Origin of the sequence: Caldimonas tepidiphila (assembly GCF_003569765.1) — a bacterium.
Taxonomy (GTDB): domain Bacteria; phylum Pseudomonadota; class Gammaproteobacteria; order Burkholderiales; family Burkholderiaceae_C; genus Caldimonas; species Caldimonas tepidiphila.
Window position 1 is genome coordinate 111852 of sequence record NZ_QXMG01000001.1, and the last position, 112026, is coordinate 223877.

The 112026-nt window shown below is 72.0% G+C and carries 101 protein-coding genes (2 of these 101 running past the window's edge); 36 read left to right on the top strand and 65 right to left on the bottom strand.

Going from position 1 to position 112026, the window contains the following annotated elements:
* From fabG to D3A59_RS04725, 6 genes are all read right to left on the bottom strand, one after another.
* Positions 1–89: the 5' end (the start) of a 3-oxoacyl-ACP reductase FabG gene (fabG, locus tag D3A59_RS04700; RefSeq protein WP_119153740.1), read on the bottom strand. 664 nt of this gene lie to the left of the window's left edge; 89 of the gene's 753 nt are visible here — the first part of the coding sequence; its start codon is at positions 87–89; its stop codon lies off the left edge, out of view.
* Entirely contained in the window at positions 86–1024 is a 939-nt protein-coding gene (gene fabD / locus D3A59_RS04705) for an ACP S-malonyltransferase (protein WP_119153741.1), read from the bottom strand. Before fabD ends, fabG begins: the two co-directional genes overlap by 4 nt.
* Before the next feature lie 49 nt (positions 1025–1073).
* A complete protein-coding gene (locus tag D3A59_RS04710) occupies positions 1074–2063 on the bottom strand; it encodes a beta-ketoacyl-ACP synthase III (protein ID WP_119153742.1) in 990 nt (329 codons plus the stop codon).
* Positions 2060–3166: a phosphate acyltransferase PlsX gene (gene plsX, locus D3A59_RS04715; RefSeq protein WP_119153743.1), complete on the bottom strand. Its 1107-nt coding sequence runs from the start codon at positions 3164–3166 to the stop codon at positions 2060–2062. Before plsX ends, D3A59_RS04710 begins: the two co-directional genes overlap by 4 nt.
* A gap of 109 nt (positions 3167–3275) precedes the next feature.
* Positions 3276–3458, bottom strand: coding sequence for a 50S ribosomal protein L32 (gene rpmF / locus D3A59_RS04720; protein ID WP_119153744.1), 183 nt, complete (start codon positions 3456–3458; stop codon positions 3276–3278).
* 88 nt (positions 3459–3546) lie between these two features.
* Positions 3547–4095 carry a YceD family protein gene (locus D3A59_RS04725; protein ID WP_119153745.1) on the bottom strand — a complete coding sequence of 183 codons (549 nt, stop codon included), beginning with the start codon at positions 4093–4095 and terminating at the stop codon, positions 3547–3549.
* A gap of 79 nt (positions 4096–4174) precedes the next feature.
* On the opposite strand from D3A59_RS04725, the gene D3A59_RS04730 reads away from it, so the two are divergent.
* Both D3A59_RS04730 and D3A59_RS04735 read left to right on the top strand, forming a co-directional pair.
* A complete protein-coding gene (locus D3A59_RS04730) occupies positions 4175–4786 on the top strand; it encodes a Maf family nucleotide pyrophosphatase (RefSeq protein ID WP_272868048.1) in 612 nt (203 codons plus the stop codon).
* Positions 4783–5571, top strand: coding sequence for an SAM-dependent methyltransferase (locus tag D3A59_RS04735; protein WP_119153747.1), 789 nt, complete (start codon positions 4783–4785; stop codon positions 5569–5571). Before D3A59_RS04730 ends, D3A59_RS04735 begins: the two co-directional genes overlap by 4 nt.
* Positions 5572–5637: 66 nt before the next feature.
* Here D3A59_RS04735 and D3A59_RS26235 read toward each other — a convergent pair whose 3' ends face one another.
* The 10 genes from D3A59_RS26235 to D3A59_RS04785 form a co-directional block, all read right to left on the bottom strand.
* A complete protein-coding gene (locus D3A59_RS26235) occupies positions 5638–7083 on the bottom strand; it encodes a DEAD/DEAH box helicase (RefSeq protein ID WP_240635939.1) in 1446 nt (481 codons plus the stop codon).
* A 101-nt stretch (positions 7084–7184) separates the two neighbouring features.
* Entirely contained in the window at positions 7185–11447 is a 4263-nt protein-coding gene (locus D3A59_RS26240; RefSeq protein WP_240635940.1) for a DEAD/DEAH box helicase, read from the bottom strand.
* Positions 11448–11520: 73 nt separating this feature from the next.
* Positions 11521–13479: a polysaccharide biosynthesis protein gene (locus D3A59_RS04750; RefSeq protein ID WP_119153749.1), complete on the bottom strand. Its 1959-nt coding sequence runs from the start codon at positions 13477–13479 to the stop codon at positions 11521–11523.
* 22 nt (positions 13480–13501) lie between these two features.
* A complete protein-coding gene (locus D3A59_RS04755) occupies positions 13502–14098 on the bottom strand; it encodes a sugar transferase (protein ID WP_119153750.1) in 597 nt (198 codons plus the stop codon).
* A gap of 10 nt (positions 14099–14108) precedes the next feature.
* Positions 14109–15290, bottom strand: a complete 1182-nt coding sequence (locus D3A59_RS04760) for a DegT/DnrJ/EryC1/StrS family aminotransferase (RefSeq protein ID WP_119153751.1) — start codon at positions 15288–15290, stop codon at positions 14109–14111.
* A 5-nt stretch (positions 15291–15295) separates the two neighbouring features.
* Positions 15296–16027: a class I SAM-dependent methyltransferase gene (locus tag D3A59_RS04765; RefSeq protein ID WP_119153752.1), complete on the bottom strand. Its 732-nt coding sequence runs from the start codon at positions 16025–16027 to the stop codon at positions 15296–15298.
* The gene (locus tag D3A59_RS04770) at positions 16024–17043 is read right to left on the bottom strand and encodes a glycosyltransferase family 2 protein (protein ID WP_119153753.1); all 1020 of its coding nucleotides are present in this window, start codon (positions 17041–17043) and stop codon (positions 16024–16026) included. The genes D3A59_RS04765 and D3A59_RS04770 overlap by 4 nt, the downstream gene beginning before the upstream one ends.
* Positions 17040–18161 (bottom strand): glycosyltransferase, encoded by a 1122-nt coding sequence (locus D3A59_RS04775; RefSeq protein ID WP_119153754.1) that lies wholly within the window; start codon positions 18159–18161, stop codon positions 17040–17042. Before D3A59_RS04775 ends, D3A59_RS04770 begins: the two co-directional genes overlap by 4 nt.
* The gene (locus D3A59_RS04780; protein ID WP_119153755.1) at positions 18158–18742 is read right to left on the bottom strand and encodes an acyltransferase; all 585 of its coding nucleotides are present in this window, start codon (positions 18740–18742) and stop codon (positions 18158–18160) included. The genes D3A59_RS04775 and D3A59_RS04780 overlap by 4 nt, the downstream gene beginning before the upstream one ends.
* A gap of 45 nt (positions 18743–18787) precedes the next feature.
* Positions 18788–20101: an MATE family efflux transporter gene (locus D3A59_RS04785; RefSeq protein ID WP_119153756.1), complete on the bottom strand. Its 1314-nt coding sequence runs from the start codon at positions 20099–20101 to the stop codon at positions 18788–18790.
* 142 nt (positions 20102–20243) lie between these two features.
* Here D3A59_RS04785 and lysS point away from each other — a divergent pair, with 142 nt between their 5' ends.
* From lysS to D3A59_RS04800, 3 genes are all read left to right on the top strand, one after another.
* Positions 20244–21782, top strand: coding sequence for a lysine--tRNA ligase (lysS, locus tag D3A59_RS04790; RefSeq protein ID WP_119153757.1), 1539 nt, complete (start codon positions 20244–20246; stop codon positions 21780–21782).
* Positions 21783–21801: 19 nt separating this feature from the next.
* The gene (locus tag D3A59_RS04795) at positions 21802–22401 is read left to right on the top strand and encodes a pyridoxamine 5'-phosphate oxidase (protein ID WP_119153758.1); all 600 of its coding nucleotides are present in this window, start codon (positions 21802–21804) and stop codon (positions 22399–22401) included.
* Between the two features lie 385 nt (positions 22402–22786).
* Positions 22787–23956: a nucleotide sugar dehydrogenase gene (locus tag D3A59_RS04800; RefSeq protein ID WP_119153759.1), complete on the top strand. Its 1170-nt coding sequence runs from the start codon at positions 22787–22789 to the stop codon at positions 23954–23956.
* Between the two features lie 50 nt (positions 23957–24006).
* On the opposite strand, the gene D3A59_RS04805 is transcribed toward D3A59_RS04800, so the two are convergent.
* From D3A59_RS04805 to D3A59_RS04825, 5 genes are all read right to left on the bottom strand, one after another.
* Positions 24007–24795, bottom strand: coding sequence for an enoyl-CoA hydratase (locus D3A59_RS04805; protein WP_119153760.1), 789 nt, complete (start codon positions 24793–24795; stop codon positions 24007–24009).
* 85 nt (positions 24796–24880) lie between these two features.
* Positions 24881–26611, bottom strand: a complete 1731-nt coding sequence (locus D3A59_RS04810; RefSeq protein ID WP_119153761.1) for a M61 family metallopeptidase — start codon at positions 26609–26611, stop codon at positions 24881–24883.
* A gap of 5 nt (positions 26612–26616) precedes the next feature.
* Positions 26617–27096 carry a DUF3429 domain-containing protein gene (locus D3A59_RS04815; protein WP_119153762.1) on the bottom strand — a complete coding sequence of 160 codons (480 nt, stop codon included), beginning with the start codon at positions 27094–27096 and terminating at the stop codon, positions 26617–26619.
* 110 nt (positions 27097–27206) lie between these two features.
* On the bottom strand, positions 27207–27926 hold the full coding sequence (locus D3A59_RS04820; RefSeq protein WP_119153763.1) for a DsbC family protein: 720 nt from the start codon (positions 27924–27926) through the stop codon (positions 27207–27209).
* A 12-nt stretch (positions 27927–27938) separates the two neighbouring features.
* Positions 27939–29048, bottom strand: coding sequence for an FAD-dependent monooxygenase (locus D3A59_RS04825; protein WP_119153764.1), 1110 nt, complete (start codon positions 29046–29048; stop codon positions 27939–27941).
* Positions 29049–29139: 91 nt separating this feature from the next.
* Between D3A59_RS04825 and D3A59_RS04830 the strand changes: the two genes are divergently transcribed.
* Positions 29140–30009: an MOSC domain-containing protein gene (locus D3A59_RS04830; protein ID WP_119153765.1), complete on the top strand. Its 870-nt coding sequence runs from the start codon at positions 29140–29142 to the stop codon at positions 30007–30009.
* 65 nt (positions 30010–30074) lie between these two features.
* Entirely contained in the window at positions 30075–31169 is a 1095-nt protein-coding gene (gene ychF / locus D3A59_RS04835; RefSeq protein WP_119153766.1) for a redox-regulated ATPase YchF, read from the top strand.
* Between the two features lie 140 nt (positions 31170–31309).
* Here ychF and D3A59_RS04840 read toward each other — a convergent pair whose 3' ends face one another.
* Positions 31310–31762 (bottom strand): hypothetical protein, encoded by a 453-nt coding sequence (locus tag D3A59_RS04840; protein ID WP_119153767.1) that lies wholly within the window; start codon positions 31760–31762, stop codon positions 31310–31312.
* A 320-nt stretch (positions 31763–32082) separates the two neighbouring features.
* Between D3A59_RS04840 and D3A59_RS04845 the strand changes: the two genes are divergently transcribed.
* Positions 32083–32949, top strand: coding sequence for a PhzF family phenazine biosynthesis protein (locus D3A59_RS04845; protein WP_119153935.1), 867 nt, complete (start codon positions 32083–32085; stop codon positions 32947–32949).
* Between the two features lie 85 nt (positions 32950–33034).
* Here the strand turns inward: D3A59_RS04845 and D3A59_RS04850 are convergent, their stop codons facing one another.
* The 3 genes from D3A59_RS04850 to D3A59_RS04860 all read right to left on the bottom strand — a co-directional run bounded on the left by D3A59_RS04850 (position 33035) and on the right by D3A59_RS04860 (position 36025).
* Positions 33035–34360: a TRAP transporter large permease gene (locus D3A59_RS04850; RefSeq protein ID WP_119153768.1), complete on the bottom strand. Its 1326-nt coding sequence runs from the start codon at positions 34358–34360 to the stop codon at positions 33035–33037.
* A complete protein-coding gene (locus D3A59_RS04855; RefSeq protein WP_119153769.1) occupies positions 34357–34854 on the bottom strand; it encodes a TRAP transporter small permease in 498 nt (165 codons plus the stop codon). Before D3A59_RS04855 ends, D3A59_RS04850 begins: the two co-directional genes overlap by 4 nt.
* Before the next feature lie 133 nt (positions 34855–34987).
* The gene (locus tag D3A59_RS04860; RefSeq protein WP_240635941.1) at positions 34988–36025 is read right to left on the bottom strand and encodes a TRAP transporter substrate-binding protein; all 1038 of its coding nucleotides are present in this window, start codon (positions 36023–36025) and stop codon (positions 34988–34990) included.
* A 271-nt stretch (positions 36026–36296) separates the two neighbouring features.
* Here D3A59_RS04860 and D3A59_RS04865 point away from each other — a divergent pair, with 271 nt between their 5' ends.
* The 5 genes from D3A59_RS04865 to rpoH all read left to right on the top strand — a co-directional run bounded on the left by D3A59_RS04865 (position 36297) and on the right by rpoH (position 41829).
* Entirely contained in the window at positions 36297–37094 is a 798-nt protein-coding gene (locus D3A59_RS04865; protein ID WP_240635942.1) for an IclR family transcriptional regulator, read from the top strand.
* 270 nt (positions 37095–37364) lie between these two features.
* Entirely contained in the window at positions 37365–38555 is a 1191-nt protein-coding gene (locus D3A59_RS04870; RefSeq protein WP_119153772.1) for an ABC transporter substrate-binding protein, read from the top strand.
* 305 nt (positions 38556–38860) lie between these two features.
* Complete coding sequence (locus D3A59_RS04875) at positions 38861–40048, top strand: ABC transporter substrate-binding protein (RefSeq protein WP_119153773.1); 1188 nt, start codon at positions 38861–38863, stop codon at positions 40046–40048.
* Positions 40049–40222: 174 nt separating this feature from the next.
* On the top strand, positions 40223–40729 hold the full coding sequence (locus tag D3A59_RS04880) for a DUF2231 domain-containing protein (RefSeq protein WP_119153774.1): 507 nt from the start codon (positions 40223–40225) through the stop codon (positions 40727–40729).
* A 167-nt stretch (positions 40730–40896) separates the two neighbouring features.
* Positions 40897–41829 (top strand): RNA polymerase sigma factor RpoH, encoded by a 933-nt coding sequence (gene rpoH, locus D3A59_RS04885; RefSeq protein ID WP_119153775.1) that lies wholly within the window; start codon positions 40897–40899, stop codon positions 41827–41829.
* A gap of 84 nt (positions 41830–41913) precedes the next feature.
* On the opposite strand, the gene D3A59_RS04890 is transcribed toward rpoH, so the two are convergent.
* The 5 genes from D3A59_RS04890 to D3A59_RS04910 are packed head-to-tail and all read right to left on the bottom strand — an operon-like array spanning position 41914 to position 46050.
* Entirely contained in the window at positions 41914–42504 is a 591-nt protein-coding gene (locus D3A59_RS04890; RefSeq protein ID WP_240635943.1) for an SCO family protein, read from the bottom strand.
* A gap of 17 nt (positions 42505–42521) precedes the next feature.
* Complete coding sequence (gene cyoE / locus D3A59_RS04895; protein WP_119153777.1) at positions 42522–43439, bottom strand: heme o synthase; 918 nt, start codon at positions 43437–43439, stop codon at positions 42522–42524.
* A gap of 2 nt (positions 43440–43441) precedes the next feature.
* Positions 43442–44620, bottom strand: a complete 1179-nt coding sequence (locus tag D3A59_RS04900) for a COX15/CtaA family protein (protein ID WP_119153778.1) — start codon at positions 44618–44620, stop codon at positions 43442–43444.
* A 16-nt stretch (positions 44621–44636) separates the two neighbouring features.
* A complete protein-coding gene (locus D3A59_RS04905) occupies positions 44637–45257 on the bottom strand; it encodes an SCO family protein (protein ID WP_336470403.1) in 621 nt (206 codons plus the stop codon).
* 43 nt (positions 45258–45300) lie between these two features.
* Positions 45301–46050: an SURF1 family protein gene (locus D3A59_RS04910; protein ID WP_240635944.1), complete on the bottom strand. Its 750-nt coding sequence runs from the start codon at positions 46048–46050 to the stop codon at positions 45301–45303.
* Between the two features lie 38 nt (positions 46051–46088).
* On the opposite strand from D3A59_RS04910, the gene D3A59_RS04915 reads away from it, so the two are divergent.
* Positions 46089–46310 (top strand): twin transmembrane helix small protein, encoded by a 222-nt coding sequence (locus D3A59_RS04915; RefSeq protein WP_205665118.1) that lies wholly within the window; start codon positions 46089–46091, stop codon positions 46308–46310.
* A gap of 31 nt (positions 46311–46341) precedes the next feature.
* Here D3A59_RS04915 and D3A59_RS04920 read toward each other — a convergent pair whose 3' ends face one another.
* The 8 genes from D3A59_RS04920 to D3A59_RS04950 all read right to left on the bottom strand — a co-directional run bounded on the left by D3A59_RS04920 (position 46342) and on the right by D3A59_RS04950 (position 52806).
* Positions 46342–47226, bottom strand: coding sequence for a cytochrome c oxidase subunit 3 (locus tag D3A59_RS04920; protein ID WP_119153781.1), 885 nt, complete (start codon positions 47224–47226; stop codon positions 46342–46344).
* Positions 47227–47246: 20 nt separating this feature from the next.
* Positions 47247–47510: a DUF2970 domain-containing protein gene (locus D3A59_RS04925; protein ID WP_119153782.1), complete on the bottom strand. Its 264-nt coding sequence runs from the start codon at positions 47508–47510 to the stop codon at positions 47247–47249.
* A complete protein-coding gene (locus tag D3A59_RS04930; protein ID WP_119153783.1) occupies positions 47507–48106 on the bottom strand; it encodes a cytochrome c oxidase assembly protein in 600 nt (199 codons plus the stop codon). The genes D3A59_RS04925 and D3A59_RS04930 overlap by 4 nt, the downstream gene beginning before the upstream one ends.
* A 34-nt stretch (positions 48107–48140) precedes the next feature.
* A complete protein-coding gene (locus D3A59_RS26245; RefSeq protein ID WP_240635945.1) occupies positions 48141–48257 on the bottom strand; it encodes a cytochrome oxidase small assembly protein in 117 nt (38 codons plus the stop codon).
* A gap of 24 nt (positions 48258–48281) precedes the next feature.
* Positions 48282–49910 carry a cytochrome c oxidase subunit I gene (gene ctaD, locus D3A59_RS04935; protein WP_119153784.1) on the bottom strand — a complete coding sequence of 543 codons (1629 nt, stop codon included), beginning with the start codon at positions 49908–49910 and terminating at the stop codon, positions 48282–48284.
* Positions 49911–49982: 72 nt separating this feature from the next.
* Positions 49983–51146 carry a cytochrome c oxidase subunit II gene (gene coxB, locus D3A59_RS04940; RefSeq protein ID WP_119153937.1) on the bottom strand — a complete coding sequence of 388 codons (1164 nt, stop codon included), beginning with the start codon at positions 51144–51146 and terminating at the stop codon, positions 49983–49985.
* 19 nt (positions 51147–51165) lie between these two features.
* Positions 51166–51729 (bottom strand): DUF2244 domain-containing protein, encoded by a 564-nt coding sequence (locus D3A59_RS04945; RefSeq protein ID WP_119153785.1) that lies wholly within the window; start codon positions 51727–51729, stop codon positions 51166–51168.
* 168 nt (positions 51730–51897) lie between these two features.
* Positions 51898–52806 carry a methyltransferase domain-containing protein gene (locus D3A59_RS04950; protein ID WP_119153786.1) on the bottom strand — a complete coding sequence of 303 codons (909 nt, stop codon included), beginning with the start codon at positions 52804–52806 and terminating at the stop codon, positions 51898–51900.
* A 24-nt stretch (positions 52807–52830) separates the two neighbouring features.
* On the opposite strand from D3A59_RS04950, the gene D3A59_RS04955 reads away from it, so the two are divergent.
* From D3A59_RS04955 to D3A59_RS04995, 9 genes are all read left to right on the top strand, one after another.
* Positions 52831–53571, top strand: coding sequence for a ComF family protein (locus D3A59_RS04955; RefSeq protein WP_119153787.1), 741 nt, complete (start codon positions 52831–52833; stop codon positions 53569–53571).
* A gap of 47 nt (positions 53572–53618) precedes the next feature.
* Positions 53619–54089, top strand: coding sequence for a tRNA (uridine(34)/cytosine(34)/5-carboxymethylaminomethyluridine(34)-2'-O)-methyltransferase TrmL (trmL, locus tag D3A59_RS04960; RefSeq protein ID WP_119153788.1), 471 nt, complete (start codon positions 53619–53621; stop codon positions 54087–54089).
* Positions 54090–54246: 157 nt separating this feature from the next.
* Entirely contained in the window at positions 54247–55023 is a 777-nt protein-coding gene (locus D3A59_RS04965; RefSeq protein ID WP_119153938.1) for an aspartate/glutamate racemase family protein, read from the top strand.
* A 461-nt stretch (positions 55024–55484) separates the two neighbouring features.
* A complete protein-coding gene (locus D3A59_RS04970; protein WP_119153789.1) occupies positions 55485–57143 on the top strand; it encodes an ABC transporter substrate-binding protein in 1659 nt (552 codons plus the stop codon).
* Positions 57144–57240: 97 nt separating this feature from the next.
* The gene (locus D3A59_RS04975) at positions 57241–58194 is read left to right on the top strand and encodes an ABC transporter permease (protein WP_119153790.1); all 954 of its coding nucleotides are present in this window, start codon (positions 57241–57243) and stop codon (positions 58192–58194) included.
* Positions 58195–58207: 13 nt separating this feature from the next.
* The gene (locus D3A59_RS04980) at positions 58208–59101 is read left to right on the top strand and encodes an ABC transporter permease (RefSeq protein ID WP_119153791.1); all 894 of its coding nucleotides are present in this window, start codon (positions 58208–58210) and stop codon (positions 59099–59101) included.
* A 1-nt stretch (position 59102) separates the two neighbouring features.
* A complete protein-coding gene (locus D3A59_RS04985) occupies positions 59103–60185 on the top strand; it encodes an ABC transporter ATP-binding protein (RefSeq protein ID WP_119153792.1) in 1083 nt (360 codons plus the stop codon).
* The gene (locus tag D3A59_RS04990; RefSeq protein ID WP_119153793.1) at positions 60182–61201 is read left to right on the top strand and encodes an ABC transporter ATP-binding protein; all 1020 of its coding nucleotides are present in this window, start codon (positions 60182–60184) and stop codon (positions 61199–61201) included. Before D3A59_RS04985 ends, D3A59_RS04990 begins: the two co-directional genes overlap by 4 nt.
* 25 nt (positions 61202–61226) lie before the next feature.
* Positions 61227–62417: an amidase gene (locus D3A59_RS04995; RefSeq protein WP_119153794.1), complete on the top strand. Its 1191-nt coding sequence runs from the start codon at positions 61227–61229 to the stop codon at positions 62415–62417.
* Between the two features lie 85 nt (positions 62418–62502).
* On the opposite strand, the gene D3A59_RS05000 is transcribed toward D3A59_RS04995, so the two are convergent.
* A complete protein-coding gene (locus D3A59_RS05000) occupies positions 62503–63786 on the bottom strand; it encodes a Zn-dependent hydrolase (RefSeq protein WP_119153795.1) in 1284 nt (427 codons plus the stop codon).
* Between the two features lie 110 nt (positions 63787–63896).
* Between D3A59_RS05000 and D3A59_RS05005 the strand changes: the two genes are divergently transcribed.
* Both D3A59_RS05005 and D3A59_RS05010 read left to right on the top strand, forming a co-directional pair.
* Positions 63897–64610, top strand: a complete 714-nt coding sequence (locus D3A59_RS05005; RefSeq protein WP_119153796.1) for a GntR family transcriptional regulator — start codon at positions 63897–63899, stop codon at positions 64608–64610.
* 125 nt (positions 64611–64735) lie between these two features.
* Positions 64736–66562, top strand: a complete 1827-nt coding sequence (locus D3A59_RS05010; RefSeq protein ID WP_119153797.1) for a putative nucleotidyltransferase substrate binding domain-containing protein — start codon at positions 64736–64738, stop codon at positions 66560–66562.
* Positions 66563–66681: 119 nt separating this feature from the next.
* Here the strand turns inward: D3A59_RS05010 and D3A59_RS05015 are convergent, their stop codons facing one another.
* The 3 genes from D3A59_RS05015 to D3A59_RS05025 all read right to left on the bottom strand — a co-directional run bounded on the left by D3A59_RS05015 (position 66682) and on the right by D3A59_RS05025 (position 69477).
* A complete protein-coding gene (locus tag D3A59_RS05015; RefSeq protein ID WP_119153798.1) occupies positions 66682–68409 on the bottom strand; it encodes a cation acetate symporter in 1728 nt (575 codons plus the stop codon).
* Positions 68406–68714, bottom strand: coding sequence for a DUF485 domain-containing protein (locus tag D3A59_RS05020; RefSeq protein WP_119153799.1), 309 nt, complete (start codon positions 68712–68714; stop codon positions 68406–68408). The genes D3A59_RS05015 and D3A59_RS05020 overlap by 4 nt, the downstream gene beginning before the upstream one ends.
* A 208-nt stretch (positions 68715–68922) precedes the next feature.
* Positions 68923–69477: a YaeQ family protein gene (locus D3A59_RS05025; RefSeq protein ID WP_119153800.1), complete on the bottom strand. Its 555-nt coding sequence runs from the start codon at positions 69475–69477 to the stop codon at positions 68923–68925.
* A 118-nt stretch (positions 69478–69595) separates the two neighbouring features.
* Here D3A59_RS05025 and D3A59_RS05030 point away from each other — a divergent pair, with 118 nt between their 5' ends.
* The gene (locus D3A59_RS05030; protein WP_119153801.1) at positions 69596–69796 is read left to right on the top strand and encodes a hypothetical protein; all 201 of its coding nucleotides are present in this window, start codon (positions 69596–69598) and stop codon (positions 69794–69796) included.
* Between the two features lie 79 nt (positions 69797–69875).
* Here the strand turns inward: D3A59_RS05030 and D3A59_RS05035 are convergent, their stop codons facing one another.
* Positions 69876–71741: an ABCB family ABC transporter ATP-binding protein/permease gene (locus D3A59_RS05035; RefSeq protein WP_119153802.1), complete on the bottom strand. Its 1866-nt coding sequence runs from the start codon at positions 71739–71741 to the stop codon at positions 69876–69878.
* 54 nt (positions 71742–71795) lie between these two features.
* On the opposite strand from D3A59_RS05035, the gene D3A59_RS05040 reads away from it, so the two are divergent.
* On the top strand, positions 71796–72209 hold the full coding sequence (locus D3A59_RS05040; RefSeq protein ID WP_119153803.1) for an acyl-CoA thioesterase: 414 nt from the start codon (positions 71796–71798) through the stop codon (positions 72207–72209).
* A gap of 35 nt (positions 72210–72244) precedes the next feature.
* On the opposite strand, the gene D3A59_RS05045 is transcribed toward D3A59_RS05040, so the two are convergent.
* From D3A59_RS05045 to D3A59_RS05065, 5 genes are all read right to left on the bottom strand, one after another.
* The gene (locus tag D3A59_RS05045; protein ID WP_119153804.1) at positions 72245–73009 is read right to left on the bottom strand and encodes an enoyl-CoA hydratase; all 765 of its coding nucleotides are present in this window, start codon (positions 73007–73009) and stop codon (positions 72245–72247) included.
* Between the two features lie 85 nt (positions 73010–73094).
* Positions 73095–74294 (bottom strand): acetyl-CoA C-acyltransferase, encoded by a 1200-nt coding sequence (locus D3A59_RS05050; protein ID WP_119153805.1) that lies wholly within the window; start codon positions 74292–74294, stop codon positions 73095–73097.
* 20 nt (positions 74295–74314) lie between these two features.
* Entirely contained in the window at positions 74315–76729 is a 2415-nt protein-coding gene (locus tag D3A59_RS05055) for a 3-hydroxyacyl-CoA dehydrogenase/enoyl-CoA hydratase family protein (protein WP_119153806.1), read from the bottom strand.
* A 100-nt stretch (positions 76730–76829) separates the two neighbouring features.
* Positions 76830–78617: an acyl-CoA dehydrogenase C-terminal domain-containing protein gene (locus tag D3A59_RS05060; protein ID WP_119153807.1), complete on the bottom strand. Its 1788-nt coding sequence runs from the start codon at positions 78615–78617 to the stop codon at positions 76830–76832.
* Positions 78618–78647: 30 nt separating this feature from the next.
* A complete protein-coding gene (locus D3A59_RS05065) occupies positions 78648–79382 on the bottom strand; it encodes a TetR/AcrR family transcriptional regulator (RefSeq protein ID WP_119153808.1) in 735 nt (244 codons plus the stop codon).
* Positions 79383–79697: 315 nt separating this feature from the next.
* Between D3A59_RS05065 and D3A59_RS05070 the strand changes: the two genes are divergently transcribed.
* Both D3A59_RS05070 and D3A59_RS05075 read left to right on the top strand, forming a co-directional pair.
* Positions 79698–80708, top strand: coding sequence for a 2-dehydropantoate 2-reductase (locus D3A59_RS05070; protein WP_119153809.1), 1011 nt, complete (start codon positions 79698–79700; stop codon positions 80706–80708).
* A gap of 125 nt (positions 80709–80833) precedes the next feature.
* Positions 80834–81391 carry an HNH endonuclease gene (locus D3A59_RS05075; RefSeq protein ID WP_119153810.1) on the top strand — a complete coding sequence of 186 codons (558 nt, stop codon included), beginning with the start codon at positions 80834–80836 and terminating at the stop codon, positions 81389–81391.
* Between the two features lie 30 nt (positions 81392–81421).
* Here the strand turns inward: D3A59_RS05075 and D3A59_RS05080 are convergent, their stop codons facing one another.
* The 3 genes from D3A59_RS05080 to D3A59_RS05090 all read right to left on the bottom strand — a co-directional run bounded on the left by D3A59_RS05080 (position 81422) and on the right by D3A59_RS05090 (position 89360).
* Positions 81422–81640, bottom strand: a complete 219-nt coding sequence (locus D3A59_RS05080) for a hypothetical protein (RefSeq protein WP_119153811.1) — start codon at positions 81638–81640, stop codon at positions 81422–81424.
* A 250-nt stretch (positions 81641–81890) separates the two neighbouring features.
* Positions 81891–87971, bottom strand: coding sequence for a DUF4011 domain-containing protein (locus D3A59_RS05085; RefSeq protein WP_205665119.1), 6081 nt, complete (start codon positions 87969–87971; stop codon positions 81891–81893).
* A 240-nt stretch (positions 87972–88211) separates the two neighbouring features.
* On the bottom strand, positions 88212–89360 hold the full coding sequence (locus tag D3A59_RS05090) for a PAS domain-containing sensor histidine kinase (protein WP_170162299.1): 1149 nt from the start codon (positions 89358–89360) through the stop codon (positions 88212–88214).
* 462 nt (positions 89361–89822) lie between these two features.
* On the opposite strand from D3A59_RS05090, the gene D3A59_RS05095 reads away from it, so the two are divergent.
* Positions 89823–92294 (top strand): sensor domain-containing protein, encoded by a 2472-nt coding sequence (locus D3A59_RS05095; RefSeq protein ID WP_119153814.1) that lies wholly within the window; start codon positions 89823–89825, stop codon positions 92292–92294.
* Here the strand turns inward: D3A59_RS05095 and D3A59_RS05100 are convergent.
* The 3 genes from D3A59_RS05100 to D3A59_RS05110 form a co-directional block, all read right to left on the bottom strand.
* Positions 92269–93117 (bottom strand): 23S rRNA (adenine(2030)-N(6))-methyltransferase RlmJ, encoded by an 849-nt coding sequence (locus tag D3A59_RS05100; protein WP_119153815.1) that lies wholly within the window; start codon positions 93115–93117, stop codon positions 92269–92271. The genes D3A59_RS05095 and D3A59_RS05100 overlap by 26 nt on opposite strands.
* A 157-nt stretch (positions 93118–93274) precedes the next feature.
* Positions 93275–94570 (bottom strand): cytochrome c, encoded by a 1296-nt coding sequence (locus D3A59_RS05105; RefSeq protein WP_119153816.1) that lies wholly within the window; start codon positions 94568–94570, stop codon positions 93275–93277.
* Positions 94567–95313, bottom strand: coding sequence for a c-type cytochrome (locus tag D3A59_RS05110; RefSeq protein WP_119153817.1), 747 nt, complete (start codon positions 95311–95313; stop codon positions 94567–94569). Before D3A59_RS05110 ends, D3A59_RS05105 begins: the two co-directional genes overlap by 4 nt.
* A gap of 272 nt (positions 95314–95585) precedes the next feature.
* Here D3A59_RS05110 and D3A59_RS05115 point away from each other — a divergent pair, with 272 nt between their 5' ends.
* The gene (locus D3A59_RS05115) at positions 95586–96035 is read left to right on the top strand and encodes a hypothetical protein (RefSeq protein ID WP_170162300.1); all 450 of its coding nucleotides are present in this window, start codon (positions 95586–95588) and stop codon (positions 96033–96035) included.
* Positions 96036–96074: 39 nt separating this feature from the next.
* Here the strand turns inward: D3A59_RS05115 and D3A59_RS05120 are convergent, their stop codons facing one another.
* Both D3A59_RS05120 and D3A59_RS05125 read right to left on the bottom strand, forming a co-directional pair.
* Positions 96075–96686, bottom strand: coding sequence for an SAM-dependent methyltransferase (locus tag D3A59_RS05120; protein WP_119153819.1), 612 nt, complete (start codon positions 96684–96686; stop codon positions 96075–96077).
* 74 nt (positions 96687–96760) lie between these two features.
* A complete protein-coding gene (locus D3A59_RS05125) occupies positions 96761–97594 on the bottom strand; it encodes an HDOD domain-containing protein (protein ID WP_119153820.1) in 834 nt (277 codons plus the stop codon).
* Positions 97595–97738: 144 nt separating this feature from the next.
* On the opposite strand from D3A59_RS05125, the gene purT reads away from it, so the two are divergent.
* Complete coding sequence (gene purT, locus D3A59_RS05130; protein ID WP_119153939.1) at positions 97739–98953, top strand: formate-dependent phosphoribosylglycinamide formyltransferase; 1215 nt, start codon at positions 97739–97741, stop codon at positions 98951–98953.
* A gap of 170 nt (positions 98954–99123) precedes the next feature.
* Positions 99124–100650 carry an NAD(P)H-dependent oxidoreductase gene (locus D3A59_RS05135; protein WP_119153821.1) on the top strand — a complete coding sequence of 509 codons (1527 nt, stop codon included), beginning with the start codon at positions 99124–99126 and terminating at the stop codon, positions 100648–100650.
* 20 nt (positions 100651–100670) lie between these two features.
* Here the strand turns inward: D3A59_RS05135 and D3A59_RS05140 are convergent, their stop codons facing one another.
* From D3A59_RS05140 to D3A59_RS05155, 4 genes are all read right to left on the bottom strand, one after another.
* Positions 100671–101216: a GNAT family N-acetyltransferase gene (locus D3A59_RS05140; RefSeq protein ID WP_119153822.1), complete on the bottom strand. Its 546-nt coding sequence runs from the start codon at positions 101214–101216 to the stop codon at positions 100671–100673.
* Between the two features lie 42 nt (positions 101217–101258).
* Positions 101259–102758 (bottom strand): AMP nucleosidase, encoded by a 1500-nt coding sequence (locus D3A59_RS05145; protein ID WP_119153823.1) that lies wholly within the window; start codon positions 102756–102758, stop codon positions 101259–101261.
* A gap of 183 nt (positions 102759–102941) precedes the next feature.
* Entirely contained in the window at positions 102942–103790 is an 849-nt protein-coding gene (locus tag D3A59_RS05150) for a 3-hydroxybutyryl-CoA dehydrogenase (protein WP_119153824.1), read from the bottom strand.
* 45 nt (positions 103791–103835) lie between these two features.
* On the bottom strand, positions 103836–104429 hold the full coding sequence (locus D3A59_RS05155) for a chorismate--pyruvate lyase family protein (protein WP_119153825.1): 594 nt from the start codon (positions 104427–104429) through the stop codon (positions 103836–103838).
* Positions 104430–104588: 159 nt separating this feature from the next.
* Between D3A59_RS05155 and D3A59_RS05160 the strand changes: the two genes are divergently transcribed.
* The 3 genes from D3A59_RS05160 to D3A59_RS05170 are packed head-to-tail and all read left to right on the top strand — an operon-like array spanning position 104589 to position 107088.
* Positions 104589–105893 (top strand): NYN domain-containing protein, encoded by a 1305-nt coding sequence (locus tag D3A59_RS05160; protein WP_119153826.1) that lies wholly within the window; start codon positions 104589–104591, stop codon positions 105891–105893.
* A 42-nt stretch (positions 105894–105935) separates the two neighbouring features.
* Positions 105936–106730 carry a type III pantothenate kinase gene (locus D3A59_RS05165; RefSeq protein WP_119153827.1) on the top strand — a complete coding sequence of 265 codons (795 nt, stop codon included), beginning with the start codon at positions 105936–105938 and terminating at the stop codon, positions 106728–106730.
* 49 nt (positions 106731–106779) lie between these two features.
* Complete coding sequence (locus D3A59_RS05170; protein ID WP_119153828.1) at positions 106780–107088, top strand: antibiotic biosynthesis monooxygenase family protein; 309 nt, start codon at positions 106780–106782, stop codon at positions 107086–107088.
* A 55-nt stretch (positions 107089–107143) separates the two neighbouring features.
* On the opposite strand, the gene hslU is transcribed toward D3A59_RS05170, so the two are convergent.
* From hslU to D3A59_RS05195, 5 genes are all read right to left on the bottom strand, one after another.
* Positions 107144–108475: an ATP-dependent protease ATPase subunit HslU gene (hslU, locus tag D3A59_RS05175; protein ID WP_119153829.1), complete on the bottom strand. Its 1332-nt coding sequence runs from the start codon at positions 108473–108475 to the stop codon at positions 107144–107146.
* A 112-nt stretch (positions 108476–108587) separates the two neighbouring features.
* Positions 108588–109124, bottom strand: coding sequence for an ATP-dependent protease subunit HslV (gene hslV / locus D3A59_RS05180; protein ID WP_119153830.1), 537 nt, complete (start codon positions 109122–109124; stop codon positions 108588–108590).
* 102 nt (positions 109125–109226) lie between these two features.
* Positions 109227–111038, bottom strand: a complete 1812-nt coding sequence (locus D3A59_RS05185; RefSeq protein ID WP_119153831.1) for an STAS domain-containing protein — start codon at positions 111036–111038, stop codon at positions 109227–109229.
* Positions 111039–111154: 116 nt separating this feature from the next.
* Positions 111155–111664 (bottom strand): RNA polymerase-binding protein DksA, encoded by a 510-nt coding sequence (gene dksA, locus D3A59_RS05190; RefSeq protein WP_119153832.1) that lies wholly within the window; start codon positions 111662–111664, stop codon positions 111155–111157.
* Between the two features lie 327 nt (positions 111665–111991).
* A protein-coding gene (locus D3A59_RS05195; protein ID WP_119153833.1) for a CobW family GTP-binding protein crosses the window boundary here: on the bottom strand, positions 111992–112026 show its 3' end. 1006 nt of this gene lie beyond the right edge of the window; only the last 35 of its 1041 coding nucleotides appear in the window; its start codon lies beyond the right edge, outside the window; the stop codon is at positions 111992–111994.

Below are 112026 nucleotides of genomic sequence, written 5' to 3' on the forward strand. Positions count from 1 at the left end.
GCGAGCTCGAGCGCGATGGCGCGGCCGATGCCGCGCGACGCGCCGGTGACGAGGGCCACCTGGCCTTCGAACGCGAGGGGGTTGCTCATGCCAGCATTCCTTTCACATCGGCGAGCGTCGCCGGGTCGTACACGGTGGCGGTGCTCAGCTCGCCGTCGATGCGCTTGATCATGCCGGCCAGCACCTTGCCGGGGCCGCATTCGAACACACGCGAGAAGCCGCTCGCCTTGATCTGCTGCACGGATTCGACCCAGCGCACCGGGCCGAAGGCCTGGCGGTAGAGCGCGTCGCGGATCGCGTCCGCGTCGGTCTGCACCTGCACGTCGATGTTGTTGAGCATTGGGATCCGCGGCGCCGCGATCGTCGCGGCGGCGAGCTTCTCCTTCAGGCGCTCGGCCGCGGGCTTCATCAGGCTCGAGTGGAACGGCGCCGACACCGGCAGCGGCAGCGCGCGCTTGGCGCCGCGCGCCTTCAGCAGCTCGCAGCCCTTCTCCACCCCGGCCTTGCTGCCGGCGATCACGATCTGCTTCGGGTCGTTGAAGTTGACCGCCTCGACCACCTCGCCGCTGGCGGCCGCCGCCTCGGCGCAGCCCTCGCGCACGGCCTGCGCGTCCAGCCCCAGGATCGCGGCCATCGCGCCGGTGCCCACCGGCACCGCCTCCTGCATCGCCTGCGCGCGGAAGCGCACCAGCGGCAGCGCGTCGGCGAGCGTCAGCGCCTCGGCCGCCACCAGCGCGGTGTACTCGCCGAGCGAGTGGCCCGCCACCAGCCCCGGCTTCAGGCCGGTCTCGGCGAGCCAGGCGCGGTAGCAGGCGATGCCCGCGGTCAGCATCACCGGCTGCGTGTTGGTGGTCAGGTCGAGCTGCTCCTTGGGGCCGGCGGCAATCAGCCGCGCCACGTCCTCTCCGAGCGCCTGGCTGGCCTCGTCGAGCGTGCCGCGCACGGCCGGGTGATCGCCCCAGGCGTCGAGCATGCCGACGGCCTGCGAGCCCTGTCCGGGGAAGACGAAAGCGAAGGAGGTCATTCTTGGTGTACTTGTGCGGTTGGAGGAACGCCGGGGGCGGAGCGCCGCGTCAGAAGTCGAGCAGCACCGCGCCCCAGGTGAAGCCGCCGCCGACGCCCTCGAGCATCAGCGTGTCGCCGCGGGCGATGCGGCCCGAGCGCACGCCGTGGTCGAGCGCGAGCGGGATCGACGCCGCGGACGTGTTGCCGTGCTGGTCCACCGTCACGATCACCTTGCCCATCGGCAGCTTCAGCTTGCGCGCGGTGCCCTGCATGATGCGGATGTTGGCCTGGTGCGGGATCAGCCAGTCGATCTCTTCCGCGCCGCGGCCGGCCTTCCCGAGCACCGAGCGGGCCACCTCCTCGAGCACGCCGACGGCGAGCTTGAACACGGCCTGGCCGTCCATCTTCAGCAGCGGGTCGCCCAGCACCTGGCCGCCCGAGACGTGGCCGGGCACGCACAGGATGCCCACATGGCGGCCATCGGCGTGCAGCTCGGTCGCGACGACGCCAGGCGTCTCGCTCGCCTCCAGCACCACGGCGCCCGCGCCGTCGCCGAACAGCACGCAGGTGGTGCGGTCGTTGAAGTCGAGGATGCGCGAGAAGACCTCGGCGCCGATCACGAGCGCGCGGCGCGCGCTGCCGGCGCGGATCATCGAGTCCGCGACGGTGAGCGCGTAGACGAAGCCCGAGCACACCGCCTGCACGTCGAAGGCCGGGCAGCCGTGCACGCCGAGCTTCTGCTGCACCAGCGCCGCGGTCGACGGGAACACCATGTCCGGCGTCGAGGTCGCGACGATGATCAGGTCGATGTCGGACGCCGAGCAGCCGGCCGCCTCCAGTGCCTGGCGCGCCGCGGCGACGCCGAGGTCGCTCGAGCCGACGTCCGGCGCGGCGAAGTGGCGCGCGCGGATGCCGGTGCGCTCGACGATCCACTCGTCGGAGGTCTCGATGCCGCGTGCGGCCAGTTCGGCCGCGAGCTCGGCGTTGCTGAGGCGCCGCGGCGGCAGGTAGCTGCCGGTGCCGGCGATGCGCGAATAACGGGGAAAGGTCGAGGTCATGCAGCCTGGGATACTGCCGCAGGCACCGCGGCAGCGTCCGCCGGGGGCAGCGCCTGCAAGGTGTCCACGATGCGATGATGCACCCGGTCGAGCAACCGGTTCCGGGCGGCATCATACGCGCGATTCAGGGCGTTCTCGAAAGCCACCGCGTCGGCCGAGCCGTGGCTCTTGAACACCAGCCCGCGCAGGCCGAGCAGCGCCGCGCCGTTGTAGCGGCGGTGGTCGATGCGCGCCTTGAAATGCCGGAGCACCGGCAGCGCCACGAGCGCCGCGGCCTTCGTGAAGGCGTTGCGGCCGAACTCCTGCTTGATGATGCTCGACAGCATCCCCGCGAGGCCCTCGGCGGTCTTCAGCGCCACGTTGCCGACGAAGCCGTCGCAGACGACGATGTCGGTGGTGCCCTTGAAGATGTCGTTGCCCTCGACGTTGCCGTAGAAGTTCAGGTGCCCCGCGTCGCCCACCGCGCGCAGCAGCTCGCCGGCGCGCTTGATGACCTCGTTGCCCTTGATCGCCTCTTCGCCGATGTTGAGCAGGCCGACCGTCGGGTTCTCCTTGCCCTCCACCGCCGAGACGAGCGCACTGCCCATCAGCGCGAACTGCAGCAGGTGCTCGGGTTCGCAGTCGACGTTGGCGCCGAGGTCGAGCACGGTGGTGAAGCCGTCGTTCTGGTTCGGCATCACGCTCGCGATCGCCGGACGGTCGATGCCCTCGAGCGTCTTGAGCACGTAGCGCGACACCGCCATCAGCGCGCCGGTGTTGCCGGCCGAGACGCAGGCGTCGGCCGTGCCGCCGGCCGCCACCTTCACCTGGCTGACCGCCACGCGCATCGACGAGTCCTTCTTGCGCCGCAGCGCGATCTCGATCGAGTCGTCCATCTCGACGACCTCGGCGGCCGCCACGATGCGGCAGCGCGACCACGAGGACGCCGGGGCGAGCGCATCGGCGCGCCCGACGAGCAGCAACTCCGCCTGCGGATGCGCGGCGAGGAAGGCCCTGCAGGCCGGCAGCGTGATCGACGGACCGTGATCACCGCCCATGCAGTCCACGGCGATGCGCACCGGGCGCGACAAAGCCGCCACAGCAGGAGGGGCAGAAGAAGTCATCGCAGGCTGGGTGTGCCGGAGGCACCGGAGCAGGCAAAACACAGGCCGGCTGGCCGCCCGAAGGCAACCACCGGCCCGGATGTGCTCGAACTGACCTGAACCGGAAGGATCAGGCGTCGGCCTTGGTCTTCAGGACCTTGCGCCCGCGGTAGAAACCGGTCGGGCTGATGTGATGACGCAGATGGGTTTCACCCGTGGTGGACTCAATCGCGGTCGAGGGGTTGTTCAGGTGCTGGTGGGCACGGTGCATACCACGCTTCGAGGGCGACTTCTTGTTCTGTTGAACGGCCATGGCTCGCTCCTTGGAAAACCAAAGATTCTAGCATGCATCGTTCGGGCGAGAACAGCAAGCCCGGCCGGAACGTGCGGAATCTGGCAGCTCAGGACTTCGGCTTGCGCAGCGCCTCGAGCGCGGCGAAGGGATTGGGCCGCGGCTCCTCCTCTTCCTCCTCCTCGTCCTCGGCGACCATCGGCAGCGGCTGCGGGCACTCCTCGTGGCGCGGCACGAGCGGCAGCGCGAGCAGCAGCTCGTCCTCGATCAGCTCGGGCACGTCCAGCGCGCGCGTCAGCGCCAGCACCTCCTCCTCCGCCTCGACGTCCTCCTCGGCCGCCCGCGCCTCGTCGCTGACGAAGCGGAAGCTGCGCCGCACCTCCAGCGGCACCTGCACCGGCCCGAGGCAGCGCTGGCACTCCAGGTGGATCTCGCCGCGCGCGCTGAGGTCCAGCCAGACCTGGGGCGCGTGAGCGCGCTGCTCCACCTGCCGGCCTTCCGCGCGCCAGGCCACCTCGCCGACCGGCGGTGCCTCCGGGTGCGCCTCCGCGGCCAGCCGTTCGAGCGACGCCGTGGGGGTCCGGCCCTCGAGCACGCCGCCGGCCCGGGCGAACTCCTGCACGTCGAGACGCTGGGGATTGAACTCTCTTGCTTTCATGCCGGCAGTTTAAGGTCGCGTGTGGCGGCGGGCGAATGCCGCGGCGCCTCCCGCGCCCCGCTGAGGGACAATCCGGCCCATGCCTCCCCTGCCCCGCCCGCTGATCCTCGGCTCGACCTCGCCCTACCGGCGCGAGCTGCTGCAACGCCTGCGCCTGCCCTTCGACGTGCTCGCGCCCCAGGTCGACGAAACCCCGCTTCCCGGCGAGGCGCCCGCCGCGCTCGCGACGCGCCTGGCGCTCGCGAAGGCGCGCGCCGTCGCGGCGCAACGCCCCGACGCGGTGGTGATCGGCTCCGACCAGGTGGCCGACCTCGACGGGCAGCCGATCGGCAAGCCCGGCACGCACGAGCGTGCCGTGGCGCAGCTGCGGCAGATGAGCGGGCACAGCGTGGTGTTCCAGACCGGCGTCGCCGTGGTGTGCGCGACGAGCGGCTTCGAGCAAGCCGCGCTCGTCCCGGTGACGGTGCGCTTTCGCGCGCTCGGCGACGACGAGATCGAGCACTACCTGCGGGCCGAGCGCCCCTACGACTGCGCCGGCAGCGCCAAGGCCGAGGGGCTCGGCATCGCGCTGCTGGAGGCGATCGAGTCGGACGATCCGACCGCGCTGATCGGCCTGCCGCTGATCCGCACCTGCGCGCTGCTGCGCGCGGCCGGCGTGCCGCTGCTGTCCGGGCCGGAGGGCGCCGCATGACGACGCCCGGCCGCCTCTACCTCGTACCGAACACGCTGGACTTCGGCGCACCGCAGCGCCCCGGCGAGCCGCTGCCGGACCTGCAGCAGGTGCTGCCGCTGTCCGTGCTGCAGACCGCCGCGCGGCTGACGCACTGGCTCGCGGAGAACGCGAAGACGACGCGGGCCTTCCTGAAGCGGGTCGATGCGGTCACGCCGCTGGCGCAGCCGCTGCAGTCGCTGCGCATCGAGGAGCTGCCGCGCCCGCCCAAGGGGCAGCCTGGCCGCGCGCAGGCCTTGCGCCCCGCCGACCTCGCGCGGCTGCTGCAGCCCGCGCTGGAGGGCCAGGACATCGGCCTGATCTCCGAGGCCGGCATGCCGGCGGTGGCCGACCCGGGCGCCGAGGTGGTGCAGCAGGCGCACGCGCTCGGCATCCCGGTCGTGCCGCTGGCGGGCCCCTCCGCGCTGCTGCTCGCGATGGCGGCGAGCGGTCTCAACGGCCAGAGCTTCGCCTTCGTCGGCTACCTGCCGGTGGACGAGGCCGCGCGCGGCCAGCGCCTGCGCGAGCTGGAAGGACTGTCGCGCCGCATCGGCCAGACGCAGATGTTCATCGAGACGCCCTACCGCAATGCCGCGATGCTCAACGCGCTGCTCGGCGCGCTGCAGCCCGCGACGCGGCTGAGCATCGCCTGCGGCCTGACGCTGGCGCAGGGCTGGAACCGGACGATGACGGTGCAGCAGTGGCGGCAGGCAGGCGTGCAGATGCCGGGGGACGTGCCGGCGGTGTTCGCGCTGCTGGCAGGCTGAGCGGCAGCCGGATCCTTGTGCGGCGGCCGAGGCAAACAACGCCGGCGGAGAACCGACGCCGGAGCTTCAGCGCTTGATGCCGCCACCAAGCAGTGCCGCGATCTTGCGTCGCGGCTTGGCGTGGGGCGCGGCGGACCTGTCCGCTGGCGCAGGCGCGGAGGCGGGCTGCGGCTCCCACACCGGGTCGGCCCCGGCTTGGGCCTCGTAGGGACGGCTGAAGAAGGGGTCGCTTGAGGCGGACGGCGCGTGGCGACGCGGCGCGGCCGGCGCACGCCGCACGGCTGGCGTGGCCTCCTCCTCGTCGCGGCGGGTGGGGCGGCGCGGCAGGCGGGCATTGCCCTCGACCTGCAGCGGCTCGACCTCGATCGTCTTCTTGATCAGCTTCTCGATCTCCGCCACCTGGCGCTGGTCGCTGCGCGACACGAAGGACACTGCCAGGCCCGACGCGCCGGCGCGACCGGTGCGGCCGATGCGGTGCACGTAGTCCTCGGCGTTGAACGGGAGGTCGAAGTTGAAGACGGCCGGCAGGTCCGCGATGTCGAGGCCGCGCGCGGCCACGTCGGTGGCCACCAGCAGCTCGACTTCGCCGCGCTTGAAGGCGTCGAGCGCCTTGAGCCGCTCGTCCTGCGACTTGTCGCCGTGCAGCGCGGTGGTCTTCAGGCCGTCGCGCTCCAGCGAGCGGGCGAGCCGCGCGGCGCCGAGCTTGGAGTTGACGAAGACGATGGCCTGCGACAGCGAGCGCTCGCGCAGGATATGGCGCACCGCGCCGCGCTTGTCGTCGTCGTCGACGGCGAAGAAGCGCTGCTCGACGGTGGAGGCGGTGGCATTCGGGCGCGCCACCTCGACCAGCACCGGGTCCTGCAGGTAGCTCTGCGCCAGCTTCTTGATCTCGGGCGAGAAGGTGGCCGAGAACAGCAGCGTCTGGCGCTGCTTGGGCAGGTAGCTCAGGATGCGCTGCAGGTCCGGCAGGAAGCCGATGTCGAGCATGCGGTCGGCCTCGTCGAGCACGACGTACTCGACCTGGCCGAGGTTGCAGTTCTTGGCCTGGATGTGGTCGAGCAGCCGGCCGGGCGTCGCGATCAGCACCTCGACGCCGCCCTTGAGCTCGGCCGTCTGCGGCTTCATGTCGATGCCACCGAAGACGCAGGCGACGCGCAGCTGCGTGTGGCGCGCGTAGGCCTTGACGTTGACGGCGACCTGGTCGGCGAGCTCGCGCGTCGGCGCGAGCACCAGTGCGCGCACCGGGTGGCGCGCGGGAGACGCGCTGCTGTTCTCGTGCTTGAGCATCTTCTGCAACAGCGGCAGCGAGAACGCGGCGGTCTTGCCGGTGCCGGTCTGCGCAGCGCCCATCACGTCGCGGCCCTGCAGCACGATCGGGATCGCCTTGGCCTGGATCGGCGTCATCGAGGTGTAGCCCTGGTCGGCGATGGCGCGCTGCAGCGCGGTGCCGAGAGGGAGCGAGGAGAATTCGGCGCTCGCAACCGGCGCCTGGGTATTGGTTTCTTCGATCACGGGGCGCATTATCCTCCTCTTGACTTTCCGGGCAGCCTCATGCGGGGCCGGCCTCGCGGGCATCAAGGTTTGAGGCGCGCAGGCGACCCGCCGTGGTGGCGTCATGCCCCCTCGCGGATCAGGGCCACCAGCTCCTCCGCGGACGGCAGCGCCGCGCCCTCGCCGCCGTCGAGCACCCCTTCGGCCAGCGCGCGCTTGTCGTGGTGCAGCGCGACGATGCGCTCCTCGAGCGTGCCTCGCGCGACGAGCCGGTAGACCGTCACCGGCCGCTGCTGGCCCATGCGGTGCGCGCGGCCCATCGCCTGGTCCTCGGCGGCCGGGTTCCACCACGGGTCGGCGATCACGACGTAGTCGGCCGCGGTCAGGTTCAGGCCGTAGCCGCCCGCCTTCAGGCTGATCAGGAAGAAGTCGCCCTCGCCCGCCTGGAAGGCGTCGACGCGGCGCATGCGCTCGGCCGCGGGCGTGGCGCCGTCGAGGTACTGGTAGGGGATGCCGGCCGCGTCGAGCGGCGCGCGCAGCAGCGCGAGGAAGTCGACGAACTGGCTGAAGACCAGCGTCTTGTGGCGGTTGGCGCCGAGTTCGGCCGCGAGCTGCGCGAAGGCCTGCACCTTGGCGCCGACGAGGCCCAGCTCCGGGTTGACCAAGCGCGGGTCGCAGGCGGCGCGGCGCAGCCGCGTGAGCTGCGCGAGGATGTTGAACTGCGCCTGCCCGCCGCCCTGCCCCAGGCTCTCGGTCGCGGCGAGCAGCGCCTGGCGGCGCAGCAGCTCGTAGTGCGCCGCCTCGTCGGCGCCGGGCTCGACGCGCAGCAGCTGCTCGGTGCGCGGCGGCAGGTCGTCGAGCACCTGCCCCTTGGTGCGGCGCAGCACGAAGGGCGCGATCAGCCGGCGCAGCGTGCGCTGCGCGTCGCGATCGCGCTCGCGTTCGATCGGGATCGCGAAGCGCTCGTTGAAGCGCGCCGGGGTGCCGAGCAGCCCGGGGTTGGCGAAGCGCATCACCGACCACAGCTCCGACAGCCGGTTCTCGATCGGCGTGCCCGACAGCGCGAGCCGGAAGCCCGCGCGCAGTTCGTGGACCGCCTGGCTGCGCTTGGCGAGTGCGTTCTTGATCGCCTGCGCCTCGTCCACTACCAGCGTGTGCCACTCGCGCGCGGCGAAGGCCTCGGCCGACTGCTGCAGCAGCGCGTAGGACACCAGCAGCACGTCGCCCGCGCCGGCCTCGCGCACCTGGTCGGCGCGCAGCGTGTCGCCGTCGCCGTACACGCTCACGCGCAGCGAGGGCGCGAGCCGCGCCGCCTCGGCCTGCCAGTTGCCGACCAGCGATGTCGGCGCGACCACGAGCGCGGCCCCTGCGGCCGCGCGCGCGAGCAGCACCGCCAGCGCCTGCACCGTCTTGCCCAGGCCCATGTCGTCGGCGAGGCAGGCCCCGAGCCCGGCCTGCGCCAGCCGCAGCGCCCAGCGCAAGCCCTCCTCCTGGTAGGGCCGCAGCTCGGTCAGCAGCCCCGGCGGCACCGGGGCCTGCGCCTGCTGCGCGGCGTCGAGCCGGCGCAGCCGCGCCTCGAACTCCGCGTCGGCCTCGAGCGCGGCGCCCTCCAGCTCGTCGCGCAGCCACGCGGCGGCCAGCGCCGGCACCCGCGTGGCGCCGCGCTGCGTCTCGCCGACCGCGGCCAGCGCCTGCACGCGGGCGCGCAGCTCGGCCGTCAGCGCGAGGAAGCGCCCCTCGCCGAGCGGCACGAAGCGCCCCTTGCCCTCGGTGCTCCACGCGAGCAGCTGCTCCAGCGTCGCGACGCGCTCGTCCTCGATGCGCAGCTCGCCGCCGAGCGTGAACCAGTCGGCGGCGCTGCGCACGCGCACCTGCAGCTGCGGCACGCCGGCCGTGATCACCTGCACCGCGCGGCCCTTGGGCCAGTCGATGCCCGACAGCGCCGCGTCGAGCCGCGGCAGCGCCTCCACCACCGCCAGCGCCTCGTCGGGGCTGTCGATGCGCCATTCGCACGGCCCGGCGCTGCCCTCCGGCATCGCGGCGAGCTCGGCGCAGGCGGGCGCGAGCGCCTCCAGCACCGCGTCGAGGTGGCGGCGCTCGGCCTTCAGCTCGCGCTGCGCGCCGAGCGTCTCGCCCTTCACCGCGGCGATCAGCCGCGCGCGGCCCTGCCCGGGCGCCAGGCGCGGGCCGTCGGGGCCGAGCGGCGCGACCACCAGCCGCAGCTGCAGGCCCTCGCCCGCCGGCGTCAGCTCGGCGCGCAGCCTTGCGTCGGCCGCCACCTCGCGCGCCGCCTCGATCGCGTCGGCATGCACCTGGAAATGCGGCGCGATGCTGCGCAGCGCCCCCTGCAGCTCCAGCTGCGCCTCGCGCGGCACGCTGAGCTGCCGCCCGATCAGCTGCACCGCGCGGCGCTGCGCCGGGCTGAGCCGGATCACGCGGGCGCGCTGCGGGCCGTCTCGCAGCACGGTGACGAGGCGCAGCGCCTCGGCCTCGCGGCGCTCGTCGGCGTCCAGCAGGCGCAGGTTCTCGGCGCGCTCCGCGCCCTCGTCGCCGAGGTCGAGCTGCGGCAGCACGCGCACCTGCAGCCGGCCGTCGCGCGACACCACGTCGATCTCGGGCGCCGCCTCGACGAGGTCGACGAACTGCTCGGGCCGGTCGTCGAAGACGACATGCGGGTGGCCGACCAGCGCGCCGATCGCCGCGGCGCGGTCGATGCGGTGCGAGCGCGCGCGGTAGGGGCTGCTGCGCACCGCCCGGGCGACGCGCGCGTCGTGCGGCTCGAGCCGCTCGGTGGCGGCCAGCCGCGACAGCGGCAGCTCGCGCGGCTTGCCCCAGCCGCGCACGCCGAGCTTCTGCTCCAGCACGGTGATGTCGGCGACATGGCCGTGCCGGTCCAGCCGCAGCGACCAGACCAGCCGGGTCGCGCCCGCGGCCGGGCCGGACTTGCCCTCGGCCTGCGCCGGGTCGCCGATCGCGGCCAGCGCGGCGAGCGTGGTGCGCCAGCCCTCGGCCGCCGGCGGCACGAAGAAGGCGGGGGAGGTGGCCTCGCCGCGCAGGCTGCGCCGCGCCTCGTCGAGCTGGTCGGCGAGCCAGCCGAGGTCGCAGTCGCGCAGGTGCCGCGCCAGCAGCTGCGCGCCGGCCTCCTGCGCGGCGGAAGGCGTGAAGGCAGCGGCGGCCGGGCGCAGCCAGGCCAGCGCCAGCCAGCGCCACAGGTCGTCGGGGAACGGCGCCTGACCCGAGCCGCGCGGCGCGAGCAGACCCGGGCTCGCCGGTGCGTCGCCGGTGCGCATGCGCAGCACGTGCCAGAAGGTGCCGAAGGCCTCGCTGCAGGGCGGGTTGCGCGAGCCCGCCTCGCTGGCGCAGAACCTGATCGCGCGCTCGAGCTGCGCCGGCGCCTGGCGTGCCATCAGCGCCAGCGGGTAGAGCCAGGCGACGCTGGCGGGCAGCAGCTGCTTGCGCCGCCCCTGCAGCGCGGCGAGCCCCTTGAACGCCTGCTCGAAGCCGGCGATCGCGGCGTCCCACTCGCCCCGCACCGCCTGCACCCCGGCCCGCACGCCGGCGGCGAGTGCCTCGAAGCCCGCATTGCCCTGCCCCTGCGGCCAGTCCATGCAGTCCAGCGCCTGCTGCGGCCGCCCCGCCAGCAGCGCGTGCTGCGCCAGCGCGACGCGCAGCATCACCGCGAGCGTCGGCTGCAGCCGCGGCACGACGGCCGGTGCCATGCGCGCGAGAAAGGCCTTGTCGCGCGCCCAGACGTGGTCGAGTTCCGACAGGCCCGCCACGCAGACGATGCCCTGCACCTCGGGATGCAGCCGCGCGAACAGTGCCTCCTCGGCGAGCGCCGCCGCGATGTCGGACAGCAGCGCCTGGACCTCGGCGTCCACCGGCCGGTCCAGCAGCGCGACGAGTTCCTGCAGCGACGCGCCGGTGTACATCCACAACCGCAGGCACAGCGCCGCCTGCTCGCGATGGCGGAAGCGGTACCAGCTCGAGCCCGTCAGCGACACGTCCTCGGCCGCGAGCAGCGCGCGGCGCAGCTCGGCCGGCGCGGCGCTGCCGAGCGCATCGGCGAAGGCCGCCACGGCGCAGGCCGGCTCCGGCTGCCAGTAGCCGGCGACGCCGGCCTCGGCGGCCAGGCGCTGCATCCGCAGCGCGGTCAGCGCCTCGCGCACCTCCTCCTGCGTCCATGCGGAGCCGTTCGGGCGGCGCCATTCGATATGCCGGAGGGCGTTCCAGATCCAGGTGCGGGTGCGCGGCTGCCCGACGAGCGCGAGCAGCCGCAGCACGGCGCGTTCGAGGCCCTGCAGCGCCTGCACGGCATCGTGCGCCGGCGAGTCGGGGGTGGACGGTGCGCCTGCGGGCGCGTCGGCGGGAAGGAGGGAGGTCATCGTCTGCGGCTGCGCATCGTGCGGGGGCGGCGCCCCGCGGAGCCCGCCACTCTAGCGCGCCCGGCCCGGCCCCTCAGGCCCCCGGGGCGCGGAACTCCGGCACCACCTCGCGCAGCCGCGCCTTCACCGCCTCGTCGTCCAGCTCGGACAGCGGCCGCTCGCATGCCGCCAGCCAGGCGGCCAGCCGGCCGTGCGCGGCACGGTCGTCGAGCCGCGCGATGCGCAGGCGGCGGAACGCGGTCGGCAGCGTCGCGTCCGCGCCGGCGAGCAGCTCCTCGTAGAGCTTCTCGCCGGGGCGCAGCCCGGTGTAGACGACCGGGATCTCGTCGAGGCTGTGGCCCGACAGCCGGATCATGTCGCGCGCGAGGTCGGCGATGCGCACCGGCTCGCCCATGTCGAGCACGAACACCTGCCCGCCCTCGCCGATCGCCGCGGCCTGCAGCACCAGGCGCGCCGCCTCCGGGATGGTCATGAAGTAGCGGGTAATCTCCGGATGCGTGACCGTCACCGGCCCGCCGCGCGCGATCTGCGCCTTGAACTTCGGGATCACACTGCCGCTGGAGCCGAGCACGTTGCCGAAGCGCACCGCGATGAAGCGCGTGGCGCCGCCCTGCCCGGGCGACGCGGCGGCGGCGCAGCGCGCGGCGAGGTGCGACAGCGCGAGCTCGGCCGCGCGCTTGGTGGCGCCCATCACGTTGGTCGGGTTGACCGCCTTGTCGGTGCTGATCAGCACGAAGCGCTCGACGCCGGCCTCGGCCGCGGCGCTCGCGGCGTTCCAGGTGCCGAGCGTGTTGTTGCGCAGCGCCGCCCAGGCATTGTCCTGCTCCATCAGCGGCACGTGCTTGTAGGCCGCGGCGTGGAAGACGACCTGCGGCCGCTGGCGCGCGAAGGTCAGGCGCAGGTGCTCGCGGTCCTTCACGTCGCCGATCAGGCGCACCAGCGGGATGTGCGGGAAGCGCTCGGACAGCTCCTGCTCGATGCGGTAGAGCGCGAACTCGCCCAGTTCATACAGGACGATCCTCAGCGGCCCGTAGCGCGCCACCTGGCGGCACAGCTCGGAGCCGATGCTGCCGCCGGCGCCGGTGATCAGCACCACCTTGCCCGACAGGCATTCGGAGATGCCGCCCTCGTCGAGCTGCACCGGCTCGCGCCCGAGCAGGTCCTCGGGCTCGATGTCGCGCACGCGCGGGCTCACCGAGCCCTGCTGCAGCTCGGCCGCGCCCGGCACCGTCAGCACCGGCAGGCCGGTGGCGCCCGCGAGCTCGAACAGGCGGCGGCGCCGCGGCAGCGGCGCCGACGGGATCGCGACGATCAGGTGCGTGATGCCCTGCACCTCGACGTGGCGCGCGAGCGTGTCGATCGCCCCGAGCACCGGCACGCCGCCGATGCGCGCGCCCAGCTTGGCCGGGTCGTCGTCGAGCAGGCCGACCACCTGCCAGCCCTCGTGCTGGATGCCGGCGAGCAGCCGCCGCGCCGCGTCGCCGGCGCCGAGCACCAGCGCGCGCCGCGCCTCGGCGGCACTGCCGCTGAGCCGGCTGCGCATCTGCTCGTAGAGCATGCGGTAGGCCATGCGCACCAGCACCAGCCCCATCAGCGTGATGACCGGGTGCAGCGCCAGCACCGCGCGCGGCACCTTCACGAGCTGCGCCATCAGCACCGCGACCGCGCCGAGCAGGCCGGCGACCGCGCAGCCGATCGCCAGGCGCTTGACCTCGCCGAAGCCCGAGAAGCGCCACATGCCGCGCGGCACGCCGAGCAGCGCGAACACCGCCAGGTAGAGCGCGACCAGCCCGAGCAGCACCCAGGGGTCGTACCAGGCTCTCGCATTGAGCCAGCGATCGAAGCCGAGGCGGAACAGGTAGGTGACGTTCCAGCACGCGGCGATGACGAGCGCATCGATCGCGAGCGACAGCGGCTGGCGCTGCGGGCGGATGCGGGTCAGGAAGGCATCGAGCCGCTGCCACAGCTGCCGGGAGGGGGCCTCCGCATCGGCGGCCGCCGGTGCGGGAGGAGTTTTTCGCTTGTCGCTCATCTCGGGGGAAGGGATTCGGGCATCACTTCAGCAGCAGCACCCACAGCGTGCGGCCGAGCACCTGCAGGTCGGTGCACACGCCGCTGCGCTCGACGTAGGCCTGCGCGAGGCGCAGCTTGGCCGGCAGCACCTGCTCGACGTAGGCGCGCTCGGGATCGGCGGCCAGCGCGAGCAGCTCGCTCTCGCGGCGGAACTCGATCGAGGCGAGGTCGGTGATGCCGGGGCGCACCGACAGCACCTGCTCGCGCACCGCCGGCGGGTAGAGCGCGACGTAGCGCGGCACCTCGGGGCGCGGGCCGACCAGGCTCATCGTGCCGGCGAGCACGTCGATGAGCTGCGGCAGCTCGTCGAGCTTGCTGCGGCGCAGGAAGGCGCCGACGCGGGTGATGCGCGCATCGGCGCCGACCGTGATCTGCCGCCCGGCCTCGGCCGGGTCGTGGCGCATCGTGCGGAACTTGTGGATGCGGAAAGGCACGCCGTGGCGGCCGACGCGCACCTGGCGGAAGAACACCGGGCCGGGCGAGTCGAGCCGGATCGCGAGCGCGATCAGCGCGAAGGCCGGCGCCAGCAGCAGCAGCGCGGGCGCCGCGATCAGCAGGTCGAGGAGGCGCTTGGCCATGGCCGCCGCATCACTCCCCGCCGGCGAGCGCGGCGCGCAGCACGGCGGCGACGCGGTCCACGTCGGCCTCCGACATGCGCGTGTACAGCGGCAGGCTCAGCATGCGCTCGAAGGCGTGCTGGCTGTGCGGGAACTGCTCCGGGCTCAGTCGATAGCGCTCGCGCCAGTAGGGATGCAGGTGCAGCGGGATGTAGTGCACGCTGCAGCCGATGCCGGCCTCGAAGAGGCGCTCGATCAGCCGGTCGCGCCCGATCGGCGCGGCGTCGGCGAGCCGCACCACGTAGAGGTGCCAGGCGTGCAGCTCGCCCGCGGCGGGTTGCGGCGGCAGGACCAGCGGCAGGCCGGCCAGCGCCGCGTCGTAGCGGGCAGCGAGTTCCGCGCGGCACGCCTGGAAGGCGTGGGCGCGCTTCAGTTGCTGCAGGCCGAGCGCGGCGGCGATGTCGGTCAGGTTGTACTTGAAGCCCGGCGCGACGATCTCGTAGTACCAGCTCGGCACCTTCGCGGTGAAGCGGTCGAAGGCGTCGCGGTTCATGCCGTGCAGGCGCATCACGCGCGCGCGCTTGGCGAGCTCGGCGTCGCGCGTCACCAGCATGCCGCCCTCGCCGGTGGTGATGGTCTTGTTCGCATAGAAGCTGAACACGGTGGCGTCGCTCGCGAGCGTGCCGACCAGCTTGCCGCCCGCGGTGGTGGGCAGCGCATGCGCCGCGTCCTCGACCACCTTCAGGCCGTGGCGGCGCGCGATGTCGAGGATCGCCGGCATGTCGGCGGCGAGGCCCGCGTAGTGCACCGGCAGGATGCACTTCGTGCGCGGCGTGATCGCGGCCTCCACCGCGCGCGGGTCGATGCACAGCGTGGCCGGGTCGATGTCGACCAGCACCACGTCGGCGCCGAGGTAGCGCACCACCTCGGCGGTGGCGGTGAAGGTGTGCGTGGTGGTGATGACCTCGTCGCCCGGGCCGATGCCGAGCGCCTCCAGCGCCAGGTGCAGCCCGGCGGTGGCGGAGTTGACGGCGATCGCCTCGAGCGGCGCCTCGTCTGGCGCCGCCTGCAGGAACTCGGCGAAGGCCTGCTCGAAGCGCTTCGCCTTCGGGCCGGTGGTGACCCAGCCGGAGCGCAGCGTGTCCACCACCTCGGCGATCTCTTCGTCGCCGATCTCGGGCAGGGCAAAGGGGAGGAAGTCGGGCTTGTTCATGGTGTTCAGCGAGTGCCGGCCGGCTTCTCGATCCAGGCCAGCACATGGGTGCGCAGCAGCGGCAGCGCGTTGAGCAACGGGTAGAGCGCGGGATGCAGCGCGCAGGCGCGGCGCGCCAGCGGCGGCGCGAGCGTCAGCCGGCGCGCAGTGAGCCGGCCCTGCGGGAACAACGCGCGGATGCGCGCCAGCGGCACGCCGCGCACGTCCGGGTTGCGCGGATTGTCGTAGACGAAGTCGTACCACAGCACCGCGCCGCCCGGCCGCAGCCAGCGCCACATCGCGTCGGCGAGTCGCGTCTGGAATGCGTCGTCGAGCAGCGACGAGAACACGGTGGACTGGTAGACGAGGTCGAGGCTCGCGGGCGCGACGGGCGCGACGCAGGCGTCGCCCTCGACCACGGCGAGCGACGCGGGCAGCACGCGCCGCGCCTGCGCCGCGCGCTCGGGCAGCAGCTCGATGCCGGCGAGCCGCTCGGGCGCGAAGCCCATGCGCAGCAACTCGAGCAGGTTGCCGCCGGTGCCGCAGCCGACCTCGAGCAGGTCCAGCCGCTGCGGCTCGCGCAGCCCACGCGCGCGCAGCAGCGCCGCGATCGCGCGCTGGCGCTCCTGCGCCGGCAGCAGCGCGGCGGGGTTGAGCAGCTGGTAGCGCCAGTCCTGCGCGGCGCGGCGCGCGTAGCGCTCCTGCACCGCCTGCGGCTCGGTGGCCGGCGCCCCCTCGTCGCGCGCGTCGCGGCTCATCGCGTGAGCCTCGCGAAGCGGCCACGCCCGGCGCGCGTGCCGCGCAGCACGTCGGCCCAGCCGAGCAGCGAGCCGATGCCGTAGCCGAAGTGGTAGGCGGCGATCACCGCGGGCAGCCGCGGCAGCAGCTTCCACTCGCTGCCGGCCGCGACCGCGAGCGAGGCGGCGAGCACGGCCGCCGCGTAGACGCCGGCGAGTCCCAGCGCCGGCCAGGCCGGTGCGCCGAGCAGCGCCGCCAGCAGCAGCAGCGCCAGCACGAGCACGAAGGCGCCCGGCACCAGGTGGCGCAGCGCCGCCGGCTGGCCGTGCTTGCGCATCACGAAGGGCTTCCAGTAGCCGTACTGCAGGTACTGACGGAACACCTGCGCGACGCGGCCGCGCGGCCGGTAGCTCGAGCGGATCGCCGCGCTCTGCCAGACGCGCCCGCCGCCGCGCGTGATGCGCAGGTTGTGCTCGTCGTCCTGGTTGCGCACCAGCGTCTCGTCGAAGCCGCCGAAGCGCTCGAGGCTCGCGCGCGGCCAGCAGCCGAGGTAGACCGTGTCGACCGGGCCCTCGTAGGCCAGGTCGCGCGAGCGCGCGCCGCCGGCGAGCCAGCGCGACTGGAAGGCGGCGGCGACGGCGCGCTGCGTCGGCGTGTCGCCCACCGCGTGCCACGGGCCGCCGACGTTGTCGGCACCGCTGCGCTCCAGCGCCGCGAGGCACTGCGCGACGTAGTCGGCGGCGTAGGTGGTGTGCACGTCCATGCGCACGATCACCTCGCCGCGCGCGGCGGCCAGCGCCCGGTTCAGGCCGCTGGAGACGATGCGGCCGGGGTTGTCGATAATGCGCAGGCGCGCGTCGCGTGCGGCGAGCTCCTGCAGCGCCTCGCGCGTGCCGTCGTCGCTGAGGCCGTCGGCGACCAGCACCTCCAGCGCCCAGCCCGGCGGCAGCGCCTGCGCGGCGGCCGAGGCGCAGAAGGCGCCGATGTGCGCCCGCTCGTTGCGGCAGGGCACGATCACGGAGACGAGGCGCGTCATCGCACGGCCTCCGGTGCGGCGGCGACCGTCCCGGCGGGCAGCCGCAGCAGCTCGCGGTAGAGCGCGTCCATGCGGTCCATCTGCACGCGGCGCGCCGCGCCGGGCTCGACGCGCGCGCGGTTGTGCAGGCCCATGCGGCGCGCGCGCGCCGGGTCGGCCGAGAGCGCGACGAGCGCCTGCGCGAGCCCTTCCGCGTCGCGCGGCGGCAGCAGGAAGCCGCCCTGCCCCTCGTCCACCCACTGCCGGTTGGCGGGCAGGTCCGACACCAGCACCGGCAGCCCGGCGGCCATCGACTCGAGCAGCGAGACCGAGGTGGCGTCGCTGTGCGGGATCGAGACGCTGACCGATGCGGCGTTGACGAGCTGCGCCATGCGGTCCTCGTCGACCTTGCCGTGCAGGCGCACGACGTCGGCCAGGCCGAGCGCCGCGACCTGCGCGCGCAGCGCCGCCTCGAGCGGGCCGCCGCCGAGCAGGTGCAGCTCCAGCGGCAGCCCCGGCGCGCGCTTGCGCAGCCGCGCGACGGCGGCGACGATCACGTCGATGTTGTAGTTGTCGTCCCAGGCGCGCAGGCTGACGATGCGGAACACGCCGTCCGGCGGCGCCTCGCCCGCGCGGGGCCGGAACTTCTCGGTGTCCGCGCCCCAGTAGATCTGCTCGAGCCGCGCGCGGGGACGGTAGCCCGCGATCTCGTCGAGCATGTCGCGGCTGTCGGCGGTGACGAGCGCGGCGCGGCGCAGTGTCCAGCCGGTCAGCAGCCGCACCAGCCGGCTGCGGCGCGGCGACACGAGGATGTCCGAGCCCCAGCCGGTCAGCACCAGCGGCTTTTTCAGCCCGCAGGCGGCGGCCCAGAAGCCGTAGGAGGTGATGTAGTGGCCGTGCACCAGGTCCGGGCGGAACGCGCGCGCCAGCGCCCTCACGCGCGGCACCGCGGCGAACCAGCCGAGCCGGCCGTCGGGCGTGCCGAGCGCGAGCACCTCGGCGCCCTCGATCGGCGCGTGCAGGCGCGACACGACCGTGCAGCGCCAGCCGCGCGCGAGCATCGCGCGCACCCAGCGCTGCGTGTGCACGCTCTGCGCGTCGGCGAAGAACAGCAGCTGCCTTGCTTTCGTGTCGCTCATGCGTCGGCCTCCGGGGCCTGCCAGCCGGTGCCGCAGTAGTCGGCGCGGCGCTCGGGGTGCGCGTCGAGCACGGCGCGGTCGATCGCGCGCACGTCGCCGATCACGCGCGCCGGCTGGCCGCCGATCACGCTGTAGTCGGGGAAGTCGCCGTCGACATAGCTGTGCGCGCGCACCAGCACGCCGCGGCCGAGCCGGCTGCCGGGCGCGATCAGCGAGTGCGGGCCGATGAAGCAGTAGGGGCCGATGCGCGTCGCCTGCTGCCGGTAGCCGGCCGGCTGCGGGTCGCCCCAGTAGCGGCGGCCCATCAGCCGCACCGCCTGGTGGCTCGAATGCGACAGCACCGAGACGTAGTTGGTGATCTGCGTGCCCTCGCCGATCTCGAGGCCGCCCGAGGCGTCGATGAAGTTGAAGTGGCCGATGAAGACATGGTCGTCGATGTCGAGGCGCTCGGCGCTCTGCAGCTCGCTGGCGGTGCTCACGCGCGTGTGCCGAAGCCAGCGGCCGTCGTGGCGCAGGAAGCCGTACACCATGCGCGGGCGCAGCGCGCGCCGCAGCAGCGAGAGCAGCAGGTACTTGAGCATCGGGACGGTGGGGACGGCAGGAGGGAGTGCGGCGCGGCTCGCAGTCTACCGGGGCTGCGGCCGGGCGCCGCGGCGGCGCAGCCGCGCGAGCGGCGCCGCGAGGTCCCGCCCGAGCTGCGCGAGGTCGGGGCGCAGCACCGCGCGCCACGTCAGCCCGGCATGGCGGCGGAACAGCGCCAGCCCCCAGCCGATCGCCAGCAGGTAGGACGCGCTCGTCGCCAGCGCCGCGCCCGCCGCGCCGAGCCGCGGCACCAGCAGCGCGCAGACCGCGACGTTGATCGCGAGCGAGGTCGCCGCCACCGCCGCCGACAGCTGCGGCCGGCCCAGGAAGTTGGTGTACCAGGCCGACAGCGTCGACGCGCTCGCGTAGGCCCACACCCCGGGCAGCAGCAGCAGCATCAGGAAGGGCGCCGGCGCGTAGGCCGGGCCGAGCAGCGCCGGCAGCAGCCACCAGGCCGCGGCGAGCAGCAGCGGCGACGCGAGCAGCAGCAGCGCGAGGTTCAGGTGCATCACGCGCAGCGTCAGCGCCGCGGCCTGCGCGGGCTCCGGCGCGCCGATGCGCGCATAGGCCGCGGCGCTGAGCGACGAGGACAGGAACCACAGCAGCTCGGCCGCCGTCACCGCGACCGAGTAGACGCCGGCGGGCGCCAGGCCCGCGACGCGCTCGACGATGAAGAGATCGACCCGGTAGTTCAGCCAGCTCAGCACGTTGGTCAGCCCGACCACGCTGCAGAAGCCGGCGTGGGTGCGCCAGGCACCCCAGTCCGGGCGCGCCAGGCCCTGCCCGCGCAGCGCGGCGAGCGCCATCGCGGCGCCGACCAGCGCCCGCGCGCCGAGCCACAGCGCCAGCACCTGCGGCAGGCCGGGCGGGCGGCCGGCGAGCTGCAGCGCGCCGATCGCCAGCAGCGCCAGCAGCGGCGGCAGCACGCCGATCACGCTGATCGGCCCCATGCGGCCGAGCCCGAGGTACAGCCCCGACACGGTCGGCGACAGCAGCAGCAGCGGCGCCGCGGCGGCCAGCAGCGGCACGAAGGCGTAGGCCGGCGCGTCCAAGCGGCTGCCGGCCCAGGCGAACAGCCCGGCCGCGACGGAGCCGGCGGCCAGCGCCAGCACGAGCGCCCCGCCGAGCCAGGCCGGCGCCTGCTCGCGATGGTGCGAGATCTGCCGCGCCACGACCAGGCCGAAGCCCGAGAAGAGCGCGACGAACACCGCCTCGGTCGCCATCAGCAGCGAGAACTGGCCCTGCGCCTCCGGGCCCCGGCGCGCGACGACGACGACCAGCCCCATGCCGAGCGCGACCGCGAGCAGCCGGGCGGCGAGGTGGACCAGCGCACCGCGCGAGATGGAAGGGGTGGACATCGGAGGGGGAGCGAAGGTGCGCGAAGCGCGGCACGGGACGCGGAACCCCGGACGCCGGGTCGGGGCTGCGCGGGGCCGGGGCGGCCGATGATAGCGCCCGCCCGGTAAAATCGCGGGTTTTTCCTCGCCAGAGCCCGCCACCATGACCGACCGCGCGACGCCTGCTGCCGCCCACGCCGAGCCGCAAGCCCAAGACACCAACCAGCTCATCGCCGAGCGCCGCGAGAAACTGGCCGCGCTGCGCGAGTCGTCGCGCGCGCAGGGCGGCGTGCCCTTCCCGAACGACTTCAAGCCGCGCCACCACGCCGCCGAGCTGCAGCGGCTCTACGGCGAGCGCACGAACGACGAGCTCGAGGCCCTGGGCGCCCGCGTCAGCGTCGCCGGGCGCATGATGCTCAAGCGCGTGATGGGCAAGGCCAGCTTCTGCTCGCTGCAGGACGCCACCGGCCGCATCCAGCTCTTCATCACGGTCGACGAGGTGGGCGCCGAGCTGCACGCCGCCTTCAAGCACTGGGACCTCGGCGACATCCTCGGCTGCGAGGGCGTGCTGTTCAAGACGCGCACCGGCGAGCTGTCGATCCGCGTCACGACGCTGCGCCTGCTGACCAAGAGCCTGCGCCCGCTGCCGGACAAGTTCCACGGCATGAGCGACCAGGAGCAGAAGTACCGCCAGCGCTACGTGGACCTGATCACCGACGAGCACGCCCGCGCGCGCTTCACCGCGCGCAGCAAGGCGGTGTCGTCGATCCGCAGCTTCATGGTGGACAACGGCTTCCTCGAGGTCGAGACGCCGATGCTGCACCCGATCCCGGGCGGCGCGAACGCCAAGCCCTTCGTGACGCACCACAACGCGCTCGACCAGGAGATGTTCCTGCGCATCGCGCCGGAGCTGTACCTGAAGCGGCTGATCGTCGGCGGTTTCGAGCGCGTGTTCGAGATCAACCGCAACTTCCGCAACGAAGGGATCTCGGTGCGTCACAACCCCGAGTTCACCATGATGGAGTTCTACGCGGCGTACTGGAATTATCAGGACCTGATGGACTTCACCGAGCAGATCATCCGCCACGCCGCGCGCGCCGCGACCGGCACGGCCCTGCTCAGCTACGGCGGCAAGCCGGTCGATCTCGAGAAGCCCTTCGAGCGCCTGTCGATCCGCGACGCGCTGCTCAAGCACGCCGACGTCACCGAGGCGCAGATCGGCGACGCCGCCTACCTGCACGAGGCGCTGAAGAAGCTCGGCAAGGAGCCGCCGGCGCACTGGGGCCTGTCGCAGCTGCAGTTCGCGCTGTTCGAGGAGACGGTGGAGGAGAAGCTCTGGGAGCCGACCTTCATCATGGACCATCCCGTGGAGGTCTCGCCGCTGGCGCGCGCGTCCGACGGCGACCCGACCAAGACCGAGCGCTTCGAGCTCTACATCACGGGCCGGGAGTTCGGCAACGGCTTCTCCGAGCTCAACGACGCCGAGGACCAGGCGGCGCGTTTCCAGTCGCAGGTCGCCAACAAGGACGCCGGCGACGAGGAGGCGATGTACTTCGACGCCGACTTCATCCGCGCGCTCGAGTACGGCATGCCCCCGACCGGCGGCTGCGGCATCGGCATCGACCGGCTGATGATGCTGCTGACCGACAGCCCGAGCATCCGCGACGTGATCCTCTTCCCGGCGCTGCGCCGCGAAGCGTAGAACCGCAGAGGAACCTGCCATGCCGCCCCGCCCCGCCGCCACCGACCGCGCCCCGCGCCTGCAGACCCTGCCGGAGATCGAGCGGGCCTTGTGGCGGGAGCTGGAGCGCGCGGTGCACGACCGCGAGCATGCCTGGCGCACGCCGGTGCTCGCCACCGGCGGCTGCGACGAGGTCGACGCGCGCATCGTCGTGCTGCGCGAGGCCTACCCCGAGCACCGCGAGCTGCTGATCTACACCGACGCGCGCTCGCCGAAGATGGCGCAGATCCAGGCCCGGCCGCAGGGCGTGATGGTGATGTGGCACCCGGGCCTCGGCTGGCAGCTGCGCTGCCGCGTGCGCATCGAGCCCGAGGTCTCGGGGCTGGCGGTGTCCTCGCGCTGGGCGCAGCTGCAGCTCACGCCTGCGGCGCAGGACTACCTGTCGCCGCTGCCGCCGGGCGCCGCGCTCGACGAGGCGCCGTCGCAGCCGCCCGCCGCCCCGTCGCGCGAGCTGCCGCCACGGCACCACTTCGCGATCCTGAGCGCCCAGGTCGAGGCGATCGACTGGCTCGAGCTGCACCCCGAGGGCCCGCGCCGCGCGGCCTTCGACGCGCAGGGCGCGCGCTGGCTGCAGCCCTGACGCCCGCGGCCGCCGGCCCCGCTCGGGCAGCCCGCAACGCCGCCTGAGCCCGGCGGACCTTTCCCCGGCCGCCCGGCCCCGCCCTCCCGCGCCCCGCGGCCCCGACCGCTGCGCCCTTCCCGCCCGCCCCCCCGCGGCGCTGCGGCCGCTTCACGCGCCCCGGGACATGCGCCGCCAGCGAGCCCGGGCGGCCGCGACCGGCATTCCCGCTCGATCGCGCTCCCCCGCGGCATCTCCGCGCGCGTGCATCGATATCCCACCCGCCCCGGTAGTCACCCTGATTGCGCCGCACGCGTAACGGAGCAGGCCAGTGGGCTTCCGCCGCTGGACCGCCCCTCGTCGCCGGCCCTTCTGGTCTACCTCCTCAACGCAACGAATGAGCTCAATGAAGATTGCGGTCGCCGGCACGGGTTACGTGGGACTGTCGAATGCGGTGCTGCTGGCGCAGCACAACCAGGTCGTCGCGCTGGACATCGATCCGGCCAAGGTGGATCTCCTGAACGACCGCTGTTCGCCGATCGTCGACGCGGAGATCGAGGACTACCTCGCGAACAAGCCCCTGGACCTGCGCGCCACGCTCGACAAGCGGGCCGCCTACGAGGGGGCCCGCTTCGTCATCATCGCGACGCCCACCGACTACGACCCGCAGACGAACTACTTCAACACGCGCTCGGTGGAATCGGTGATCCGCGACGTGATGGCCGTCAACCCGGCGGCCGTGATGGTGATCAAGTCCACCGTGCCCGTCGGCTTCACCGAGCGCATCAAGCGCGAACTCGGCTGCGACAACATCGTCTTCTCGCCGGAGTTCCTCCGCGAGGGCAAGGCGCTGCACGACAACCTGTTCCCCTCGCGCATCGTGGTCGGCGAGCGTTCCGAGCGGGCCCGGGAGTTCGCCGAACTGCTGTGCCGCGGCGCCTCGAGGCAGGACATCCCGGTGCTGCTGACCCACAGCACCGAGGCCGAGGCGATCAAGCTGTTCGCCAACACCTATCTCGCGATGCGCGTCGCCTACTTCAACGAGCTCGACACCTACGCCGCGGTGCACGGGCTCGACCCGCGCCAGATCATCGAAGGGGTGGGGCTCGACCCGCGCATCGGGCGCCACTACAACAACCCGTCCTTCGGCTACGGCGGCTACTGCCTGCCCAAGGACACGAAGCAGCTGCTGGCCAACTACCGGGACGTGCCGCAGAACCTGGTGCGCGCGATCGTGGAGGCCAACTCGACCCGCAAGGACTTCGTTGCGGAAGAGATCCTGCGGCGCGGACCGCGCGTCGTCGGCGTCTACCGGCTCATCATGAAGGCCGGCTCCGACAACTTCCGCGCCTCGTCCATCCAGGGCGTGATGAAGCGCATCAAGGCCAAGGGCATCGAGATCGTCGTCTACGAGCCGGTGCTGCGCGAGCGGGAGTTCTTCCACTCGGAGGTGATGCAGGACCTCGCGGCCTTCAAGCAGCGCGCGGACGTGATCGTCGCGAACCGGATGACCGAGGAGCTGCAGGACGTGGCCGACAAGGTCTACACCCGCGACCTGTTCGGCAACGACGCCTGACGCTGCGGGCGGCTCCCTTGCAAGGGCGGGGGGGCCCGCCCCTGCCGCGCTCAGCGGTGCCTGAACTCCGCCTTGCGCTTGTTCAGGAAGGCATCGGTGCCCTCCTTCTGGTCCTCGGTGCCGAACATGAAATGGAACATGCGGCGCTCGAACAGCATGCCTTCGGACAGCGGCGACTCGTAGGCGCGGTTGACGCATTCCTTGGCCGCCAGGATCGCGACCAGCGACTGGCCGCAGATCGCGTCGGCCGCGGCGAAGGCCTCGTCGAGCAGCTTCTCCGCCGGCACCACGCGCGACACGAGGCCCGCGCGCTCGGCCTCGGCGGCGTCCATCGTGCGTGCGGTCAGCACCATGTCCATCGCCTTCGATTTGCCGACGGCGCGCGGCAGGCGCTGCGTGCCGCCGGCGCCGGGGATCAGGCCGAGCTTGATCTCGGGCTGGCCGAACTTCGCGGTGTCGGCGGCGATGACGAAGTCGCACATCATCGCCACCTCGCAGCCGCCACCGAGCGCGACGCCCGCCACCGCGCCGATCACCGGCTTGCGCACCGACTTCATCGTCTCCCAGTTGCGGGTGATGAACTCGCCGCGGAAGGCGTCGACGTGGCTGAGTTTCGCCATCTCGGAGATGTCGGCGCCGGCGGCGAAGGCTTTCTCGTTGCCGGTCAGCACGATGCAGCCGATCGAATCGTCGGCGTCGAAGGCCTTCAGCGCCGCGCCCAGCTCGTCCATCAGCTGGCCGTTGAGCGCGTTGTACTGCTTGGGCCGGTTCAGCCGGATCACGCCGACCTTCAGCGCCGCCTCGCCGCGCACTTCCGTGAGGATGGTTTCGTAGTTCATCTCCGTCTCCTTCTCGATGGGAATGCGCTGCACTATAAGGCGCGCGGGCGGCCCGCGCCCGCCGGCCGGGAGGCCGGCTTCCCTTTCAGGGACGCAGCCAGGCGGCGCGCAGCGCCAGCGCATCGCCCGCCGCTTGCGCCGCCGGCTTCAGCGCCACCGCGCCCTCCGCGTCCGCCAGCGGCGCGCCGTCGAGCCGCAGTACGCGCTGGTCGCGCGACACGAGCCACTGCAGCGGCATGCCCGCCGGCACGTAGAACGGGATCTCGTCGAGCTTGCGCAGCCGCCAGTCGTTGACCGCGAGCAGCTCGTCGCCGGCGGCGAGCCCCGCCTGCTCGGCGGCGCTGCCGCGCAGCACCGACTTGAGCTTCACGCCGAGCGCCTCGGTGGCGCGCACGCCGAGGCGCTGCGCGACGGTGGCGGGCTCGGCCTGCCACTCCACCGCCAGCGCCGCGAGCAGCTCCCGGATCGGCAGCTCGGCGGTGCCGTGCACCCAGGCGGCGAACTCGGCCGCGTAGGAGCGCCCGCCGACATGCTCGAAGGCCGCGGCGATGTCGGCCTCGGAGACCGGGCCGCCCTGCGAGCGCTTCCACAGCACGTGCATCACCGCGTCGAGCGTGCCGCGGCCCTCGCGGCGCAGCGTCAGGTCGAAGGCCAGCGCGACGAGCGAGCCCTTGGCGTAGTAGCTCACCGTGCTGTTGGCGGTGTTCTCGTCCTGGCGGTAGTAGCGGATCCAGGCGTCGAAGCTCGCCTGCGCGACGCTCTGCACCAGCCGCCCCGGCATCGCCAGCGTGTTGTTGACGCCCTTGGCGAGCTGCTTCAGGTAGCGCGCCTCGTCGATCAGGCCGGCGCGCACGAGGAACAGGTCGTCGTAGTAGGACGTGAAGCCCTCGAAGAACCACAGCAGCCCGGTGTAGTTCTCCTGGGCGTAGTCGTAGCGCGCGAACTCGGCCGGGCGCAGGCGCTTGACGTTCCAGGTGTGGAAGTACTCGTGGCTGATCAGCCCGAGCAGCGTCAGGTAGCCCTCGCCGAGCGAGGCCTCGCCCTGGCGCGGCAGCTCGCGCCGCGCGCAGATCAGCGCGGTGCTGGCGCGATGCTCGAGGCCGCCGTAGCCGTCGTCGACCGCGTTGAGCAGGAAGACGTAGCGGCCGAAGTGCGGCGCGCGCTCGCCGTGCCAGAAGCGGATCTGCGCCTCGCAAATCTTCTGCGTGTCGCGCAGCAGCCGCTCGCCGTCGAAGTTCGGCGGCGCGCCGGCGACGACGAACTCGTGCGGCACGCCGCAGGCGGTGAACGCGCCGCGCCAGAAGCGGCCGAGCTCGACCGGGTGGTCGACCAGCTCGTCGTAGTCGGCGGCGCGGTAGCGGCCGGCACCGTCGGCGTCGACGTCCGTCGCCGGCAGCGCGGTGGCCACCTGCCAGCCCGGCGGCAGGCCGCCGATCTCGAGCTCGTGCGGCTCGTGCTCGCGGCCCTCGGCGCGCAGGAACACGCCCGTGCCGTTGAAGAAGCCGCGCCCGGCGTCGAGGAAGGCGGCGCGCACCGAGGTGTCGAAGGCGTAGACCTCCCAGGCGAGCTCCAGCGGCTCGGCGCCGGCGCACTCGGCCACCCAGCTCGCCTTGTCGAGCTGGCGCAGCGGCACCTCGCGGCCGCCCTGCGTCGCCGTGAGGCGCTGCAGGTGGCGCGCGAACTCGCGCACCAGGTAGCTGCCGGGGATCCACACCGGCAGCGACAGGCGCTGCTGCGCGGCGGGCTGGGACAGGGACAGCCGCACGCGGAACAGGTGCGCGTGCGTGTCGAGCGGTTCGATGCGGTAGAGGATCATCGGTTTCAGACTCCGGCGGCGCCGAGGAAGCAGCACAGGCTGGCGATGGCGGTGAGGCGGAAGCGCAGCGTCAGCCAGCGCCCCATGCCCTGCTCCGGGTAGAGCTTGCGGTCCACCAGGTAGCAGGCGACGAGGGCCGCGCCGAGCACGACCAGTCCCGCGTAGGGCGGCATCACGATGCCGACCCAGCCCAGCAGCGAGGGCACGACGCCCCATGCGAAGGGCAGCGGCGAGGGCACCGGCTGCCGGAAGGCCAGGCCCCAGTGGATGCCGCCGAGGAAGGAGACGATCAGCCCGGCATAGGCTGACAGCCCGAGCGCGGCGTAGTACTGGGACTCCGGGTCCTGGCTGGTGAGCCACACCAGCGCCGCGCCCAGCACGAAGGGGATCAGCCCGGCATGGCCGAGCTTGAGCGCGACGGGGTTCAGGGGGGGCGGGGAGTCCGGGGGACTCAGGACGGGGTCGCGGGGGGCTTCGCTGCGCATCGGGCGATTGTCGCCGCAGGGGCGCGTGCGCGTGCTGCGATCGGGCGGCGGCCCTCCCCGCCGGACCGGCATGCGCGGCCCCGCCGCAGCAGGGCGGCGGGCCGGCAGCCTCACTTGCGCGGCGAGGCCGCCGCGGCGAGCTGCTGCTCGATCTGCTCGGTGTTGAGCGCGCCGGGCACGCGCGTGCCGTCCTGGAACACGATCGCCGGCGTGCCGGTGACACGGTGCTTGCGGCCGAGCGCGGTGTTGCGCTCCAGCGGCGTCTCGCACTTGGCCGCGGCCTCGGGCGGCAGCTTGCCCTCGAGCATCCAGTCCTGCCAGGCCTTCGTGCGGTCCTTGGCGCACCAGATGTCGCGCGACTTGGTGGTCGAGTCCGGCGACAGGATCGGGTAGAGGAAGGTGTAGACCGTGACGTCCTTGACCGCCTGCAGGTCGCGCTCGAAGCGCTTGCAGTAGCCGCAGTTCGGGTCGGCGAAGACCGCGATCTTGCGCGTGCCCTTGCCGTTCTTCCAGACGATCGCGTCCTTCAGCGGCAGCGACGCGAAGTCGATCGCGGTGAGCTTGTTGATGCGCTCCTCGGTCAGGTTGCGCTGCGTGCGCGTGTCGAGCACCTGGCCCTGGATCAGGTGGTTGCCCTCGGCGTCGCTGTAGAGCACGTCGGTGCCGAAGCGCACCTCGTAGAGCCCCTCGATCGGCGTCTTGCGCACCTCGTCGATCTTCGGCAGGTTCGGCATGCGCTCGGCCAGGTTCTTGCGCAGCACGGCCTCCTGGGCGAGGGCGGGAAGCACGGCGCAGGCCAGCAGCGCGGCGGCCAGGGTCTTGGTCAGCATCGAAGATCCTTGTCAGGTGTCGAGCGCCTGCCGGGTCAGCCAGCGCTTGATGGGGGTGAGCCGATTGACCAGACCCAGCCCGCGGTTGCGAAGTTCCCGCAGCGGCGCGTCGGGTGCCGCGAACAGGTGCAGCAGGCCGTCGGTGACGCTGCCCATCGCCCAGGTGGGCAACGCTCGCTCGCGCTCGTAGCGGCGCAGCAGCCGCTCGTCGCCGAGGCGGCGCCAGCCCTCGCGCGTGGCCAGCACGCGCGACAGGCACTCCACGTCGGCGAGGCCCAGGTTCAGGCCCTGCCCGGCGAGCGGATGCACGACATGCGCGGCGTCGCCGAGCAGCACCCAGCCCGGCCCGCACCAGCGGTCGGCACGCGCGATCGCGAGCGGCCAGGTGCCGCGCGGCGCGCTCAGCCGCAGCCGGCCGGCCGCGCCGCCGGTGGCCTCGGTCAGCGCATCGGCGAAGGCCGCGTCGTCGAGCGCCATCAGCGCGTCGACGCGCGACTCCGGCACCGACCAGACGAGGCCGTAGGAATGTCCCGGCTGCGGCCGGTCGAAGGGCAGCAGCGCCAGCACGTCGGGCGAGCGGAACCACTGCCGCGCCACGCCCTGGTGCGGCGCGTCGGCCACCAGCCTGGCACCGATCGCGGTGTGGCCATAGGGGCGGCGGTCCCACTGCACGCCGAGCGCCTCGCGCGTCCTCGAGGCCTTGCCCTCGCACAGCGCCAGCAGCTCGGCCGAAACCTCGCCCTCGACCAGCGTGACGTGCGGCTGGAAGCGCACCGCGTGGTCGAGCACCTCCTCGAGCACGCCGGCGTCGACGATCCAGGTCAGCTCGCGCACGCCCTGCTCCCAGGCCGAGAACTCGAGCGGGCCGCCGCCGGGCACGTCGCCCTCGATGCGCATGTCGTAGACCGGCGTCGCGGCATGCGCGGGCAGCGCGTCCCAGACCTTGACGGACTGCAGCAGCGCCACCGCGCGGGCGCTCAGGGCATAGGTGCGGAGGTCCTGCGTCGCCGCGGCCGACGCCGGCGCCGACAGCGCGACCGAGAAACCGCTGCGCGCCAGCGACAGCGCGAGCGTCTTGCCGACGATGCCGCTGCCTCGGATGGCCACCTGGAAATGTTTCATCGCGGGTGATTGTAGGAGCGGCGGCACAATCCGCGCGGCCGGCGTGCTCGCGCGCCCGGCCCCGACCGATCCCACTGAAGGAGACGTTCCGATGATGGACACCGAGCTGGCCCTGCGCGTCGCCGCGCTGCACCTCTATCCCGTCAAGTCCTGCGCCGGGCTGTCGCCCGACGAGGTGCGGGTGGCCGAGACCGGCTGGGAGTTCGACCGGCAGTGGATGCTGGTCGATGCCGAAGGCCGCTTCGTCACGCAGCGCGAGCTGCCGCGCATGGCGCTGGTGCGCCCGGCGCTGCTCGGCGGCGAGCTGTGGCTGCAGGCGCCGGGCATGCCGGCCCTCTACGTCTCGCTGCGGGCGCCGGGCACGCCCACGCAGGCGAGCGTCTGGGACGACCGCGTGCGCGCGGCGGACCTGGGCGAGCCGGCGGCGCGCTGGTTCAGCGAGCTGCTCGGGCGGCCGCTGCGGCTCGTGCGCTTCGAGCCGGGGCAGCGCCGGCTGAGCCCCGCGAAGTGGACCGGCGCGCTCGAGGCGCCCAACGCCTTCAGCGACGGCTTCCCGGTGCTGGTGATCTCGAGGGCCTCGCTCGACGGGCTGAATGAAAGACTGCGCGAGCGAGGCCAAGCCCCCGTGGAGATGGCGCGCTTCCGCCCCAACCTCGTGATCGACGGGCTCGACGGCGCGCTCGACGCGCACGCCGAGGACCACCTCGACGAGATCGCCTTCGACACGGCCGAGGGCCCGGTGCGGCTGAAGCTCGTGAAGCCCTGCCCGCGCTGCCCGATCCCGAACATCGACCCGCAGAGCGCCGAGCCCGGCCACGAGCCGCTCGACACGCTCGCCGGCTACCGCGCGGACGCGCGCGTCAAGGGCGCGATCACCTTCGGCATGAACGCGGTGATCGTCGAGGGGCTCGGGCGCACGCTGCGCGTCGGCGACACCGGGCGCGCCGACTACCACTTCTGAGCGGCGGGGCTCGCCGCCCCACCTACAATTCCGGGCTTCCCCAAAGCATTCACCGAAAGCCCGCCATGAGCCTCAAATGCGGCATCGTGGGCCTGCCCAACGTCGGCAAGTCCACCCTCTTCAACGCGCTGACCAAGGCCGGCATCGCGGCCGAGAACTACCCCTTCTGCACCATCGAGCCCAACGTCGGCATCGTGGAGTTGCCCGACCCGCGCCTGCAGGCGCTGGCCGAGATCGTCAAGCCCGAGCGGATCGTGCCGGCGATCGTCGAGTTCGTCGACATCGCGGGGCTGGTGGCCGGCGCCTCCAAGGGCGAGGGCTTGGGCAACCAGTTCCTCTCGCACATCCGCGAGACCGACGCGATCGTCAACGTGGTGCGCTGCTTCGAGGACGACAACGTGATCCACGTCGCGGGCAAGGTCGATCCGATCTCCGACATCGAGGTGATCCAGACCGAGCTGTGCCTGGCCGACCTCGGCACGGTCGAGAAGAGCCTGCACCGCTACGTGAAGGCCGCGCGCTCGGGCAACGACAAGGAGGCCGCCGCGCTGGTGAAGGTGCTGGAGAAGTGCCAGGCCGCGCTGGACCAGGGCCGCCCGGTGCGCACGATCGACTTCAGCAAGGAGGAGCTGGCGATCCTCAAGCCGCTGTGCCTGATCACCGCCAAGCCCGCGATGTTCGTGGGCAACGTCGCCGAGGACGGCTTCGAGAACAACCCCTACCTCGAGCGGCTGCGCGAGTACGCCGCGGGGCAGAACGCGCCGGTGGTGGCGATCTGCGCCAAGACCGAGGCGGAGCTGGCCGAGATGAGCGACGAGGACCGCACGATGTTCCTCGCCGAGATGGGCCAGGACGAGCCGGGCTTGAACCGCCTGATCCGCGCCGGCTTCAAGCTGCTGGGCCTGCAGACCTACTTCACCGCGGGCGTGAAGGAAGTGCGCGCCTGGACGGTGCCGATCGGCGCGACCGCTCCGCAGGCCGCGGGCGTGATCCACACCGACTTCGAGCGCGGCTTCATCCGCGCGCAGACCATCGGCTTCGACGACTACATCGCCTACAAGGGCGAGCAGGGCGCGAAGGACGCGGGCAAGATGCGCGCCGAAGGCAAGGACTACGTCGTCAAGGACGGCGACGTGATGAACTTCCTGTTCAACGTCTGAGCAGCAAGGTCTGACCCGGCCCCCGGGCTCCATCACGCGGCCCCGTCCCGTTCCGGAGCCCCGGCCCCCCGCCCTTCCTCTGCGAACACCCGGTCTCCCGGCCGCTCCGCCTTCAGCCGGCCGCGAGACCGCGGCAGGCCTCAGTCGCGCAGTTCGCAGCCCTCGATGCAGCACACCTCGGCGCCGTCCTGGAACAGCACTTTCAGGGTTTCGCCGGAGCGGGCCGAGACCAGCACCCCTTCGTCGCAAGGGGTGAACTCGAGCTGCGCCATGTCCTCCTGCCTCCAGGCCCGGCCGGCGGCGCAGTTCCACCAGTCGCGCAGGATCGCCTCCTGCGCGAGCTCGACCTGCAGCTTCCATCGCTGCCGCTCGTCGGGACGCCGACTGCCTGCGGGCGCCGGCTTGTCGGCCTCGGCCCGGAAGCGCTCGATCTCCTGGCTCAAGGCGAACAGATAGCCGGCCGGCGGCTGGAGCCCCTGCCCGGCGAGCTCCCGGACCCGGTCGAGACAGTGCTCGAGCGTTGCCCGGGACGCGCCGCGCAGCTCGTAGAGCGGCGGCAGGACGGGAGGGGAACTGGACGTGTTGCGGCTCATGATCGGACTCGGTTGCCGTCGGTCGGGAAACGGCGCGGTGGCCGGAGACGGCCGCCCCCGCGGGCGAACCGCCGAGCGGCGTGCATCGTTCGTGCATCTCTTGTGCCGTCGGCGGGACGCCTCGCGACGGCGGTTGCGCGCTTGCGCGACGCACCGGAAGGCGAGTGTGAAGCACATCGCCATCCCGCCCCGGCCTTGGGGTCAAGCGCCGCCCGGCAGGCGGCCGCGCCCCGGCCTCCCTGGCCGATTGCGGCAGGCGACCCGGGGAACGGAGAATGCGCCTTCCGCCCTCGCGCACCCCGCCACCTCTGCCCATGCCCCTGAAACAACGCCCCTTCAAGCAAGTCGACGTGTTCACCTCCGTGCCCTACCGCGGCAACCCGCTGGCCGTGGTGCTGGACGGCAGCGGCCTCTCCACCGAGGAGATGCAGCACTTCACGAACTGGACCAACCTGTCGGAGGCGACCTTCCTGCTGCCGCCGACGCAGCCGGGCGCCGACTACCGGGTGCGCATCTTCTGCCCGGGGCGCGAGTTGCCCTTCGCCGGCCACCCCACGCTCGGCAGCTGCCACGCCTGGCTCGAGGCCGGCGGCCGGCCGCAGGGCGAGCACGTGGTGCAGGAGTGCGGCGCCGGGCTGGTGCGCATCCGTCGCGACGGCGAGCGCCTCGCGTTCGCGGCGCCGCCGCTGCGCCGCAGCGGCCCGCTGCCGGAGGAGGACGTGGCGCTGATCGCCCGCGGCCTCGGCGTGCCGCGGGAGGACATCGTGCGCCACGCCTGGTGCGACAACGGTCCCGGCTGGCGCGGCGTGATGCTGAAGTCGGCCGCGCAGGTGCTGTCGCTGCGGCCCGATGCGGCCGTCCTCGCGGGCCTGGACATCGGCGTCGTCGGGCCGCGCGGCAAGATCGGCGCGATCGGCCCGCGCGAGGCGGACGACGGCTGCGCCTTCGAGGTGCGGGCCTTCTTCCCCGGCAACAACGGCATGGCCGAGGACCCGGTCACCGGCAGCCTGAACGCGGCGCTCGCGCAGTGGCTGATCGGGGAAGGCCTCGCGCCCGAGCGCTACGTCGCGAGCCAGGGCACGGCGCTTGGGCGGGCCGGGAGGGTGAACGTGGAGCGCGACGCGCACGGGAACGTGTGGATCGGCGGCGAGTCGGTCACCTGCGTGGACGGGACGGTGCGGCTCTGAGCCGCGCGGCAGGGCCGCGACGAAAAAGGCCGCCGGGCGCGACGCCCGGCGGCCTTCTCCTTTCAGGGGCGGGGCCCGGCCCGCTTCAGGGGAACAGCCACCACACCAGCCCGAGGCTGATCCCGGGGAAGGCCAGCACGAGCGCGGTGCGCACGAAGTCCCAGGCCAGGAAGGGCAGCACGCCCTTGTAGGTCTCGACCATCGGCACGTCCTTGCAGGTGCTGTTGACGACGTAGACGTTCAGGCCCACGGGCGGCGCGATCAGGCCGACGCCCATCACCATCAGCGTCAGGATGCCGAACCAGATCGCCTTGGACTCGGGCGCCATGCCCCACAGGTCCAGGCCCATGATCGCGGGGAACAGCACCGGCACCGTGAGCATGATCATCGACAGCTCGTCCATCACGCAGCCGAGCACGACGTAGAGCAGCAGGATCGTGCCGATGATCGCCAGCGGCGGGATCTCGAGGTTCGAGACCCAGTCGGCCAGCGCGGTCGGCATCTGCGTGAGCGCGAGCGACGAGTTGATCATGTCGGCGCCGAGGAAGATCATGAACACCATCGCCGAGGTCTCGGCGGTGCCGAGGAAGGAGTTCATGATCGCCTTGCCACCCATCTCGCGGCGCGCCAAGGCCGCGATGAAGGTGCCGAGGGCGCCGACCGCCGCGCCTTCCGTCGGCGTGAACAGGCCCTGGTAGATGCCGCCGAAGACCAGCACGAAGATCGTCGCGATCGGCCACACCCGGGCGAGCGCCTTCCAGCGCTGGTTCCAGGGCATCGGCTCCATCGGCTCGGCGAGCTCGGGTCGGGCGCGCACGTACAGCGCGATCACGGCGAGGTAGCCGAGGGCCGCGAGCAGGCCCGGGATCATCGCCGCGGCGAAGAGCTTGGCGATGTTCTGCTCGGTCAGGATCGCGTAGACCACGAGCGGCACCGAGGGCGGGATCAGGATGCCGAGCGTGCCGCCGGTGGCGAGCACGCCGGTGGACAGCCGGCCGTGGTAGCCGTGGGACTTCATCTCGGGATAGGCCACCTGCGCGATCGTCGCGGAGGTCGCCACCGACGAGCCGCACACCGCGCCGAACGCGGCGGCGGCGAGGATCGCCGCCATGGCCAGGCCGCCGCGGATGTGGCCGATGAAGGCCGCCGCGGCACGGAACAGGTCGCGCGAGAGTCCGCCCTGCGTGGCGAACTGGCCCATCAGCAGGAACAGCGGGATCACTGACAGGTCGTAGACCGTCAGGCGCGCGACCGCCGAGCCCTTGAGCATGTTGAACAGCGCGGCGTCGCTCGTCATCGCCCAGTAGCCGATGGCGCCGGGGATGAACATCGCCGCGGCGATCGGGATGCGCACGACCATCAAGGCCAGCATCCCGCCGAACATCAGCAGGCCGATCGTGGTGCCGCTCATGCCTTCACCTCGCTGCCTTGTTCTTCATGGTTCTCGAGCCGCAGCAGGCCCTGCGCGAGCGCGATCAGCAGCGTCAGCGCGAGTCCCGGCGCCAGCACCGCGTAGGTGATCCACATCGGCAGCCCGAGGATCATCGTCGTCTCCGCCGCCTCATGCACCGAGACCGCGCCCACCGCGGTGCGCCAAGCGAGCAGCGCCATCATCGAGGCGAGCAGCAGCGAGCCGAGCGAGTCGAGCCGGCGCTGCGTGCCCTCGGAGGCCCGGGCGGTGAAGAAGTCGACGATGATGTTGCCGCCGCGCAGCTGGCACCAGGGCAGGCACAGCGAGATGCACAGCGCGATGCCGAACTGCGTCAGCTCGATGTCGCCGGGCACCGGCGTCATGAACAGCGCGCGGCCGACGATGCTGGCGACGGTCATCAGCGCCACCGCGCCGCCGATCAGGCAGCCGGCGAGCGCGAACCAGCGCGCCAGGAAGCGGAAGAAGGGGAACATCGGATCTCCCAGGCGTGCACCGACGGCGGCACGCCACGAAAACAACCGCCCCGCGACGCTGGGCCAGGGGGCGGAGAGGATCGTCCGCGACGGGCCCCGCTCGGGGAGCGGAGCCGGCCCGGATCTCAGGTCGTCACTTGCCGGTGCCGTGCTTCACGAGCAGGTCGCGGGCTTCCTGCAGCATCTGCTTGCCGGGCTGACCGAGCTTGTCCATGTTGGCCACGTACTCGTCGTACAGGCCGGCCGAGGCCTTCTTCCAGCGATCGATCTCGGTGTCCGGCAGCGTGTGGAAGGTGTTGCCGCGCCCCTCGGCCGCCTTGCGCCCCGTTTCCTGGCTCTCGTCCCAGGCCCGGCCGGCCATCGCCGACAGGCTCGCGCCGCTGTTGCGGTCGATCACCGCCTTCAGATCCGCGGGCAGGCTGTTGTACTTGGCCGGGTTCATCGCCATCACGAACACCGAGGTGTAGAGCGCCTGGCTGCCCTCGGGCGTCAGCGTGTGGTGCTTGACCATCTCGTGCAGCTTCAGCGCCGGGAACACCTCCCAGGGCAGCAGGAAGCCGTCGATCACGCCCTTGCTCACCGCCTCGGGCACCGCCGGCAGCGGCATCGCCACGGGCGTGGCGCCGAGCGAGGCCAGCAGCTTGTTGGTCATGCGCGTCGGCGCGCGGAATTTCATGCCGCGCAGGTCCTCCATCGTCTTGACCTGCTTGGCGCGCGTGTGCAGGTAGCCCTCGTCGTGCACCGAGAAGAACAGCGGCTTCACGCTCGCGAATTCCTTCTGGCCGTACTTGGTGTAGAAGTCCCAGGCCGCCTTGGCGCCGGCCTCGGCGGAGCTCGTCATGAAGGGCAGCTCGAACACCTCCATGACGGGGAAGCGCCCGGCGGTGTAGCCCGGCAGCGTGATCGTGAGGTCAACCACGCCGTCCTTGACCTGGTCGATCAGCTGCGCCGGCGTGCCGCCGAGCTGCATCGACGGGAACAGCTGGCACTTCATGCGGTTGTTGGACTCCGCGGCGATCTTCGCGCACCAGGGCTCGATGACCTTCTGCGGCACCATCGCGTTCGGCGTCCAGATGTGGTGGAACTTCAGCGTCACTTCCTGGGCGCCTGCCGAGGCGGCGGCGGCCGCGAGAACCGTGGCCGTCAGGGCCAGCTTGAGGGTTTTCTTCACGAAAGTCTCCTGATTCGGGGGAGCCGTGGTCTGCTCTTGCATCGCACGGGAAGGGCTCGCAAAGCCTGGGGAGGATCGATTGACGTCCATTTCCCCTTGAGCCAGATTAAACTAACCGGAAGCCATTCGGCTTTGCTGAACGTGGGCTTGATGTTAGTTAACACATTCAACTATGTCTAATGCTAGCCGCCTAGGGATTTCCATTAGTCCCGAGGACGAGTCCCGTTCGGAAGAGGCCCGCGGCGAGCGGAACAGACGCGGCATCCAGAGCGTGGAAGTGGGCGGACTGCTGCTGCGCGCGCTCGCCCATGTCGGGCGGCCGATGCCGCTGAAGGACTTGGCGCGCGAGGCCGGCATGTCGCCGCCGAAGGCGCATCCCTACCTGGTGAGCTTCTGCAAGCTCGGGCTGATCGAGCAGGATGCGACGAGCGGGCATTACGGCCTGGGCCCGCTCGCGCTGCAGCTCGGGCTCATCAGCCTGCAGCAGCACGACCCGGTGCGCGTAGCCACGCCACTGATGACGCAGCTGTGCCGCGACACCGGGCACACGGTGGCGATCGCGCTGTGGGGCACGCACGGGCCGACCATCGTGCGCACCGAGGAGGCGATCACGCCGGTGCACGTGAACATGCGCCACGGCACGGTGATGTCGATCGTCGACACCGCCTCCGGCCAGTTGCTGGCGGCCTACAAGCCGCCCGAGCAGGTGAAGGCGCTGTTCGACGGCGAACTGGCCCGGGAGCGCGCCAACCCCTGGAGGGACGCGCCGATGGCCCTGGGCTCCACCGTCAAGCTGCCGCCGCTGCCGGAATGGGAGGCGTTCCAGCAGCAGCTCGCCCGCGTGCGCACGCAGGGGGTGAGCATCGCGATCGACCGGCTGGTGCCGGGCATCTGCGCGATGTCGGTGCCCGTGTTCGACTACAGCGGCTCGGTCGTGCTGGCACTGACCGTGATCGGCCCCTCGGGCATCTTCGACACCCGTGCCGACGGGGTCCTGGCACAGGTGCTCAAGGCCTGCGCACGCCAGATTTCCCAGCGGCTCGGCGCCCTGGCCGCCCGTTGCGCCTGAGCGCCGCCTCCAGCGGCCGGCCGCCCTGGCGGCGGGAAACACAATCCGGCCGCCGGCACGTTTCGAAAGGCGAAGGGAAAGGGACATTTCCCTGCCCGCCACGCCCTTATCGACATGTGGAAAAACGGAAACTCCTCACACCGGAAAGCAGGGGAAAACCCTGATATGGGGGACCCTGAGTTTGTCGCTTCGAGGATATTTACGGCCAGTAACATCCATTAGCATCCTCCGTGCCCGCGTCTCGACGGGTCCACGAGAAAGGAACTGCAAATGGCTGGCACGCGTCGCCCCTCTTCCTGCCCGGCCGACAGGGAGCCCACCACTTCCGCCCCCCGGCGCGATTTCCTGAAAGCCTCCGCCACGCTCGGCCTCGGCCTCGCCGCCCCCGCGGTCTGGGCCCAGAGCGGCTCCACCATCCGGCTGGGGCAGACCACCTGCCTGAGCGGCCCGCTCTCGGAACTTGGCCAAGCGAACATGGAAGGTGCGAGGGCCTGTTTCGCGGCGATCAATGCCCGCGGTGGCATCAACGGAGCACAGATCGAACTCGTCACGAAGGACGATGCCTACGAGGCGCCGAAGGCGGTGGAGAACGTGCAGGGCTTCCTGGCGGACCCCTCCATCCTCGCGCTGTTCAACTGTTTCGGCACGCCCATCGTCGAGGCCTGCCTGCCGATGCTGCGCTCGTCCGGCATCCCCTTCTTCACGCCGTACACCGGGGCCTTGCTGGCGCGCCCCAAGGACATGCGAAACATTTTCAATGTCCGCGCAAGCTATCCCGAGGAGGCGGAGCAATTGGTTCAGCACCTGACGACGATCGGCATCCGGCGGATCGCGGTCATCTACCAGAACAATGCCTTCGGCAGGGAGGTGTTCGCCGGCGCCGAAGCCGCGCTGGCCAAGCGCAAGCTGAGCACCGTGGCCTCCGCCACCGTCGAGAGTTCGGGCGACGATGCGGACGCGGCAGCGCGCAAGGTCGTCACCGTGGAACCCGAGGCCATCCTGCTCGGCCTCGCCGGCAGGCCGACGCTGCTGACCGTCAGGAGCATCAGGGCATTGCGACGCGGCGTGCCGCTGTACGCGCTGTCGGTCATGGGTGCCTCGTCGACGCTCAACGCGTTGGGCGACGAGGGCGTGGGAATGACCGTATCGCAGATCGTGCCGCAGCCGACCAATCCCACCATCCTGATCGCGCGCGAGTTCATGGAAGCCTGGCGTGCGTCCGGCACTGCTCTGCCGCCCTCGCACACGGCGCTCGAGGGCTACATCAACGCCAAGGTGTTCGCGGAGGCGCTGCGGCGGGCGGGACGGCAGCCGACGCGTGCGGCGCTGATCGACAGCGTCTGGAGCCTCAAGCAACTCGACCTCGGCGGGTTCACGGTGAGCTTCAACGAGCCGGGCAGCAGCGCAAGTCGCTTCATCGAGTTGACGATGCTCGCACGCGGCGGCAAGCTCGTGCGCTGAACCTGTCCCTGCGGACCGGACACGGCCCGCCTGGCGTCCGGTCGCGCACTCGCCCGCCGGGCCCGGCCTCCCCGCCTTGCGGGACGCCGGGCCCTTCCTCCGGCGCGCCTCCCCCCCGCCACGTCCCCCGATGCCTTCCCCGCCCCAGGCGAAGCCGCGCGTTTGACCCACATTAACCACGCTGCAAGAGGGGCTACGGGAGGACCCTTGGATTGTCGCCCAGGCGACAAATGGTCGATTTAACGTTTTGTAGCATTCCTTTTGCCCCCGCGGTCGCGGGCCACTAGAAATCGAGGAGCTGCATCATGAAGGCCCAGCATTGCCCCCCCCTTTCCGTCTCGCCGGAACCGGAGTTCCCGTCGGGCGAGAGACGCCGTTTCCTCCAGGTCTCGGCCGCCGTGGGGCTCGGCCTCGCAGCGGGGAGCGGGTGGGCCCAGGCACGCGACACCCTTCGTCTCGGCCAGTCGACCGCGCTGACCGGCCCCCAGAGCGAGCTCGGCCTCGCGAACCACGAGGGCGCCAAGGCCTGCTTCGCCGCGCTCAATGCCAAGGGCGGCATCAACGGCATGAAGATCGAGCTCGTCGCACGCGACGACGGCTACGACGCCAGGCGGGCGGCGGCGAATGTCGAGGCCTTCATCGCCGACCCGGGCATCTTCGCGCTCATCAACTGCTTCGGCACGCCGATGGTCGAGGCCAGCCTGCCGCTGGTGCGTGCCTCGGGCATCCCCTATTTCGCCCCCTTCACCGGCGCGATGCTGGCACGGCCCAAGGACATGCGCAACGTCTTCAACGTGCGCGCCAGCTATCCGGAGGAGGCGGAGCAACTCGTGGCGCATCTCACGCTCGGCATGCGCCGCATCGCGGTGCTCTACCAGCGCAACTCCTTCGGCATGGAGGTGTTCGAGGGCGTCAAGGACTCGCTGGCCAAGCGCAAGCTCTCGCCCGTATCCTTCGCCACGATCGAGAACGACGGCTCCGATGCCGACTCCTCCACCCGCAAGGTGCTGAGCGACGACCCGGAAGCCGTGGTGCTGGCGCTCGCGGGCAAGCCGGTGGCACCGGCGATCCGGACGCTGCGGGCGGCCAAGCCCGGGCTACCCCTCTACGCGCTGTCCGTGATGGGTTCGGCGGCGACGGTGACCGCGCTCGGCGACGACGCGACGGGGCTGACGGTGTCGCAGATCGTGCCGATGCCCACCAATCCGGTCCGTCCGGTGGTCCATGACTTCCTCCAGGACTGGCGCGCCCTCGGCACCGCGCTGCCCCCCTCGCATGTCGCGCTGGAGGGCTACATCAACGCGCGCGTGTTCATCGAGGCGCTGAAGCTCACCGGCCGCAACCTGACCCGCACCGCCTTCATCGACAGCGTCTGGAACATGAAGAAGGTGGATCTCGGCGGCTTCGAGATCAATTTCAGCGAGCCGGGACGCGGCGCGAGCCGTTTCGTGGAGCTCACGATGGTGGCGCGAGGCGGCAAGTTCATCCGCTAGAAGATCTCCAGCGCAGGGCAGGCGCGGCGGGCGGCACTGCGGCCCGGCTGCCCGCCGCCCGCTCCCGATTCGTCGCGACGCGGCTCACGCCCACCCTTCAAGGCGCGCCGTTTGCCTGTTCCAGGGAATCCCGGCATCCCCAGTCCGGGGCTTTCTTGCGAAAGGAGGCGCACGATGAAAAGCCGCGTCCAGCTGCTGGGCCACCCGGTCCACCAGATGCTCATCGCTTTCCCGCTCGGGCTGCTCGCCACGGCGGTGATCTTCGACATCATCCACCTGATCGGCGGCAGCGCCGAGATGGCCGGCGTCGCCTACTGGCTCGTGCTGGCCGGCCTGATCGGGGCCGCGGTGGCCTCGCCCTTCGGCACGCTCGACTGGATGCACATTCCCCGGGGCACGCGTGCCAAGCGCATCGGCGCGCTGCACGGGATCGGCAATCTGGTGATGACGCTGCTCTTCCTCGGCAGCTGGCTGCTGCGCCCCGAGCCTCCCGGCACACCGGGGATGCTCGCCCTCGTGCTGTCCTTCGCCGGCGCGGCGCTGTCGCTGGTGACGGCCTGGCTCGGCGGCGAACTGGTCGACCGGCTCGGCGTGGGCGTGTACGAGGACGCGAACCTCGACGCGCCGAACTCGCTCGACCGCGAGCCGCTCGCCAGCGTGCAACTGAGCCGCCACCGCTGAGCGCCCGCGGAAGGCGCCGGCCCCGGGAGCGGGGCGGACCTGCCGGGTCCGGGCCGCAACGATCGGCCCCGGCAGAGCCGTTCCATCTCCGGCCGGCTTTAGCACTCCGGCGACCCGAGTGCTAACATGAACGGAACGAAAGGAGCGTACGCCGGTCTATGACTACCATGAACACTGCGAACACTTCTACTGGAGCCCTGACCCTGCGTGACCCCTGGGCCCTGGTGCCCTCGCTCGGCAACCTGGACGCCTACATCAGCGCGGTCAACCGCATCCCGCTGCTCAGCGCCGACGAGGAGGTTTCGCTGGCGCGCCGGTGGCGCAAGGAGAACGACCTCGCGGCGGCCGGCCGCCTGGTGCTGTCGCACCTGCGACTGGTGGTGTCAGTGTCGCGACAGTACCTGGGTTACGGCCTGCCGCAGGGCGACCTGATTCAGGAGGGCAACGTCGGCCTGATGAAGGCCGTCAAGCGCTTCGACCCCGAGCAGGGCGTGCGGCTGGTGAGCTATGCGCTGCACTGGATCAAGGCCGAGATCCACGAGTACATCCTGCGCAACTGGCGCATGGTGAAGGTCGCGACGACCAAGGCGCAGCGCAAGCTCTTCTTCAACCTGCGCTCGATGAAGCAGAACCTGAAGGAGGAGGCGCCCGACGCGGACGCGCACCGCTCGACGCTCACCGACCACGAGATCGACGTGGTGGCGGACCACCTGAAGGTCAAGCGCGAGGACGTCATCGAGATGGAGACGCGCCTGTCGGGCGGCGACGTGGCGCTGGAGCCGACGCCGGACGACGGCGGCGAGGAGAGCTACGCGCCGATCGCCTACCTGGCCGACGAGTCGCACGAGCCGACGCGGGTCATCGAGTCGCAGCGCCGCGACCTGCTGACGAGCCACGGCATCGGCGAGGCGCTCGACAGCCTCGACCCGCGCAGCCGCCGCATCGTCGAGGAGCGCTGGCTGAAGGTCAACGACGACGGCAGCGGCGGCATGACGCTGCACGAGCTGGCGGCCGAGTACGGCGTGAGTGCCGAGCGCATCCGCCAGATCGAGGTCGCGGCGATGAAGAAGATGCGCAAGGCGCTGGCGGAATACGCCTGAAGCTGCACGCGCATCGCTCGTGAAAACGAAACGGCCCCTTCGGGGCCGTTTCTCTTTGGTGCGGGCGCCTCTGGGCCCTGCGGCTCAGGCGCTGAGCAGCTGGCGCAGGTCGGCCGCGAGCGCCTGCGGGCCCATGTTGTGGCGGCCGTACAGGCGCAGCCGGCCGCTGGTGTCGTAGACGTAGATCCCGGCGGTGTGGTCCATCGTGTAGCTGCCCTCGCTCTTGCCGGGCACCTTCTTGTAGTAGACCTTGAAGTCCTTCGCCACCGCCGCGGTCTGCTCCGGCGTGCCGCGCAGCGCGAGGAAGGACGGGTCGAAGTTCGTCATGTAGGCCTTCAGCAACTCGGGCGTGTCGCGCTCCGGGTCGACCGTGACGAAGAGGCCCTGCACCCGCTCGCCGTCGGGGCCGAGCGCCTGCTTGGCCTGCGCGAGCTCGGCCATCGCCGACGGGCAGACGTCCGGGCACTGCGTGAAGCCGAAGAACACGACGACGACCTTGCCGCGGAAGTCGGCGAGCGAGCGCTCCTGGCCGTTGTGGTCGGTCAGGCGCAGGTCCTGCGCGTAGGACGCGCCGGTCAGGTCGATGCTGTTGAAGCTGCCGGAGGAGGCGCCGGGCGCGGCACCACGGTCGCAGGCGGCGAGCGCCGCGCTGGCGCCGAGTGCCAGCAGGAGCATGCGTCGTTTCATCGTGTTCAGAGCACCCAGGCGTAGAGGTAGTGGTCGATCAGCAGCGCGGCGAACAGCAGCGACAGGTGGAGGATCGAGAAGCGGAAGGTCTCGCGGGCGAGCTCGTCCGAGTAGTTGCGCCACAGCCGCCAGCCGTAGGCGATGAACCAGCCGCCCAGGCCCAGCGCCGCCGCGAGGTAGAGCCAGCCGCTCATGCCGTAGATGAAGGGCAGCAGCGTGATCGCCAGCAGCATCAGCGTGTAGAGGAACACGTGCAGCCGCGTCAGCTCCGCGCCGTGCGTGATCGGCAGCATCGGCAGGCCCGACTTGCGGTAGTCCTCGGCGCGGTAGAGCGCCAGCGCCCAGAAGTGCGGCGGCGTCCACAGGAAGATGATGAGGAAGAGCATCAGCGCCTCGGGGCCGACCTCGCCGCGCACCGCGGCCCAGCCGAGTACCGGGGGCATCGCGCCGGAGGCGCCGCCGATGACGATGTTCTGCGGCGTCAGCGGCTTGAGCACGACGGTGTAGATCACCGCGTAGCCCACGAAGGTGCCGAAGGTCAGCCACATCGTCAGCGGGTTCACCCACTCGTGCAGCAGCCACATGCCGGCGCCGCCGAGCAGCATCGAGAAGGTGAGCGTCTGCACGTTGCTCAGCTCGCCCTTGGCGGTCGGGCGCCACGCGGTGCGGCGCATCTTCGCATCGATGCGCTGCTCCACCAGGCAGTTGAAGGCCGCTGCGGCGCTCGCCACCAGCCAGATGCCGGCGGTGCCGGCGAGCGCCGGCTGCCAGTCGGGCAGGCCGGGCACGGCCAGCAGCATGCCGATCACCGCGCAGAAGACGATCAGCTGCACGACGCGCGGCTTGGTCAGCGCGTAGAACTGCGCCACGCGCGAGGGCGCAGGGGCGGCGAGAGGGGGGGAGGAACTGGTGCTGGCTGCCATGATCATCGTCCGGGGTGCGACCCGGCCAGGCTGCGGGATGGAAGGGGGGTGCCCGCGGGGCGGGCGTCGGGCGCGAGGGCGGGCGCGACGCGGCTGCGGCCGATCAGCGTGCTCAGCAGGACCACCAGCGCGGCAGCGCCGCCGGTGTGCGCGACCGCCGCGACCAGCGGCCAGCCGAGCACGACGTTGCTGACGCCGCTGGCGAGCTGCCACAGCAGCAGGCCGGCGAGGCCGAGCCCGAAGCGGCGCAGCGCCGGCTCGGTGCGGCCGCGAGCGAGCAGGCGCCAGGCGAGCAGTCCGCCCGCGGCGAACACCACGAGCGCGCCGGCGCGGTGCACGAGGTGGATCGCGGTCAGCGCCGCGAAGGGCAGGTAGTCGCCCTGGCCGTCGTGGCCGAGCTCGCGGCGCAGCGTGAAACCGCGCGCGAAGTCGGCCTCGGGCCACCAGCTGCCGTGGCAGGTGGGGAAGTCCGGGCAGGCGAGCACCGCGTAATTGGTGCTGACCCAGCCGCCGAGCGCGATCTGCAGCCACAGCAGCGCGAACACGGCCCAGACGCCCCGGCGAAGGCCGCGCCCGAGCACGAGCCGCCGCGCGCGGTAGCCCTCGCGCTGCAGCGCGAGCAGCGCGAGCAGCCCGATGCCGCCGAGCAGGTGCGCGGTGACGATCGCCGGATAGAGCTTCATCGTCACAGTGAGCGCGCCGAACGCGCCCTGCAGGCACACCCACAGCAGCGTCGCGCTCGCCCACCAGGGCGACAGCGAGAGCCGCCGGCGCTCGAGCCAGCTCGCCACGGCCATCACCGTGATCAGCACGCCGACGCCGGTGGCGAGGTAGCGGTGCGTCATCTCGATCCAGGCCTTGGTGTGCGTGACCGGTCCGCTCGGCAGCGCGCTCTGCGCGGCGCCGATCTGCTCGCGGGCGCCCCAGGGGCTCGCGCTGCCGTAGCAGCCGGGCCAGTCGGGGCATCCCAGGCCCGAGTCGGTCAGGCGCGTGAAGGCGCCGAACAGCACCAGGTCGAAGGTCAGGAACAGCGTCAGCGCGGTGAGCACCTGCAGGCGCTGCACCGGCGAGGCGCCGCGATGGCGCAGCGCGATCCAGGCCAGCGGCCCGGCCGCGAGCACGAGGCCGAGCAGGGCCATGCGCGCGAGCGGCGCAAGGTCGTACAGGGCGGGTTCGGCCATCGCGAGAGTCTTCCTTTCAGTGTCCGGCCGTGTCCCAGCTGCGGGAGGCGGTCATCAGCCGGGTCAGGTCCCGCTTGATGCGGGAAGGGTCGGGCTGCGCCGGAAAGCGCATCATCCATTGGCCCATCGGGTCGACGAGGTAGAAATGGTTTTCGAGCGCCTGCCCGGCGGCGGGCTCCAGCCAGGCGGCGAGTTCGGCGCGCGGCACGCGCAGCACCCGGGCGTCGCCGATCGAGCGCAGCACCTCGGGCCGCACCGCCGCATCGTCCGGGACCAGCCACAGCTTGTCGAGCCGCGCCCGGTCCTTGCCGAGCGTCTCGCGCAGCTGCCGCTGCAGGTAGAGCTGCGTCTCGCACAGCCGGTCGCAGTCGCCTCCCGCCACCACCACCAACTGCCACTGCTGCCGCAGCGCCGCGGTCGGCACGCGCCCGCCCTGCAAGTCGCGCAGCAGCAGGCCCGGGGGCAGCTCGCGCGTCGGCAGGATCAGCTCGCCATAGTTCGTGCGGCCCTGCGGGCGGAGCACGTAGTAGGTGAAATAGGAGGCGATGACCGGCGCCGCGCACACGAGCAGCACCAGCAGGAGCTTGAGCCGGCCGTGACGGATGCGGCGCGCGTCCTCGAGCGAAGGCTGAGGCAACGAGTGTATCGTGAAGCTCAGCGCCTCGCTGGCGAGCCCGGAATCACCTGCGGAGCCGGGGGCGGATGAGTTGGAACCAGACATACAGACCTGCCATCAGTGCACCAAGGCCGAACCACTGGAAGGCGTAGCCGTAGTGCTTGTGAACATCCACCGCCGGGCGCGGCCATTGCCGCAGCAGGCCGTCGCCGGCCCCGCCTGCCGCCGCGTCCTGCTCCTGCACGAAGGTCAGCGGCCACAAGGGAACGCCGATCTCCTGCGCGAACGCGTCGGTCTCCAGATTCTGTCGGATCGCGCCGGAGCCAGAGCGCGCGAACTCGAAGAGCTTCGACGGCGGCGGGGCAATGCGGCCGCGCAGCTCGACCTCGCCGCCGGCCTGCGGCAGCGCCGGCACCCGGGTGCGGTCCAGCGGGTCGCGCGGCGCCCAGCCGCGCTGCACCAGCACTGCGTCGCGCCGGCCGGCGAGCTGCAGCGGCGTCACCGCGTAGAAGCCGGGCCGCCCGTTCATCTGGCGGTTGTCGAGGAAGACGGTGTGCCGCTCGAGCCAGCGCCCCCGCACGACGGCGCTGCGGTGATGCAGCGCGGGGTCGGCGGCCTGCTGCGGCGACATCGCCTCGAGCCGCAGCGGCGCGAGGCCGCCGCGGCTGTCGATGGCGGCCTGCAAGGCCTCCTTCTGCGCGGCGCGGTCGAGCTGCCAGCGACCGAGCGAGCCGGTGAGCGCGACACCGAGCACGGTGGCCGCGAGCAGCAGCACGCGGTGCCATCCCGGCGCAGGGGCCATCGCCTCAGCCATGTTGGAGCGGCCCGGGAGCGCGCCGGATAATCCTGGCGATGAAGATCATCATCGCGCTGGCCTTTCTGGCGATCATCGGCAGCCTCGGCTCGGCGCTGGTGTACATGATGCGGGAGGGCCGCGACGGCAGGCCGCGCACGAACCGGATGGTGCGGGCGCTGGCGCTGCGGGTGGGCTTCTCGATCCTGCTCTTCGTCTTCATCCTCGTCAGCTACAAGCTCGGCTGGATCCAGCCCACCGGGCTGCCGGTGGTGCGCTGAGGAAGAACGCACCGACCGGCCCCGGCCTTCCTCAGAGCCAGTACACCGCGACGTAGAGTCCGAGCCAGACCACGTCGACGAAGTGCCAGTACCAAGCGGCGCCCTCGAAGCCGAAGTGGCGTTCCGGCGTGAAGTGGCCCTTCATCAGCCGCAGCGTGATGAACAGCAGCATCAGCATGCCGACGAACACGTGGAAGCCGTGGAAGCCGGTCAGCAGGTAGAAGGTCGAGCCGTAGATGCCGGACGACAGCTTCAGGTTCAGGTCGTTCCAGGCATGCGCGTACTCATAGGCCTGGAAGCCGAGGAAGACGATGCCGAGCAGCACCGTCAGCCACATGAAGGCGATGCAGCGCGCGCGGTGCCCCAGGCGCAGCGCATGGTGGGCGATTGTCAGCGTCACGCCCGAGGTCAGCAGCAGCGCGGTGTTGATGGTCGGGATCGGCCACGGACCGATCGTCTCGAAGGGCTCGACGATGCCCGCCGGCGAGGCGGTCATGCCCGGCGCCTGGCTCGGCCACACGGCCTTGAAGTCCGGCCACAGGATCTGGTGGTCGAGGCTCGCGAAGGTCGGCAGCGTGAAGGTGCGCGCCCAGAACAGCGCGCCGAAGAAGGCGGCGAAGAACATCACCTCAGAGAAGATGAACCAGGCCATGCTCCAGCGGTAGGAGACGTCGATGCGGTCGCCGTAGAGCCCGCCCTCGCTCTCGCGCACCGAGTCGGCGAACCACTGGTAGAGCACCACCGCCCACCACAGCAGGCCGAAGGCGAGCGAGTACGCGCCCCAGCCGTGGCCGTTGATCCACTGCCCCGCGCCCAGCATCACGAAGAACAGGCCGATCGCGGCCATGATCGGATGCCGGGACGGCCCGGGCACGAAGTAATAGGGCGCATGCCCGTGATGTGTCGCTGCCGACATGTTGTCTCCTTCGAAACCTTTCAGGCCGCGGCCACGCCGCTGCCGACCACCCACCGCACCAGCAGCACCAGCGCCAGCACGAACAGCAGCGCAGCCACGATGCCCGCGATCACCACGTGCACCGGGTTGAGCTGGCTGACATCCCTTTCGTAATCCGAGCCCTTCCTCACGCCGAAGAAGGACCAGGCGACCGCGCGCAGGCTGCGCCAGAACGAGCCCCTGCGCCGCACCGCCTGCCGCAGCTCCCCGCTGCCGGGGCGCCGCTCGTGCGGGTCATCGCTCATCCCCGCCCCCCGGCGCCGCCTGCCGCACCGCCCTTGGGCGCCGGCGGCACCTTGCCCCCCACCTCGAAGAAGGTGTAGGACAGCGTGATCGTGGTGACGTCCTTCGGCAGCTTCGGATCGATCACGAACACCACCGGCCACTGGCGCGACTCGCCCGGCTGCAGCGTGTACTCGTTGAAGCAGAAGCACTCGAGCTTGTTGAAGTGCGCGGTGGCCTGCTTGGGCGCGTAGCTCGGGATCGCCTGCGCGGCCATCGGCCGGTCCTGCACGTTGCGGAACTCGTACATCACGGTGGCCATCTCGCCCGGGTGCACCTCGATCGAGCGCACCGCCGGCTTGAAGTCCCAGGGGCCGCGCGCGTTGGCGTCGAACTCGACGACGATCCGGCGCGAGGTGTCGACCTGCGTGTTGCCCGCCCGCCCCGTCGGCATGCCCGGCACCTGGCGCTCGGCGAGCGACAGCACGTTGATGCCGAGCGCGTCGCAGATCGCCTCGTACATCGGCACCAGCGCGTAGCCGAAGCCGAACATCATCGCGGCCACGACCAGCAGCTTGCCGAACATGCGGCGGTTGCGGGTGTCGGGAGTGCGGGCCATGGCCTCGATCCTGCGCTCGTCGCGGCGTCCGTGCTCAGCCGCCGAAGAACACCATGCGCACGATGAAGCCGACGAAGAACACCAGGGCCACCGACGCGAGGATCAGCGCCAGCCTCAGGTTCTGCCGCTTCCTGCGCTCTTGGTCGTTCATCGCTCGCACTCCGTGTCCTCCCGTTCAGCCCACCACGCGCGTCGCGCTCGCGTCGAGCTTCGGGGGATTCTCGTAGGTGTGGAAGGGCGCGGGGGATGCCACCTCCCACTCCAGGCCCTCGGCCCCCTCCCACGGACGCTGCGGCGCGCGCTCGCCCTTGCCGCGCATCATCGGCAGCACGATCGCGACGAAGAAGTAGACCTGCATCAGCCCGAAGCCGAAGGCGCCCACCGAGGCGATCGTGTTGAAGTCGGTGAACTGCATCGGGTAGTCGGCATAGCGGCGCGGCATGCCCGCGAGGCCGAGGAAGTGCATCGGGAAGAAGGTGATGTTGAAGAAGATCAGCGACAGCCAGAAGTGGATCCGGCCGCGCGCCTCGGAGTACATCACGCCGGTCCACTTCGGCGCCCAGTAGTAGAAGCCGGCGTAGAGCGCGTAGAGCGAGCCGGCCACGAGCACGTAGTGGAAGTGCGCGACGACGTAGTAGGTGTCCTGCAGCTGGATGTCGATCGGCGCCACCGACAGGATCACGCCGGTGAGGCCGCCGATCGTGAAGACGAAGATGAAGCCGACCGCGAACAGCATCGGCGTCTCGAAGGTCATCGCGCCGCGCCACATCGTGGCGATCCAGTTGAACACCTTCACGCCGGTGGGGATCGCGATCAGCATCGTCGCGTACATGAAGAACAGCTGCCCCGTCACCGGCATGCCGGTGGTGAACATGTGGTGCGCCCAGACGATGAAGGACAGGATCGCGATCGACGAGGTCGCGTAGACCATCGAGGTGTAGCCGAACAGGCGCTTCCTCGCGAAGGCCGGCACGATCTGGCTGATGATGCCGAAGGCCGGCAGGATCATGATGTAGACCTCGGGGTGTCCGAAGAACCAGAAGATGTGCTGGTACATGATCGGATCGCCCCCGCCCGCGGGGTTGAAGAAGCTGGTGCCGAAGTGGCGGTCGGTCAGCGTCATCGTGATGGCGCCGGCGAGCACCGGCATCACCGCGATCAGCAGGTAGGCGGTGATCAGCCAGGTCCACGCGAACATCGGCATCTTCATCAGCGTCATGCCCGGCGCGCGCATGTTCAGGATCGTGACGATGATGTTGATCGAGCCCATGATCGACGAGGCGCCGAGCAGGTGCATCGAGAAGATCGCCACGTCCATCGACGGGCCCATCTGCAGCGTCAGCGGCGCGTACAGCGTCCAGCCGGCGGCGGGCGCCCCGCCCGGCATGAAGAAGGAGGCCACCAGCAGGATCGCCGCGGGGATCATCAGCCAGAAGCTGAAGTTGTTCATGCGCGCGAAGGCCATGTCGGAGGCGCCGATCTGCAGCGGCAGCATCCAGTTCGCGAAGCCGACGAAGGCCGGCATGATCGCGCCGAACACCATGATCAGCCCGTGCATCGTGGTGAGCTGGTTGAACAGCTCCGGGTTCACCACCTGCAAGCCCGGCTGGAACAGCTCGGCGCGGATCAGCAGCGCGAGCACGCCGCCGACCATGAACATCGTGAAGGAGAACAGCAGGTAGAGCGTGCCGATGTCCTTGTGGTTGGTGGCGAAGACCCAGCGTCGCCAGCCCTCGGGATGGTCGTGCGAATGGTCGTGGGCGTGCCCCGCGGCCGTGCCGTGGGGATCGAGAACAACGCTCATGAACGGCTCCTCCTCATTCCTGCCGCAGCCACGTCCCTCGCCGCTGCGGCGCCATCTTCTTGCCGGGCGTTTTTACTTGCGCGCCGCGGCGATGTCGGCCGGCTGCACCAGCTGGCCGGTCTTGTTGGTCCAGGCATTCTTCGTGTAGGTCACCACCGCGGCGATCTCGGTGTCGCTGAGCTGCTTCCAAGGCGGCATCGCGCCGTTGGCCGCGCCATGGAGCACGATCGCGATCTGCTTGGCCGAATCGGCATCCTGCACCAGCGCCGAGCCGTCGAGCGCCTTGATCGGGCCGGCCCCCTTGCCGTCGGGGCGGTGGCAGGCGGCGCAGTTGGCGGCGTAGACCTTCTCGCCGCGCGCGACCAGATCGTCGAGCGTCCAGACCTTGGTCGGGTCGTCCGCCTTGGCCGCCATCAGTTTCTGCTGCTGCGCCACCCACGCCGTGTAGTCCTCCTGCGAGAGCACCTTGACGTGGATCGGCATGTAGGCGTGCTCCTTGCCGCACAGCTCGTAGCACTGGCCGTAGTAGTCGCCCACCTGCTCGGCGCGGAACCAGGTGTCGCGCACGAAGCCGGGGATCGCGTCCTGCTTGACGCCGAAGGCCGGAACCCCCCACGCGTGGATCACGTCGTTGGCGGTCGTGACGATGCGGATCTTCTTGTTGACCGGCACCACCACCGGGTTGTCGACGCGCAGCAGGTAGTCGTCCGCATCAGGCTTGCCCGAGTCGGACATCAGGCGTTGCGAGACGTCGAGCGTGGACAGGAAGGACAGGCCCTCGCCCTCGCCCTTCAGGTAGTCGTAGCCCCACTTCCACTGGTAGCCGGTGGCCTTGATCGTGAGGTCGGCGTTGGTGGTGTCCTTCATCGCCACCACCGCGCGCGTGGCCGGCAGCGCCATGCCGATGACGATCAGGAAGGGGATGATGGTCCAGATGATCTCGACCGTGGTGCTCTCGTGGAAGTTGGCCGGCTTGGCGCCGAGCGACTTTCGGTGCTTGAGGATCGAATAGAACATGACCCCGAACACGCCGAGGAAGATCAGCGTGCACAGCACCAGCATCATGTTGTGCAGAAACTGCTGCTCCAGCGCGATGCGCGTGACCGGCGGCGCCATGTCGACCTGCCGCACCGCGGGCCCGCCCGGCAGGTCGTTGACCGCCCAGGCGGCGGTGCTCGCGAGCGCGGCGGCTGCCGCGAGGCCGGCCTGCCCGACCCGGTACGAAAGAACTTGCATCGTGTTCATCGTGGCCACTTCAGTCCAAGAAGCGATCCGCGACTGATTCGGCGGGCGCAGGGGCCGCGCCCCCCGCCTGCCGCAGCGCGGCCCGCAGTTCAACGACCAGACGGCGCCGCAGCGCCGGCCGCAGGTGCCGGCCCACTGCAACGCAGCGGCCTTCGCCCGACAGCTCGACCAGCGAACGCTCGTCCCGTCCAGGATCCACCCTCACCCACGCCGCCGCGAACTCCACCCGTTCCGTGTGGTTCGCGACGGTCCACTCCACCGTCAGCCTGCCCCGCGCGATCGCGATGAGCTCGCGATCGCAGGCATGCCGCGCATACACCACCAGCGCCGCACCCAGCGCCAGCACCTCGGCCCAGGCGAAGGGCATCACCAGCCGCGCCCCCTGCAGCCAGAAGAAGGACGCGATCGCGAGCGACACCACGCTCAGGCCCAGGTAGACGCACAGCAACTGGCGCGGCGCGATAGAGCAGTTGCGCTTGAGCAGCCACTGCGCCGACCACTCGTCTCCCGCCCCCTCGAACCGGCCCAGGCTTTCCGGGCCGGACTGCGTCCCCGGCTTGGCGTTTGCCTGCATGCTGCGACTCTTCCGGCCCCCTCGCAACAGGACCCGTCCTGTGCCTGGGCACCCGACAAGCCCCCCGCAAAGTGGAATGAGTCTAGCCTAGCTCAAATTGAAACGGCAACAAAGTTTGCGCCATGTCAAATGGACGGCAATGTCCATTCGAACAACTCGGTGAAAACCCTAGCGGACCGGCTTGTCGCGGTCCTGCAGCATGCCGCGCATGTCGCCGAGCGAGACCCTCGTTTCGGGGGTGACGCGGATGCGGGGGGCGGCCTTGAAGGCATGGCCGTAGACGATCTCGAAGCTCATGCGCGGCGCCTCGGCGAGCGCGGCCTCGAGCCGGGCTCGCCAGCGCGGCGTGCGCAGGCCCGGCCGGCGTCCCGGATGCGCATTGACGCCGAGCGTGCGCAGCTCGGCCAGCAGGCGCGGCGCGCTGTCCCAGCTCAGCGTGATCGTCTCCATGTCCATCACCGGATCGGCGAAGCCGGCGTGCACCATCATGTCGCCGATGTCGTGCATGTCGATGAAGGCCGGCGTCGCGGCGCCCCAGCCTCGCGCGGCATAGAGCGCGCGCAGCTCGCGCAGCGTGTCGGGCCCGAAGCAGGAGAACATCACGAAACCGTCGACGGCGAGCAGCCGCTGCCACTGCTCGAGCTGCGCCGGCGGATCGGGCGACCAGTGCAGCATCATGTTGGCCCACAGCAGGTCGGCGCTGCCCTCGGCGGGCTGCGCCTGCGGCCCGAACACCGGCAGCGCCGCGCGCTTCCAGCGCGCCGGCGACCACCAGGGCCGCTGCGGCCCCCGTGCGCTGTGCCGCGCCAGCTCGGGCGTCGGCTCCCAGGCGCTGAAGCGCGCCTGCGGGTACTGCTGCTGCAGCAGCTCGCGCGCGCCGCCGAGCACGCTCCACCAGTCGAGCACCCGCGCGGGCTGGCTGCGGATCATCGGCAGCTTCTCGGCCATGCGGCGGCCGACCTCGGCATGCAGCCAGGGCGTGGGCTGCACCTTGCGGCCCGCCCGGCGCAGCCAGCCCTCCACGGCGGCGGTGTCGAGTTCTCGGGAGGCTTCGGTGCTGGAGGTGGCGTCGGACATGCGGCGCAGTATATTGAGCCCATCATGTTCCGCCGGCCGCACGCTGCCACAGCCCTGAACGCCGTGCGCCCGGTGCTGCGCCGCATCGGCGACGCGCTGCCGGGCCAGTGCGCGGTGTGCCGGGCCTGGCAGCGCGGCCGCATCTGCACCGCCTGCGCCGCGGCCTTCGGTGCGCCGCGGCCGCGCTGCCGGCGCTGCGCCGTCGGCGTGCCGGCGGGCGTCGCACTGTGCGGCGCCTGCCTGCGCGAGCCGCCCGCCTTCGACGCCGCCTTCGCCGCGTTCGACTACGCCTATCCCTGGGACGGGCTCGTGGCGGCACTGAAGTTCCGCGATGCGCTCGACCTCGCGGCGCCGCTGGCGCAGCAACTGGCGGCGGCGCTGCCGCCCGACGCCCCGCCCGCGGTCCTGGTCGTGCCGGTGCCGCTGTCGCAGCGGCGGCTCGCCGGGCGCGGCTACAACCAGGCCTGGGAGCTGGCGCGGCGCGTCGCCGGGTGGCGCGGCGTGCAGGGGCAGGCGCGGCTGCTGCTGCGGCTGCGCGACACCGCGCACCAGCTGGAGCTGCGCCCCGACGAACGCGCGGCCAACGTGCGCGGCGCCTTCGCGGTGGAGCCGGGCCTGCAGCCGCGGCTCGCCGGCCGCCATGTCGCGCTGGTCGACGACGTGATGACGACCGGCGCGACGGTGGCCGAGATCGCCCGCGTGCTGCGCCGCGGCGGCGCGGCGAGCGTGCAGGTCTGGGTGGTGGCGCGCACCCCGCCCGGCTGAGGCGGCGCGCCGATAATCGCGCCCGCCCTCTTCCCCCCTGCACCGCCATGTTCCGCATCGTCCTCGTCGAACCCGAAATCCCGCCCAACACCGGCAACGTGATCCGCCTGGCGGCCAACACCGGCTGCGAGCTGCACCTGATCGAGCCGCTCGGCTTCTCGATGGACGACAAGCACATGCGCCGCGCCGGGCTCGACTACCACGAGTACGCCGACGTGAAGCGCCACGCGAGCTGGGAGGCCTTCATCGATGCCCAGGCGCCGGACGCCGCGCGGCTGTTCGCCTTCACGACGCACGGCAGCCGGCCGTTCTCGGAGGTGGCGTGGCAGCCGGGCGACTGGATGGTGTTCGGCGCCGAGTCGCGCGGCCTCGCGCCGCAGTTGCGCGAGCGCTTCGCGCCGGCGCAGCGCGTGCGCCTGCCGATGCGCCCCGGCCAGCGCAGCCTGAACCTGTCGAATGCGGTCGCGGTGACGGTGTTCGAGGCCTGGCGGCAGAACGGCTACGCTGGCGGCGGCTGACACGAACCCTGTCTGCCCAGCACAGTCCCTGCCCAAAGCGCTCGAAGTGAAGCGCTTGGCGGCGCATCACCGGCTCCTTCCCGCGATCGAATCGTCCGCATACTTGGCAAAGGCCCTCGGTCTCAGGCCCCCTTTGCGGCCCCACTCCTCCATTGCCATGAATCCCCAGCTCCCGACGCTTCTCGTCCTCAACCCGAACACCTCCGCCTCGATCACCGCGCTTCTGCTGGAGCATGCGCGACGGGAGGCGGGCGAGCGGGCCCGCCTGGAAGGCTGCACTGCGCGGCTTGGTGCCCCCTACATCGCCTCCGAAGCCGCCTGCGCGATCGCTGCCCACTCGGCGCTCGATGCCTGGGCCGAGTGGCGTGCCGCCCACCCCGCACCGCAAGGCCTGCTGATCGGCTGCTTCGGCGACCCGGGCCTGTTCGCCTTGCGCGAAGTGTGCGACTGCCCGGTGACGGGCTTGGCCGAAGCGGCCTTCCGGGAGGCGCAGCGCACGTCGGACAACGGGCGGTTCGCCGTCGTCACCGGCGGCGCGGCGTGGGGCCCGATGCTGGACCGCTTGGCTCGAGGCTTGGGTCTGGATGATGCGCTGGCGGGCATCCACACCGTGGCCCCGAGCGGTGCCGCCCTGGCTGCGGACCCGCAATCGGCCCTGCCACTGCTTGCGCAGGCTTGCCGGGATGCGGCGCGGACCACCGGGGCCGGTTCGGTGATCCTGGGAGGCGCCGGGCTGGCCGGCATGGCGGCGCGCATCCGGGACCAGGTCCCGGTTCCGATCGTGGACAGCGTCGAGGCGGGCGTGCGGGCCGCCCTGGTCGCATCACGAAGCACACCCGGCCTCGTTGCAGGCATGCACGCGAAGAGTGAACTGCACCCCGGCGACTGGTCAGGCCTCGGACCGGCCCTGGCCCGCTGCCTCAGCGGTTCGTGAGGAAAGACGGCGCCCTACCAAGGGGCGTCCGAGGTGAGGGGCGGCGCGTGCATGGCGACCAGGCCCGCCCGCAGCCCTGAGGATCTCCGCCTTACGCCCGGCACCGAGCCGCGGGCACTGCCAGGTCCGGCCGCATGGATTCGGTGCATTGCATACAACTTTGGTGCATGCCCGGGCCCTCCATGGTGTGCACCCGACTCGAACACCCCCTCGATCCCCGCCTTTCCCCCTGCGTTTTTCCTCGACTCTCCTGGGGGAAGGCCTGCATCCACGCCCGCAAATCACCTCCAGAGCGGCGGGCACTGGCATATCAATTGCATACAAACCGCCCCGTGCATGACGAGAGCCATGCCGAGTCGCCCGAGGCGCCGCGGGGCACGCGAGCCGGGGCTTGTCCTCACCGGCGGGCTGCAGTGCCCGGCCTTGATTTGCCAGGAGTCGAGATGAAACGATACGAGCGGATGGCTCGCACATTCCCCCGGGCCCTCGGGGGCGCCTTGGTCGCCGGCGCCCTGTGCACGGTCGCAGCCACGCCCGCCCTGGCGCAGGAGAAGGTCCTGCGCATCGGCATGACCGCCGCCGACATCCCGCGCACGCTCGGCCAGCCCGACCAGGGCTTCGAGGGCAACCGCTTCACCGGCATCCCGATGTACGACGCGCTCACGCACTGGGACCTCTCCAAGGCCGATGCACCGAGCGTGGTGGTGCCGGGCCTGGCGCTGTCCTGGGCGGTGGACGCCAAGGACAAGACCAAGTGGGTGTTCAAGCTGCGCCCGGGCGTGAAGTTCCATGACGGCTCCGAGTTCGACGCCGACGCGGTGGTCTGGAACGTCCGCAAGGTGCTCGACAAGGACGCACCGCACTTCGACGCGAGCCAGGTCGGCGTGACCGCCTCGCGCATGCCCACGCTGCGCAGCGCCCGCAAGATCGACAAGCTCACTGTCGAGCTCGTCACCTCCGAGCCTGACTCCTTCCTGCCGCTGAACCTGACCAACCTGTTCATGGCCTCGCCGGCGCACTGGGAGGCCAAGCTCAAGGCGGTGCCGGCCGGCGTCACCGACCCGGCCGAGCGCGCCAAGCAGGCCTGGGCCGCCTTCGCGGCCGACGCCTCGGGCAGCGGCCCGTTCAGGATGGCCCGCTTCGTGCCGCGCGAGCGGCTGGAGCTCGTCGCCAACAAGGCCTACTGGGATCCGAAGCGCACGCCGAAGATCGACCGCGTCGTGATGCTGCCGATGCCCGAGGCCAATGCCCGCACCGCGGCGCTGCTGTCCGGCCAGGTGGACTGGATCGAGGCGCCGGCACCCGACGCGATGCCGCAGATCACCCAGCGCGGCTTCAGGATCCACAGCAACGCGCAGCCGCACGTCTGGCCCTGGCAGTTCTCCTTCGCCGAGAACTCGCCCTGGCGCGACAAGCGCGTGCGCCACGCCGCCAACCTGTGCGTGGACCGCGAGGGCCTCAAGCAGATGCTCGGCGGCATGATGGCGGTCCCCAAGGGCACGGTGCCGCCCGGCCATCCCTGGTGGGGCAACCCGAAGTTCGACATCCGCTACGACGTGGCCGCCGCGCGCAAGCTGATGGCCGAGGCCGGCTACTCCGCCGCCAAGCCGATGAAGGCCAAGGTGCAGATCTCGGCCTCGGGCTCGGGCCAGATGCAGCCGCTGCCGATGAACGAGTTCGTGCAGCAGTCGCTCAAGCAGTGCCACATCGACATCGAGTTCGACGTGCTGGAGTGGAACACGCTGTTCACGAACTGGCGCCGCGGTGCCAAGGATGCGAGCGCCAACGGCTCGCACGCGATCAACGTGAGCTACGGCGCGATGGACCCGTTCTTCGCGATGGTGCGCTTCACCAGCACCAAGACCTTCCCGCCGGTGTCGAACAACTGGGGCTACTTCGGCAACGACGAGTTCGACAAGCTGATCGCCGACGCGCGCAACACCTTCGAGGACAAGGCGCGCGACGCGGCGCTGGCCCGGCTGCACGCCCGCATCGTCGAGGAGGCGCCCTTCCTGTGGGTGGCTCACGACGTGGGACCGCGCGCGATGAGCGCCAAGGTCAAGAACGTGGTGCAGCCGCGCAGCTGGTTCATCGACATCGCCCCGATGACGATGGACTGACCTCCTCGGGGGGCCGGGCCGCGTGCACCGCGACAGCCCGGCCCCGCGAGCCGGGCCGCCCCCCGCGGCGGCCGCTTCACTTCGGGGATGCACCCGCATGCTGATCTTCCTCCTGCGCCGGCTGCTCTACACGCTGCCGATCATGTTCGGCGTCGCGCTCGTGTGCTTCGCGCTCGTGCACCTCGCGCCGGGCGACCCGCTGGTCTCCATCCTGCCGCCGGACGCCTCGGCGGAGCTGCAGGCGCAGCTCCTGCAGCTCTACGGCTTCGACCGCTCCTACCCCGAGCAATTCCTCCACTGGGTCTGGCGCGCCCTGCAGGGCGACCTCGGCACCTCGATCGCCAGCGGCCGCCCCGTCGCCGCCGAGGTGGGCAACGCGGTGATCAACACGCTGCGCCTGGCGGTGCTGGCCACGCTCATCGGCTTCGTCTTCGGCAGCCTGTTCGGCTTCGTCGCCGGCTACTTCCAGAACTCCTGGATCGACAAGGCCGCGTCGCTGACCTCGGTGCTCGGCGTGAGCGTGCCGCACTACTGGCTCGGCATGGTGCTCGTGATCGTCTTCTCCAGCCAGCTGATGTGGCTGCCGCCCGGCGGCGCCGGCCCCGGCGGCTCGAGCGACTGGGCCTGGGACGCGGAGCACCTCAGGCACATGCTGCTGCCCGCGATCACGATGAGCGTGATCCCGATGGGCATCATCGCCCGCACGGTGCGCGCGCTGGTGGCCGAGATCCTGACGCAGGAGTTCGTCGTCGGCCTGCGCGCCAAGGGCCTCACCGACTTCGGCGTGTTCCGCCACGTGGTCAAGAACGCCGCGCCCACGGCGCTGGCAGTGATGGGGCTGCAGCTCGGTTACCTGCTGGGCGGCTCGATCCTGATCGAGACCGTCTTCTCCTGGCCCGGCACCGGCTTCCTGCTGAACTCGGCGATCTTCCAGCGCGACCTGCCGCTGCTGCAGGGAACGATCCTGGTGCTGGCGGTGTTCTTCGTGCTGCTGAACCTGGTGGTGGACGTGATCCAGACCCTGCTGGACCCGCGCATCACGCGCGCCTGAAAGGAAAACCGAGATGTTGAACGTGGCAGTCAATCCCGCCAAGGTGCCGGCGCTGCGCTTCGAGCGCTCGCCCGGCTACTGGCAGACGGTCGCGCGGCGCCTGCTGCGCGACCCGGTGGCGGTCAGCGCGGCCCTGGTGGTGCTGGGCCTGCTGGTGCTGGCGGTGTTCGGGCCCTCGCTGGTGCCGGGCGACCCCTACCAGTCCTCGATGCTCAAGCGGCTCAAGCCGATCGGCTTCGAGGGCCATCTGCTCGGCACCGACGAGCTCGGGCGCGACATGCTCTCGCGCCTGATGGTGGGCGCGCGCCTGTCGCTCTTCATGGGCATCACGCCGGTGGTGTGCGCCTTCGTGATCGGCTCGGTGATCGGCATCGTCGCCGGCTACGCGGGCGGCGCCACCAACACCGTGATCATGCGCACGGTGGACGTGTTCTACGCCTTCCCCTCGGTGCTGCTGGCGATCGCGCTGTCGGGCGCCCTGGGCGCGGGCATCACCAACTCGCTGATCTCGCTGACCATCGTCTTCATCCCGCCGATCGCGCGGGTGGCCGAGAGCGTGACCACCCAGATCCGCGGCCGCGACTTCGTCGATGCGGCCCGCGCCTCGGGGGCGAGCGCCTTCACTATCGTGCGGGTGCACGTGCTGGGCAATGTGCTCGGCCCGATCTTCGTCTACGCGACGAGCCTGATCGCAGTGTCGATGATCCTCGCCTCGGGCCTGAGCTTCCTGGGCCTCGGGGTCAAGCCGCCCGAGCCGGAATGGGGCCTGATGCTCAACACCCTGCGCACCGCGATCTACGTGCAGCCCTGGGTGGCGGCCCTGCCGGGGGCGATGATCTTCGTCACCTCGGTCGCCTTCAACCTGCTGTCCGACGGCCTGCGCTCGGCCATGGAAATCCGGAGCTGACATGCGACTCCCCTCCCCCCCTCCTGGCGCACCGCACGACGAGAACGACGACGTCGGCGGCCCGGCCCAGCCCCTGCTGGCGATCCGCGGCCTGGCCAAGCACTTCCCGCTCAAGAAGGACATGTTCGGCCGCGGCGGCGGCGTGGTGCGCGCGGTCGATGGCGTGAGCTTCGACGTGCTCAAGGGCGAGACGCTCGGCGTCGTGGGCGAGTCGGGCTGCGGCAAGTCCACCACCGCGCGGCTGCTGATGCAGCTCACCCCACCCGACCGAGGCGAGATCGTCTTCGACGGGCGCACGGTCGGCGGCCGGGAGCTCAGCCTCAAGGGCTTCCGGCGCCAGGCGCAGATGGTGTTCCAGGACAGCTACGCCTCGCTCAACCCGCGGCTGACGATCGAGGACTCGGTCGCCTTCGCGCCGCAGGTGCACGGCATGCCCCGCGCCGAGGCGGTGGAGCGCGCGCGCGACCTGCTCGCCCGCGTGGGCCTGGAGCCCCGGCGCTTCGCCGAGCGCTACCCGCACGAGCTCTCGGGCGGGCAGCGCCAGCGCGTCAACATCGCCCGGGCGCTGGCGCTGCACCCGCGCCTGATCGTGCTGGACGAGGCGGTCTCGGCGCTGGACAAGTCGGTCGAGGCGCAGGTGCTGAACCTGCTGCTCGACCTGAAGGAGGAGTTCGGCCTGACCTACGTCTTCATCAGCCACGATCTCCACGTCGTGCGCCACATGTCCGACCGGGTGATGGTGATGTACCTCGGCCAGGTGGTCGAGATCGGCGACAGCGAGTCGCTCTTCGAGTCGCCGCGCCACCCCTACACCCGCGCGCTGCTGTCCTCGGTGCCCTCGATGGACCCGGACCGCCGCACCGAGGCGCCGCCGCTGGCGGGCGACCCGCCCAACCCGATCGACCCGCCGCCGGGCTGCCGCTTCCACACGCGCTGCCCGCATGCGCAGGCCGTGTGCTCGCAGCGCGTGCCCGTGCTGCAGCCCGGCGCGCACGCCGTGGCCTGCCTGATGCACGAGCCGGGCAGCGGCCACTCCGCGGCCCCCGCCGCAGCCCCCGTCCCCAGCGAGAAGGAAGCCGCATGAACACCCCGCACACGAACCCGGCAGACGGCGAGGAGCCCTTCGTCGACATCCGCGATCTGACCGTCACCTTCACCGGCGGGCGCAAGCCGGTGCAGGCCGTCAGCGGCGTGAACCTGCAGGTGCGCCGCGGCGAGGTGGTCGCGCTGATCGGCGAGTCGGGCTCGGGCAAGAGCGTCACGCTGCGCTCGCTGCTGCGGCTGCACCCGGCCCGCCGCACCGCGATGGGCGGCGCGGTGCGGGTCGGCGGGCGCGACGTACTGGCGATGTCGGCCTCCGAGCTGGCGGACTACCGCGGCCGCGTCACCTCGATGATCTTCCAGGAGCCGCTGCTCGCGCTCGACCCGGTCTATCCGGTCGGCGCGCAGATCGTCGAGTCGATCCGCCGGCACGAGGCCGTCCCGCAGGCCGAGGCCCGCTCGCGCGCGCTGGAGCTGTTCGAGCGGGTGCGCATCCCCAGCCCCGAGCGCCGGCTGCAGGCCTACCCGCACGAGATGTCGGGCGGCATGCGCCAGCGCGCGATGATCGCGCTCGCGCTGGCCTGCCGGCCGCAATTGCTGCTGGCCGATGAGCCCACCACCGCGCTCGACGCGACGGTGCAGATCCAGATCCTGCTGCTGCTGCGCGAGCTGCAGCGCGACCTCGGCCTGTCGGTGGTCTTCGTCACGCACGACATCGGCGCCGCCGTCGAGATGGCCGACCGCATCGCGGTGATGTATGCCGGGCGCATCGTCGAGGAGGGCCCGGCGCGCACCCTGATCCGCGAACCGCGCCACCCCTACACCCGCGCGCTGCTCGGCAGCCGCGCCCACGACGCCCTCGCCAAGGGCAGCCGGCTGCCGACCATCGCCGGCTCGCCGCCCGACCTGAGCGCCCTGCCCCCGGGCTGCGCCTTCGCCGAGCGCTGCGCCTTCGCCAACGAGGGCTGCCGCAGCCTGCAGCCGCGGCTCGAGGCGCTCTCGCCCGGGCACCGCGTCAGCTGCCTGCGATTGAACGAGTCCCTGGCCGCCGCCGCCTGACCCCTGTTGCCCCCAGGACCGTCCCATGCCCCTGATCCACGACACGGCGCGCGCCTTCATGCCCTTCCCCGACGCCCCGGTGCCCCATGCGGCCACCGGCCCGCTGTCGGGCCTCGCCTTCGGCGTGAAGGACCTGTTCGACGTCGCCGGCTACCCGACCAGCGCCGGCCAGCCCCTCATGCTGGCGATGTCGGGCATCAAGACCCGCACCGCGCCGAGCGTGCAACGCCTGCTCGACGCCGGGGCGCGCTTCGTCGGCAAGACCGTCACCGACGAGCTCGCCTTCTCGATGAACGGCAACAACGCCCACTTCGGCGTGCCGGTCAACGGCGCCGCGCCGGAGCGCATCGCCGGCGGCTCTTCCTCGGGCTCCGCCGCCGCGGTGTCCGGCGGGCTGTGCGACTTCGCGCTCGGCACCGACACCGGCGGCTCGGTGCGCGCGCCGGCCAGCCACTGCGGGCTGCTGGGGCTGCGCCCGACCCACGGCCGGGTGAGCCTCGAAGGCGCGCACGACCTCGCGCCCAGTCTCGACACCTGCGGCTGGTTCGCGCGCGACGTGGCGACCTTCGCCCGCGTGGCGAACGTGCTGCTCGGGGAGGACGCCGCGCCGCTGCCCGAGCGCGTGCGCCTGCTCGCACCGGCCGACGTCTGGGGCCTGCTTGCGCCGCCGGTGCGGGAGGCCCTGGCCGGGCCGCGCGAGCGCGTCGAGGCGGTGCTGGGCCGCGCGGCCCCGACCGAGGTGGTGCTGGAGAGCTTCGACGCGATGTACTGGAGCTTTCGCCACATCCAGGGCCGCGAGGCCTGGGAAGTGGACGGCGGGTTCATCGAGCGCCTGCAGCCGCCGCTCGGCCCGGGCGTGGCGCAGCGCTTCGCCTGGTCGCGGGGCGTCGGCGACGCGCAGGTGGCCTCGGCCCGGGCCTTCCGCGAAGCCTTCCGGAAACGGCTCGCCGCGATCCTCGGCACCGACGGCGTGCTGCTGATGCCGACGATGCCCGACATCGCCCCGCGGCTCGACGAGGACGAGGCGTCGCTCGAGGACTACCGCAACGGCTCGATCCGCCTGCTGTGCATCGCCGGCCTGAGCGGCTTGCCGCAGCTCTCGCTGCCGCTGGCCTCGCGCCTGGGGGCGCCGCTCGGGCTGTCCCTGCTCGGCCCCGCCGGCAGCGACCGCAGCCTGGTGCGGCTGGCCGGGCGCCTCGCCGCCGCCGGCCGCTGAACCGGGGCCGGATCGCGTGGACGGCTGCCTGCACCGCCCCGCGACGACGCGGCCGCCCCTCGCGGGAGCGCCGCGCCGCCGTCCCTCAGTCCGCCACGCCGGCCTGCGCGAGCATCGCGTGCAGCAGCACGGTGGCCCCGGCGGCCAGGTCCGCGGGCCGCGCGTCCTCGAGCTCGTTGTGCGAGATCCCGTCCTTGCAGGGCACGAATATCATGGCCGTCGGCGCCGTGCGCGCCACGTAGACCGCGTCATGCCCCGCACCGCTCACCACATCCATCCGGGTCAGACCCGCGTCCTCCGCCCCCTGGCGGACGAGCCCCACCAGCCTCTCGTCGAAGGCCTGCGGGGGAAAGCAGACCACCTGCTCCACCTCGATGGACACCTCCGGGCACGACAGCGCCCGCACCGCCTCGCGCAGCGCCGCATCCATGCGGGCCAGGCCCGCCTCGTCCGCGTGGCGCAGGTCCACCGTGAAACGCACCCGGCCCGGGATCACGTTGCGCGAGCTCGGGAACACGTCCACGCAGCCCACCGTGCCGCGGCCGTGGGGCTGCTCGGCCAGCGCGATCTCGCGCACCTTCTGCATCAGCGCGGCAGCCGGCAGCAGCGCGTCGCGGCGCAGCCCCATCGGCGTGGGGCCGGCATGCGCCTCCATGCCGCGCACGGTCACGTCGTACCAGCGCTGGCCCAGCGCGGCGGTGACCACGCCGATCGTCACGCCCGCGTCCTCCAGCACCGGGCCCTGCTCGATGTGGGCCTCGAAGTAGGCACCGAAGCGGGGCGCGCCATCGGCCACCGCGGCGGGCGCCGCACCGTCGTGGCCGAGCTCGCGCAGGGCCTGCCGGACCGTGACGCCGCCCGCGTCGGCGGCCGCCAGCGCATGCTCCAGCGGGAAGGCGCCGGCATGGACGCCCGAGCCCATCATCACCGGCACGAAGCGCGAGCCCTCCTCGTTGGTCCACACCGCCACCTCCAGCGGCGCGCGGGTGCGGATGCCGGCGTCGTCGAGCGCCTGCAGCACCTCCAGGCCGGCGAGGACACCGTAGTTGCCATCGAACCTGCCGCCGGTGGGCTGGGTGTCGATGTGGCTGCCGGTGCCCACTGCGGGCAGGCTCTCGTCCGTGCCCGGGCGGCGCGCGAAGATGTTGCCGATCGCGTCGATGCGCACCGTGCAGCCGAGCTCGCGGGCCCAGCGGATGAAGAGTTCGCGGGCCTGGCCGTCGAGCCCGGTCAGGGCAAGGCGGCAGACGCCGCCCTTGTCGGTGGCGCCGATGCGGGCGAGCGCCATCAGCCGCGCCCAGAGGCGATCGGCGTCGATGCGGGGCGCGCGCAGGGGTTCGCGCAGGGAGTCGGGGGCTGCAAGTGTCATCGCGTTGGGGGGTGGGACTCGCCACGCGCGCCCACCCGGGTGATCCGAGTGAAGGAAGGCGCTGCGGCACGCAAGCGGTGTGCCAGTCGGCGGCCGCAAGGAAAGGGAAGATGAGCACGCGAAACAGGGAAGCGCCCGTGGAGGAGGGGGCCCAGACCGCCACGGACCGGGTCTACGCCGGCATCTACCGGGCGGTGCTGGAGCGCCGGCTCGTGCCGGGAGAGTGGCTGCGCGAGGAGGAGCTGGCGGGGATCTTCGGCGTGTCGCGCACCGTGGTGCGCCAGGCCCTGAACCGCCTCGCCCAGAACCAGATCGTCGAGCTGCTGCACAACCGCGGGGCCCGCGTGCCCCAGCCCCGCTTCGAGGAGGCCAAGCACGTCTTCGAGGCGCGCCAGGTGGTGGAGTGCCAGATCGCGCGCCAGCTCGCCGGCCGGCTCGACGCGGCCCAGCTCGAGCAGCTGCGCTCGCTGGCCGAGGCGGAGGCGGCGGCCGAGGCGCGCGGCGACCGGGTCGCCACGGCCTGCCTGTCGGGGGAGTTCCACCGCGAGCTCGCCTGCATGCATGGCAACCCCGTCTTCCTGCGCCTGCTCGACACCCTGCTGCCCACCACCTCGATGCTGATGGCGATGAAGGAGGACGACACTTCCGTGTGCCGGGCCCACCGCCACACGGACCTGATCCGGGCCCTGGCCGACACCCCGGCCGCGGCCGCGGCCGAGATGCGCCGACACCTCGCGGAGCTCGAGCGCTCGCTCACCACCGCCCGCAGCCAGCCGCGGCCGCTGCGCGATGCGTTTGCCGCGTACCGCGAGGCCGGGGACTGACGAGCGCGCTTGCTGCGCTCGCACAAGCGGGCTGCAAGGCGACGCCGGAACAATCGCTGCACGAGGCGGGGGTGGCGGGGCCGTAAGCCCCCTTCCCGGCCTGCCCCGAGCCAAGGATCCCCCGCATGCCCGCCGCCTTCAACTTCTCGGCCTCGCCCTTCGACTGCCTCGACGCCGCCGAGCGCCAGCTCGTGCGCGACCATGTCGACATCGCCGAGTTCCGCGAGGGCGAGACGGTGCTCGGCGAGGGCATGGCGCCCGCGCACCTGTACGTGCTGATCGAGGGCCACGTGAGGCAGTTCGAGGGCGAGGAGCCGCTGGCGATCTACGGCCCCGACGACTGCTTCGACGGCCGCGCGCTGATGGCCGGGCGCGTCAGCGGCCGCTTCGTCGCCGCCGACGAGGTGCGGGCTCACCGGCTCGACAAGGACGCGGTGACGCGGCTGATCTGCGGCAACGCGACCTTCGGCGCGCTGCTGTTCGCCGACCTGTCGGGCAAGCTCGGCGCGATCTCCGGGTGGCAGGGCCAGCACGAGATGCAGTCGCTGACGATGGCGCGCGTCGGGCAGGCGGTGGTGCGGCCGGCGCATTTCGTCGACGCGTCCACCGACATCGTCTCGGTCGTGAAGCTCTTCCAGGCGCAGCGCACCACCCACGTGCTGGTGCGCGACACGCGCAGCGAGCCGCCGCGGCTGGGCATCTTCACCACCACCGGGCTGCAGCGCGCCATCCTCGGCGGCACGCCGCTGTCGCAGCTGCCGGTGGGCGAGCTCGCGAACTACGCGCTGGTCACGGTGCGCCCGGGCGACCACCTGTTCGACGCGCTCGCGCTGATGATCCGGCACAAGATCCACCGCGTCGTCGTCGCCGAAGGCGGGCACATCCACGGCATCCTCGAGCAGCTCGACCTGCTGAGCTTCCTGTCGAACCACTCCTACCTGATCACGCGGCAGATCCTCGAGGCGCGCGACCTCGCGGAGATCGGTCAGGCGGCGCGGCAGATCACGCGGCTGATCGGCATCCTGCACCGCGGCGGCACCCGGGTCGGGCTGATCGCGCAGCTGGTGCAGGAGCTCAACGCGAAGCTGTTCGAGCGCACCTGGGAGCTGATCGCGCCGCCCGAGCTGCTCGCCAACAGCTGCCTGTTCGTGATGGGCAGCGAGGGCCGCGGCGAGCAGCTGCTGAAGACCGACCAGGACAACGCCCTGGTGCTGCGCGACGGCTGGCAGCCGCCGGCGGACCTGGCCGCGATCTGCGAGCGCTTCTCGCAGGCGCTGATCGACTTCGGCTACCCGGAATGCCCCGGAGGCATCATGGTGCGCAACCCGGTGTGGCGCCTTGCCGCGACGGAGTTCGCGCAGCAGGTGCGCCGCTGGCTGCTGGTGCCGGACGCGCAGAGCCTGATGCGGCTCGCGATCTTCCTCGACGCGCAGCCGGTGAGCGGCGACACCGCGCTGCTCGAGCACGTGCGCGGGCAGCTGCTGCAGCTCGCGGTCGACAACGACGCGGTGCTCGCGCGCTTCGCGTCGGCAGTGCAGATGTTCCCCGAGGGCGGGCACTGGTGGAGCCGGCTGTTCTCGATCGGCGGGCAGCCCCCCGAGCAGCTCGACCTGAAGAAGGCCGGGCTCTTCCCGATCGTGCACGGCGTGCGCAGCCTCGCCTTCGAGCAGCGGGTCGCGGCCACCGGCACCGCCGCGCGCATCGAGGCGCTGGTGGCGGCCGGCCGGCTGCCGGCCGAGCTCGGCACCGACCTGCTCGACAGCCTGCACTTCTTCATGGAGCTGCGCCTGCGCATCGGCCTCGACGCGCTGGAGACGGGCCGCAGCGCAGGCAGCGGGATCGACCTGCACCAGCTCGGCAGCCTCGAGCGCGACCTGCTGAAGGACACGCTCGGCGTCGTCAAGCGCTTCAAGGCGCTGCTGCAGCGGCACTTCCGCCTCGACGCGCTGTGAGCGCCGGCGCGCCGCGCGGGCTGCCGCATCCGCCGCGGACGTGAAAAAACCGGGCCGAGGCCCGGTTTCCGGTGAAGGTGCGGGACGCCGGCCCCTGGCGGGGCCGGGCCTGCCGGGGATCAGTGCGCCGAGGCGGCCGCCGCACCCAGGCCGGTCTCCGAACGTACCTGCTGCGCGGCGAAGGCGGCACGCTCCTCGGCGGCCTGCTTGCTGCGGTCGAGGATCGAGAACAGCCAGATGCCGACGAAGCCGATCGTCATCGAGAACAGCGCCGGCGAGCTGTACGGGAACCAGGCCGAGCCCTTCGGGTTGCCGAGCGTGGCCTCCCACACCGACGGCGACACGACGGTGAGCGCCACCGACGAGGCCAGGCCGAGGAAGCCGCCGATCACCGCGCCCCTGGTCGTGCAGTCCTTCCAGAGCACCGACATGAACAGCACCGGGAAGTTGGCCGACGCCGCGATCGCGAAGGCCAGCGACACCATGAAGGCGATGTTCTGCTTCTCGAACGCGATGCCCAGCGCCACGGCGATGAGGCCGAGCGCGAGGGTGGTGATGCGCGAGACCTGCAGCTCCTTCTTGCTGTCGGCCTTGCCCTTCTTGAACACCGTGGCGTAGAGGTCGTGCGACACCGCCGAGGCGCCCGACAGCGTCAGGCCGGCCACCACCGCGAGGATGGTCGCGAAGGCCACCGCCGAGATGAAGCCGTAGAACACGTTGCCGCCGACCGACTTGGCCACCAGCACCGCCGCCATGTTGCTCGCACCCGCGCCGCCGAGGATCACGCCCTTGGCGGTGTCCGCGTACTCGGGGTTGGTCAGCACCAGCGTGATCGCGCCGAAGCCGATGATGAAGATCAGCAGGTAGAAGTAGCCGATCCAGGTGGTGGCCCAGAACACCGACTTGCGGGCTTCCTTCGCGTCAGGGACGGTGAAGAAGCGCATCAGGATGTGCGGCAGGCCCGCCGTGCCGAACATCAGCGCCATGCCGAAGGAGATCGCGGAGATCGGGTCCTTGATGAAGCCGCCCGGGCCCATGATCGACAGGCCGGACTGCGCCGCTTCCTCGGGGCTCTTGCCGGCGTTGGTCGCGATGGCGGTCTTGACCTGCACCGCCTTCGAGAACAGGGCCTCGAAGCTGAAGCCGAACTGCGCCATCACCATGAAGGCCATGAAGGTCACGCCGGACAGCAGCAGCACCGCCTTGATGATCTGCACCCAGGTGGTGGCCGTCATGCCGCCGAAGAGCACGTAGGTCATCATCAGCACGCCCACGATCACCACCGCGACCCAGTACTCCAGGCCGAACAGCAGCTTGATGAGCTGGCCCGCGCCGACCATCTGCGCGATCAGGTAGAAGGCGACCACGACCAGCGTGCCCGAGGCCGCGAAGGCGCGGATCGGGGCCTGCTTGAAGCGGTAGCCGGCCACGTCGGCGAAGGTGAACTTGCCGAGGTTGCGCAGGCGCTCGGCCATCAGGAAGGTGATGACGGGCCAGCCGACCAGGAAGCCGGTGGCGAAGATCAGGCCGTCGTAGCCGCTGGCCATCACGGCCGCGGAGATGCCCAGGAACGAGGCGGCCGACATGTAGTCGCCGGCGATCGCGAGACCGTTCTGGAAGCCGGTGATGCCGCCGCCGCCGGTGTAGAAGTCGGCCGCGGACTGCGTCTTCTGCGCGGACCACTTCGTGATCCACAGGGTGCCGGCCACGAAGACGCCGAACATGATGATGGCCGTCCAGTTGGTGGCCTGCTTCTGGACCTGGCCCATGTCGGCTCCGGCGGCGAGCGCCGTGCCGGCGAGCGCGGCGGCCAGCAGGCCGGCCAGGATGCGGGAGAGCTGCTTCACTTGGCATCCTCCTTGAGGATCTGGGCCGTCAGCGCGTCGAACTCCTTGTTCGCGCGGCTGACGTAGATGCCGGTGATCGCGATCGTGAACACGATCACGCCAAGCCCCAGGGGGATGCCCAGGCTCGTGACGCCGCTGCCCAGCGGCTGCGCCAGGAAAGGCTTGTTGAACGCGATCAGCGAGATGTAGCCGTAGTACACCAGCAGCATCAGGGCCGACAGCAGCCAGCCGAACGCATTGCGCTTTCGCTTCAGTTCGAGGTATTTGGGATTGGCCTGGATCCGGGCCACGACAGGGTCGCTCATGCATGCCTCCTTTTCGCATTCGCCTCAATCCGAATCTCCACCGATCCGGTTATGCGACTCACTCTAGGAGCCCGTTCTGACCGTGAACTGACCGGGAATTACCCTTATCTGCCTTCAACCTGGGGTTTTCCCGAGGTTTACCGCGAATTCGCGGGTTTTCACCTAGGAACTTTTTTGACACCTGCCGGCGGCGGCGCTGACGCCGGTCTCAGCGGCCGCCCGACTTTTTCGGCTTGAGCTCGACCAGCTGCAACGCGACGGTCTCCTCGGAATGCCCGAACCAGACCTGTCCGTCCTGCACCGTGCACTGCAGCCGCATCGTGCGCTCGGCAAGCGCCGCCAGCGCCTGCGAGGCCTCGGCGTCCAGGTGGAGCACGCGCAGCTTGGGCAGGCGCTCGAGCGCCGCGCGGTTCTGCGCCCACCACAGCTCGGCGGTGCGGCCGTAGGTGAGCAGCACCACCTCGTCGGCGCGGCTGCAGGCCTTCTTCAGCAGCTTCTCGTCGGGCTGGCCGACGTCGATCCACTGCTCGATGTGCCCGGTCAGGTCGCGGCGCCACAGGTCGGGCTCGTCGCTGTCGGTCATGCCCTGGCCGAACTGCAGCGCCTCGTCGGCATGCAGCGCGAAGGCCAGCAGCCGCACCATCAGGCGCTCGTCGGTCTCGGAGGGGTGGCGCGCCAGGGTCAGCGCGTGGTCCGCGTAGTAGCCGCGGTCCATGTCGGCGATCTGCAGATCGGCCTTGTAAACGGTGGATTTCAATGCCATGGGCGGAAGTGTGTCATGGCCCATGCTTCACCCCGCTGACGCCGGCGGCCGCAAGGGCTTGCGCGCCGGGTACCATCGGGGCGAACATTTCATCGAAGCACACACCGAAAGGACCGCATTGGCCACGCCGAACTACTCCTATGAAAAGCGACAACGCGAACTCGCCAAGAAGCGCAAGAAGGAAGAAAAGCTGAAGAAGCGCGCTGAGCCGCGCGGTGACGCTCCGGCCGAGGACTCGAACGACACGGCCGCGCAGCCCGGCCCGGGCAGCGACACCGCTCCGCCGGGAAGCGATTCCACCCCGCCGGCCGCGCCCTGAGAACCTGAGGGCGTTTTCCGGGGTCGTATCGCCACGCCCCGGCATGCCCGCCTGGGCGAGCGACGCTGCCGGCCTCGGCTCAGGGCTGCACGGCTGCCGGCAGCGCGTCGTCGGCCGCCGGACTCGCGCCGCTCTGATCCGCGCCGCTTTGCTGCAGCGCCCACATGTCGGCGTAGCGGCCGCGCCGCGCCAGCAGCTCGGTATGCGTGCCGCGCTCGATGATGCGGCCCGCCTCCATCACCAGGATCTCGTGCGCATCGACCACGGTCGAGAGCCGGTGCGCGATCACGAGCGCCGTCTTGTTGCGCGCCGCCGACTGCAGCTCGGACTGGATGGCGCGCTCGTTGGCCGAGTCCAGCGCCGAGGTCGCCTCGTCGAAGATCAGGATCGGCGGGTTCTTCAAGAGCGTCCTCGCGATCGCGACGCGCTGCTTCTCGCCGCCCGAGAGCTTCAGGCCCCGTTCGCCGACCGGCGTCGCGTAGCCCTGGGGCGTGCCGGCGATGAAGTCGTGGATGCGTGCGGCCCGCGCTGCCGCCTCGATCTCGTCCTGCGTCGCGCCGGGGCGGCCGTAGGCGATGTTGTAGGCCACCGTGTCGTTGAACAGCACCGTGTCCTGCGGCACGATGCCGAGCGACTGGCGCAGGCTCGTCTGCGTCACCTCGCGGATGTCCTGGCCGTCGATCGTGATGCGGCCGCCCTGCACGTCGTAGAAGCGGTAGAGCAGCCGCGCGAGCGTGCTCTTGCCCGAGCCCGAGGGGCCCACCACCGCCACCGTCCTGCCCGCCGGCACCTCGAAACTGATGTCGTGCAGGATGGTGCGGCGCGGGTCGTAGCCGAAGCGCACGTTCTCGAACCTCACCGCGCCCTGCGTCACCGCGAGCGTCGGCGCCCCGGGCGCGTCGGCCACCTCGCGCTCGCGCTCGAGCAGCGTGAACATCTTGTCGAGGTCGGCGAGGCTCTGCTTGATCTCGCGGTAGATCACGCCGAGGAAGTTCAGCGGGATGTAGAGCTGGATCATGAAGGCGTTGATCATCACCAGGTCGCCGAGCGTCATGCGGCCGGCCACCACGCCCTCGGTCGCGCGCCACAGCATCGCCACCAGCGCCGCGGCGATCACGAACTGCTGCCCGGCGTTGAGCAGCGACAGCGTGCGCTGCGACTTGAGCGACGCCTGCCTCAGCCGCTCCAGGCTCTCGTCGTAGCGCCGCGCCTCGAAGTCCTCGTTGTTGAAGTACTTGACGGTCTCGTAGTTCAGCAGCGAATCGACCGCGCGCGTGTGCGCGTGCGAGTCCATCTCGTTCATCAGGCGGCGGAACTGCGTGCGCCACTCGGTCACCGTGATCGTGAACGCGACGTAGAAGACCAGCGCCGCGAGCGTGATCCAGGCGAAGGCCGCGTCGAACTTCACCGCCAGCAGCGTCAGCACCATGCCGACCTCGATGACGGTGGGCACGATGCTGTAGAGCGAGTAGGAGATCAGCGAGTGCACGGCGCGCGTGCCGCGCTCGATGTCGCGCGTCATGCCCCCGGTCTGGCGCTCGAGGTGGAAGCGCAGGCTTAAAGCGTGCAGGTGGCGGAAGGTCTGCAGCGAGATGCTGCGCGCGGTGCCCTCGGTGGCCTTGGCGAAGACGAGCTCGCGCAGCTCGGTGAAGAGCGACGTGGAGAAGCGCAGCCCCGCATAGGCGAGCAGCAGCCCGACCGGCACCACCAGCAGCGCGCGCGCATCGCCCGGCTTGATCGAAAGGCTGTCCACCAGCTCCTTGAGCAGCAGCGGCACGCCGACGTTGGCGACCTTGGCCGTGACCAGGAAGGCGAGCGCGATGCCCACGCGCCAGCGGTACTGCCACAGGTAGGGCAGCAGCTTGCGCAGCGTGGACCAGTCGGAACGGCGCTGGGAGGGATTGGCTGCCGTCGATTCGGGCAGCGCCATGGAGGCGCGACGCATGGTAGGGGAATCCGCTGTAGTCTTGGGTCTGACCGATCTTCAGGAGCGCGCCGCATGGCCCATCAAGACCCCGCCGCACCGCAATCCGCCAGTTTGCCCGAGGGCAAGGACCTGGTGATGCGCGTGATTCCGATGCCCGCAGACGCCAATGCCAACGGCGACATCTTCGGCGGCTGGATCATGGCGCAGGTAGACCTCGCCGGCTCGGTGCTGCCCGCGCGCATTGCCAAGGGGCGCATCACCACAGTGGCGGTCAACCAGTTCGTCTTCAAGCAGGCGGTCTCGGTCGGCGACCTGCTGTCCTTCTACGCCACCGTCGAGCGCATCGGCCGCACCTCGGTCACGGTGCACGTGGAGGTCTATGCCGAGCGCAACCCGGCCGACCTGCAGGTGGTGAAGGTCACCGAGGCCAACGTCACCTACGTCGCGATCGACGCCGAGGGCAAGCCGCGCCTGCTGCCCACCTGAGCGGCGGGCCGGCCGCAGGCGCGGCGCGCGGTGCCTCAGTGGAACTTCGAGAAGTCCGGCTTGCGCTTGTCGAAGAAGGCCTGGAAGGCCTCGCGCGCCTCGGGGCTGCGCAGGCGCTGCACGAAGACATCGCCCTCGGCCGCCATCGCCTCCTGCACCAGCTGCGCCTGGCCGCGGCGCAGCAACTGCTTCGACTCGCGCACCGCGGTGGCCGGCAGCGCGTTGAAGCGCTCGGCCATGCGGCGCGCCTGCGCCACCACCTCGCCCGCGGGCAGGATGGCGTTGACCAGGCGCATCTCCAGCGCGTCCTCGGCGCCGAAGGGGTCGCCGAGCAGCAGCTTCTCGGCCGCGCGCACGTAGCCCGCGCGCAGCGGCAGCAGCACGCTCGAGGCGAACTCGGGCACCAGGCCCAGACCCGTGAAGGGCATCGCGAAGCGCGCCTCGTCGCTGGTGTAGACGAGGTCGCAGTGCAGCAGCATCGTGGTGCCGATGCCGATCGCCGCGCCCGTGACCGCGGCGACCACCGGCTTCTCGCAGGTGGTGAGCGCCTGCATGAACTGGTAGACGGGGAAGTCCGGGCCGCGCGGCGGGCTCTGCAGGAAATCCTCGAGGTCGTTGCCCGACGTGAAGATGCCGGGCTGGCCGGTGATCAGCACCGCGCGCACGGCCGCGTCGGCGTTGGCGCCCTTGAGCGCATCGGCCATCGCCTGGTACATCGCCATCGTCAGCGCGTTCTTCTTCTCGGGCCGCGCGATCTCGATCGTCAGCACGCCGTCGAGCACGGCGGTCTTGATGCTCATGGTGTCTCCTTGATGGGGAATGGTTGTCGGTGTCAGGCGCCGCATGAAAAAGGGCCGCTCGCGCGGCCCCTGCAGGACGAACGCGTCAGACGCGCTCGAAGATGCCGGCCGCGCCCTGGCCGGTGCCGACGCACATGGTCATCATGCCGTAGCGCAGATTGTGGCGGCGCATCGCGTGGATCAGCGTCGCCGAGCGGATCGCGCCGGAGGCGCCGAGCGGGTGGCCGCGAGCGATCGCGCCGCCGACCGGGTTGACCTTGCTCGGGTCCAGTCCCAGCGTGTTGAGCACCGCGATCGACTGGGCCGCGAAGGCCTCGTTGAGCTCGATCCAGTCGAGGTCCTGCTGGTTCAGCCCGGCGTAGCGCAGCGCCGCGGGAATGGCCTCGATCGGCCCGATCCCCATGATCTCGGGCGGCACGCCCTTGCTCGCGAAGCTCACGAAGCGCGCCAGCGGCGTCAGGCCGAACTGCCGGATCGCGCGCTCGCTGGCGAGGATCAGGCAGCCCGCGCCGTCGCTGGTCTGCGAGCTGTTGCCGGCGGTGACGCTGCCCTTGGCAGCGAACACCGGCTTGAGCTTCGCGAGGCCCTCGATCGAGGTGTCGGCGCGCGGGCCCTCGTCGACGCGGACGACGCGCCGGGTCTCGGTGACCGAGCCGTCGGCGAGGTTCGGGAAGCGCTCGACCACCTCGACCGGCGTGATCTCGTCGTCGTACTCGCCCGACGCGATCGCGCGCAGCGCCTTCTGGTGCGACTGGAAGGCGAACTCGTCCTGCGCCTCGCGCGAGACCTTCCACTGCTGCGCCACCTTCTCGGCGGTCAGGCCCATGCCGTAGGCGATGCCGACGTTCTCGTCGCCCGCGAAGATCCGCGGGTTGAACGAGGGCTTGTTGCCGGTCATGGGCACGAGGCTCATCGACTCGGCGCCGCCGGCGATCATCACGTCGGCCTCGCCGACGCGGATGCGGTCCGCGGCCATCTGCACCGCGGACAGGCCCGAGGCGCAGAAGCGGTTGACGGTGATGCCGCCGACCGTGTTGGGCAGGCCGGCGAGCAGCGCGGCGATGCGCGCGACGTTCAGGCCCTGCTCGGCCTCGGGCATCGCGCAGCCGACGATCGCGTCCTCGATCGCCTTGGGGTCGAGCGTCGGCACCTGCGCGAGCGCGCCGTGGATCGCGGCGACGAGCAGGTCGTCGGGCCGCATGTTGCGGAAGGCACCGCGGCCGGACTTGCCGATCGGGGTGCGGGTGGCGGCGACGACGTAGGCGTCCTGGATCTGCTTGCTCATCTGTGTGTCTCCGTCGCTGATCAGTTGCGCACCGGCTTGCCGGTCTGCAGGAAGCCCATCACGCGCTCCTGGGTCTTGGGGTGCTCGAGCAGCGCGCAGAAGTGCCTGCGCTCGAGCGCCATCAGGTAGTCCTCGGTGACCATCGAACCCGGCTCGACCTCGCCGCCGCAGACCACGTCGGCGATGCAGCTCGCGATGTGGTAGTCGTGGGCGCTGATGAAGCCGCCGTCGCGCATGTTGACGAGCTGCCCCATGATCGTCGCCTTGCCCGAGCGGCCAGCGACCGGGAAGGGGCGGCGGTGCGGCGCGCGCCAGCCGCTGGCGAACAGCGCCTTGGCCTGCGCGATCGCGACGAACAGCAGCTCGTCCTTGTTCGGCACGATCACGTCGTCCTCGAGCAGGTAGCCGATCTTGCGCGCCTCGACGGCGCTGGTCGCGACGCGCGCGGTGGCCGCGCTCGTGAAGCCGTCCTTCACGAAGGTCAGGAGGTCCGCCGCGGCGTTGCCGGCCGAGGCCATCTCGGCCGCGCGCCGCGCGATGTAGGTCAGGCCGCCGCCGCCCGGGATCAGGCCGATGCCGACCTCGACCAGGCCGACGTAGCTCTCCATCGCCGCGACGCGGCGGCTGCAGTGCACCGCCATCTCGCAGCCGCCGCCGAGTGCCATGCCGCGCAGCGCCGCGACGGTGGGCACGTTGGCGTAGCGCAGCCGCAGCACCAGGTCCTGCAGCTTCTTCTCCTCGGGCTCGATCGCCTTGGCGCCGCCGGCCATGAAGGCGGGCAGCATCGACTGCAGGTCCGCGCCGGCCGAGAAGGGTTCGTTGGGCGACCAGATCACGACGCCCTGGAATCGCTCCTCGGCGAGGTCGATCGCGCGGTTCAGGCCCGCGACCACGCCCGGGCCGATCACGTGCATCTTGGTCTTGATCGTGGCGATCACGACCTCGTCGTCGAGCGTCCACAGGCGGATCGACTCGTCCTCGTGCAGCGTGGTGCCGGCGGTGGCCGCATCGGCGCCCTCCGAGCCGATGACGGTCTCGGGGAAATGCTGGCGGCGGTAGACGGCGAGGTCGCTGCGCGGCACGTAGCGTCCCTGCGCCGGGCTCCACGAACCTTCCGCCGTATGCACACCGCTGCGCCCGTCGAAGACCCAGTCGGGCAGCGGCGCGGTCGACAGCGCCTTGCCGGCCTCGATGTCCTCCCGCACCCACTGCGCGACCTGCTGCCAGCCGGCCTGCTGCCACAGCTCGAAGGGGCCCTGCTTCCAGCCGAAGCCCCAGCGGATCGCGAAGTCGACGTCGCGCGCCGAGTCGGCGATGGCCTCGAGGTGCACGGCGACGTAGTGGAAGGCGTCGCGCAGGATGGCCCAGACGAACTGGGCCTGCGGGTTGCTCGACTCGCGCAGCAGCTTCAGGCGCTCGGCGGGCGGCTTCTTCAGGATGCGCTCGACGATCGGGTCGGCCTTGGCGCCGGCGGGCACGTAGTCGGCCTTCGCGGGGTCGAGCCGCAGGATGTCCTTGCCGACCTTCTTGTAGAAGCCCGCGCCGCTCTTCTGGCCGAGCGCGCCCTTGTCGATCAGCGCGGCGAGCACCGGCGGCGTCGCGTAGCTCGCGTAGAAGGGGTCGTCCTGCAGGTTGTCCTGCAGCGTGCGGATCACGTGCGCCATCGTGTCGAGGCCCACCACGTCCGCGGTGCGGAAGGTGCCGGAGCTCGCGCGCCCCATCTTCTTGCCGGTGATGTCGTCGACCACGTCGTAGCCCAGGCCGAACTTCTGCGCCTCGTGGATGGTCGCGAGCATGCCGGCGATGCCGACGCGGTTGGCGATGAAGTTGGGCGTGTCCTTCGCGCGCACCACGCCCTTGCCGACGCTGGTGGTGACGAAGCTCTCGAGCTGATCCAGGATCTCCGGGCGCGTCGCCGGCGTCGGGATCAGCTCGACGAGGTACATGTAGCGCGGCGGGTTGAAGAAGTGGATGCCGCAGAAGCGCGGGCGGATCGCCTCGGGCAGCGCCTCGGCCAGCTTCGTGATCGACAGGCCCGAGGTGTTGGACGCGACGATGGCGTGCGGCGCGACGAAGGGCGCGATCTTCGTGTAGAGGTCGAGCTTCCAGTCCATGCGCTCGGCGATCGCCTCGATCACCAGGTCGCAGCCGGCGAGCAAATCGAGGTGCTCCTCGTAGTTGGCGGGCTGGATCAGCATCGCGTCCTCGGGGATGCCGAGCGGCGCGGGCTTGAGCTTCTTCAGGCCGTCGATGGCCTTCATCGCGATGGCGCTCTTCGCGGACGGAGAAGACGGGGCCCCTCCCCCGTCTTTGTCCTTGGCCGGAAGATCGAACAGCACCACCGGCACGCGCACGTTGACGAGATGGGCGGCGATCTGCGCGCCCATCACTCCGGCGCCGAGCACCGCGACTTTTCTCACCTGGAATCGGTTCATGGCTTCTCCTCGTTGGGGACCTGCGGCGCGCTCCCGCGGCGCCGCCGGCATCACTCGTCGGGCGGATGCGCCGGGCGGCGCGCCCGGCTTCACTTCTTGTTCAGAACAGCGCCTCGTCCACCATCAGCGGCTTGACGCCGGCGCGCGCGGTGCGGATCAGCGTCGCGGTCTCGGGCAGCAACTTGGCGAAGTAGAAGCGCGCGGTGGCGAGCTTGGCGGCGTAGAACGGGTCGCCGCTGCCCTGCTTCTCGAGCGCGACCTTGGCCATGCGCGCCCAGAAGTAGGCGAACATCAGGTGGCCGCACACGCGCAGGTAGTCGACCGCGGCGGCGCCCACCTCGTCGGCATTGCCCATCGCCTTCATGCCGATCTCCATCGTCAGCTTCGTCACCTTGTCGCCGAGGTCGGCGAGCGGGTTGACGAACTCCTGCATCTCCTCGTTGATGCCCTCCTCCTCGACGAAGTCCTGCACCAGGCGGCCGAACTTCTTGAGCTTGGCGCCGTTGTCGGCGAGCACCTTGCGGCCGAGCAGGTCGAGCGACTGGATCGTGTTGGTGCCCTCGTAGATCATGTTGATGCGCGCGTCGCGCACGTACTGCTCCATGCCCCACTCGTGGATGTAGCCGTGGCCGCCGTAGACCTGCATGCAGGCCGAGGTCGCGATCCAGCCGTTGTCGGTCAGGAAGGCCTTCACCACCGGCGTCACCAGCGCGACGAGGTCGGCGGCTTCCTTGCGCTCGGCCTCGTCCTCGCTCGCGAGCGACTTGTCGAGCTGCAGCGCGGTCCAGGCGCACAGCGCGCGGCCGCCCTCGGCGTAGGCGCGCGCGGTGAGCAGCATCTTGCGCACGTCCGGGTGCACGATGATCGGGTCGGCCGGCTTGTCCGGCGCCTTCGGGCCGGTGAGCGAGCGCATCTGCACGCGGTCCTTCGCGTAGGCGACCGCGTTCTGGTAGGCGACCTCGGTGAGGCCGAGCGACTGCATGCCCACGCCCAGGCGCGCCGCGTTCATCATCACGAACATCGCCGCGAGCCCCTTGTGCGGCTCGCCGACCAACTCGCCCACCGCGCCGTCGAGCACGATCTGCGCGGTCGCGTTGCCGTGGATGCCCATCTTGTGCTCGAGGCCGGCGCAGAAGATGCCGTTGCGCTCGCCGAGCGAGCCGTCCGCGTTGACGCGGAACTTCGGCACGACGAACAGCGAGATGCCTTTCGACCCGGCCGGTGCGTCGGGCAGCCGCGCGAGCACCAGGTGCACGATGTTCTCGGCCATGTCGTGTTCGCCGGCGGAGATGAAGATCTTCTGGCCGGTGATGCGATAGCTGCCGTCGCCCTGCGGCTCGGCCTTGGTGCGCAGCAGGCCCAGGTCAGTGCCGCAGTGCGGCTCGGTCAGGCACATCGTGCCGGTCCACACGCCGCTGGTGAGCTTCGGGAGATAGGTCTGCTTCTGCTGCGACGTGCCGTGCGCGTGCAGCGCCTCGTAGGCGCCGTGCGACAGGCCGGGGTACATCGTCCAGGCCTGGTTGGCGCTGTTGAGCATCTCGTAGAAGCTCTGGTTCACGAGGTGCGGCAGGCCCTGGCCGCCGTACTCCGGATCGCAGGACAGCGCGGGCCAGCCGCCCTCGACGTAGGTCGCGTAGGCCTCCCTGAAGCCCTTGGGCGTCGTGACCGCGTGCGTGGCCTTGTCCAGCGTGCAGCCCTCGGCGTCGCCGCTGAGGTTGAGCGGGAACACCACCTGCGAGGCGAACTTGCCGCCCTCCTCGAGCACGGCGTTGATCGTCTCGGCGTCGATCTCGGCGTGGGGCGGCAGCGCCTTGAGCTCGTCGACCACGTGGAGCACTTCGTGCATCACGAACTGCATGTCGCGCAGCGGCGGGGTGTACTGGGGCATTTGCGTGTCTCCTTGGGAATCGGACGGGGTTCAGGCGGTGCTGCGCTTGGACTTGCGCGGACGGGGCGCGCCGGCGGCCGGGGCCTGCACCGGCAGCACGGCGACAGGGTCGGCGGGGTTCAGGTAGTGGGACACCAGGCGCTCGAAGCCGCTGCGCGCGCGCTCGAGGGCGCCGGGCGAGCGCAGGAAGCGCGCATCGTGGTGCAGCGCGAGGATCAGGCCGTGGATCTCGAAGGCCATCTGCTGCGGCTCGGTGTCGGCGCGCAGGTGCCCCTCCTCGGTGGCGATGCGCACCGCGCGCTGCAGCGCCTGGTGCCAGGCGCGCACCATGCCGGCGAGCGCGTCGCGCACGGGGCCCGGGCGGTCGTCGAACTCGACCGCGCCGCTGATGTAGATGCAGCCCGAGTCGATCTCGACCGCGACGCGCTGCACCCAGCGGTCGAACAGCGCGCGCAGCCGCGGCAGCCCGCGCGGCTCGCGGATCGCCGGATGGAAGACCTCGTCCTCGAACTTGTTGTGGTACTCGCGGATCACCGAGATCTGCAGTTCCTCGCGCGAGCCGAAGTGCGCGAACACGCCCGACTTGCTCATCTGCATCAGCTCGGCAAGCACGCCGATCGACAGCCCTTCGAGCCCGACCTGCGAGGCGAGGCTCAGCGCCGCCTCGAGGATCGCGGCCCGCGTCTGCTGGCCCTTCTGCGCGCCGCGCCCTTCGCGGGCGGCTTCGCGCGGGGGCTTGGCAGAGGAGGAAGACGAAACAGCCACGAGGCCTCCGGAATAAAACGAACGATCGTTCTATTTTGCAGAAAAGTCGGGCCGTCGGGGAGATCGGACACAGAAATTTCTCGGCCTTGACCTCCGTCCCCGGGGAGGACGGGCAAGAACCAAGGGAAAACCCCGAGCCGGATTCGCGTCGCGCGGGCTGCGCCAAGCCAGTTTGTGGCCGCCGCGGCAGGGGCGCAAGTCCCCGCCCGCCGGCCTTCACCGCCCCCCCGGCACCTCGCGCTGCGGCAATCGCTAGCATCTGCGGCAGGCGCCGGGGGGCGCGTGTCGGGAGGCCGACGGAAAGGACGAGCGGAGATGAGGATTGCGATCGTGGGGCTGGGCGCCGTCGGCGGCCTGATGGCGGCGCGGCTGGCGGCGGCGGGCCGGCCGGTGAGCGCGCTGGCGCGCGGCGAGACGCTGCGCGTGGTGCGGGAGCAGGGGCTGCGGCTCGTCGAGGCGGGCGGCGAGGAGAGCCTGCAGCGCATCGAGGTGGCGGGGAACCCGGCCGAGCTCGGCGTGCAGGACCTCGTCGTCGTGGCCCTCAAGGCGCCGGCGCTGCCCGCGCTCGCGCCCGGGCTCGCGCCGCTGATCGGGCCGGACACCATCGTGCTGACCGCTATGAACGGCGTGCCGTGGTGGTTCCTGCAGACGCCGCGGGGCACGGGCGGCCTGCCTCCCGAGGCGCGCCGGCTCGCCTCGGTGGACCCGCAGGGCCGCACCGAGGCGGCGCTGCCGCTCGCGCGGGTGCTGGCCGGGGTGGTGCACTGGACCAGTAGCACGCCGCGGCCCGGCGTCGTGCGTCACGGCTTCGGCCGGCGCCTGATCGTCGGCGAGCCGGCCGGCGGCGTCAGCGAGCGCGTGCGGCGGGTCGCAGCCGTGCTCGGCGAATCGGGGCTGCAGGTCGAGCCGGGCGAGGACATCCGGCAGGACCTGTGGTTCAAGCTCTGGGGCAACATGACGATGAACCCCGTGTCGGCGCTGACGCTCGCAAGCTGCGACCGCATCCACGACGACCCGCTGGTGGCGGCTTTCGTGCTGCGCGCGATGGCCGAGGCGGCCGAGGTGGGCGCGCGCATCGGCTGCCCGATCCACCAGAGCGGCGAGGAGCGCATGGCCATCACGCGCCAGCTCGGCGCCTTCAAGACCTCGATGCTGCAGGACGTCGAGGCGGGCCGGCCGCTGGAGCTCGATGCGCTGGTCGGCGCGGTGCACGAGATCGGGCGCAAGCTGGGCCTCGCGACGCCGAACATCGATGCGCTGCTCGGCCTGACGCGGCTGATGGCGGCCTCGCGCGGCCTCGGTAATGCGGAGCCGGCGGGGCGCTGAAGGGGTACGCCGGCGCGGTCAGGCGTGGCGCCTCGGAAGCAAGATTGGCGCCATGACTTGAAGGGCGAACGGAAATTGCTCTATCCTGCGTAAACACGATCTTTGTCGTGTGGAGCGGATTTCCCATGGACGTGCTGCAGCTCGACGTGTCGGGCCGACCCCAGGCCTGGATTTCTCCCAAGGAGGCGGCGATCCTCTACGCCTGCGACGAGGTGTCGTGGACGCTCGGCGCCCCCTTCATCGTGCTGCGCGGCGGCTGGCAGCGCTCCAGCGGCAGGCAGTCGCGCATCGAGGTGCACCCGATCGTCGCGGTGCGCGGCGTGGTCCCGAGCCGGGCCTGGCGCACGCAGCCGGCGATCACCAACCTGAAGCTGTTCGCGCGCGACCGGCACCTGTGCGCCTACTGCGGCGGCCTGTTCGCCACCGACGACCTCACGCGCGAGCACATTCAGCCCACCTCGCGCGGCGGCGAGGACGCCTGGATGAACGTCATCACCGCATGCCGTTCCTGCAACGGCCGCAAGGGCAGCCGCACGCCGGAGGAGGCGCGCATGCCGCTGCTCTACCTGCCCTACGTGCCGAGCCTGCACGAGGACATGATCCTGCGCGGGCGCCGCATCCTCGCGGACCAGATGGAATTCCTGCTCGCGAGCGTGCCGCGCTCGAGCCGGCTGCACGGCTGAGCGCGGCCCGGGGCCCGCCCGTCGCGGCGCTCACATCCCGAGCACCTGCGCCAGCCGCGGCACGACCTCCTGCGAGTCGATGCCGAGCACGTACATCAGCCGTTCGGCGATGCCCTGCGGGTCATGGGCGACCATCCACGCGACCAGCGCGCTTCCCCCCAGCCACAGCAGGCCGCATCGCAAGGCCACCAGCACGAAGAACACCGCGATGCCGACGAGCGGGAAGGAGAGCTGAGAGAAGTCGAACATGATGCCTGCCCACGCCTGGAAGACCGGCGCCTGCTCCAGCGGACGCCATCCTGTGGCCGCCGAGAAGTTGCGCCTGCTTGCGATAAGTCCGGGTCCATGGTGAACCTTTGTCAGCTCCACCGCTTCCCCGCATCTGCAGGAGTCCCCGATGGGAACCTGCTTCTGCCCGCCTATATGTTTCCCAAATCGCGCGCACTGGTCACGATCAATTACACGACGTAACTTCTATGACCAAAATAAAACAAAAACTTCACATTTCCGGCAGCTCCTGTCCTGCGGCTGCGCCGCCTTCCGCCTCGACCCGCAGCGGCGCTGCCGCCGCGTCCTGAGCGCCCGCTGCCAGCGCGGCGGCAGCGGCGACGTGGCGGCGGCGCTCGTCGCGCAGCGCGTCGAGCCGCGCCAGCACCTTCTCGAGCGTTCCGTCGCGGTCCACCCACCAGTCGGTGGACCAGATCCGCACGATCTCCCAGCCCAGGCCGCGCAGCACCTGCTCGCGCAGCTTGTCGCGGTCGCGCGCGGTGGCGCTGCGGTGGTAGGTGGCGCCGTCGCACTCGATGCCGGCGAGGTAGCGGCCCGGCGCGTCCGGGTCGACCACGCCGAGGTCGATGCGGAAGGCCGACACGCCCACCTGCGGCTGCACGCGCCAGCCGTGCGCGGCGAGCGCCGCGGCCACCGCCTGCTCGAAGGGGCTGTCGAAGCCGCCGACGCTGCCGTGCACCGCCTCGCCCAGCGCGCGCGGGCCGCGCTCGGCGAACTCGAGGAAGTGCTTGAGGTCGCGCACGCCCTGCGCCTGCGTGCGCGACAGGTCCATCTGCTCGGGCCGCAGGCTCGAGAACACGCGCAGCTCACGCCGCGCGCGCGTGATCGCGACGTTGAGCCGCCGCTCGCCGCCCTGGCGGTTGAGCGGGCCGAAGTTCATCGACAGCGCGCCGTCGCGCCCGGGCCCGTAGGTGACCGAGAAGTACATCAGGTCGCGCTCGTCGCCCTGCACGCTCTCGAGGTTCTTCACGAACACGGGCTCGAGCGCCGCCTCGTCGAAGAAGGGCTCGAGCGCCGGGTCGCGGCGGCGCGCGTCGTCGAGCAGGTCCTCGATCAGGCCCTGCTGCTCGGCGTTGAAGGTGACGACGCCCACCGTCAGGCCCGCCTCGCGGAAGCCCGGCGAGCGCAGCCGCGCGAGCAGGTCGGCGACCAGCGCGCGCGCCTCGGCCGGGTTGGTGCGCGCCCCGCCCTTCTCGTAAACGCCGTCCTCGACGACGCGGAAGGCGACCGCGCGGTCCTCCGTCGCCGGTGACGGGAAGGTCACCAGCGCGCCGCCGTAGTAGCGGTGGTTCGAGAACGCGATCAGCGACTCGCTGCGGCTGCGGTAGTGCCAGCGCAGGTTCAGCGTCGGCAGGTTGGCGCCCAGGCACTCGTCGAGGATGCTCTCCAGGTCGGCCTCGGGCTCCTCGTCGCCGGGCTCGGCCTCGGCGCGGTCGAAGAAGCTCGTCGGCGGCAGCTGCTTCGGGTCGCCCACCATCACCACCTGGCGGCCGCGCGCGATCGCGCCGATCGCGTCCCACACCGGGATCTGCGAGGCCTCGTCGAACACGACGAGGTCGAAGCTCGCGGCCTCGGGCGACAGGTACTGCGCGACCGACAGCGGGCTCATCAGCAGGCAGGGCGTGAGCCGCGTGAGCGCGTCGGGGATGCGCGCGAGCAGCTCGCGCAGCGGCAGGTGGCGCGCCTTCTTCTGCATCTCGTGGCGCAGCACGCCCCACTCGGAGGTGCGCGCCACGCCCTCGAGCGCCGGGCGCCCGGCGCACAGGCTGGCGTGCAGCCAGTCGCGCGTCAGCGCCGCGAAGCGCTCGTCGAGCGCGCGGAACTCCGCGATGCGCCGCTCGTGCTCGGCCGACACGAAGCCGCGCAGCACCTCGTCGCCGTCGACGACCGCATCGAGCCACCAGCGGCAGTAGTCGGCCTCGAACAGCTCGCGCGCCGTGCCGGGCGCGACCCTTCCCTGCTCGATCGCGGCGACGAGCGGCCCGAGCCCGAGCGCGAGCGCCTCCGCGCGCGCCTTGCGCCACGCGCACCAGTCGCGCAGGCGGCCCCGCGCGGCGAGCAGCGCCTGGCCACGCGCCGCGAGCGCCGCGGGCGGCAGCTCGCCGAGCGCGCCGCGCTCCTCGGCCGGCGTCGCGAGCGCGGCGTCGAGGCGCTCCTGCGCCTGCTGCAGCACCCCATAGGCCTCGAGGTAGTCGCGGGCCGCCGCGGCGATCGCGCCGGAGGCCTGCAGCAGCTCCTTGTCCTCGCCGAGCAGGCGTTCCAGCGGCGCCTTCAGCGCGGCGAGCTCGCCCGGGGTGGCGGCGAGCTGCGCGAGCGCCGCCGACAGCGCGGCGGCGAACTTGAGCGCGCGCTCGAGCTCCTGCGGCCGGCCCGCGAGCCCGGCCCAGGTGCCGCCGGTCTGCGCGCCGAGCGGCTCGAGGGCCTCGATCTGCCGCTGCAGTCCGCGCAGCTCCCGCATGCACTGCAGGTCCGCGGCCATCGCCGCCGGGAAGCCGCCGCGCTCGAGCGGCTCGAGGCCCTCGTCGCGCCAGGGCGCGCCGGCAGTGGCCGCGGCCAGCGCCGCCTGGAAGGCCAGCGCCACGTCCAGCCGCTCGGGCGGCGTGTCCCGGCCTGCCCACAGGCCCGCGCTGCCGGACTGCAGCTGCGGCTCGAGCCGCGCGAGCTCCGCATCGATGCCGCGCAGCTCGCGCAGGCCGGCGAGCGCCTGCGCGAGCGCCGCGCCGCAGCGTCCCTGCGCCACCGGCTCCAGCCCCGCCTCGTCCCACGGGAGCCCCTCGCACGCCGCGAGCAAGGCGCCCTGCAGCGCGAGCGCCGCGCGCAGCTCGTCGGCGCGGGTCTGCAGCCCGCGCCAAAGCTCCCCGGCCGGCGCGACGAGCGTCCCGAGCGCGTCGAGCTGCCGGCTCGCCAGCCGCATCGACGCGAGCCGCGGCAGGTCCGCCGCGACGTCGGGCTCGCCCACGCCCTGCACCAGCGCGAGCAGCCGCGCACGGATGCGGCGCTGCCGCAGCCAGCCGAGCGGCCAGGGCGACTGCACGGCCTGCTGCCAGTCGCGCTGCAGCCGCAGCACGTCAAGTTGCGCCAGCTCGGCCGCGTAGCTCACCGAGAGCTCGCGCCCGAGCTCGCCGTGGCTGCCCAGCAGCTCGAGCCCCTTCGCGAGCGCGTCGCACACCTTGGCCGGCCAGGGCCGCGGCAGCCCGGCCCGTAGCGCATGGCGGCGCGCGACGAGCTGCTCGGCGCGTCGCAGCGCGTCGAGCGTCGCGGCAGGCCAGGGTGCCGGAAGGCGCGCGCGCAACTCGCCATGGCGCACGAGCAGCCCCCGCCCCGCCTCCAGCTCGGTGCAGAGCCGGCGTGCGTCGGGCCTCAGCGCGAAGCGCCAGTCGCGCCCGGCAGCATGCGGCAGCAGCTTCGCCAGCAGCGCGAGCGCATGCCGGCCGCGCCGGTGCAGCGGCGGCTGCGGCAGCGCGAGCGCGCCGCACAGCGCGTGCGCGGCCGCCTCGAGGCGCTGCGCGCCCTGCACCAGCTGCTGCGCGGCGTCGAGCAGCGCCTGCTGCCAGCTCGGCGACCAGTCGGCATGCCGGACCGCGGCGAGCGGGTGCTCGCTCGGCGCGCCGCCGAGCGCCTGCGCGTCGGCGTCGAGCCGCTCGGCGAGCGCGCGCAGCGCCTCGAGCGCCTCGGCGTCGTGCTGCTGCGGCGACGGCCAGGACAGGCCGAGCGGCGGCAGCTCGCGGCCGGCCTCGCGCCGGCCGATCGCGTCGAACGCGCTCAGCCCGTTGGCGTGGCGGTGGTGCAGGCGCTCGACATAGCGGTTGAGCCGCCCGCGCAGCGCCATCAGGCGCCGCGCCTCGGCGCGCCAGCCCTCGGCGTCGGCGCGACCGCCGGCCTCCCAGGAGCGGCGCAGCTGCGCAAGCACCTCGTTCTTGCGCGCCTTGCTCGAGTGCAGCTCGAGGCAGAAGTCGCCCAGCCCCGCATCGCGCAGCCGCCGGTGCACCACGTCGAGCGCGGCGATCTTCTCCGACACGAACAGCACCCGCCGGCCCTCGGCGAGGCACTGCGCGATCAGGTTGGCGATGGTCTGGCTCTTGCCGGTGCCGGGCGGGCCGATCAGCACGAAGTCGCGCCCGGCGCTCGCGGCCATCACCGCCGAGAGCTGCGACGAGTCGGCCGGCAGCGGGCAGAAGGTGCGCTCGGGCGGGCAGTCGGCGTCGAGCCGCCGCGCGTCGGGGAAGGCGCCGCCGCCGGGGTAGGGCTCGCGCGGCGTGTCGATCAGGTGGCGCACCACCGGGTTCTCGCGCAGCTGGGCGATGCGCTCGGTCAAGTCGTGCCACATCAGGTGCTTGGCGAAGGAGAAGGTCGACAGCACCACGTCCTCGACCACCTCCCAGCCCTTGACGTCCTTGACCGCCGCCGACACCGCGCGCCACACGCCCGCGACGTCGAGCCCGCGCTCGTCCTTCGGCAGCGCGCCCTCGCCGACGCCGAGCTGCAGCCGGAAGTCCTGGCGCAGCATCTCCAGCAGCGTCGGGTTGAAGCGCGGCTCGTCGTCGAGCAGCTGCAGCGTGAAGCCCGAGCGCACGCTCTTGCGGTCGAGCGTCACCGGCACCAGGATCAGCGGCGCGCGGTGGCGCTTGTCGTCCCTGGCGTCGCGCGTCCAGCACAGGAAGCCGAGCGCGAGGAAGAGCGTGTTGGTGCCGCCCTCCTGCAGCGCGGTGCGCGCGCTGCGGTAGAGCTCGACCAGGCGCGCCTCGAGCTCCTCGCCCGGCAGGCCGACGAAGACCTCGCGGCGCGCCAGCGCGTCGAGCGCCAGCGCGCGGCGCGGCTCCTCCTGGGTGCGCGCCTCGTGCAGCGCGGCGCTGCGCGGGTCGCCCGCCGCGGCGTCCATCAGCGCCGGGCGCGGCAGCAGCTTCAGGGCCTGGCCCTGCGCGAGCAGGTCCTCGAGCCGCGCCGGGTCGGGCGCCTCGAGCCGCAGCGCCTTCCTGCCGTCGCGGAAGTTCAGCAGCTTGTTGCGCAGCGACAGGTCCAGCAGCTTGCGCTGCCAGCGCAGCAGGCGGTCCTCCGGCGGGGCGACGCCCTCGGCTTCCTGCGGCACGGCGGGCAGCTCGGGCGCGGGCTCGAAGGCCGGCGCGAGCGCGGCGGGATCCTGCGCCGCGTCGGGCGGCGGCGGCGCCGCGGTGCCCGCCAGCGGCCGGACGCGCTGCAGCCGCGCGCGGCGGATGTCGACCGCGAGCTCGAAGGCCGCGTCCTGCGCCTCGGCGACAAGCTGCGCGCCGCGCTCGAGCGCGCGGCTGAAGGGCGGGCAGGGCCGCTGCGTCGCGAGCTCCGGGTCGAACAGCACGAGCTCCCGCAGCCGCAGGCGCTTGCGCAGCGCCGTGACGTCGTCGACCACCGCGGCCGCGAACTGCTCCGGCCGCAGCCACACGCCGGCCAGCGCCCGGCCCTGCGTGAAGACGAGCAGCGGGTTCAGCCCGCACTGCTCCAGTGCCGCGCAGAACAGCAGCGACAGGTCCAGGCCCGTGGCCAGCCGCGTGTCGGCGAGCTGCTGCGGCCCGCGCACCTTCTGGCCCGCATGCTCGAAGCCCGCCGGCAGCAGCATCAGGTCGATGCCCAGCGCGCCGACCGCGCTCCAGACCGCCGAGGCCAGCTCCCAGGCGCGCGCCGGGCCGCCGCGGTAGCCGTCGAGCGCCGCGTCGCGCTCGTGGCGGCGCAGCAGCCCGGCCGCCTCCTTCAGCAGCCGCTCGACCGCCGGCTCGCCGGGCTGCACGAAGGCCGCCACCATCTCCGGCATGCCGGCGAGCCCGCCCCAGTGGTCGCGCGGCAGCAGCTCGAGCGGCAGCGCGTGACGGGCGAGCTCCTCTCCGTCCGCCGGCGCCGCGTCCGGCGTCGCAGCTCCGGCACCCGCAGCCACCGCCGTCTCGCGCGTCTCCGCCGCCCCATGCGGCGCCCTCCCCGACGCGCCGCCCTGCAGCAATCGCCAGACGAGCCGGGCCGGCTCGGCCGCGGTCAGCCGCGCGAGGAGCGCGCCGTCGATCTCGAGGTCGAGCCCCGCGAGCTCGAGGCGCTGGCCGGCGGCGACCGTGTCGATGCGCCAGGTCCTGGGCTGCAGGAAGGCCGGCTCCGCGTCGAGGCGCAGCGCGAGCTCGCGCAGCGTGCCGGGGCTGTCGTTGACGATGCGCAGCGCGCGCAGCAGCGGCACGGCGTTCAGGTGATCGGCCAGGTTCAGGCGTGCGCCTGCCTCGGCCTCGATGCGCACCGCCCCCGCCTGGGGCTGCGCATCCCGGGTGCTGATTCCGTCCAAAACTTCGATTCCTTTGCCTGATCTCGACTGCCGAGCGCGGGCACCCTTGCCGCACTGGTTATCCATACAGGCAAATATTGTCATAGAGACGGCGCGCGCAGCCCCTCGGGACGGGCGGGCGGCGGCCGGCGGCGCGCGCGGCATGCCAAATCCGGCCGTTTCGCGCAGCCCTGGCGCGGGCCGCCCCGCGCCCCGCTCGGGCGCGGTGGCCGGCTTCGCAAGGGAGCCCGGCGGCGGCGCTCAGCCTGCGGCCGGCTCGACCGTAACGGGCTGCTGCGGGCAGTTCAGCGGCAGCCGCAGCGCGAACTCGCTGCCGTGCCCGATGCCCTCGCTGCGCACCTCGACCGTGCCGCCGTGCAGCTCGGCGAGCTCCTTGAGCAGCGCCATGCCGAGCTCCGAGTCCTCGGGCGCCTTGCCTGCGGGGTCCGGCGCGCCGGTGAACAGCTCGAAGAGGCGGGCCAGCTGCTCCGCCGCGATGCCCGCGCCCTTGTGCCTGACGCGCACCACCGCGTCGGGCCCCTCCACGCTGGCCTTGAGACAGACCTGCCCGCCGCCCGGCGTGCAGCGCGCCGCGTTGTCGAGCAGGTGCAGCATCCCCTGCCGGAAGCGGGCGCCGTCCATGCGGATGCGCACCGGTCCCACCGGCGCGAGCAGGTGCAGCGTCAGGTCGCGCGCGCCGAATTCCGCCTGCACGCTGCCGGCGAGGCCGTGCAGCGCTGCGACGAGGTCGACCTCCTCCAGGCTCGGCACCGGCCTGTCGTCAAGGCGCCGCCCCGCGCTGCCGAGCTCGTCGGCGAGGCGGCGCAGCGCCGGCAGCTGGCGCTCGATCGTCACGAGCGGCTGGCCGAGCGTCTCGGCCGCGGGATTGAGCCGCAGCAGGTAGCTGGCGTTGAACAGCGGGGTCAGCAGGTTGCGCAACTCGTGCGCGACACCGGCAAGAAAGACCGGCCGACCGGCATTCTCGTCCGCCAGCGATTTCAAGCGGTTCTCCAGCGCCGCGATGCGGGTGCGATGGTCGGTGCGGTCGCGCATCAGCTTCGCGAAGCCGAGCAGCTGCCCCTGCTCGTCGCGCAGCGCCGTCGTCGAGCCACTGGTCCAGATCGCCGCGCCGTCGCGCCGCAGGTGCCAGTGCTCGCCCTCCGAGCACCCGTCCTGCAGCGCCACCTGCAGCTCCAGCGCCGGCAGGCCCAGCGCCCGGTCCGCCTCGGTGAACAGGCAGTCCAGCGTCTGCCCGATGATCTCGTCGGCCCGATAGCCGAAGAGCGTGGGGGCGGCGCCCAGCCAGGAGCGCACCCGGCCCTCGGGGGTCAGCAGAATCACCGCGTGGTCGCGGGTCTGCCGGATCATCAGGCGCAAGAGGGCTTCCTCGGTCGGATCCGGCTCGCTCATCGGCATCGGTTCTCCATGGCGGGCGGGGCCCGGCAGGCCCCCGCCCCTGCGGAGCAAGCGGCGTGCGCATCCCCTCCTTCGCCCGGGGAGCCGGCAGCGGGGCGGCGGGCCGGCGCGAAGACCGCCCTTGACCGGAAACAAGACCTTGCGGCGAAGTTCACGGAACCGCGCGCGATATTTCCCGGCAGTGCGCTCCATTCCTGCAAGAATCCATGTCACGACCCTGGTTTCTTCTCCATCCGCTTGAGGAAGGCGCCAGAGGGGCCGATATCGCTGCAGAGGCCGGCCGGCGGCGAAAGGCAGGGCCGCCCGGCGAGCGTGAAGCAGTTCGACCGCTCACCATCGGCAGCCGGTACCCGCCCCTAGAGATGCCTGCCGTCGCGCAGGAAGCGGTGCGTCCCGCGGGCGAAGGCCTGCCGGACCGGGCCCGGCGCCACGATCCACTCGAAAGTCCCGACGGTGATGGACCTCTCCACTGAAACAACGCGCAGCGCCGAGCAACTGGAGCGGCTCGTCCAGCATGTGCCGGGGCTGATCTACCAGCTGCTGGTGCGCACCGACGGCAGCAACGCCTTCCTGTACGTGAGCCCCTCGGTGTCGCGGCTGTTCGAGGTCCATCCGGCCGATGTCGAGCAGGATGCCGACCGGCTGTGGAGCAAGGTGCACCCGGACGAGCTCAGCGGCCTGATGAGCTCGCTCGAGCTCGCCGGGCTGCAGCAGAGCACCTGGCGCCACGAGTTCCGCGTGCTCACGACGGCGGCCGAGCCGACCTGGATGCATGCCGAGGCCTCGCTGCAGCTGCTGCCCGACGGCAGCCGGCTGTGGCACGGCTACATGCGCGACATCACCGAGCGCAAGCAGGCCGAGCAGCGCATGTGGCAGAGCAAGCAGCTCTACCGCTCGCTCGTCGACGCGATGCCGCAGTGCGTCTACCGCATCGACCGCGAGGGCCGCATGCAGTACGCGAACCCCGCGCTGCTGGACCTGCTCGGCTGCGACCTGCAGGACGTGCTCGGCCTGTCCGCCGAGGTGCTGTTCCCGACGCCGCTGGCGGCGCGGCTGATGCAGCGCTCGCGCGAGGTGATGGCCGACGCGCGGTCGCAGACCTTCACCGAGGAGACGGTGGACCTGCGCGACGGCTCGCTGCGCACGGTGGAGGTGACGCTGCTGCCGCTGGCCGCGCCCGGGGACGGCGGCGCCGCGGGCCTGCAGGGCGTGCTGCGCGACATCACCGAGCGGGTGCGCCACGAGGCCGAGCTGCGGCTGGCGGCCACCGTGTTCGAGGCCAGCCGGCAGGCGGTCGTCATCACCGACGCCGAGGCGCGCATCCTGCGCGTCAACCCCGCCTTCGAGGCCATCACCGGCTACTGCGGCGCGGAAGTCACCGGGCGCAACCCGAGCGTGCTGGCCTCCGGCCAGCAGGGCGAGGCCTTCTACCGGCAGATGTGGGAGGCGCTGCTGCGCGACGGCCACTGGAAGGGCGAGCTGGTCAACCGCCGCAAGAGCGGCGACATCTACATCGAGCACCTGTCGATCTCGGCGGTGCGCGACGCGGAGGGCCGGCTCAAGCACTACGTCGGCATCTTCAGCGACGTCACCGACCGCAAGCGCGCCGAGGAGCGCATCTACTACCTCGCGCACCACGACGCGCTCACCGGCCTGCCCAACCGCGTGCTGTTCCACGACCGGCTGGCGATGGCGCTGGAGGCCTGCCGGCGCCACGGCACGCACCTCGCGGTGCTCTACCTCGACCTCGACCGCTTCAAGAGCATCAACGACAGCCTCGGCCACGGCGTCGGCGACGAGCTGCTCGCCGTGGCCGCGCAGCGGCTGAAGGCGGCGCTGCGCTCCACCGACACCGTCTGCCGCCAGGGCGGCGACGAGTTCATCGTGCTGCTGCCGGAGATCGCGCACCCCGACGACGCGATGGTGGTCGCCGAGCACATCGTCGAGGCGCTGCGCCAGCCCTTCCTGCTCGGCACGCACCGGCTGGCGGTCTCGGGCAGCGTCGGCATCGCCGTCTATCCCGAGGACGGCAGCGACAGCGAGGCGCTGCTCAAGCATGCCGACGTCGCGATGTACGCCGCGAAGAAGCAGGGGCGCAACCTCGCGCAGTTCTTCCAGCAGAGCATGAACGAGGCGGCGGTGCGCCGCTCGCGCATCGAGACCGAGCTGCGCGCCGCGCTCGGCCGCGACGAGCTGTTCATCGTGATGCAGCCGCTGGTGGGCCTGTCGGAGCGGCGCATCTGCGGGCTCGAGGCCCTGGTGCGCTGGAACCACCCGGAGCGCGGGCTGGTGCCACCCGGCCACTTCATCGAGGTCGCCGAGGACAGCGGGCTGATCGTGCCGCTCGAGCGCGAGGTGCTGCGGCTGGCCTGCCTCGCGCGCACGCGGCTGCCCGGGCTGCCGGCCGACGCGCGCGTCGCGGTCAACATCTCGACGCTGCAGTTCGGCCAGCCCGACTTCTGCAGCCACGTGGAGCAGGTGCTCGCCGAGACCGGGCTCGCGCCCGCGCTGCTGGAGCTCGAGGTGACCGAGCGCATGCTGATGAACGACACCGAGCGCGTGATGGCGACGATGCACCGCCTCGAGGCGATGGGCGTGCGCATCGCGATCGACGACTTCGGCACCGGCTACTCCTCGATGAGCTACCTGCACCAGCTGCCGGTGAGCAAGCTGAAGATCGACATGTCCTTCGTGCGCCCGCTGGACCAGCGCCACAGCAGCCGCGCGATCTGCCAGGCGATCATCAGCATGGCGCACAGCCTCGGGATGAGGACGGTGGCCGAGGGCGTCGAGACCGAGGAGCAGCAGCGCATCCTCGCCGAGCTCGGCTGCGACGAGGTGCAGGGCTACCTGCACGCGAAGCCGATGACGCCCGAAGCGCTCGGCCCCTTCGTCGCCGAGTTCAACCGGCGCGGCCGTCCAGCGTGAAGGCCGCGCCCTCGTCCTGCCCGAGCGCCTGCACCAGCCAGGGCATCGCCGGGCGCAGCGCCGCGGCGAGCGTGTAGGGCGGGTTGTAGACGAACATGCCGCTGCCGTGCAGGCCCAGGCCGTCGGCCGCGGGCCGCCGCACCGAGAGCGTGGCGTGCAGCCAGCTCTCGCCGGCCAGGCGCTGCAGCTGGCGCGGCAGCTCGCGGCTCTCGGGGCGCACCACCTGCGGGTACCACACCGCGACGGTGCCGCTCGGGAAGCGCTGCTGCGCCTCGCGCACCGCGGCGACCACCTTGCGGTAGTCGTTCTTGTCCTCGTAGGGCGGGTCCATCAGCACGAGGCCGCGCCGCGGCGGCGGCGGCAGCACCGCGCGCAGGCCGGCGAAGCCGTCGGCAGCCTCGATGCTGACGCCGCGCTTGACCTCGGCGAAGTGCTGCTGCAGCAGCCGGCTCTCGGTGGGGTGCAGCTCGTACAGGCGCAGGTGGTCCTGCGCGCGCAGCATCTGCGCCGCGATCTGCGGCGAGCCCGGGTACCAGCGCAGCGCGCCCTCGGGGTTGAGCGTGCGCACCTGCGCGAGGTAGTCGGCCACCGGCAGCGGCGCGTCGTCGCTGCGCCCCCACAGCGGCGCGATGCCGGTCTCGAACTCGGCCTTCTTCGTCGCGTAGCCCTGCGTCAGGTCGTACAGGCCGCCGCCGGCATGCGTGTCGACGACCCAGAAGGGCTTGTCCTTCTGCAGCATGTACTTGAGCAGCTGCACCAGCACCATGTGCTTGAGGACATCGGCATGGTTGCCGGCATGGAAGCCGTGGCGGTAACTGAACATGGGGCGCGCTCCGGCGGACGGGAAAGGGGACGGGCCGCCGGCAGGCGGCCCGGGGAATCGGCGAAGGCGCGACTATACGGGTCGCGCGGCGGCGGGCTGCGATGAGGGCTTGTCCGCCGCCGGCGCGGCGGCATCGCCGGCACACGCCCGCCCCGGCTCACGGCCGCCCCTCGCCCTGGCGGTGCCGCAGCACGTCGAGCGGCGACAGCGGCGCGGCCTCGTTGCCCCAGGACTGGCGCAGGTAGGTGAGCAGCGCGGCGAGCTGCACGTCGTCGAACACCGGCGCGAAGGGCGGCATGCCGTAGGGGCGCGGGTTGCCGGCGGTGGCGGGCGGAAAGCCGCCGGCGAGCACGGCGCGCAGCAGGTTGGCGGGCGGGTCCATCGTCACCGCGCGGTTGCCGGCCAGCGCCGGATACGCACCCGGCGCGCCCTGCCCCGCCTCGCCGTGGCAGCCGGCGCAGTGCTGCCCGTAGAGCCGTGCGCCGAGCGCGAGCTGCTCCGCGTCGGCGCGCTGCACCGGCGCCCGCGGCGCGGCGGGGGCCTGCGGCAGCTCCTTCAGGAACACCGCGATCGCGCGCAGGTCGGCCTCGTCCAGGTACTGCGTGCTGCGGAACACCACCTCGGCCATCGGCCCGAGCGCCGAGCCCTGCGGCGCGACGCCGGTCTTCAGCAGCGCGACCACGTCGCGCAGTTCCCAATGCGCGACGCCCGCCTCGCGCGGCGAGTTCAGCGCCGGCGCGTACCAGTTCTGCATCGGGATCAGCCCGCCGCCGAACTCGAGCGACTCGCGCGTCGCGCCGAAGGCGTTGCGCGGCCCGTGGCAGGCGTTGCAGTGGCCGAGGCCGCGCACCAGGTAGGCGCCCCGGTTCCACTCGGCGCTGCGCTGCGGGTCGGGCTCGAAGCGGCCGGGGCGGAAGAACAGCAGCCGCCAGCCGGCCAGCGCCCACTGCGTGCTGAACGGGAAGCGCAGCTCGTGCGGGCGGTTGGGCTGGCGCACCGGCGGCAGGCTGCGCAGGTAGGCGTGGATCGCGTCGGCGTCCTCGCGCGTCACCTGCGTGTAGTTCGGGTACGGGAAGGCCGGATAGAGCAGCCGCCCGTCGGCGGAGCGGCCGAAATGCATCGCGCGCCAGAAGTCGTCGGCGCTCCAGCGCCCGAGCCCGGTCTCGTCGTCGGGCGTCAGGTTGGACGCGTAGACGGTGCCGAAGGGCGTCTCGATGGCGAGCCCGCCGGCCCACGGCGCGCCGCCGCGCGCGGTGTGGCAGGCCATGCAGTTGCCGGCGCGCGCGAGGTACTCGCCGCGGCGCAGCAACTCGCTGCCGCGCTCCTGGCGCTGCGGATAGGGCGCGTTGCTGCCGGGCACGTCGTCCTCGCCCGACAGGTCGAGCGCGAACACCGCGACGAGCGCGAGCACGATCAGCACCAGCAGCGCGAGCAGCAGCCGCTTCGGGTTCATCGCGCCGCCTCCGCCACGCCGCCGCAGCGCAGCGGCATCGGTGCCTGCAGCGCCGCCGCCGGCTTCGCGTCGGCCGGCAGCGGCTGCGAGGACAGCCAGGTGGAGATCGCGCCGATGTCCTGCGGGGACAGCTGTCGCGCGACCTGCGCCATGCAGTCGGGCGCATGCGCGCGGCGCTGGCCGGTCTGCCAGGCGCCGAGTTGGCCGTTGAGATAGTCGCGCGGCAGCCCCAGCAGCCCGGGGATGGCCGGCTGCACGCCGGTCAGCGCCGCGCCGTGGCACTGCGCGCAGGCCGGGATGCGGCGCGACGCGTCGCCCTGCCGCACCAGCGCCTCGCCGCGCGCCAGCAGCGCCGCCGGCGCGTCGCGGGTCTGCGGCGGCGGATAGGGCAGGTCCAGCGCGGCGAAATGCCGCGCCATCTCCATCAGGTAGTCGTCGCTCAGGTGCTGCACCAGGTAGCTCATCAGTCCGTGGTGGCGCCGCCCGTCGCGGAAGTTCACCAGCTGGTTGAACAGGTAGTCCGCGGGCTTGCCCGCGATGCGCGGGAAGTAGCCCTGGTTGCTCGCGCGCCCCTCCTTGCCGTGGCAGGCGGTGCAGGCGAGCACGCGCTGCGCGATCGTGTCGGGAACGGCGACCGGCGCAGGGAGCTGGGCCTGCACGGAGCCGGCCAGCGCCAGCAGCAGGGCCGGGGCCCGGCCGCGGAACCGGGGGCGCCGGCGGGAAGACGGTGCAGCAGCGTTCATCACGGACGATTGTCGGCGCAGTCCAGCGGGCCTGCCGTGCCGGCGCCTCCGCGTGGCAGCAAGCGGCATGCCCCGTGACCCGCGAATGCGCGTTCCGGGACAGAGCAGCGTCGCAGCAACACTTTTGTCACATTTCGACACCTCGCGCATACCCCGGTGGACGCCCCGCATGGGCAAAGCCGGTCCGCCGTGTTACCGTAACAATATGTTATGAGGTTGCCGGGCCGGATCGCCGCGCACCGGACCGCCCCTTTCAGGACGTTTGCAGCACCATGCGGGAAGACAGGAAGAAGCCTTACCAGGTCTTGCTGGACAAGATGAAGTCGGCCTACGCGGCGGAGCACTACCACGAGGTCACCTGGCTTGCCTACCGCGTGCTGGAGGACCGGCTCGGCTCGGTGCTGCGCCAGTCCGGCGGCGCCACCTTCGGCAATCACCGCCCGATCCAGACGCTCGGCCCGCAGATCGGCGAGCTCAGCAGCCGGCGCGAGCGCGACCCGCTGCTCGGCGAGGCCTTCAGCGCCGAGCTGATGAGGCAGCTGCACGACTGGAAGGAGCAGCGCGACACCTTCGCGCAGGCGGTGGCAGCGGGCGCGCCGCCCTTCGAGCAGATCGGGCAGGACGCCTTCCAGCTCGCGCAGCGCGGCCTCGCGCTCGCCAACCTGGCCTGCGCAGCCACCCGCCAGTTCAAGCGGCAGCGCGCGCTGCGGGCCGCGGCCTGAGCGGCGGCGGCGGCGGCCGCGCTCCGCGGCCGGTGCGGCTCAGCGCCGCGTCAGCACCACCGCCAGCTCCGCGATGCCCATCGGGTGCGGCACGCGGGCATAGGGCGGACGCGGCCAGTCCCAGGAGGTGGACGGGAACAGCGCGCGCATCGCGTGGATGTCGCAGTGGTAGGGCGGCCCCTCGATGAAGCCCTCGGCGGCGCCGGGTCGCAGCGTCTGCATGAACAGCGCGAGCAGTCGCCCGCCCGGGCGCAGCCAGCGGTGCAGCTGCGCGGCATAGGTGGTCCACTCGTCCGGGTGCAACGCGCACAGGCAGGTCTGCTCGTACACCGCGTCGACCGGATCGGCCGGCTCCCAGTCCAGCACGTCGGCGAGGCGCACCGGCACCGCGAGCCCCTCGGCGGCGAGGCGCTCGCGCGCGATCTCGACCGCCGCCGCCGCGTAGTCCAGGCCGGTGACGCGCAGCCCGGCGCGGGCCAGCGCGAGCACGTCCCAGCCGCTGCCGCAGCCGGGCACCAGCACGTTCTGCCCCGGCTGCAGCGTGCCGTCGGCGAGCCAGGCGGCGATCTGCGGTCCGGGCGCGCTGCGGTCCCAGGGGGTCTGCCGGGACTCGAATCGCTGCTGCCAGAACTCGGGGGTGGGTCCGCTCATCGCTGCCTCGCGCAAGGGGGAAGTCGGAAGGGGCCCGTCGATGATACGCAGCGGCGGCGGCGGCGGCGGCGTGCCTAGTCGTCGAGCTCGCGCACCAGGCGCAGCGCGGCCGGCGGCGAGAGGTGCAGCAGCGCCGCGATCTCCTGCAGCTCGGCATGCAGCGCGCCCTCCTGCCCTTCGGGCGGCCAGCCGCGCTCGGTGCGGCGCGCGAGGCGCACCGCGAGCGCGACGCAGCGCACCGGCGACGGCGCGCCGGGATGGTCGTCGCTGATGTGCAGCATCAGCGCGGGCAGCCGCCAGGCCCGCATCAGCGCGAGCTGCAGCGCATCGAGCCGCATGTTCAGCAGCCGCTGCTGCGCCTCGCCCGGCTCGAGCGCGGGCTCGGCGTCGAGGCGGCGCCGCAGCTCGAGCGCGAGCGCCGGCGCATGGCACCACAGCAGCATCTCGCCGAACTCGTGCAGCAGCGCGGTCTGGTGGATCACCGCCGCGTCGTCGTCCATGCGATGCACCGCGAAGCCGAGCGCGAAGGTCGCGGCGCGCCGGCTGCGCCGCAGCAGCGCGGCGACCGCGGTGCGCGCCTCGGGCGCGTCGTGCAGCAGCTGCTCGACCGTGAGCGGCTCGCCGAAGGCGCGGAAGAAGGGCGGGATGCCGAGCATCACCAGCGCCTCGGTGACGGTCTCGGCGTCGCTGGTGCGGCGCGGATGGCGCAGCGCGGCGACATGCGACAGCAGCTTCAGCACCATCAGCGGGTCGCCGCCGACCTCCTGCGCGAGCAGGTGGGCGTCGACCGCGTCCTCGCATCCGCGCAGCGTCCCGATCGTGGCGGCGGTGGAGGCGAACACCGGCAGGTCCATGCGCAGGAAATGCGCGATCCAGGCATCGAGGTCGGGCAGGGGGCGGGCGGACATGGCGGCGCGGTGCAGGGGTGTGGCCCCTTTATCGGCGCACGCGCAGCGGGGTTGAATCGGGATTCACCCGCAGCAGCGACTCGCTACGATGCGCGGCTGATCCATTGCCCCACCGAAGGAGACCCCGCCATGCCCGCTCCCGCCCTGCCCTGCCTCGGCACCCCGCTGTCCCCCACCGCCACCCGCGTGATGCTGCTCGGCTCGGGCGAGCTCGGCAAGGAGGTGCTGATCGCGCTGCAGCGCCTGGGCGTCGAGACGATCGCGGTGGACCGCTACGAGAACGCGCCCGGCCAGCAGGTGGCGCACCACGCGCGCACCATCGCGATGAGCGACCCCGAGGCGCTGCGCGCGCTGATCGAGGCCGAGCGGCCGCAGCTCGTCGTGCCCGAGATCGAGGCGATCGCCACGCCCATGCTCGAGCAGCTCGAGGCGCAGGGCGTGGTGCGCGTGATCCCGACCGCGCGCGCCGCGCGGCTGACGATGGACCGCGAGGGCATCCGCCGGCTCGCGGCCGAGACGCTGCAGCTGCCGACCAGCCCCTACCGCTTCTGCGACTCGCTGGAAGAACTGCAGGCGGCGATCGACGGCACGGACGGCCCCGCGATCGGCTATCCGTGCATCGTGAAGCCCGTGATGAGCAGCTCGGGCAAGGGCCAGAGCCGGATCGACGGCCCGGCCGACGTGCGCAAGGCCTGGGACTACGCGATGGCGGGCGGGCGCGTCAGCCACGGCCGCGTGATCGTCGAGGGCTTCATCGACTTCGACTACGAGATCACGCTGCTGACGGTGCGCGCGCGCGGCGCCGACGGCAGCGTGGAGACCCGGTTCTGCGCGCCGATCGGCCACGTGCAGGTCGCGGGCGACTACGTCGAGAGCTGGCAGCCGCACCCGATGCACCCGGCGGCGCTCGAGAAGGCGCAGCAGATCGCCAGGGCCGTCACCGACGACCTCGGCGGCCAGGGCCTGTTCGGCGTCGAGCTGTTCGTCAAGGGCGAGCAGGTCTGGTTCAGCGAGGTCAGCCCCCGCCCGCACGACACCGGCATGGTGACGATGGCCACGCAGTGGCAGAACGAGTTCGAGCTGCACGCGCGCGCGATCCTCGGGCTGCCGGTGGACACCTCGCTGCGCAGCCCCGGCGCGAGCGCCGTGATCTACGGCGGCGTCGAGGCCGCCGGCATCGTCTTCGACGGCGTCGACGAGGCGCTGCGCGTGCCGCAGACCGAGCTGCGCCTGTTCGGCAAGCCCGAGAGCTTCGCCCGGCGCCGCATGGGCGTCGCGCTCGCGCACGACGCCGACGTCGAGCAGGCGCGGCGGCTCGCGAAGGAGGCCGCCGCGAAGGTGAAGCCGCGCGCGGCCTGACCCTCGCCCCGCGCTTCGGGGGACACCCGGGCCCGGACCCGTGCGCCGGCCGGCATCCCCCGCCGCGTCCAGCCCCTTGCGGTACAAGCACGGCACGAGCGGCCGCGAGCCGGCCGGCAGTCCCGCCGCGGCCGGCGGATCGTTGCGCCGCGCCAAGGGAGAACCGATCCGTGTCGAGCCGCGCGAGGGTGCTGCTGGTGCTCGGGCATCCGCGCCCGGGCAGCTTCTGCGAGGCGCTGGCCGCCGCCTACTGCGACGGCGCGATGGATGCCGGCGCGCAGGTGCGCGTGCTGCGGCTGGCGCAGGCCGAGTTCGATCCGGACGTGCACGCAGCCTCGCCCGAGCAGCAGCCGCTGGAGCCGGTGCTCGCGCAGGCGCAGCAGGACATCGTGTGGGCGCAGCATCTCGTGTTCGTCCACCCGGTGTGGTGGGGCAGCTTCCCGGCGCGCCTCAAGGGCTTCCTCGACCGCTGCCTGACGCCGGGCTTCGCCTTCGCGCACCGCGAGGACGGTGCCTGGGAGAAGCTGCTGGCGGGCCGCACCGCCGAGCTGATCACGACGCTGGACACGCCGCGCGGCATCTACCGCCTCGTGCAGCTCGCGCCGGGCCACCGGGCGCTGGCGGTCGCGACGCTCGGCTACTGCGGCGTGCGCACGGTGCGCCAGACCGAGTTCGGCCCGGTCGTCACCTCGGCTCCCGAGGAGCGGCGGGAGTGGCTGCGCCAGGCGCATGCGCTCGGGCTGCGCTTGCGCGACGGCGTGCTGAGCCCGGGGCAGCGGGCGTGGCAGCCGGTGGCCGCCTGGCTGCGCGCGCTGCGCCTGCAGTTCCACCCGATGGCCTGGCTGGCCTACACGATGGCGGCGCTGGCGGCGGCGGGCGGCCGCCCGCTCGACCTCGCCGCCTGGGCGCTGGGCCTGCTCGCGCTCTTCCTGCTCGAGGCCGCCACCGTCTTCTGCAACGACTGGTTCGACCGCGGCAGCGACGCGATCAACCGCAACGCCGGCCCCTTCACCGGCGGCTCGCGGGTGCTGGTGGACGGCAGCATCGCGCCCGGGTCGATGGGCGCGGGCATCGCGCTCGCGCTGGCCGGCTTCGTCTTCGTGCTGGCGCTGCTGGTCGAGGTCTCGGCCGCGCCTGCCGCGCCGCTGCTGGCGTCCTTCGCGGTGCTGGCGGTGCTGGCGCTCGGCTACACGGTGCCGCCGCTCAAGCTCAGCCACCGGGGCCTGGGCGAGCTCGCCGTGGCGCTCACGCACAGCGCCGGCGTGATGCTGCCCGGCTGGCTGCTGCAGGGGGGCGATGCGGCCTCGCCGCTGCCCTGGCTGCTCGGCGTGCCGCTCGCCGTCGCGGTGTTCCCGGCCATCGTGCTGTCGGGCGTGCCGGACCACGATGCCGACCGCGCCGCGGCCAAGCGCACGCTGGTGGTGAAGCTCGGCATCCCGGCGAGCCTCGCGCTCGCCGCCGCCTCGGCGCTGCTCGCCGCGGCACTCGGGCTCGCCTGGTGGGCCTTCGGCGTGGCCGGCGGCGCCTACAGCGCGCTCATCGTGCCCGCGGCGGCGCACGCGCTGTGGCTCGCCGCGGGCCTGCGGGCGCTGCGGCAGCGCCGCTCGCCGCCCGGGCGCATCGACGCGCTGATGGCGCGTGCGCTCGGCTTCACGGCCTGGTTCGCGATCGTGCCGCTGGCCTCGCTGCTGGGCTGAGCCGGCCCTCCTCGCCCGCCTCAGGGCCGCGCCGCGGCGTACAGACGCACGTCGCGCGGCTCGTCGGACACGTTGGGGTGCACGATGTAGCGCCGCAGCACGCCCTCGTACTGCATGCCGATCTTCTCGAGCACGCGCGCCGAGGCACCGTTGTCGACGTCGCAGACCGCGTCGACGCGGAACACGTCCGGCTGCGCCATCGCCTCGCGCAGCACCGCGCCGGCGGCCTCGCTCATCAGGCCGCGCCCCCAGTGCGCCGCGCCGAGCAGGTAGCCCATGCGCGCGCGGTGCGGCTGCCCGGACAGCGGCACCAGCTCGACGAGGCCCGCCAGCTCCTCGGTGTCGCGCCTGAGCACCATCCAGGTCCACCCGCTGCCCTTGAGCCAGCGGAACAGGTCGTAGGAGATCTGCCGCCGCGTGTCCGCCACGCTCGCGTGCGGGCGCCAGCCGAGGTAGCGCGTCACGCGCGGGTCGCCGGCATAGCCGGCGAAGGCGGCGACCGCGTCGCCCGGCTGCGGCTTGCGCAGCAGGCAGCGCGGCGTCTCGAGGATGTCGGGCATTCGCATGCCGGGCTCCCAAGCAAGCGACGTGCGAAGGCGGAGGGGCCCTTACTGGAATGCGACCTCGGCGAAGCTGCGCAGCTTGCGGCTGTGCAGCTGGCCGGCGCTGGCGCGGCGCAGGATCTCGACCGCGCGCATGCCGATCCTCAGGTGCTGGTCGACGCGCTCGCGGTAGAAGTGGTTGGCCATGCCCGGCAGCTTGATCTCGCCGTGCAGCGGCTTGTCGCTCACGCACAGGAGCGTCCCGTAGGGCACCCGGAACCTGAAGCCGTTGGCGGCGATCGTCGCGCTCTCCATGTCGAGCGCGATCGCGCGGCTCTGGCTGAAGCGGCGCTCGGGCGTGCGGTGCGGCAGCAGCTCCCAGTTGCGGTTGTCGGTGGAGGCGACGGTGCCGGTGCGCATGATGCGCTTGAGCTCGTAGCCCTGCAGCCGCGTGATGTCGGCCACCGCCTGCTCGAGCGCGAGCTGGATCTCGGCCAGCGGCGGGATCGGCACCCACAGCGGCAGGTCCTCGTCGAGCACATGGTCCTCGCGCACGTAGCCGTGCGCGAGCACGTAGTCGCCGAGCTGCTGCGTGTTGCGCAGGCCGGCACAGTGACCGAGCATGATCCAGGCGTGCGGGCGCAGCACCGCGATGTGGTCGGTGATGGTCTTGGCGTTGGCCGGGCCGACGCCGATGTTGACCATGGTGATGCCGCCGCGGTCCGGGCGCACGAGGTGGTAGGCCGGCATCTGCGGCAGCCGCGGCGGCACGCTGCCGAGCTCGTCGCCGGGCTCCGGCGCGCGGCCGGCGCGGCGCGTGACGACGTTGCCCGGCTCGACGAAGGCGACCGTCTCGTCGTCGTCCGAGGGGTGGTCGGGGTCGGGGCGGCGCAGCATCAGCTCGCGCCCCATGCGCACGAACTCGTCGATGTAGAACTGGTAGTTCGTGAACAGGACGAAGTTCTGGAAATGCTCCGGCGCGGTGCCGGTGTAGTGGCGCAGCCGGTGCAGCGAGTAGTCCACGCGCGGCGCGGTGAAGAGCGCCAGCGGGTGCGGCTCGCCGGCCGCCGTCTCGCAGGTGCCGTTGGCGATGCCGTCGTCCATCACCGCGAGGTTGGGCAGGTCGAAGAGGTCGCGCATCAGCAGCCGGCGCTCCGGCGGCAGGCTGCCCTCGAGGTGGTCGCCCTCGGCGAGCGAGAAGTGCACGGGAATCGGCTGCTGGCTCACGCCGACGTCGAGCGCGACGCGGTGGTTGCGCAGCAGCAGCCGGAACTGCTCGAGGTAGTAGCGGCCGTAGAGGTCGGGGCGGGTGAGCGTGGTCTCGTAGGTGCCGGGGCCGGCGACGAAGCCGTAGCTCAGCCGCGAGTCGGCGCGCGCCACGGTGTCGGTGTGCACGCGCACGAACGGATAGCAGGCCCGCACGTGGCCGGGCAGGTCCTCCCCGGCGACGAAGCGCTGCAGGGACTCCCGCAGCAGGCCGATCTGCTGGTCGTAGATCGCGCGCACGCGCTCGAGTGCGGCTTCGGCGTTCTCGAAGCGCTCGGTGGCGAAGCTCTGTGACGTCATGGGCATCCCTCCGTGGATCGTCCCATTGTGACGTCGCCGCCGCCGCCGCGCGGCGCGAGGCCCGGCGTGCCCCCGCCGCACGAGGGGCACGCCCTTGCGGGCCGGCTCCCGCGCGGGCAGGCTGCCGGCTGCCCCCCACGGCGGGAACGTCCCGCCCTGCCCCGGACGCGGCCGGGCTGCGCCTCAGTAGGTGTAGACGCCGCGCCCGGTCTTGCGGCCGAGCCGGCCGGCGGCGACCATCTCCTTGAGCAGCGGGCAGGGCCGGTACTTCGAGTCGGCGAACTCGGTGAAGTACACGTTCATCACCGCCAGGCACACGTCCAGGCCCACCAGGTCCGCGAGCGCCAGCGGCCCGATCGGGTGGTTGCAGCCGAGCTTCATGCCCGCATCGATGTCCTCGGGCGTCGCCAGCCCCTCGGCGAGCACGAAGAAGGCCTCGTTGATCATCGGCACCAGGATGCGGTTGACGACGAAGCCCGGCGCGTTCTTCACCGTGATCGGCGTCTTGCCGAGCCGCTCGGCCAGCGCCTTGACCGCGTCGTGCGTCGCGTCGCCGGTCTGCAGCCCGCGGATGATCTCGACCAGCGCCATCATCGGCACCGGGTTGAAGAAGTGCATGCCGATGAAGCGCTCGGCGCGGTTCGTCACCGCGGCGAGCTGCGTGATCGAGATCGACGAGGTGTTGCTCGCGACGATCACCTCGGGCGCGAGCAGCGCGTCGAGCTGCCTGAGGATGCGGATCTTGAGCTCCAGGTTCTCGGTCGCGGCCTCGATGACGAGCTGTGCGCCCTGCAGGTCCCCGTAGTCGGTCGAGCCCTTGATGCGCGCGAGCGCCGCGTCCTTCTCGGCCGCCGTCATCTTCTCCTTCTTGATCAGGCGGTCGAGGCTGCCGGCCACGGTGGCCAGGCCCTTCTGCACAGCGGCTTCGGCCACGTCCACCATCACGACGTCGATGCCGCTGACCGCGCAGGCCTGCGCGATGCCATTGCCCATGGTGCCGGCGCCGATGATGCCGACGGTCTGGATGCTCATTGAAATGCTCCTCCTGCGGGACGAAAGAAGAAGACGCGGCCGGCCTCAGTCCCGTCGTGCCGGACGCCTGCGGACCGGGGGCCGCGTCGGCGGCGCCCCGGCATCGGGGTCGAGCCGGCCCAGCGCCGGCAGGAAGCATTCGGTCAGCAAGAGCGGCGCGCCGCGGCGCCGGAACACCGAGCGCCGGGCCCAGGCGCGGCGCACGTCCCCGCGCAGCCGCTCGGGCCAGGCGCGGCGCAGCCGGCGCAGGCAGGGCATGCCGCGGTGCAGCCGCGCGAACTCCAGCGGCGCGCGGGGCACCGGCCGGCGGCCGAACAGCAGCTCGGCCAGCGGCCGCTCGCCCAGGCCGCGCACCGCGCGCCAGACGCCGCGCGCGTGGCGCGCGCACAGCACGCTGCGCGCGGCGACGAGCAGCTGATCGTCGCGCCACAGCTGCACCTCGCGCACGTGCGCGCGGAAGCGCCGCCGCAGCCCGAGCGCGACGAGCTCGTCCGCGGTCGGCCAGGACGTGCCCTCGAAGCTGCGCCGCACCTCCAGCCGCTCGGCGCCCGCGCGCAGCCGCGCGGTGAGCGAGCCCTCGCCGCGCAGCCAGTCGCGCAGCGGACGCGGGAGTGCGGGACGGGACGACCAGGGCTTCACTCGGTGCTCGCGGAAGGGACGGAACGCCGATGGTAACCGCCGCTCCTCGCCTGTCCTATGTCACGGCGCAGCCGTGCCCGAGGCCCGGGCGCGCCGCCCGGGCCCGCGCTGGCGCTATGCTGCGCACCCGTCCCCACCCCGCACCGAGTACCGTCCCGCATGAAAAGCGCCCTGTTCGTCGACTTCGACAACGTCTACTCCGGCCTGCGCAAGCTCGACCCGCTCGTGGCCGACCGCTTCGCGCGCCAGCCGCAGCAGTGGGTGGAGTGGCTCGTCCGTTCTCTGCCGCTGCCCGAGGACGCCCCCGCCGGCGCCACCCGGCGGCGGCTGCTGGTGCGGCGCTGCTACCTGAACCCGCAGGTCTTCCAGCGCTTCCGGCCCTCGTTCAACCGCGCCGGCTTCGAGATCACCGACTGCCCGGCGATGACGAGCGAGGGCAAGACCAGCACCGACATCCACATGGTGCTCGACATCGTCGAGCTGCTGCAGCACGAGACGCGCTACGACGAGTTCATCCTCTTCTCCGCCGACGCCGACTTCACGCCGGTGCTGCGCAAGCTGCGCCGCTTCGACCGCCGCACCACTGTGCTCGCGGTGGGCTTCCCGTCGGCGGCCTACCAGGCCTCGGCCGACCTGCTGATCGACGCCGACGACTTCGTGCGCGAGGCGCTCGGCTTCGAGGAGGACGACGAGGCGCTGCCCGCGCCCGGCGGCGTCGAGGCGCCGGAGCCGCCTGCCCCCCTCGTCCTCGCGGTGCCGCAGCCGGCGGCGCTGCCGCTGCCGCGCCCCCAGGACGCCGAGGAGGCCGCGGAGGTGACGCGCTTCATCGTCGACACCGTCGCCGCGGCGGTCCGGCCGGTGCCCTGCGCACGGCTGGCGGTGATGATCTCCGGACAGCACCGCGAGCTCGCGCGTGACTGGGGCGGCCACGGCTCCTTCCGCCGCTTCGTCGAGACGCTGGACCTGGGCGAGCTGGCGGTGATGTGGAACGCCTCGGGCGGCTGCATCTACGACCCGCTGCGCCACGGCACGCCGACCCAGACCAACGGCAGCGACACGGCGAGCGCCTGGGGCGAGGACGCCGAGCTGTTCGCGCTCGCGCGCCAGGTGAACGAGGCCACCGGCACGCCGCTGCTGACGCCCGCGGAGTACCGCGCGCTGATCGAGGCCGTGGCCGAGGACCTCGCGCAGCGGCCCTTCCAGCTCACCGAGACCGGCAAGCGAGCGCGCGACCGCTGCCGCGACGCGGGCCTGTCGGTGAGCCGCGCCGACGTCAACTTCCTGCTGCGCGGGCTGCTGCTCGGCGGACACGTGTTCGGCGAGGGCCGCGACGACGCTCCGACGCTGGCGCGCCGGCTCGCCGCGAACGTGCTGATGCTGTGCCGGCGCGAGCAGGTGCCGCTCGACGACGCGGCCGTCACCGCGATCGAACGCTGGGTCGGCAGTGCGGGCTTGGCGAGCTGAGCCGCGGACGCCGCAAGGCAGATCACGATAATTCCCATCACCATGAGCTTTCTCGCCATCGACATCGGCAACACGCGTCTGAAGTGGGCGCTCTACGACGCCCCCCGCCCGGACGCCCGCGTGATCGCGCATGGTGCGGTCCACCTCGAGACCATCGACGACCTGGCCGAGACCGAATGGCGGCACATCCCCCCGCCCTCGACAGTGCTCGGCTGCGTGGTGGCGGGCGAGGCGATCCGCCGCCGCGTCGAGGAGCAGCTCGAGCTGTGGGACGTGACGCCGCGCTGGGTGGTGTCGAGCGCCAGCGAGGGCGGCGTCACCAACGGCTACGACCACCCGGGCCGGCTCGGCACCGACCGCTGGGTGGCGCTGATCGGCGCGCGCTCGCGCGTGCTGCGCAGCGGACGGCCGCGCCCGGCGGTGGTGGTGATGATCGGCACCGCGGTGACCGCCGACGCGCTCGACGCCGACGGCCGCTTCCTGGGCGGCCTGATCCTGCCCGGCCACGGCATCATGCTGCGCGCGCTCGAGAGCGGCACCGCGGGCCTGCGCGTGCCCACCGGCGAGGTGGTGGGCTTCCCGACCAACACCTCCGACGCGCTCACGAGCGGCGGCACCTACGCGATCACCGGCGCGATCGAGCGCATGCACCGCCACCTCGCCGAGCACGCCGGCGAGCCGCCGCTGCTGCTGGTCACGGGCGGCGCGGGCTGGAAGGTCACGCCCTACCTCGAGCTCGAGCACGAGCTGATCGACTCGCTGATCTTCGAGGGGCTGCTGCACCTGGGCCAGCAGGAGCGCTTCGCGACGCCGCCGCAGCCGCTGTTCGCGGCCTGAAGCCGGGCGCCGCGCTAGGATCGCGGTTTTCTCCAAGGAAACCGAAGAAATGATCCTCGAAGTCGCCGACATCCTGATCCAGCCCGGCCGCCAGGCCGAATTCGACGCGGCCATCCAGCGCGGGCTCGACACCGTGATCGCGAAGGCCCGGGGCTTTCGCGGCTACAAGGTCAACAAGGGGATCGAGTCGCCCGAGCGCTACGTGCTGATGATCTTCTGGGAGACGCTCGAGAACCACACGGTGGACTTCCGCGAGTCGCCGGCCTTCGGCGAGTGGCGCGCGATCGTCGGCCCCTTCTTCGCGCGCATGCCGCAGGTCGAGCACTTCGAGCTGCTGGCCAAGTCCGGCCAGGAGTGAGCCCGGCCGGGGCGGGGGGCGCAGCCGCCGCCTCGCCCGCGCCCGTCGTCGCGCTTCAGAGGATGTAGCGCGACAGGTCCTCGTTCCTCGACAGCTCCGCGAGCCGCGCCTCGACGTAGGACGCGTCGATCGTGACGCTCTGGCCCTCGAGCTTCGCGGCGTCGAAGGACACCTCGTCGAGCAGCCGCTCCATCACCGTCGACAGCCGCCGCGCGCCGATGTTCTCGGTGCGCTCGTTGACGTCGCAGGCGATCTGCGCCAGGCGCCGGATGCCCTCGGGCGTGAATTCCAGCGTCACGCCCTCGGTGGCGAGCAGCGCCTGGTACTGCTTCACGAGGCTCGCGTGCGTCTGCGTCAGGATCGCCTCGAAGTCGTCGACCGACAGCGAGCCGAGCTCGACGCGGATCGGGAAGCGCCCCTGCAGCTCCGGGATCAGGTCGCTCGGCTTGCTCAGATGAAAAGCGCCCGACGCGATGAAGAGGATGTGGTCGGTCTTGACCATGCCGTACTTGGTGTTGACGGTGGTGCCCTCCACCAGCGGCAGCAGGTCGCGCTGCACGCCCTGGCGCGAGACCTCGGCGCCGCCCGTCTCGCTGCGCGAGGCGACCTTGTCGATCTCGTCGATGAAGACGATGCCGTTCTGCTCGGCGTTGTGCACCGCCTGCGCGCGCACCTCGTCCTCGTTGAGCAGGCGCGCCGCCTCCTCGTCGACGAGCAGCTTCATCGCCTCGGCGATCTTGAGCTTGCGGGTCTTGCGGCGCTGGTTGCCGAGGCTGGCGAACATGCCGCGCAGCTGCTCGGTCATCTCCTCCATGCCGGGCGGGCCCATGATCTCGAGCTGCGGCTTGACGTCGGCGACGTCGATCTCGATCTCCTTGTCGTCGAGCGCGCCCTCGCGCAGGCGCTTTCGCATCACCTGGCGCGCGGTGTTGTCGCCCGCCGGCGCCGGCGAGAGGCCGAAGTCGCTGCGCGGCGGCGGCACCAGCACGTCGAGCACGCGGTCCTCGGCCGCGTCCTCGGCGCGCGAGCGCACCTTGCGCATCTCGGCCTCGCGCGTCTGCTTGACCGCCATGTCCACGAGGTCGCGCACGATCGAGTCCACGTCCTTGCCGACGTAGCCGACCTCGGTGAACTTGGTCGCCTCGACCTTGATGAAGGGCGCGTCGGCGAGCTTGGCCAGGCGCCGCGCGATCTCGGTCTTGCCCACGCCCGTGGGGCCGATCATCAGGATGTTCTTCGGCGTGATCTCCGGGCGCAGCTTCTCGTCGACCTGCTGGCGGCGCCAGCGGTTGCGCAGCGCGATCGCCACCGCGCGCTTGGCCTGGGCCTGACCGACGATGTGGCGGTCGAGTTCGGAAACGATTTCCTGGGGGGTCATGGAGGACATGGTGCGCGCTCGCGGGTGACGGGGAACACGGGAGGGGTCGAGACGCGCGTCCCCGCGGCGGGGACGGCGCGGCGCCGGCGGCGGCGGGCGGGGCCGCGGCCGGCACGCCGGATCACTCCAGCGTCTCGATCGTGTGGTTCTGGTTGGTGTAGATGCACAGCTCGCCGGCGATCTCGAGCGACTTCTTGACGATCTCGCCCGGCGCGAGCTCGGTGTGGCCGAGCAGCGCGCGCGCGGCGGCCTGCGCATAGGCGCCGCCCGAGCCGATCGCGATCAGCCCGTGCTCGGGCTCGAGCACGTCGCCGTTGCCGGTGATGATCAGCGAGGCCTCGCGGTCGGCGACGGCGAGCATCGCCTCCAGGCGCCGCAGCACCCGGTCGGTGCGCCAGTCCTTGGTCAGCTCGATCGCGGCGCGCACGAGATGGCCCTGGTGTTTCTCGAGCTTGGCCTCGAAGCGCTCGAACAGCGTGAAGGCGTCGGCGGTGGCGCCGGCGAAGCCGGCGAGCACCTGGTCGCGGTGCAGCTTGCGCACCTTGCGGGCCGAGGCCTTGACGACGATGTGGCCGAGCGTGACCTGGCCGTCGCCGCCGAGGGCGACCTGGCGGCCTCGGCGCACGCTGACGATGGTGGTGCCGTGGTAGGGTTCCATAAGCGCCTCAGATGGGGGCCGCACGGCCCGCTTCAAGCCCTTGCGCGCGCGCCGGGGACCGCAAGCCCGCCGCAGCGGGCCGCCGCGGCACGGGGCACCGCGTCAGACGTTGCGCACCTTGACGCGGGCATGTTCGGTGATGCCCATCGCGCCGAAGAACAGCGCGAGCAGCCGGTGCGCCTCCTCGAACACGACGGTACGCCCTTCGGTGCGTCGCGCCAGCACCCAGTTGAGCAGGTCGCCGGCCGCGATGAAGTCGACGCGGATCAGCCGCGTGCAGCAGACGTTGACGATCGCCGCGCTGCCCAGCCGCTGCTCGAGCCCGTGCAGCAGGCCGGAGATGTCGCCCACCAGCTGGCCGCAGAGCTCGACCGAGGCGAGCTCGATCAGGGACGGCTCGTGGGTGAGCTGCGACTCGACGAACATCGTCGAGACCTCGCCGATGCGGGTGAGGGGCTGCTCCTGCGCGAAGGCGTCGTCGCCCTCCAGCTGCACCTGGCAGCGCGCCGGCTCCCAGGACGGCGGCGAGACCTCGTAGGTGACGCAGTAGTCGATCGCCACCTCGTCGAACTGGTCGGGCCGGTTGACCAGGCGCAGCGCCTCCAGGCGCAGCAGCCAGTTCGCAGGCTCGACCTCGCGCGCGCCCGTCGGCGTCGCCTCCTGCAGCACGCCGAGCAGCCGGTCCGCGCCGCGCCAGCGCATCTCGAGCGGCTCGCGGCACCAGCCGGCGAGCGTCTCGTGCAGGACGCCGACGCCCGAGGGAACAATGCGCTGCAGGTGGGACCAGTCGAGCACCCAGGGCGCCGGCAGATGGGCCGCCCGGGCCCGCAGCTCCCGGACGCCCGCCTCGTCGAGGTCCTCCGGGCAGACCCAGCCGGCTTCCTGCACCGCCTCCTCGGCCGACTCCGCCCCGGCCGCCGCCGCCGCATCGTCCGCCGGGGGAGGCGCGTCGATCTCGGCTGCCATGCGCGGCAGCGAGAACCACTGCGGCGCCGACAGGCCGAAGCCGCGCGCGAACTCCAGCGCGAGGCTCTCGAACTTCGCCTGCTGGCCGGTGGCCCGGTAGAGGTCGAACAGGGCCAGCCAGGTCTCGGGATGGCGGGCCCGTGCCCCGCCGGGCTCGACCAGCGCGCGCAGCGTGGCCTCGCTGCCGGCGAAATCGGCGTTCGCAAAGGCGATGACGATCTCGTCGAGCTCCGGGTCGTGAACCACCTCGTTGACCTCGACGGCGAAGGGGTCGTAGAGGGCCGCGGACGCTGGAGCCGGCGCCGGGTTTGCGGGCGGCGCGGCGGCCGGGGAAGCCGCGCTCGCGCGGGCGGCCGGGAGCGGCGCGGCGGCCGCTGCAGCGTTGGCAGGCGCCGCCGGGGACGGCGGCGCAGTGCGCGCCGGCAGCGGCGTCACCGGCTGCGGCTGAAGCGTCGGCACCGCCTCGGGCGCCGGCACCGGGCCGGAGCGCGGCGGCACCGGGCGAGCGGGCTGCGCGGCGGCGGCGGCAGGCCGGGCCGGGGCCGTCGCTGCGGCGCCGGCAGCCGCACGTGTGCGCGGCGGGGCCATCCCCTCGCCCACCATCTGCTGCTCGATCGCGTCGATCTTGGCCTTCACGCCGACGTCCGAGCGCGTCGCGAGGTCGCTCATGCGCACCTCGGAGTCGAGGTGCAGTTGCCCCATCGCGCCGAGCACGGCCTCGTTGAGGCCCTCGCGCCGCACCTTGCGCAGCATGTCGAACTCGCGCTTGCGCACGAAGTCGTTGCGGCGCTTGCGCTCGATCGCCGCCTTGAGCTCGGACTTGGCGTACTCGGTCTCGCGGGCACCACCGTGCGTCGAATGGCCCAGCTCGGACCACTCGGTGGTCGGGTGGGAGACGAAGCGCACGACCTTGCGCAGGAAGCCGCCGTTGTCTTTCGTGTCCGACATGGAATCCCTTGTACAGCAGCGAAGCCGGCTCAGTTGCGAACGGCTGTGCGGCGCCGCCCCGCCAAGGGGCGGCCGCACGGTGAGGGGGAGACCCGGGGCGTCACGGCCGCGCGGCCTCAGTCCCCGAACATCTTCTGCTTGAGTTCGCGGCGCTGCTGCGCCTCGAGCGACAGCGTGGCGGTGGGCCGCGCGATCAGGCGGCCGAGCCCGATCGGCTCGCCGGTCTCGTCGCAGTAGCCGTAGTCGCCGGCGTCGATGCGGGCGAGCGCCTGGGAGATCTTCTTGAGCAGCTTGCGCTCGCGGTCGCGCGTGCGCAGCTCGAGCGCATGCTCCTCCTCGATCGTGGCGCGGTCGGCCGGATCGGGCACGATGCTCGTGTCCTCGCGCAGGTGCTCGGTGGTCTCGCCGGCGTTGCTCAGCAGGTCTTCCTTCAGGCGCTTGAGCTTGTTGCGGAAGAAATCGAGCTGCAGATCGCTCATGTACTCGGAGTCGGGCATCGCGAGCACTTCGGCATCGGTCAGTTCGGCCGCCGTCTTCGTCTTCCAGGCATTCGCCAGCTGGGGATCCGCGGAAGCCGCGGCGGCCTTGGGGCTGTCGAACACAGCCGATGCTTGGGTCTTGTTCATTGTTCCTGTCGGGGATGCGCGGGCTGCAGCGCCCGCATTGGAGGACGGAAGGCCGAGGGGGCCGTCAGCACTCGCCGGCCCGGCCGCGCCCGGACTTCACGCGGAGACCGCAGGGGAACCGCCCGGGAACGGGCGCAGCCGCCGGACGCAGGGGTCGCCCGCGGGGCGGCGCGTCCTGGGGCCGGGGTCTTGCTCACGTTCCGTCTCCTCGCAGTTCCATGGGATCGATCCACCTTGTCTTGCGGACCGGGTCTGAAGGGCGCCGCGATTGTAGCGAGGGCGCGGAAGCACCCGGGAGGGGAATCCCCGCACCCGGGTGCCGCCCGTTCAGGCGAGGCACTGCTCCAGACCCTGGGTGAAGA

Excerpts from the sequence above, each read along its gene's own strand:
- fabD (WP_119153741.1), bottom strand. The coding sequence starts at position 1,024 with ATGACCTCCTTCGCTTTCGTCTTCCCCGGACAGGGCTCGCAGGCCGTC.
- D3A59_RS04710 (WP_119153742.1), bottom strand. The coding sequence starts at position 2,063 with ATGACCTCGACCTTTCCCCGTTATTCGCGCATCGCCGGCACCGGCAGC.
- plsX (WP_119153743.1), bottom strand. The coding sequence starts at position 3,166 with ATGACTTCTTCTGCCCCTCCTGCTGTGGCGGCTTTGTCGCGCCCGGTG.
- rpmF (WP_119153744.1), bottom strand. The coding sequence starts at position 3,458 with ATGGCCGTTCAACAGAACAAGAAGTCGCCCTCGAAGCGTGGTATGCAC.
- D3A59_RS04725 (WP_119153745.1), bottom strand. The coding sequence starts at position 4,095 with ATGAAAGCAAGAGAGTTCAATCCCCAGCGTCTCGACGTGCAGGAGTTC.
- D3A59_RS04730 (WP_272868048.1), top strand. The coding sequence starts at position 4,175 with ATGCCTCCCCTGCCCCGCCCGCTGATCCTCGGCTCGACCTCGCCCTAC.
- D3A59_RS04735 (WP_119153747.1), top strand. The coding sequence starts at position 4,783 with ATGACGACGCCCGGCCGCCTCTACCTCGTACCGAACACGCTGGACTTC.
- D3A59_RS26240 (WP_240635940.1), bottom strand. The coding sequence starts at position 11,447 with ATGACCTCCCTCCTTCCCGCCGACGCGCCCGCAGGCGCACCGTCCACC.
- D3A59_RS04750 (WP_119153749.1), bottom strand. The coding sequence starts at position 13,479 with ATGAGCGACAAGCGAAAAACTCCTCCCGCACCGGCGGCCGCCGATGCG.
- D3A59_RS04755 (WP_119153750.1), bottom strand. The coding sequence starts at position 14,098 with ATGGCCAAGCGCCTCCTCGACCTGCTGATCGCGGCGCCCGCGCTGCTG.
- D3A59_RS04760 (WP_119153751.1), bottom strand. The coding sequence starts at position 15,290 with ATGAACAAGCCCGACTTCCTCCCCTTTGCCCTGCCCGAGATCGGCGAC.
- D3A59_RS04765 (WP_119153752.1), bottom strand. The coding sequence starts at position 16,027 with ATGAGCCGCGACGCGCGCGACGAGGGGGCGCCGGCCACCGAGCCGCAG.
- D3A59_RS04770 (WP_119153753.1), bottom strand. The coding sequence starts at position 17,043 with ATGACGCGCCTCGTCTCCGTGATCGTGCCCTGCCGCAACGAGCGGGCG.
- D3A59_RS04775 (WP_119153754.1), bottom strand. The coding sequence starts at position 18,161 with ATGAGCGACACGAAAGCAAGGCAGCTGCTGTTCTTCGCCGACGCGCAG.
- D3A59_RS04780 (WP_119153755.1), bottom strand. The coding sequence starts at position 18,742 with ATGCTCAAGTACCTGCTGCTCTCGCTGCTGCGGCGCGCGCTGCGCCCG.
- D3A59_RS04785 (WP_119153756.1), bottom strand. The coding sequence starts at position 20,101 with ATGTCCACCCCTTCCATCTCGCGCGGTGCGCTGGTCCACCTCGCCGCC.
- lysS (WP_119153757.1), top strand. The coding sequence starts at position 20,244 with ATGACCGACCGCGCGACGCCTGCTGCCGCCCACGCCGAGCCGCAAGCC.
- D3A59_RS04795 (WP_119153758.1), top strand. The coding sequence starts at position 21,802 with ATGCCGCCCCGCCCCGCCGCCACCGACCGCGCCCCGCGCCTGCAGACC.
- D3A59_RS04800 (WP_119153759.1), top strand. The coding sequence starts at position 22,787 with ATGAAGATTGCGGTCGCCGGCACGGGTTACGTGGGACTGTCGAATGCG.
- D3A59_RS04805 (WP_119153760.1), bottom strand. The coding sequence starts at position 24,795 with ATGAACTACGAAACCATCCTCACGGAAGTGCGCGGCGAGGCGGCGCTG.
- D3A59_RS04810 (WP_119153761.1), bottom strand. The coding sequence starts at position 26,611 with ATGATCCTCTACCGCATCGAACCGCTCGACACGCACGCGCACCTGTTC.
- D3A59_RS04815 (WP_119153762.1), bottom strand. The coding sequence starts at position 27,096 with ATGCGCAGCGAAGCCCCCCGCGACCCCGTCCTGAGTCCCCCGGACTCC.
- D3A59_RS04820 (WP_119153763.1), bottom strand. The coding sequence starts at position 27,926 with ATGCTGACCAAGACCCTGGCCGCCGCGCTGCTGGCCTGCGCCGTGCTT.
- D3A59_RS04825 (WP_119153764.1), bottom strand. The coding sequence starts at position 29,048 with ATGAAACATTTCCAGGTGGCCATCCGAGGCAGCGGCATCGTCGGCAAG.
- D3A59_RS04830 (WP_119153765.1), top strand. The coding sequence starts at position 29,140 with ATGATGGACACCGAGCTGGCCCTGCGCGTCGCCGCGCTGCACCTCTAT.
- ychF (WP_119153766.1), top strand. The coding sequence starts at position 30,075 with ATGAGCCTCAAATGCGGCATCGTGGGCCTGCCCAACGTCGGCAAGTCC.
- D3A59_RS04840 (WP_119153767.1), bottom strand. The coding sequence starts at position 31,762 with ATGAGCCGCAACACGTCCAGTTCCCCTCCCGTCCTGCCGCCGCTCTAC.
- D3A59_RS04850 (WP_119153768.1), bottom strand. The coding sequence starts at position 34,360 with ATGAGCGGCACCACGATCGGCCTGCTGATGTTCGGCGGGATGCTGGCC.
- D3A59_RS04855 (WP_119153769.1), bottom strand. The coding sequence starts at position 34,854 with ATGTTCCCCTTCTTCCGCTTCCTGGCGCGCTGGTTCGCGCTCGCCGGC.
- D3A59_RS04870 (WP_119153772.1), top strand. The coding sequence starts at position 37,365 with ATGGCTGGCACGCGTCGCCCCTCTTCCTGCCCGGCCGACAGGGAGCCC.
- D3A59_RS04875 (WP_119153773.1), top strand. The coding sequence starts at position 38,861 with ATGAAGGCCCAGCATTGCCCCCCCCTTTCCGTCTCGCCGGAACCGGAG.
- D3A59_RS04880 (WP_119153774.1), top strand. The coding sequence starts at position 40,223 with ATGAAAAGCCGCGTCCAGCTGCTGGGCCACCCGGTCCACCAGATGCTC.
- rpoH (WP_119153775.1), top strand. The coding sequence starts at position 40,897 with ATGAACACTGCGAACACTTCTACTGGAGCCCTGACCCTGCGTGACCCC.
- D3A59_RS04890 (WP_240635943.1), bottom strand. The coding sequence starts at position 42,504 with ATGCTCCTGCTGGCACTCGGCGCCAGCGCGGCGCTCGCCGCCTGCGAC.
- cyoE (WP_119153777.1), bottom strand. The coding sequence starts at position 43,439 with ATGGCAGCCAGCACCAGTTCCTCCCCCCCTCTCGCCGCCCCTGCGCCC.
- D3A59_RS04900 (WP_119153778.1), bottom strand. The coding sequence starts at position 44,620 with ATGGCCGAACCCGCCCTGTACGACCTTGCGCCGCTCGCGCGCATGGCC.
- D3A59_RS04910 (WP_240635944.1), bottom strand. The coding sequence starts at position 46,050 with ATGGCTGAGGCGATGGCCCCTGCGCCGGGATGGCACCGCGTGCTGCTG.
- D3A59_RS04915 (WP_205665118.1), top strand. The coding sequence starts at position 46,089 with ATGAAGATCATCATCGCGCTGGCCTTTCTGGCGATCATCGGCAGCCTC.
- D3A59_RS04920 (WP_119153781.1), bottom strand. The coding sequence starts at position 47,226 with ATGTCGGCAGCGACACATCACGGGCATGCGCCCTATTACTTCGTGCCC.
- D3A59_RS04925 (WP_119153782.1), bottom strand. The coding sequence starts at position 47,510 with ATGAGCGATGACCCGCACGAGCGGCGCCCCGGCAGCGGGGAGCTGCGG.
- D3A59_RS04930 (WP_119153783.1), bottom strand. The coding sequence starts at position 48,106 with ATGGCCCGCACTCCCGACACCCGCAACCGCCGCATGTTCGGCAAGCTG.
- D3A59_RS26245 (WP_240635945.1), bottom strand. The coding sequence starts at position 48,257 with ATGAACGACCAAGAGCGCAGGAAGCGGCAGAACCTGAGGCTGGCGCTG.
- ctaD (WP_119153784.1), bottom strand. The coding sequence starts at position 49,910 with ATGAGCGTTGTTCTCGATCCCCACGGCACGGCCGCGGGGCACGCCCAC.
- coxB (WP_119153937.1), bottom strand. The coding sequence starts at position 51,146 with ATGCAAGTTCTTTCGTACCGGGTCGGGCAGGCCGGCCTCGCGGCAGCC.
- D3A59_RS04945 (WP_119153785.1), bottom strand. The coding sequence starts at position 51,729 with ATGCAGGCAAACGCCAAGCCGGGGACGCAGTCCGGCCCGGAAAGCCTG.
- D3A59_RS04950 (WP_119153786.1), bottom strand. The coding sequence starts at position 52,806 with ATGTCCGACGCCACCTCCAGCACCGAAGCCTCCCGAGAACTCGACACC.
- D3A59_RS04955 (WP_119153787.1), top strand. The coding sequence starts at position 52,831 with ATGTTCCGCCGGCCGCACGCTGCCACAGCCCTGAACGCCGTGCGCCCG.
- trmL (WP_119153788.1), top strand. The coding sequence starts at position 53,619 with ATGTTCCGCATCGTCCTCGTCGAACCCGAAATCCCGCCCAACACCGGC.
- D3A59_RS04965 (WP_119153938.1), top strand. The coding sequence starts at position 54,247 with ATGAATCCCCAGCTCCCGACGCTTCTCGTCCTCAACCCGAACACCTCC.
- D3A59_RS04970 (WP_119153789.1), top strand. The coding sequence starts at position 55,485 with ATGGCTCGCACATTCCCCCGGGCCCTCGGGGGCGCCTTGGTCGCCGGC.
- D3A59_RS04975 (WP_119153790.1), top strand. The coding sequence starts at position 57,241 with ATGCTGATCTTCCTCCTGCGCCGGCTGCTCTACACGCTGCCGATCATG.
- D3A59_RS04980 (WP_119153791.1), top strand. The coding sequence starts at position 58,208 with ATGTTGAACGTGGCAGTCAATCCCGCCAAGGTGCCGGCGCTGCGCTTC.
- D3A59_RS04985 (WP_119153792.1), top strand. The coding sequence starts at position 59,103 with ATGCGACTCCCCTCCCCCCCTCCTGGCGCACCGCACGACGAGAACGAC.
- D3A59_RS04990 (WP_119153793.1), top strand. The coding sequence starts at position 60,182 with ATGAACACCCCGCACACGAACCCGGCAGACGGCGAGGAGCCCTTCGTC.
- D3A59_RS04995 (WP_119153794.1), top strand. The coding sequence starts at position 61,227 with ATGCCCCTGATCCACGACACGGCGCGCGCCTTCATGCCCTTCCCCGAC.
- D3A59_RS05000 (WP_119153795.1), bottom strand. The coding sequence starts at position 63,786 with ATGACACTTGCAGCCCCCGACTCCCTGCGCGAACCCCTGCGCGCGCCC.
- D3A59_RS05005 (WP_119153796.1), top strand. The coding sequence starts at position 63,897 with ATGAGCACGCGAAACAGGGAAGCGCCCGTGGAGGAGGGGGCCCAGACC.
- D3A59_RS05010 (WP_119153797.1), top strand. The coding sequence starts at position 64,736 with ATGCCCGCCGCCTTCAACTTCTCGGCCTCGCCCTTCGACTGCCTCGAC.
- D3A59_RS05020 (WP_119153799.1), bottom strand. The coding sequence starts at position 68,714 with ATGAGCGACCCTGTCGTGGCCCGGATCCAGGCCAATCCCAAATACCTC.
- D3A59_RS05025 (WP_119153800.1), bottom strand. The coding sequence starts at position 69,477 with ATGGCATTGAAATCCACCGTTTACAAGGCCGATCTGCAGATCGCCGAC.
- D3A59_RS05035 (WP_119153802.1), bottom strand. The coding sequence starts at position 71,741 with ATGCGTCGCGCCTCCATGGCGCTGCCCGAATCGACGGCAGCCAATCCC.
- D3A59_RS05040 (WP_119153803.1), top strand. The coding sequence starts at position 71,796 with ATGGCCCATCAAGACCCCGCCGCACCGCAATCCGCCAGTTTGCCCGAG.
- D3A59_RS05045 (WP_119153804.1), bottom strand. The coding sequence starts at position 73,009 with ATGAGCATCAAGACCGCCGTGCTCGACGGCGTGCTGACGATCGAGATC.
- D3A59_RS05050 (WP_119153805.1), bottom strand. The coding sequence starts at position 74,294 with ATGAGCAAGCAGATCCAGGACGCCTACGTCGTCGCCGCCACCCGCACC.
- D3A59_RS05055 (WP_119153806.1), bottom strand. The coding sequence starts at position 76,729 with ATGAACCGATTCCAGGTGAGAAAAGTCGCGGTGCTCGGCGCCGGAGTG.
- D3A59_RS05060 (WP_119153807.1), bottom strand. The coding sequence starts at position 78,617 with ATGCCCCAGTACACCCCGCCGCTGCGCGACATGCAGTTCGTGATGCAC.
- D3A59_RS05070 (WP_119153809.1), top strand. The coding sequence starts at position 79,698 with ATGAGGATTGCGATCGTGGGGCTGGGCGCCGTCGGCGGCCTGATGGCG.
- D3A59_RS05075 (WP_119153810.1), top strand. The coding sequence starts at position 80,834 with ATGGACGTGCTGCAGCTCGACGTGTCGGGCCGACCCCAGGCCTGGATT.
- D3A59_RS05080 (WP_119153811.1), bottom strand. The coding sequence starts at position 81,640 with ATGTTCGACTTCTCTCAGCTCTCCTTCCCGCTCGTCGGCATCGCGGTG.
- D3A59_RS05090 (WP_170162299.1), bottom strand. The coding sequence starts at position 89,360 with ATGAGCGAGCCGGATCCGACCGAGGAAGCCCTCTTGCGCCTGATGATC.
- D3A59_RS05095 (WP_119153814.1), top strand. The coding sequence starts at position 89,823 with ATGGACCTCTCCACTGAAACAACGCGCAGCGCCGAGCAACTGGAGCGG.
- D3A59_RS05100 (WP_119153815.1), bottom strand. The coding sequence starts at position 93,117 with ATGTTCAGTTACCGCCACGGCTTCCATGCCGGCAACCATGCCGATGTC.
- D3A59_RS05105 (WP_119153816.1), bottom strand. The coding sequence starts at position 94,570 with ATGAACCCGAAGCGGCTGCTGCTCGCGCTGCTGGTGCTGATCGTGCTC.
- D3A59_RS05110 (WP_119153817.1), bottom strand. The coding sequence starts at position 95,313 with ATGAACGCTGCTGCACCGTCTTCCCGCCGGCGCCCCCGGTTCCGCGGC.
- D3A59_RS05115 (WP_170162300.1), top strand. The coding sequence starts at position 95,586 with ATGCGGGAAGACAGGAAGAAGCCTTACCAGGTCTTGCTGGACAAGATG.
- D3A59_RS05120 (WP_119153819.1), bottom strand. The coding sequence starts at position 96,686 with ATGAGCGGACCCACCCCCGAGTTCTGGCAGCAGCGATTCGAGTCCCGG.
- D3A59_RS05125 (WP_119153820.1), bottom strand. The coding sequence starts at position 97,594 with ATGTCCGCCCGCCCCCTGCCCGACCTCGATGCCTGGATCGCGCATTTC.
- D3A59_RS05140 (WP_119153822.1), bottom strand. The coding sequence starts at position 101,216 with ATGCGAATGCCCGACATCCTCGAGACGCCGCGCTGCCTGCTGCGCAAG.
- D3A59_RS05145 (WP_119153823.1), bottom strand. The coding sequence starts at position 102,758 with ATGACGTCACAGAGCTTCGCCACCGAGCGCTTCGAGAACGCCGAAGCC.
- D3A59_RS05150 (WP_119153824.1), bottom strand. The coding sequence starts at position 103,790 with ATGAGCATCCAGACCGTCGGCATCATCGGCGCCGGCACCATGGGCAAT.
- D3A59_RS05160 (WP_119153826.1), top strand. The coding sequence starts at position 104,589 with ATGAAAAGCGCCCTGTTCGTCGACTTCGACAACGTCTACTCCGGCCTG.
- D3A59_RS05165 (WP_119153827.1), top strand. The coding sequence starts at position 105,936 with ATGAGCTTTCTCGCCATCGACATCGGCAACACGCGTCTGAAGTGGGCG.
- D3A59_RS05170 (WP_119153828.1), top strand. The coding sequence starts at position 106,780 with ATGATCCTCGAAGTCGCCGACATCCTGATCCAGCCCGGCCGCCAGGCC.
- hslU (WP_119153829.1), bottom strand. The coding sequence starts at position 108,475 with ATGTCCTCCATGACCCCCCAGGAAATCGTTTCCGAACTCGACCGCCAC.
- hslV (WP_119153830.1), bottom strand. The coding sequence starts at position 109,124 with ATGGAACCCTACCACGGCACCACCATCGTCAGCGTGCGCCGAGGCCGC.
- D3A59_RS05185 (WP_119153831.1), bottom strand. The coding sequence starts at position 111,038 with ATGTCGGACACGAAAGACAACGGCGGCTTCCTGCGCAAGGTCGTGCGC.
- dksA (WP_119153832.1), bottom strand. The coding sequence starts at position 111,664 with ATGAACAAGACCCAAGCATCGGCTGTGTTCGACAGCCCCAAGGCCGCC.